112 protein-coding genes, 4 tRNA genes, 1 other RNA gene and 1 riboswitch (1 of these 118 cut by a window edge) are annotated in these 115,343 nt (G+C 40.0%); of the genes, 89 read left to right on the top strand and 28 right to left on the bottom strand.

Translation table 11 applies throughout. The annotated features are described in order from the left end of the window. The 6 genes from KZP23_RS01465 to ftsZ form a co-directional block, all read left to right on the top strand. Positions 1–1,056, top strand: partial view of an FtsW/RodA/SpoVE family cell cycle protein gene (locus KZP23_RS01465; protein WP_226334385.1) — the 3' portion only. It extends 114 nt beyond the left edge of the window; only the last 1,056 of its 1,170 coding nucleotides appear in the window; its start codon lies off the left edge, out of view; it ends in the stop codon at positions 1,054–1,056. A 12-nt stretch (positions 1,057–1,068) separates the two neighbouring features. Continuing rightward, complete coding sequence (murG, locus tag KZP23_RS01460; protein ID WP_226336461.1) at positions 1,069–2,178, top strand: undecaprenyldiphospho-muramoylpentapeptide beta-N-acetylglucosaminyltransferase; 1,110 nt, start codon at positions 1,069–1,071, stop codon at positions 2,176–2,178. Continuing rightward, entirely contained in the window at positions 2,175–3,572 is a 1,398-nt protein-coding gene (gene murC / locus KZP23_RS01455) for a UDP-N-acetylmuramate--L-alanine ligase (RefSeq protein WP_226334384.1), read from the top strand. Before murG ends, murC begins: the two co-directional genes overlap by 4 nt. Further along, positions 3,563–4,327 (top strand): cell division protein FtsQ/DivIB, encoded by a 765-nt coding sequence (locus KZP23_RS01450; protein ID WP_226334383.1) that lies wholly within the window; start codon positions 3,563–3,565, stop codon positions 4,325–4,327. Before murC ends, KZP23_RS01450 begins: the two co-directional genes overlap by 10 nt. Positions 4,328–4,338: 11 nt before the next feature. Next, positions 4,339–5,652 carry a cell division protein FtsA gene (gene ftsA, locus KZP23_RS01445; RefSeq protein ID WP_226334382.1) on the top strand — a complete coding sequence of 438 codons (1,314 nt, stop codon included), beginning with the start codon at positions 4,339–4,341 and terminating at the stop codon, positions 5,650–5,652. Between the two features lie 82 nt (positions 5,653–5,734). After that, the gene (gene ftsZ, locus KZP23_RS01440; protein ID WP_226334381.1) at positions 5,735–7,390 is read left to right on the top strand and encodes a cell division protein FtsZ; all 1,656 of its coding nucleotides are present in this window, start codon (positions 5,735–5,737) and stop codon (positions 7,388–7,390) included. On the opposite strand, the gene KZP23_RS01435 is transcribed toward ftsZ, so the two are convergent. Next, complete coding sequence (locus KZP23_RS01435) at positions 7,391–7,915, bottom strand: NADPH-dependent FMN reductase (protein ID WP_226334380.1); 525 nt, start codon at positions 7,913–7,915, stop codon at positions 7,391–7,393. 118 nt (positions 7,916–8,033) lie between these two features. Here KZP23_RS01435 and KZP23_RS01430 point away from each other — a divergent pair, with 118 nt between their 5' ends. Next, positions 8,034–8,870, top strand: coding sequence for a purine-nucleoside phosphorylase (locus KZP23_RS01430; RefSeq protein WP_226334379.1), 837 nt, complete (start codon positions 8,034–8,036; stop codon positions 8,868–8,870). An 86-nt stretch (positions 8,871–8,956) separates the two neighbouring features. After that, positions 8,957–9,628: an FAD-binding oxidoreductase gene (locus KZP23_RS01425; RefSeq protein WP_226334378.1), complete on the top strand. Its 672-nt coding sequence runs from the start codon at positions 8,957–8,959 to the stop codon at positions 9,626–9,628. A 70-nt stretch (positions 9,629–9,698) separates the two neighbouring features. On the opposite strand, the gene KZP23_RS01420 is transcribed toward KZP23_RS01425, so the two are convergent. Beyond that, positions 9,699–10,994 (bottom strand): amidohydrolase, encoded by a 1,296-nt coding sequence (locus tag KZP23_RS01420; RefSeq protein WP_226336460.1) that lies wholly within the window; start codon positions 10,992–10,994, stop codon positions 9,699–9,701. A gap of 159 nt (positions 10,995–11,153) precedes the next feature. Here KZP23_RS01420 and KZP23_RS01415 point away from each other — a divergent pair, with 159 nt between their 5' ends. From KZP23_RS01415 to dnaN, 5 genes are all read left to right on the top strand, one after another. Beyond that, entirely contained in the window at positions 11,154–11,852 is a 699-nt protein-coding gene (locus KZP23_RS01415; protein WP_226334377.1) for an SDR family oxidoreductase, read from the top strand. 1 nt (position 11,853) lies between these two features. Continuing rightward, positions 11,854–12,771, top strand: a complete 918-nt coding sequence (gene gldA, locus KZP23_RS01410; RefSeq protein ID WP_226334376.1) for a gliding motility-associated ABC transporter ATP-binding subunit GldA — start codon at positions 11,854–11,856, stop codon at positions 12,769–12,771. After that, positions 12,768–13,490, top strand: a complete 723-nt coding sequence (gene gldF, locus KZP23_RS01405; protein ID WP_226334375.1) for a gliding motility-associated ABC transporter permease subunit GldF — start codon at positions 12,768–12,770, stop codon at positions 13,488–13,490. The genes gldA and gldF overlap by 4 nt, the downstream gene beginning before the upstream one ends. A gap of 26 nt (positions 13,491–13,516) precedes the next feature. Continuing rightward, the gene (gene gldG / locus KZP23_RS01400; protein ID WP_226334374.1) at positions 13,517–15,196 is read left to right on the top strand and encodes a gliding motility-associated ABC transporter substrate-binding protein GldG; all 1,680 of its coding nucleotides are present in this window, start codon (positions 13,517–13,519) and stop codon (positions 15,194–15,196) included. A 226-nt stretch (positions 15,197–15,422) separates the two neighbouring features. Further along, on the top strand, positions 15,423–16,547 hold the full coding sequence (dnaN, locus tag KZP23_RS01395) for a DNA polymerase III subunit beta (RefSeq protein WP_226334373.1): 1,125 nt from the start codon (positions 15,423–15,425) through the stop codon (positions 16,545–16,547). A gap of 71 nt (positions 16,548–16,618) precedes the next feature. Here the strand turns inward: dnaN and KZP23_RS01390 are convergent, their stop codons facing one another. After that, positions 16,619–17,461 carry a hypothetical protein gene (locus KZP23_RS01390; RefSeq protein ID WP_226334372.1) on the bottom strand — a complete coding sequence of 281 codons (843 nt, stop codon included), beginning with the start codon at positions 17,459–17,461 and terminating at the stop codon, positions 16,619–16,621. Between the two features lie 367 nt (positions 17,462–17,828). Between KZP23_RS01390 and KZP23_RS01385 the strand changes: the two genes are divergently transcribed. Further along, positions 17,829–18,647: a hypothetical protein gene (locus KZP23_RS01385; protein WP_226334371.1), complete on the top strand. Its 819-nt coding sequence runs from the start codon at positions 17,829–17,831 to the stop codon at positions 18,645–18,647. 72 nt (positions 18,648–18,719) lie between these two features. On the opposite strand, the gene murA is transcribed toward KZP23_RS01385, so the two are convergent. From murA to KZP23_RS01365, 4 genes are all read right to left on the bottom strand, one after another. After that, positions 18,720–20,027: a UDP-N-acetylglucosamine 1-carboxyvinyltransferase gene (gene murA, locus KZP23_RS01380; protein ID WP_226334370.1), complete on the bottom strand. Its 1,308-nt coding sequence runs from the start codon at positions 20,025–20,027 to the stop codon at positions 18,720–18,722. Further along, positions 20,027–20,695 (bottom strand): DUF4290 domain-containing protein, encoded by a 669-nt coding sequence (locus KZP23_RS01375; RefSeq protein ID WP_226334369.1) that lies wholly within the window; start codon positions 20,693–20,695, stop codon positions 20,027–20,029. The genes murA and KZP23_RS01375 overlap by 1 nt, the downstream gene beginning before the upstream one ends. A gap of 119 nt (positions 20,696–20,814) precedes the next feature. Next, complete coding sequence (locus KZP23_RS01370; protein ID WP_226334368.1) at positions 20,815–23,082, bottom strand: ATP-dependent helicase; 2,268 nt, start codon at positions 23,080–23,082, stop codon at positions 20,815–20,817. Between the two features lie 65 nt (positions 23,083–23,147). Next, on the bottom strand, positions 23,148–23,987 hold the full coding sequence (locus tag KZP23_RS01365; RefSeq protein ID WP_226334367.1) for a lysophospholipid acyltransferase family protein: 840 nt from the start codon (positions 23,985–23,987) through the stop codon (positions 23,148–23,150). A gap of 135 nt (positions 23,988–24,122) precedes the next feature. Between KZP23_RS01365 and KZP23_RS01360 the strand changes: the two genes are divergently transcribed. Genes KZP23_RS01360 through nadD form a run of 4 tightly spaced genes read left to right on the top strand, consistent with a single transcriptional unit; the run spans position 24,123 to position 26,171 of the window. Continuing rightward, the gene (locus KZP23_RS01360; protein ID WP_186754439.1) at positions 24,123–24,713 is read left to right on the top strand and encodes a sigma-70 family RNA polymerase sigma factor; all 591 of its coding nucleotides are present in this window, start codon (positions 24,123–24,125) and stop codon (positions 24,711–24,713) included. 30 nt (positions 24,714–24,743) lie between these two features. Then, positions 24,744–25,016 (top strand): anti-sigma factor, encoded by a 273-nt coding sequence (locus tag KZP23_RS01355; protein WP_226334366.1) that lies wholly within the window; start codon positions 24,744–24,746, stop codon positions 25,014–25,016. 12 nt (positions 25,017–25,028) lie between these two features. Continuing rightward, positions 25,029–25,598, top strand: coding sequence for a guanylate kinase (gene gmk / locus KZP23_RS01350; protein ID WP_226334365.1), 570 nt, complete (start codon positions 25,029–25,031; stop codon positions 25,596–25,598). Between the two features lie 6 nt (positions 25,599–25,604). Further along, positions 25,605–26,171, top strand: a complete 567-nt coding sequence (nadD, locus tag KZP23_RS01345; RefSeq protein WP_226334364.1) for a nicotinate (nicotinamide) nucleotide adenylyltransferase — start codon at positions 25,605–25,607, stop codon at positions 26,169–26,171. 54 nt (positions 26,172–26,225) lie between these two features. Here nadD and KZP23_RS01340 read toward each other — a convergent pair whose 3' ends face one another. From KZP23_RS01340 to KZP23_RS01325, 4 genes are all read right to left on the bottom strand, one after another. After that, positions 26,226–27,557, bottom strand: a complete 1,332-nt coding sequence (locus tag KZP23_RS01340; protein ID WP_226334363.1) for a vanadium-dependent haloperoxidase — start codon at positions 27,555–27,557, stop codon at positions 26,226–26,228. Between the two features lie 17 nt (positions 27,558–27,574). Next, positions 27,575–30,907: a VCBS repeat-containing protein gene (locus tag KZP23_RS01335; protein ID WP_226334362.1), complete on the bottom strand. Its 3,333-nt coding sequence runs from the start codon at positions 30,905–30,907 to the stop codon at positions 27,575–27,577. A 99-nt stretch (positions 30,908–31,006) separates the two neighbouring features. Then, positions 31,007–32,872, bottom strand: a complete 1,866-nt coding sequence (locus KZP23_RS01330; RefSeq protein ID WP_226334361.1) for a RagB/SusD family nutrient uptake outer membrane protein — start codon at positions 32,870–32,872, stop codon at positions 31,007–31,009. An 18-nt stretch (positions 32,873–32,890) separates the two neighbouring features. After that, positions 32,891–36,064, bottom strand: a complete 3,174-nt coding sequence (locus KZP23_RS01325) for a SusC/RagA family TonB-linked outer membrane protein (protein ID WP_226334360.1) — start codon at positions 36,062–36,064, stop codon at positions 32,891–32,893. Between the two features lie 1,482 nt (positions 36,065–37,546). Here KZP23_RS01325 and KZP23_RS01320 point away from each other — a divergent pair. Next, on the top strand, positions 37,547–40,183 hold the full coding sequence (locus KZP23_RS01320) for a DUF5686 family protein (protein WP_226334359.1): 2,637 nt from the start codon (positions 37,547–37,549) through the stop codon (positions 40,181–40,183). Positions 40,184–40,234: 51 nt separating this feature from the next. On the opposite strand, the gene frr is transcribed toward KZP23_RS01320, so the two are convergent. From frr to KZP23_RS01305, 3 genes are all read right to left on the bottom strand, one after another. Continuing rightward, entirely contained in the window at positions 40,235–40,795 is a 561-nt protein-coding gene (frr, locus tag KZP23_RS01315) for a ribosome recycling factor (RefSeq protein WP_215226269.1), read from the bottom strand. A gap of 12 nt (positions 40,796–40,807) precedes the next feature. Beyond that, complete coding sequence (gene pyrH / locus KZP23_RS01310; RefSeq protein WP_226334358.1) at positions 40,808–41,518, bottom strand: UMP kinase; 711 nt, start codon at positions 41,516–41,518, stop codon at positions 40,808–40,810. 101 nt (positions 41,519–41,619) lie between these two features. Then, on the bottom strand, positions 41,620–42,114 hold the full coding sequence (locus tag KZP23_RS01305; protein ID WP_226334357.1) for an acetyl-CoA carboxylase biotin carboxyl carrier protein subunit: 495 nt from the start codon (positions 42,112–42,114) through the stop codon (positions 41,620–41,622). Positions 42,115–42,163: 49 nt separating this feature from the next. Here KZP23_RS01305 and KZP23_RS01300 point away from each other — a divergent pair, with 49 nt between their 5' ends. The 57 genes from KZP23_RS01300 (at position 42,164) to KZP23_RS01020 (ending at position 84,833) form a co-directional block, all read left to right on the top strand. Then, positions 42,164–44,746 carry a M1 family aminopeptidase gene (locus KZP23_RS01300; protein WP_226334356.1) on the top strand — a complete coding sequence of 861 codons (2,583 nt, stop codon included), beginning with the start codon at positions 42,164–42,166 and terminating at the stop codon, positions 44,744–44,746. A 167-nt stretch (positions 44,747–44,913) separates the two neighbouring features. Continuing rightward, positions 44,914–44,996: transfer RNA gene (locus KZP23_RS01295), tRNA-Tyr, on the top strand. A 228-nt stretch (positions 44,997–45,224) separates the two neighbouring features. Continuing rightward, positions 45,225–45,297: transfer RNA gene (locus KZP23_RS01290), tRNA-Gly, on the top strand. A gap of 36 nt (positions 45,298–45,333) precedes the next feature. After that, a tRNA-Thr gene (locus KZP23_RS01285) sits at positions 45,334–45,405 on the top strand. 60 nt (positions 45,406–45,465) lie between these two features. Next, positions 45,466–46,653 carry an elongation factor Tu gene (tuf, locus tag KZP23_RS01280; protein ID WP_226334355.1) on the top strand — a complete coding sequence of 396 codons (1,188 nt, stop codon included), beginning with the start codon at positions 45,466–45,468 and terminating at the stop codon, positions 46,651–46,653. A gap of 111 nt (positions 46,654–46,764) precedes the next feature. Then, positions 46,765–46,835, top strand: a tRNA-Trp gene (locus tag KZP23_RS01275). An 18-nt stretch (positions 46,836–46,853) separates the two neighbouring features. Beyond that, on the top strand, positions 46,854–47,042 hold the full coding sequence (secE, locus tag KZP23_RS01270) for a preprotein translocase subunit SecE (RefSeq protein ID WP_215226264.1): 189 nt from the start codon (positions 46,854–46,856) through the stop codon (positions 47,040–47,042). A gap of 18 nt (positions 47,043–47,060) precedes the next feature. Next, positions 47,061–47,618, top strand: a complete 558-nt coding sequence (nusG, locus tag KZP23_RS01265) for a transcription termination/antitermination protein NusG (RefSeq protein ID WP_226334354.1) — start codon at positions 47,061–47,063, stop codon at positions 47,616–47,618. Positions 47,619–47,621: 3 nt separating this feature from the next. Beyond that, on the top strand, positions 47,622–48,065 hold the full coding sequence (gene rplK / locus KZP23_RS01260) for a 50S ribosomal protein L11 (protein ID WP_226334353.1): 444 nt from the start codon (positions 47,622–47,624) through the stop codon (positions 48,063–48,065). Positions 48,066–48,075: 10 nt separating this feature from the next. After that, complete coding sequence (rplA, locus tag KZP23_RS01255; protein ID WP_226334352.1) at positions 48,076–48,774, top strand: 50S ribosomal protein L1; 699 nt, start codon at positions 48,076–48,078, stop codon at positions 48,772–48,774. 2 nt (positions 48,775–48,776) lie between these two features. Next, entirely contained in the window at positions 48,777–49,313 is a 537-nt protein-coding gene (gene rplJ, locus KZP23_RS01250; protein WP_226334351.1) for a 50S ribosomal protein L10, read from the top strand. A gap of 51 nt (positions 49,314–49,364) precedes the next feature. Next, positions 49,365–49,742, top strand: a complete 378-nt coding sequence (rplL, locus tag KZP23_RS01245; RefSeq protein WP_186754478.1) for a 50S ribosomal protein L7/L12 — start codon at positions 49,365–49,367, stop codon at positions 49,740–49,742. A 154-nt stretch (positions 49,743–49,896) separates the two neighbouring features. After that, positions 49,897–53,772 carry a DNA-directed RNA polymerase subunit beta gene (gene rpoB / locus KZP23_RS01240; protein WP_226334350.1) on the top strand — a complete coding sequence of 1,292 codons (3,876 nt, stop codon included), beginning with the start codon at positions 49,897–49,899 and terminating at the stop codon, positions 53,770–53,772. Between the two features lie 51 nt (positions 53,773–53,823). Beyond that, positions 53,824–58,137, top strand: coding sequence for a DNA-directed RNA polymerase subunit beta' (gene rpoC / locus KZP23_RS01235; RefSeq protein WP_226334349.1), 4,314 nt, complete (start codon positions 53,824–53,826; stop codon positions 58,135–58,137). A 62-nt stretch (positions 58,138–58,199) separates the two neighbouring features. Continuing rightward, entirely contained in the window at positions 58,200–58,529 is a 330-nt protein-coding gene (locus tag KZP23_RS01230) for a DUF3467 domain-containing protein (RefSeq protein ID WP_226334348.1), read from the top strand. A gap of 96 nt (positions 58,530–58,625) precedes the next feature. After that, positions 58,626–59,006: a 30S ribosomal protein S12 gene (rpsL, locus tag KZP23_RS01225; protein WP_186754486.1), complete on the top strand. Its 381-nt coding sequence runs from the start codon at positions 58,626–58,628 to the stop codon at positions 59,004–59,006. A gap of 21 nt (positions 59,007–59,027) precedes the next feature. After that, positions 59,028–59,495, top strand: a complete 468-nt coding sequence (gene rpsG, locus KZP23_RS01220) for a 30S ribosomal protein S7 (RefSeq protein ID WP_215226257.1) — start codon at positions 59,028–59,030, stop codon at positions 59,493–59,495. 6 nt (positions 59,496–59,501) lie between these two features. Continuing rightward, positions 59,502–61,622: an elongation factor G gene (gene fusA, locus KZP23_RS01215; RefSeq protein WP_226334347.1), complete on the top strand. Its 2,121-nt coding sequence runs from the start codon at positions 59,502–59,504 to the stop codon at positions 61,620–61,622. A 12-nt stretch (positions 61,623–61,634) separates the two neighbouring features. Beyond that, entirely contained in the window at positions 61,635–61,940 is a 306-nt protein-coding gene (gene rpsJ / locus KZP23_RS01210; protein ID WP_015264118.1) for a 30S ribosomal protein S10, read from the top strand. Between the two features lie 250 nt (positions 61,941–62,190). Further along, on the top strand, positions 62,191–62,823 hold the full coding sequence (rplC, locus tag KZP23_RS01205) for a 50S ribosomal protein L3 (protein ID WP_186754497.1): 633 nt from the start codon (positions 62,191–62,193) through the stop codon (positions 62,821–62,823). A gap of 4 nt (positions 62,824–62,827) precedes the next feature. Continuing rightward, positions 62,828–63,457 carry a 50S ribosomal protein L4 gene (gene rplD / locus KZP23_RS01200; RefSeq protein WP_226334346.1) on the top strand — a complete coding sequence of 210 codons (630 nt, stop codon included), beginning with the start codon at positions 62,828–62,830 and terminating at the stop codon, positions 63,455–63,457. A gap of 4 nt (positions 63,458–63,461) precedes the next feature. Further along, entirely contained in the window at positions 63,462–63,749 is a 288-nt protein-coding gene (rplW, locus tag KZP23_RS01195) for a 50S ribosomal protein L23 (protein ID WP_226334345.1), read from the top strand. 13 nt (positions 63,750–63,762) lie between these two features. Then, positions 63,763–64,587 (top strand): 50S ribosomal protein L2, encoded by an 825-nt coding sequence (rplB, locus tag KZP23_RS01190; protein ID WP_226334344.1) that lies wholly within the window; start codon positions 63,763–63,765, stop codon positions 64,585–64,587. Between the two features lie 2 nt (positions 64,588–64,589). Then, entirely contained in the window at positions 64,590–64,868 is a 279-nt protein-coding gene (rpsS, locus tag KZP23_RS01185; protein WP_018475621.1) for a 30S ribosomal protein S19, read from the top strand. A gap of 2 nt (positions 64,869–64,870) precedes the next feature. Next, positions 64,871–65,260: a 50S ribosomal protein L22 gene (rplV, locus tag KZP23_RS01180; protein ID WP_226334343.1), complete on the top strand. Its 390-nt coding sequence runs from the start codon at positions 64,871–64,873 to the stop codon at positions 65,258–65,260. A 9-nt stretch (positions 65,261–65,269) separates the two neighbouring features. Further along, the gene (gene rpsC, locus KZP23_RS01175; protein ID WP_186754514.1) at positions 65,270–65,998 is read left to right on the top strand and encodes a 30S ribosomal protein S3; all 729 of its coding nucleotides are present in this window, start codon (positions 65,270–65,272) and stop codon (positions 65,996–65,998) included. A gap of 24 nt (positions 65,999–66,022) precedes the next feature. After that, on the top strand, positions 66,023–66,442 hold the full coding sequence (gene rplP, locus KZP23_RS01170; RefSeq protein WP_215226250.1) for a 50S ribosomal protein L16: 420 nt from the start codon (positions 66,023–66,025) through the stop codon (positions 66,440–66,442). An 8-nt stretch (positions 66,443–66,450) separates the two neighbouring features. Next, positions 66,451–66,645, top strand: a complete 195-nt coding sequence (gene rpmC / locus KZP23_RS01165) for a 50S ribosomal protein L29 (RefSeq protein WP_186754518.1) — start codon at positions 66,451–66,453, stop codon at positions 66,643–66,645. 7 nt (positions 66,646–66,652) lie between these two features. Further along, positions 66,653–66,913 (top strand): 30S ribosomal protein S17, encoded by a 261-nt coding sequence (gene rpsQ, locus KZP23_RS01160; protein WP_226334342.1) that lies wholly within the window; start codon positions 66,653–66,655, stop codon positions 66,911–66,913. A 2-nt stretch (positions 66,914–66,915) separates the two neighbouring features. Then, positions 66,916–67,284 (top strand): 50S ribosomal protein L14, encoded by a 369-nt coding sequence (rplN, locus tag KZP23_RS01155; protein ID WP_015264107.1) that lies wholly within the window; start codon positions 66,916–66,918, stop codon positions 67,282–67,284. A 2-nt stretch (positions 67,285–67,286) separates the two neighbouring features. After that, positions 67,287–67,631, top strand: coding sequence for a 50S ribosomal protein L24 (rplX, locus tag KZP23_RS01150; RefSeq protein ID WP_222439114.1), 345 nt, complete (start codon positions 67,287–67,289; stop codon positions 67,629–67,631). Then, positions 67,624–68,184 (top strand): 50S ribosomal protein L5, encoded by a 561-nt coding sequence (gene rplE / locus KZP23_RS01145; protein WP_215226248.1) that lies wholly within the window; start codon positions 67,624–67,626, stop codon positions 68,182–68,184. Before rplX ends, rplE begins: the two co-directional genes overlap by 8 nt. 2 nt (positions 68,185–68,186) lie before the next feature. Beyond that, complete coding sequence (gene rpsN / locus KZP23_RS01140; RefSeq protein ID WP_186754531.1) at positions 68,187–68,456, top strand: 30S ribosomal protein S14; 270 nt, start codon at positions 68,187–68,189, stop codon at positions 68,454–68,456. 81 nt (positions 68,457–68,537) lie between these two features. Beyond that, complete coding sequence (gene rpsH, locus KZP23_RS01135) at positions 68,538–68,933, top strand: 30S ribosomal protein S8 (RefSeq protein ID WP_226334341.1); 396 nt, start codon at positions 68,538–68,540, stop codon at positions 68,931–68,933. Positions 68,934–68,943: 10 nt separating this feature from the next. Continuing rightward, positions 68,944–69,501 carry a 50S ribosomal protein L6 gene (gene rplF, locus KZP23_RS01130; RefSeq protein WP_226334340.1) on the top strand — a complete coding sequence of 186 codons (558 nt, stop codon included), beginning with the start codon at positions 68,944–68,946 and terminating at the stop codon, positions 69,499–69,501. A gap of 7 nt (positions 69,502–69,508) precedes the next feature. Continuing rightward, the gene (gene rplR, locus KZP23_RS01125) at positions 69,509–69,859 is read left to right on the top strand and encodes a 50S ribosomal protein L18 (protein ID WP_226334339.1); all 351 of its coding nucleotides are present in this window, start codon (positions 69,509–69,511) and stop codon (positions 69,857–69,859) included. Positions 69,860–69,865: 6 nt separating this feature from the next. Beyond that, positions 69,866–70,384 carry a 30S ribosomal protein S5 gene (gene rpsE, locus KZP23_RS01120; RefSeq protein WP_226334338.1) on the top strand — a complete coding sequence of 173 codons (519 nt, stop codon included), beginning with the start codon at positions 69,866–69,868 and terminating at the stop codon, positions 70,382–70,384. A gap of 4 nt (positions 70,385–70,388) precedes the next feature. Then, the gene (rpmD, locus tag KZP23_RS01115) at positions 70,389–70,568 is read left to right on the top strand and encodes a 50S ribosomal protein L30 (protein ID WP_186754541.1); all 180 of its coding nucleotides are present in this window, start codon (positions 70,389–70,391) and stop codon (positions 70,566–70,568) included. A 2-nt stretch (positions 70,569–70,570) separates the two neighbouring features. Next, positions 70,571–71,017 (top strand): 50S ribosomal protein L15, encoded by a 447-nt coding sequence (gene rplO, locus KZP23_RS01110; protein ID WP_226334337.1) that lies wholly within the window; start codon positions 70,571–70,573, stop codon positions 71,015–71,017. 3 nt (positions 71,018–71,020) lie between these two features. Continuing rightward, positions 71,021–72,337: a preprotein translocase subunit SecY gene (gene secY / locus KZP23_RS01105; RefSeq protein WP_226334336.1), complete on the top strand. Its 1,317-nt coding sequence runs from the start codon at positions 71,021–71,023 to the stop codon at positions 72,335–72,337. Position 72,338: 1 nt separating this feature from the next. Then, positions 72,339–73,112, top strand: a complete 774-nt coding sequence (map, locus tag KZP23_RS01100) for a type I methionyl aminopeptidase (protein WP_226334335.1) — start codon at positions 72,339–72,341, stop codon at positions 73,110–73,112. A 2-nt stretch (positions 73,113–73,114) separates the two neighbouring features. Further along, entirely contained in the window at positions 73,115–73,333 is a 219-nt protein-coding gene (gene infA, locus KZP23_RS01095) for a translation initiation factor IF-1 (RefSeq protein ID WP_186754549.1), read from the top strand. A 6-nt stretch (positions 73,334–73,339) separates the two neighbouring features. After that, positions 73,340–73,456 carry a type B 50S ribosomal protein L36 gene (gene ykgO / locus KZP23_RS01090; protein WP_009053196.1) on the top strand — a complete coding sequence of 39 codons (117 nt, stop codon included), beginning with the start codon at positions 73,340–73,342 and terminating at the stop codon, positions 73,454–73,456. Positions 73,457–73,461: 5 nt separating this feature from the next. Further along, on the top strand, positions 73,462–73,839 hold the full coding sequence (gene rpsM / locus KZP23_RS01085) for a 30S ribosomal protein S13 (protein WP_186754556.1): 378 nt from the start codon (positions 73,462–73,464) through the stop codon (positions 73,837–73,839). Between the two features lie 15 nt (positions 73,840–73,854). Then, a complete protein-coding gene (gene rpsK / locus KZP23_RS01080) occupies positions 73,855–74,253 on the top strand; it encodes a 30S ribosomal protein S11 (RefSeq protein ID WP_015264093.1) in 399 nt (132 codons plus the stop codon). Positions 74,254–74,271: 18 nt separating this feature from the next. After that, on the top strand, positions 74,272–74,877 hold the full coding sequence (gene rpsD, locus KZP23_RS01075) for a 30S ribosomal protein S4 (protein WP_186754562.1): 606 nt from the start codon (positions 74,272–74,274) through the stop codon (positions 74,875–74,877). Between the two features lie 34 nt (positions 74,878–74,911). Beyond that, the gene (locus KZP23_RS01070) at positions 74,912–75,901 is read left to right on the top strand and encodes a DNA-directed RNA polymerase subunit alpha (RefSeq protein ID WP_186754564.1); all 990 of its coding nucleotides are present in this window, start codon (positions 74,912–74,914) and stop codon (positions 75,899–75,901) included. A gap of 6 nt (positions 75,902–75,907) precedes the next feature. Continuing rightward, complete coding sequence (gene rplQ, locus KZP23_RS01065) at positions 75,908–76,441, top strand: 50S ribosomal protein L17 (protein WP_226334334.1); 534 nt, start codon at positions 75,908–75,910, stop codon at positions 76,439–76,441. A gap of 130 nt (positions 76,442–76,571) precedes the next feature. Further along, positions 76,572–77,663, top strand: coding sequence for a glutamine-hydrolyzing carbamoyl-phosphate synthase small subunit (carA, locus tag KZP23_RS01060; protein WP_226334333.1), 1,092 nt, complete (start codon positions 76,572–76,574; stop codon positions 77,661–77,663). Between the two features lie 28 nt (positions 77,664–77,691). Continuing rightward, a complete protein-coding gene (eno, locus tag KZP23_RS01055; protein WP_226334332.1) occupies positions 77,692–78,969 on the top strand; it encodes a phosphopyruvate hydratase in 1,278 nt (425 codons plus the stop codon). Between the two features lie 168 nt (positions 78,970–79,137). Next, complete coding sequence (locus KZP23_RS01050) at positions 79,138–79,425, top strand: FtsB family cell division protein (RefSeq protein WP_226334331.1); 288 nt, start codon at positions 79,138–79,140, stop codon at positions 79,423–79,425. Then, positions 79,406–79,978, top strand: a complete 573-nt coding sequence (locus KZP23_RS01045) for a hypothetical protein (RefSeq protein WP_226334330.1) — start codon at positions 79,406–79,408, stop codon at positions 79,976–79,978. The genes KZP23_RS01050 and KZP23_RS01045 overlap by 20 nt, the downstream gene beginning before the upstream one ends. A gap of 20 nt (positions 79,979–79,998) precedes the next feature. Next, a complete protein-coding gene (epsC, locus tag KZP23_RS01040; RefSeq protein WP_226334329.1) occupies positions 79,999–80,841 on the top strand; it encodes a serine O-acetyltransferase EpsC in 843 nt (280 codons plus the stop codon). Continuing rightward, on the top strand, positions 80,842–81,720 hold the full coding sequence (gene cysM / locus KZP23_RS01035; protein ID WP_226334328.1) for a cysteine synthase CysM: 879 nt from the start codon (positions 80,842–80,844) through the stop codon (positions 81,718–81,720). Between the two features lie 194 nt (positions 81,721–81,914). Continuing rightward, the gene (locus KZP23_RS01030; protein WP_226334327.1) at positions 81,915–82,922 is read left to right on the top strand and encodes an LLM class flavin-dependent oxidoreductase; all 1,008 of its coding nucleotides are present in this window, start codon (positions 81,915–81,917) and stop codon (positions 82,920–82,922) included. 57 nt (positions 82,923–82,979) lie between these two features. Then, a riboswitch (TPP riboswitch) is annotated at positions 82,980–83,080 on the top strand. A 210-nt stretch (positions 83,081–83,290) separates the two neighbouring features. Further along, positions 83,291–84,193, top strand: coding sequence for a bifunctional hydroxymethylpyrimidine kinase/phosphomethylpyrimidine kinase (gene thiD / locus KZP23_RS01025; RefSeq protein ID WP_317198031.1), 903 nt, complete (start codon positions 83,291–83,293; stop codon positions 84,191–84,193). After that, on the top strand, positions 84,180–84,833 hold the full coding sequence (locus KZP23_RS01020; protein ID WP_226334326.1) for a TenA family protein: 654 nt from the start codon (positions 84,180–84,182) through the stop codon (positions 84,831–84,833). Before thiD ends, KZP23_RS01020 begins: the two co-directional genes overlap by 14 nt. A 75-nt stretch (positions 84,834–84,908) precedes the next feature. Here the strand turns inward: KZP23_RS01020 and KZP23_RS01015 are convergent, their stop codons facing one another. Next, complete coding sequence (locus KZP23_RS01015; protein WP_226334325.1) at positions 84,909–85,220, bottom strand: hypothetical protein; 312 nt, start codon at positions 85,218–85,220, stop codon at positions 84,909–84,911. A 328-nt stretch (positions 85,221–85,548) separates the two neighbouring features. Between KZP23_RS01015 and KZP23_RS01010 the strand changes: the two genes are divergently transcribed. From KZP23_RS01010 to KZP23_RS00995, 4 genes are all read left to right on the top strand, one after another. Beyond that, positions 85,549–86,811 (top strand): sulfite oxidase, encoded by a 1,263-nt coding sequence (locus KZP23_RS01010; RefSeq protein WP_226334324.1) that lies wholly within the window; start codon positions 85,549–85,551, stop codon positions 86,809–86,811. Beyond that, positions 86,804–87,262: a hypothetical protein gene (locus KZP23_RS01005; RefSeq protein WP_226334323.1), complete on the top strand. Its 459-nt coding sequence runs from the start codon at positions 86,804–86,806 to the stop codon at positions 87,260–87,262. The genes KZP23_RS01010 and KZP23_RS01005 overlap by 8 nt, the downstream gene beginning before the upstream one ends. A gap of 132 nt (positions 87,263–87,394) precedes the next feature. Next, positions 87,395–88,339 (top strand): fasciclin domain-containing protein, encoded by a 945-nt coding sequence (locus KZP23_RS01000; protein ID WP_226334322.1) that lies wholly within the window; start codon positions 87,395–87,397, stop codon positions 88,337–88,339. A gap of 98 nt (positions 88,340–88,437) precedes the next feature. Then, entirely contained in the window at positions 88,438–89,538 is a 1,101-nt protein-coding gene (locus tag KZP23_RS00995) for a hypothetical protein (RefSeq protein WP_226334321.1), read from the top strand. Here KZP23_RS00995 and KZP23_RS00990 read toward each other — a convergent pair. Further along, positions 89,530–90,237 (bottom strand): hypothetical protein, encoded by a 708-nt coding sequence (locus tag KZP23_RS00990; protein ID WP_226334320.1) that lies wholly within the window; start codon positions 90,235–90,237, stop codon positions 89,530–89,532. The genes KZP23_RS00995 and KZP23_RS00990 overlap by 9 nt on opposite strands. A gap of 612 nt (positions 90,238–90,849) precedes the next feature. On the opposite strand from KZP23_RS00990, the gene agaR reads away from it, so the two are divergent. Next, positions 90,850–91,611, top strand: a complete 762-nt coding sequence (gene agaR / locus KZP23_RS00985) for a transcriptional repressor AgaR (RefSeq protein ID WP_226334319.1) — start codon at positions 90,850–90,852, stop codon at positions 91,609–91,611. 35 nt (positions 91,612–91,646) lie between these two features. Here agaR and KZP23_RS00980 read toward each other — a convergent pair whose 3' ends face one another. The 3 genes from KZP23_RS00980 to KZP23_RS00970 all read right to left on the bottom strand — a co-directional run bounded on the left by KZP23_RS00980 (position 91,647) and on the right by KZP23_RS00970 (position 95,568). Further along, positions 91,647–92,447, bottom strand: coding sequence for an endonuclease/exonuclease/phosphatase family protein (locus KZP23_RS00980; protein ID WP_226334318.1), 801 nt, complete (start codon positions 92,445–92,447; stop codon positions 91,647–91,649). Between the two features lie 53 nt (positions 92,448–92,500). Beyond that, a complete protein-coding gene (locus KZP23_RS00975; RefSeq protein ID WP_226334317.1) occupies positions 92,501–94,420 on the bottom strand; it encodes a beta-N-acetylhexosaminidase in 1,920 nt (639 codons plus the stop codon). 266 nt (positions 94,421–94,686) lie between these two features. Continuing rightward, positions 94,687–95,568, bottom strand: coding sequence for a LysR substrate-binding domain-containing protein (locus tag KZP23_RS00970; RefSeq protein ID WP_226334316.1), 882 nt, complete (start codon positions 95,566–95,568; stop codon positions 94,687–94,689). Between the two features lie 112 nt (positions 95,569–95,680). Here KZP23_RS00970 and hutH point away from each other — a divergent pair, with 112 nt between their 5' ends. From hutH to KZP23_RS00950, 4 genes are read left to right on the top strand one after another with little or no spacing between them, the layout of a single operon-like run. Beyond that, positions 95,681–97,210 carry a histidine ammonia-lyase gene (gene hutH / locus KZP23_RS00965; RefSeq protein WP_226334315.1) on the top strand — a complete coding sequence of 510 codons (1,530 nt, stop codon included), beginning with the start codon at positions 95,681–95,683 and terminating at the stop codon, positions 97,208–97,210. A gap of 11 nt (positions 97,211–97,221) precedes the next feature. Continuing rightward, positions 97,222–98,895: a urocanate hydratase gene (gene hutU / locus KZP23_RS00960; protein WP_226336458.1), complete on the top strand. Its 1,674-nt coding sequence runs from the start codon at positions 97,222–97,224 to the stop codon at positions 98,893–98,895. Beyond that, positions 98,895–100,124 carry an imidazolonepropionase gene (gene hutI, locus KZP23_RS00955; RefSeq protein WP_226334314.1) on the top strand — a complete coding sequence of 410 codons (1,230 nt, stop codon included), beginning with the start codon at positions 98,895–98,897 and terminating at the stop codon, positions 100,122–100,124. The genes hutU and hutI overlap by 1 nt, the downstream gene beginning before the upstream one ends. Then, positions 100,114–101,136, top strand: a complete 1,023-nt coding sequence (locus KZP23_RS00950; RefSeq protein WP_226334313.1) for a formimidoylglutamase — start codon at positions 100,114–100,116, stop codon at positions 101,134–101,136. Before hutI ends, KZP23_RS00950 begins: the two co-directional genes overlap by 11 nt. A gap of 86 nt (positions 101,137–101,222) precedes the next feature. On the opposite strand, the gene ald is transcribed toward KZP23_RS00950, so the two are convergent. Next, complete coding sequence (gene ald / locus KZP23_RS00945) at positions 101,223–102,341, bottom strand: alanine dehydrogenase (protein WP_226334312.1); 1,119 nt, start codon at positions 102,339–102,341, stop codon at positions 101,223–101,225. Between the two features lie 433 nt (positions 102,342–102,774). Here ald and KZP23_RS00940 point away from each other — a divergent pair, with 433 nt between their 5' ends. Beyond that, on the top strand, positions 102,775–105,189 hold the full coding sequence (locus tag KZP23_RS00940) for an alpha-ketoacid dehydrogenase subunit alpha/beta (RefSeq protein WP_226334311.1): 2,415 nt from the start codon (positions 102,775–102,777) through the stop codon (positions 105,187–105,189). Positions 105,190–105,241: 52 nt separating this feature from the next. On the opposite strand, the gene KZP23_RS00935 is transcribed toward KZP23_RS00940, so the two are convergent. Beyond that, on the bottom strand, positions 105,242–105,913 hold the full coding sequence (locus KZP23_RS00935) for a hypothetical protein (protein WP_226334310.1): 672 nt from the start codon (positions 105,911–105,913) through the stop codon (positions 105,242–105,244). Between the two features lie 75 nt (positions 105,914–105,988). Here KZP23_RS00935 and KZP23_RS00930 point away from each other — a divergent pair, with 75 nt between their 5' ends. Beyond that, positions 105,989–106,993 carry an acyl-CoA synthetase family protein gene (locus KZP23_RS00930; protein ID WP_226334309.1) on the top strand — a complete coding sequence of 335 codons (1,005 nt, stop codon included), beginning with the start codon at positions 105,989–105,991 and terminating at the stop codon, positions 106,991–106,993. Positions 106,994–107,182: 189 nt separating this feature from the next. Here the strand turns inward: KZP23_RS00930 and KZP23_RS00925 are convergent, their stop codons facing one another. Together KZP23_RS00925 and rnpB are read right to left on the bottom strand one after the other, a co-directional pair. Beyond that, complete coding sequence (locus tag KZP23_RS00925) at positions 107,183–108,340, bottom strand: sigma-54-dependent transcriptional regulator (protein ID WP_226334308.1); 1,158 nt, start codon at positions 108,338–108,340, stop codon at positions 107,183–107,185. A 22-nt stretch (positions 108,341–108,362) separates the two neighbouring features. Then, positions 108,363–108,773, bottom strand: an RNA gene (rnpB, locus tag KZP23_RS00920) — RNase P RNA component class A. A 113-nt stretch (positions 108,774–108,886) separates the two neighbouring features. Between rnpB and KZP23_RS00915 the strand changes: the two genes are divergently transcribed. After that, positions 108,887–109,459, top strand: coding sequence for a DUF3109 family protein (locus tag KZP23_RS00915; protein WP_226334307.1), 573 nt, complete (start codon positions 108,887–108,889; stop codon positions 109,457–109,459). Positions 109,460–109,477: 18 nt separating this feature from the next. On the opposite strand, the gene KZP23_RS00910 is transcribed toward KZP23_RS00915, so the two are convergent. Next, the gene (locus tag KZP23_RS00910) at positions 109,478–110,449 is read right to left on the bottom strand and encodes an NAD-dependent epimerase/dehydratase family protein (RefSeq protein WP_226334306.1); all 972 of its coding nucleotides are present in this window, start codon (positions 110,447–110,449) and stop codon (positions 109,478–109,480) included. 564 nt (positions 110,450–111,013) lie between these two features. Here KZP23_RS00910 and KZP23_RS00905 point away from each other — a divergent pair. Beyond that, complete coding sequence (locus KZP23_RS00905) at positions 111,014–111,625, top strand: hypothetical protein (protein ID WP_226334305.1); 612 nt, start codon at positions 111,014–111,016, stop codon at positions 111,623–111,625. 124 nt (positions 111,626–111,749) lie between these two features. On the opposite strand, the gene accC is transcribed toward KZP23_RS00905, so the two are convergent. The 4 genes from accC to KZP23_RS00885 form a co-directional block, all read right to left on the bottom strand. Next, positions 111,750–113,099 carry an acetyl-CoA carboxylase biotin carboxylase subunit gene (gene accC / locus KZP23_RS00900; RefSeq protein ID WP_226334304.1) on the bottom strand — a complete coding sequence of 450 codons (1,350 nt, stop codon included), beginning with the start codon at positions 113,097–113,099 and terminating at the stop codon, positions 111,750–111,752. Positions 113,100–113,128: 29 nt separating this feature from the next. Next, positions 113,129–113,605 (bottom strand): acetyl-CoA carboxylase biotin carboxyl carrier protein, encoded by a 477-nt coding sequence (accB, locus tag KZP23_RS00895; protein WP_226334303.1) that lies wholly within the window; start codon positions 113,603–113,605, stop codon positions 113,129–113,131. 96 nt (positions 113,606–113,701) lie between these two features. Next, a complete protein-coding gene (gene efp, locus KZP23_RS00890) occupies positions 113,702–114,265 on the bottom strand; it encodes an elongation factor P (protein ID WP_226334302.1) in 564 nt (187 codons plus the stop codon). 27 nt (positions 114,266–114,292) lie between these two features. Continuing rightward, positions 114,293–115,291: a beta-ketoacyl-ACP synthase III gene (locus KZP23_RS00885; protein ID WP_226334301.1), complete on the bottom strand. Its 999-nt coding sequence runs from the start codon at positions 115,289–115,291 to the stop codon at positions 114,293–114,295. Between the last annotated feature and the right edge of the window lie 52 nt (positions 115,292–115,343).

The following is a 115,343-nucleotide window of genomic DNA, read 5'->3' as shown; positions in this document are numbered from 1 at the left end:
ACTTTGGCTTATCGTAGAATGGGTGGTAATACGGAGGCTTATTTGATCAAGCATTCGCTGTTGGTGCTATTGAGTTTGGTGGTGATGTGGGGAGCGCATAAGCTGCCTTATAAGTATTATTCCAAGTTGAGTTTGATGGCCTTATGGGTATCTGTTCCGCTTTTGGCTTTTACTTATTTATTTGGTTCCAATGTAAATGATGCTAATAGATGGTTGACCATTCCTTTGATCAACCAAGCATTCCAGCCTTCTGATTTGGCCAAGTTGGCCTTGATTGCAGCGGTGGCGGGGATGTTGGCTAAGCGGCAAAAGAACATTCAGGACTTTAAGCGGACCTTTATTCCGGTAATGATCTGGATAGGGATGATTTGTATGCTCATCGGATTGGCGAATATGTCCACTGCAGTGATGCTGCTTTGCACCTGTTTGCTTTTGATGTTTATCGGTAGGGTTCCTGTGAAGTTTTTGATAGCGGTTTGCCTAATTGGCTTCCTTGCGCTTACTTCGGCCATTTTCTTGGGACAACGGGGAGGGACATTCTTCTCTAGGATAGAAAATTTCATGTCTGAAGATGAAATTCCTTATCAGGCACAGCAGTCCTATATGGCCATTGCCACTGGTGGGATTGCTGGTAAGGGCCCAGGAAATAGTGAGCAGAGAAACTCTTTGCCACACCCTTACTCTGACTTTATCTATGCCATTATCATAGAAGAATATGGTATGATCGGAGGAGGGGTAGTATTGTTCCTTTACTTGGCATTGCTCTATAGGGGGATGCGGGTAGTGGCAATTTCTAACCGGCCATTTGGGGGCTTGCTTTCGGCAGGTTTGAGTTTTGCGCTGGTGATACAAGCGATGGTAAATATGGCAGTTGCAGTAGGTTTGGGACCAATTACGGGTCAACCATTGCCTTTGCTCAGTATGGGAGGAACCTCTTTATTGTTCACAGGGATTTCTTTGGGAATTATTTTAAGTGTTAGCCGTGGAGACCAGGAAGATGGTTTTGCGGGTGATGCCAATGCAGTTAGAAAGAACGCCATGCAAATGGCACAATAAATAGCGTAGCTTATCAAAGAGAAGGAGACATATCGCATCATGATCAGTGGAGGAGGCACCGGAGGACATATCTATCCGGCCATAGCCATTGCTAATGCCTGGAGTGAAAAACATCCTGACAGTGAAATCCTTTTTGTTGGGGCAGAAGGGAAAATGGAAATGCAGAAGGTTCCGGAAGCGGGATATGCAATTGAAGGTTTGCCGGTGGCAGGGCTTCAAAGAAGGTTGACCCTTGAGAACTTGAGCTTCCCCTTTAAGCTTTGGGACAGTATCAATAAAGCTAAGAAACTGATCAAGCATTTTCAACCTCATGCTGTAGTGGGTGTGGGTGGTTATGCCAGTGGACCTTTATTATATGTGGCCCAAGGCAAAGGCATTCCTACTTTGATACAGGAACAAAACTCCTATGCAGGTCTAACAAATAAGTTGTTGGCCAAAAAGGCAAAGGCCTTTTGTGTGGCCTATGATGAAATGGATAAGTTCTTTCCAGCGGATAGGATTCACTTTACAGGCAATCCTGTGAGGAAAGATATTCTAAACCTTTCAGATAAAAAGGAAAAGGCGATTGCACATTTTGGACTATATCCCGCAAAGCCGGTGATATTGGTTTTAGGTGGAAGTCTTGGTGCAAGAACCATCAATAATGCTGTTTTGGCTGCTATGGCGCATTTTGAGAAGAATGGCTATCAGCTTCTGTGGCAGACAGGGAAGTTCTATTTTGAAGAAATGGCAGGGAAGTTAAAAGAAGCTGGACTGAACAGTATCCACGCTTTGGAATTTATCAGGGAAATGGACCTGGCTTATGCTGCTGCAGATATGGTCATTTCACGGGCAGGAGCTCTCTCTGTATCAGAGCTGAGCTTGGTAGGGAAGCCGGTGATCTTTATTCCTTCTCCTAATGTGGCTGAGGATCACCAAACCAAAAATGCCCTAGCCTGCGTGAGGCAGGAGGCCGCCTTGATGCTTGGAGATGATGAAGCAGTTTCTGGCCTTGCAGGTAAGGTGGATGAAATCATGTATAATAAGTCTTTGCAAGAAAAGCTAGGACAAAACATAAAGAAAATGGGCAAGCCTGAGGCAGCCCTTGAGATAGTAAATGAATTGGAAGCATTGATCAAATGAAGTTGGATAAACTACATAGCGTGTATTTCTTAGGAATCGGAGGCATTGGCATGAGTGCCATTGCAAGATGGTTTAAACATGTCGGGATACCCGTGTTTGGTTATGACCGTACGCCATCACCTTTGACGAGGAAATTGGAAGTAGAGGGGATGATGATCACCTATGAGGACAGTTTGGATACCATTCCAGATCAGATTAAATCTGACAAGGAAAATGTATTGATCGTGTGGACACCAGCCATTCCTAAGGATAATGTGCAGTTGCAGTTTTTCCAAAGTGGAGACTATGATCTTAAAAAGCGCTCAGAGGTTTTGGGTATGATTACCCATTCCATGTATACCGTTGGGGTGGCAGGAACCCATGGTAAGACAACTACTTCTTCTATGGTGGCCCATATGCTGAAGAGTGCTGGAAAGAATATTGCAGCCTTTTTGGGAGGCTTGACCCAGAATTACGAGAGTAACCTTATTCTACATGATGAGGAAACAGAGGAAAAGCCTGTTGTAGTTGTGGAAGCTGATGAATTTGATCGTTCTTTCCTGAGGCTTCACCCCAATGTGGCGGTGGTCACCAGTGTGGACGCAGACCATTTGGATATTTATGGTGACGCTCAGGAGCTTACCAGAAATTTTGAAAAATATATCGGTTTGCTTCCTGAGGACGGTGTATTAATTATTCAAAAAAATGCCCTAAAAAAGCTGAATAGGAATGATTTTGGCAGTTTGACAGTGCTTGAGTATGGACTTGGAGAAGGAGCGATCAGGGCGGAGAATATCAAGGCAGGTATTGCTTCATTTGAGTTTGACTATATCTCTACCGAGAAGGTGATCAAGGATTTGGTATTGAAGGTGCCGGGCTTCCATAATGTGGAAAATGCCCTTTCTGCGGTAACCATTGCCCTGCATTTTGGCATTGAAGAAAAGGCCATCAGAGAGGGGTTGGAAAGTTTTCGGGGTGTCAAGAGACGCTTTGAGATAAAACGTCAAGATGATAAAGGTGTTTATATCGATGACTATGCCCATCATCCAGAAGAGATCAAAGCTTTTTTGGGATCGGTGAAGGCCATGTATCCAGAAAAGAAATTGACAGCCATATTCCAACCACACCTGTTTACCAGGACTAGGGATTTTGCTGATGGTTTTTCTGAAGCCCTATCTATAGCTGATGAAGTGATATTGTTGGATATATATCCAGCGAGAGAACTCCCAATAGAAGGAGTGAATGCAGCCATGTTAATGGATAAAATCAATTCGGCTGAAAAGTCCCTTCAAAGCAAAGAAGGCTTGATGGACTTTTTGGATCAGAAGCGGCCGGAGGTCTTGGTGACCTTGGGGGCAGGCGATATTGATAGACTAGTGGATCCAATCAATAATATGATAGCATCATGGGATTGAAGGGAGTAAAAATAAAGCAATCATTTGTCTTCACGGCCTTGTTGTTGGTCTTGTTGGTATTCATAGGCTTTGTGGAAAAGAAAGGTGCGGAGAGAAGTTACCATGGATTGTCCGTAAAGGTGAAAGGAATAAGTGATGTTTATTTTGTGGAGGAGGAAGAGATATCTTCCATGTTATTGAAAGAGTTTCCTATGCTTACAGATGGAGCGAAACTGGAGAGCATCGCTTTGAGAAACTTGGAAGAAAAGGTGGAGAGTCATCCATTTGTAAAAAATGCAGAAGTATACACTGACCTGAAAGGGGAAGTATTGGTGACAGTGGATCAATATAGGCCAATGGCGAGGATTACGAGGTCTTTGGCTGCAGATGGATATATATCTTCTGAGGGGTTGATTTTGCCAACGTCTACACATTATACCTCAAGGGTATTGATTATAAATGGGGCTATGGCAAATGAGTTGTTGGCGGCCAAAGATTTAACCAAAGAGCACCAGGGACTTTTGGATCTGATCAACTTTATAGATCAAAATGAATTTTGGAGTGCACAGATTGCTTCTTTGGAAATTGATAAAAATGGAAATATAAATATGTACCAGCAGGTGGGAAGACAGCGGATTGAGTTTGGAAAGCCTGTTGATATTGAGAGAAAATTTAAAAAAATCAATCTCTTCTATGAGGAGATTATCCCTGAAAAAGGTTGGGATGCCTATACCAGGGTAAATGTGGAATTTAAGGATCAAATCATTTGTGAATAATTGATATAGCTATGGAAACTGACAAATTAATCGTAGGACTGGACATTGGAACCACGAAAATTTGTGCCATCATTGGGCGCAAAAACGAGTTCGGAAAACTGGAAGTGCTGGGCATGGGCAAGGCAGTGTCTGATGGAGTGATCCGGGGCATTGTTACCAATATTGATAAAACCGTAAATGCGATTCAGAAAGCTGTTAATGAAGCTTCTGATATGGCGGAGGTAGATATCAGAGAGGTAATTGTCGGTATAGCCGGACAGCATATCCGCAGTTCTGTGCACCATGGTGTGATCATCCGAAATACCAAGGATGATGAAATCACCATCGAAGATGTGCGCCGTCTTTCCAATGATATGGAGAATATTGTCGTTCCTCCTGGCAATACGATTATACATGTTATGCCGCAGGATTATACGGTAGATTATGAGGATGGAATCAAGGATCCAGTGGGTATGTCAGGTGCTCGTCTAGAAGCAGATTTCCATATTATTACCGCACAGACCACAGCTATCAATAATATCAACAGATGTGTAAAAAGGGCAGAGCTTCATTCCAAAGATCTGATTCTTGAGCCCCTTGCCAGTTCGCTTTCAGTCCTCAGCGATTTGGATAAAGAGGCAGGTGTTTGTCTTGTAGATATCGGAGGAGGTACTACGGATATCGCTATATTCTATGATAATATCATCCGTCATACGGCGGTGATTCCATTTGGTGGTAACATCATTACCTCCGACATCAAGGAAGGGTGTATGGTGATGCAAAACCAAGCAGAGCTATTGAAAACCAAATTTGGCCGTGCCATAGCTGAGGAGGCCAATCCAAATGAGATCGTATCCATTCCTGGTTTAAGAAACAGGCCTCCAAAGGAAATTTCTGTAAGGAACTTGGCTTGCATTATCGAGGCTAGAATGGAGGAGATCATTGAGATGGTCCAATCTGAAATCGTAGCAAGTGGACTTTATAAGAAATTGGCTGGAGGAATTGTCCTTACAGGAGGTGGTTCACAGCTTCAGGGTGTCGGTCAATTATTTGAATATATGACTGGATTGGACACTAGGATTGGCTATCCAAATGAGCATTTGGGCAAATCTAAGATTGAAGAAGTGAAGAGCCCGATGTATGCCACCACAGTTGGTTTGGTATTGGCTGGCTTCAAAGCCTTGGACGATAGAGAGGATTATTACCGTCAGCGCCAATCTGTTCCGGTTGAGGGCAAAAACGAGCGCAGACAGATGGAAATGCCTGGTAAAGACATTTTTGGAAGTATCAGAAAAAGATTGAAGGACTTTATCACGGACGATATCGGGGACGATAGCAACTATTAATACAGATTAGAAAGATTTAGAAAGCGTAATAAAATTTAGAAATAACAGTTCACCAAAAATTGAGGAAATAATGTCAGATATCATGAAAGATTACAAATTTGATATTCCTAAAAATCACAAGTCTATCATAAAGGTGATAGGCGTGGGAGGCGGTGGTTCCAATGCAGTGAACCACATGTTCAGCCAAGGAATAAAGGATGTGGAGTTTGTGGTAGTAAATACAGACTCGCAGGCATTAAAAAGCAGTCCAGTTCCTTTAAAGCTTCAGATTGGAGCGCACCTTACAGAGGGACTTGGAGCAGGCGCTAATCCTGAGAAAGGAAGAAATGCTGCTTTGGAAAGTAAAGAAGAAATCAGAGAGTTACTTTCTGATAATACCAAAATGGTTTTCATCACTGCTGGTATGGGTGGTGGTACCGGTACAGGCGCTGCTCCAGTGATTGCTAAGATCGCAAAGGATATGGATATCCTTACAGTAGGGATTGTTACTGCGCCATTTATTTTTGAAGGTCGTAAGAAGACTGGCGCTGCCCAAAGGGGGATCGAGGATTTAAGGGCCAACTGTGATACCGTATTGGTTATTCTTAACGATAAGCTAAGAGAGGTTTATGGTAATTTGCCAATCCGTTCAGCATTTGGTAAAGCAGATAATGTTTTGAGCACTGCAGCTAAATCCATTGCGGAAATCATCACTGTTCACCAGGATGTAAACGTCGATTTCGAAGATGTTAAAACGGTAATGAAGGATGCCGGAGCTGCTGTAATGGGATCTGCTACCGAAGAAATGGAAGGCAGAGCGATCAAGGCTGCAGAGAAAGCTATCGCTTCTCCATTGTTGAACAATGTGGATATCAAGGGAGCTGAGAAGATCCTCTTGTCCATCATGTCAGGCGAGGAAGAAGAGCTTTCAATGGATGAATTGAGTGAAATCACTGAATACATCCAAGAGCGTGCAGGTGATGATGCTGAGGTGATCTTCGGTCAGGGTATCGATCCGGACTTGAAGAAATCTATCCGAGTAACCGTTATTGCTACTGGCTTTCAGGCAGGGGCATTGACAAAAGACGAGGCCGATAAAGCAAAAAAAGAGGAGCAAGAGAAAGAGGAAAATGCCAAAAAGGTAATAGACTTGGATTCTGGTAAGACTACCAAGGTAACTGAGGATACTACAGCCACAGCTGGTCAGACCTTTACCTTTACTGTTCAGCAGCCTAATCCCGTCAATAACAAGAATGAAGAGCCAAGTGCATCTTCTGCTCAACCGGCTAAACCACAAGTTCAGCCTCAGAGCCAGGTAGAAACAGAAGAGGATTATCGTCAGACAAATGCAAATTCTTCAGAAGATGAATTTGAGTTTGTACCAGCCAATCCTACTGCCGAAACTAGAAAAGTGACACCATTGTATGACGAGGAGCCTCAAGCTGAGCAGCCAAGTGCACCAAGGTATGAGGAACCAAGTCAGTCCAATGCGGCTTATACCAATGATTATTATGAGCAAATCAAGCAAAAGGCCATGCAGCGTGCGCATGAGCGCTTCGAAAGATTGAAAAATCTAAGGGCTGCCAATCAAACTCCAGAAGAATTTAAGGAGAAGCTTGATAAGCCTGCTTATTTAAGGAAAAATGTAAAACTCCAGGATGTGCAACATAGCTCAGAAACCAACATTTCCAAGTTCAATTTGAATGATGATAATGAGATTCTGGGCAATAACCGGTTTTTACATGATAATGTTGACTAACTAAAAGTTAATCAACATTTCTGCCTGGGATTTTAAAAGGTCTATGTAAAACTTGTTGGTGAGCAAGTTATTAGACATATTTTCCTCAATTTTTGCAAGTTTTGGTTTACTCGCCAAGACATGCATTCCCAGGTAGTTGAATATGTCGGTCAGGTGGCTCAATGCGATGCCACCGCCGCCTATTCCAGAGGAAAGTCCCACCAAAGCACATTTTTTGTTTCTGAAGGTATTGGGATAGGTCATGCCATCGATAAATGACTTTAATATCCCGGGAAAGGAGCCATTGTATTCAGGAACGATAAATACGAATTTGTCTCCAGTTTTTATTTGATCATGAAGTTCATTATAATCTTGGTTTCGCCCATTGTTTTCATATAAGGCAGTAAAGACAAAATCGTTTGGAAGCTTCCTTAGATCAATTAATTCAGATTTTACTCCTAGTTCCTTCAGAATTTCCTGGTACAGTAAACCTATGCTTTTTGAAAGCGCGTTTTTTCTATTGGTACCTATAATAATTTTGATCATGAATAAGTCTTAAACTTGTTAATTTGATCTTTAATATACAATATCGTGGTATATAAAGTTCTGATGTGAATTTATTAGCCTCAAAATAAGATTGTAGTTTGTCCAATTCCAAGAAAACATGAAAAAAGGAAACACCGAAGCATATATAGACCAAATTAGCCAAGCAGTAAGTTTTATCCAGGGGTCATACGCGGGGCAGCCCAAGGTCGGAGTGATTTTAGGTACTGGATTGGGACAATTGATAGATCATATTGATGTGGAAAAGTCCATTTCCTATACAGATATTCCCAACTTTCCTATTTCAACCGTTGAGACCCATGCTGGAGAGTTGATTTTCGGAAAGCTGTCTGGGGTTGAGCTTGTGATCATGAAAGGTCGTTTCCATTATTACGAAGGCTATAATATGAAGGAGGTCACCTTTCCAGTGAGGGTGATGAAACAACTTGGTATAGCGCAATTAATAGTGTCAAATGCTGCGGGAGGATTGAAACCTGATTTTAAAGTGGGTGATGTGATGATCATCAATGATCATATTGATCTATTTCCGGAGAATCCGCTGAGAGGGAGGAATTTGGATGATTTTGGTGTAAGGTTTCCTGATATGAGTGAACCTTATCATTTAGATTTAATAGATGAGGCTTTAAAGATTGCCAAAGAAAGGGGAATTAATGCCCATCAAGGCGTTTATGCCGGGGTGCAGGGACCTAACTTGGAAACCAGAGCAGAATACAAATATTTAAGAACAATAGGTGCAGATGCAGTGGGTATGAGCACGGTGCCGGAGGTGATAGTGGCCAGGCAGATGGATTTGCCAGTGTTTGCTATGTCAGCCATCACGGATTTATGTTCCCCTGGTAATATCAAGAAAATTTCCATACAAGAAGTGATTGCAGCCGCGGCCATTGCAGAACCAAAGATGACCGAAATCGTCAGGGACTTACTGTATAAAATATAAATACTTGAAAGCCTAATTCGTATCAAAATTCAAAGATGTGTCCCATCATCATTTCAAAAAGCGCAGGCTTTTTTGTAAGTTAAGGTATGGCGAACTATAGATTGAAAATTTTGGAAAAAGAGCCATTGACCCATGATGTCAACAGGTTCAAGTTGGAGAAACCGCGTGGCTTTCAGTTTAATCCAGGCCAGGCTACTGAGGTGAGTTTGTTAAAAGCAGGGTGGGAAGCAGAAAAGCGTCCTTTTACATTTACCAATTTGCCTTCAGATGATTATTTGGAATTTATCATTAAGTCCTATAAGGGACACGAAGGAGTGACCAAAAGACTTGGAAATGCTGAAGTAGGGGATGAGGTGGAAATTGGAGATGCTTGGGGAACAATCAGCTTTAAGGGCGAAGGCGTTTTTATAGCTGGAGGGGCAGGAATTACCCCTTTTATAGCTATTTTGAGGCATCTTCGAAAGAAAAATAAGATAGGGAATAGTATGCTGGTTTTTGCCAATAAGACCAATGATGATATTATCCTTTATGAAGAGTTGAAGGCTATTTTGGGGCATAAATTCATCAATATTATCTCTGATCAAAAGGATACCGCTTACGACAAAGGCTTGATCAATAAGGAATATTTGAAAAATAAAATAGGCCATTTTGATCACCAACACTTTTATGTCTGTGGTCCTGGAGGTTTTATGAAGGCCGTTATGGGTGGACTGAAAGAGTTAGGGGCTGAGCCAGATGCCTTGGTTTTTGAAAAGTAAATTTTCTTAAGCGAAACATATCAAAGAAGGCTGTCATCTAATTTGACAGCCTTCTTTGATATTAAATTTATTATTGCTGATCCATATAATCTACAGTTAAATAACTCAGGGCCCTTACTCCGAGTTTAAGACTTTCCTCATCAATGAAGAAATCGGGCGTATGGTGGGCAGCTACTTTTGTAGGATCTTTCCCTTTGGGCATTCCACCCAAAAAGATAAATAAACCAGGGACTTCTTGTTGGAAATAACTGAAATCTTCTGCTCCCGTGATAGGATCATGGTAAATGATGTTTTCTTTACCTGCAACAGTGTTTAGTGTTTGTACCATTTTCTTGGTAAGTTCTGGGTTGTTGATAGTGGCAGGGTAAATTTTGTCAATTTCAATATTGACTTGAGCAGCAGCTGCCTGTGCTGTGTGGCTCACAATCTCATGAATTCTTCTGTGTATTAGCTCCTGCTGTTCGTGGCCATAGGTCCTGATGGTTCCAAGCATTTCTACTTCTTCAGGTATGATGTTTTGGCGAAGGCCTCCATGAATACTGCCAATGGTGACAATAGCCGGGTTTTCGGTGATGTTTACATTTCTGCTGATAATGGTTTGCAGGGAATTGATGATTTGTGCAGCGGTTACAATTGGATCAATTGATGACCAAGGGTAGGCCCCATGGGCCTGTCTGCCTTTGACGGTAAGCTTGAGGTTGTCCACTGCTGCCATGGCAGGTCCTGATCGGTATTTTATTTTGCCCACTTCGGTTTGGGAATTGATGTGCAGACCAAAAACAGCATTTACATCGTCCATCACGCCTTCTTCTACCATTTGTTTGGCACCCCAGGAATCAATTCCGGGATCAAAGACACCTTCTTCTGCTGGTTGAAAGATAAATTTGACATTGCCGTGAAGTTCATCCTTCATGCCTGCCAAGACCTCTGCTACACCCATTAAAATGGCTACATGGGTGTCATGTCCACAAGCATGCATGATTCCTGTTTCCTGATCATTATATATGGTGGTCTTGGTAGACTTAAATGGTAAATCGTTTCTTTCAGTAACCGGCAAGGCATCCATATCCGCCCTCAGTGCAACAGTAGGTCCTTCATGACCACCTTTCAAAAATCCGACGACACCAGTGACCGCTACATTTTCTTTTACCTCTATCCCTATCTGTCTAAGGTGTTTTGCGACTAAGGCTGCAGTCCGGGTTTCTTGGTTGCCCAATTCTGGATGCTGATGGATGTCTCTGCGCCAATCGATCACTTTTGATTCAATCGATTTGGTGCTCTGGTCAATCTTTTGATGCAGTTGGTTTTGACCGAAGATGAAAGAGCTTATCAGTAGACAAAAAGAGGTAAGGAGGATTCTATACATGATCATATGATTGGTTTGATTAAATGTAGGAAAAAATTGAAGCTATTGAAATGAGTGGATTTAAGAACTTTTAATAAGTTTTTAGTTTGAAACTGTTTTATTCTCGAAAAAAAAGGAACAATTTGTATTCCTGTTCATATAAAGAAGTTTAAAAAACACATGGAATTATCAGGGAAAAGAGCCATAGTCACTGGCGTCAGTAGGGGGATCGGTCTGGAAGTAGTTAAATTATTGCTAGAAAAAGGTATGCATGTAGCGGGCTGGGGAAGGACCCCGCCAAGATTAGAAAATCCGAACTTTCATTTTATCAGCTGTGATGTTTCTGATGAAGTGTCCGTTGATGATGCATATAATGAAACCAAAAGAATACTGGGTGAGGATATTAGGGTTTTGGTCAATAATGCAGGGTTCGGTGTGTCAGGAAACTTGGAAGAGATGGATAGTAAGGATTGGAGAGCGATGTTTGATACCAATGTGCATGGCATTTTCTATGTGAGCAAAAGGGTGGTGCCAAATATGAAAATGCAAGATGAAGGACATATACTTAATGTGGCTTCTATTGCAGGATTAAATGGGGTGGCTAAATTTGCAGGATATTGTGGGACAAAGCATGCGGTTAGGGGAATTTCTCATGCCATGTATATGGAATTAAGGGATTTTGGAATAAAAGTTTCTACTATCTACCCAGGATCTGTTCAAACCAATTTCTTTGATGATATAGAGGGGATGAATGCCCATGAAAATATGATGCGTCCAGAAGATGTGGCCAGCACCATGGTTCAAACTTTGGAAACACATCCCAATTATTTTATAGCTGATGTGGAATGTAGGCCACTGAGGCCAAAAGGAAAAAGATAAAATGTCGCTTCAAGTAAAGCAACTCAGTAAGTTTTATAAAAAGCAGAAAGCGCTTGATCAGGTTAGTTTTGAAGCTAGGCCTGGTCAGGTGCTGGGTTTTTTGGGGCCCAATGGAGCGGGGAAATCCACTACCATGAAAATTGCAGCGGGATATATTTTGCCCGATCAAGGAGATGTATTGGTAGATGGTATTTCATCTGTAGAATGCCCCGAGCAGACAAGTCGCTTGATAGGCTATTTACCGGAGCATAATCCGCTGTACTTGGATATGTATGTCAAGGAGTTTTTGGGGTTTATGGCTGGCTTGCATCATCTTAAAGGCAAGTCAGCTAAGGATAGGATAGAAGAGGTTCTTGAATCGTGTGGTTTAATACCAGAGCAACATAAGAAGATTGGAGCCTTATCAAAAGGTTATCGACAAAGAGTAGGCTTGGCCAAGGCACTTGTCCATGACCCTAAGGTGATCATTCTCGATGAGCCTACAACGGGTTTGGACCCCAACCAGTTGGTAGAAATCAGGAAATTGATCAAAACCATCAGCAAAGATAAGACGCTAATATTGAGTACGCATATTATGCAGGAGGTCGAAGCTTTGTGCGAAAAAGTGGTGATCATTCATCAAGGTAAAGTGGTCGCTCAGGACTTACTTGTGAATTTACGGGGAGAAAAGGATAAGGCCGTTTTAGTTTTAGAAACAGATGAAAGTTTAAAGGAGGAATGGTTTATAGGATTGCCTGGTTTGGATAGAATGAAGCTGTTGGGTGAGCGTCAAATACAAATCTCCACTGATGTACCTGGGCATTTGCGAAAGGCTTTAATAGAGCTAATTCATGAAAAGGGTCTAACCCTTCTGAACTTAAACCAAGTCGAAAAAAATTTGGAAACCATTTTTCATCAACTAACCGAGAGTGACATATGATCAGTTTGGTTTATAAAGAGGTCAATGCATTTTTTAATAATATCATAGGTTATTTGATACTTACTGTATTTTTGGTGGCTTTGGGGATGGTTGTTTGGGTATTCCCGGATACCAGTGTTTTAGAGTATGGCTTTGCTGATTTGGAAGCCCTGTTTGTATATACTCCTTATATTTTTGCCTTTATGGTGCCAGCCATAACGATGAGAATGATCGCAGAGGAAAAGAAAACGGGAACTTGGGAGCTGCTGATGACTTCTCCTTTGAAACCATATCAGTTGGTGCTGGCCAAGTATTTCGCAGGTCTTTTGGTGCTTGTTTTTGGTCTATTGCCTAGTTTATTGTATTATTTCAGTATTTATCAATTGGGAGCTCCCGTAGGAAATATTGATAGTGCCGGCTTTTTTGGTTCTTTTTTCGGTATTATCATGATCGGGGCCGTTTTTACAGGGATAGGGCTTTTTAGTTCTTCCTTGACGGATAACCAGATCACAGCTTTTGTATTAGGGGTGTTTTTGTGTTTTGTATTTCATTTCGGATTTATGGGCTTGGCTAGCCTTTTGGGAAGCAGTCCATGGGTTGTTTTGATAGAGGAACTCAGCATGAGTTACCATTACGAAAACATGAGTAGGGGAGTGATAGACTCCGGGGATTTATATTTTTTTATCACCTGGATTGTCATATTGATTGTTTTTACCACGCTAATGGTCCGTAGGAAATGAGTAAGGGGAAATTGAACTTTAGCTTGATGAATAAAAAGAGGATTGCCAAGGGAGGGATCTTGGTGCTGTTGTTGATCGGTACCTTTTGGGTTTTGAACAAGTTTTTCCCTTTTAGAATAGATCTCACAGAAGAGAAAAGGTATTCTTTACATGCATCTACAAAGGAAGTACTTAAGGGCTTGAAGGATCCTTTGGTAGTGGATATGCAGCTTTATGGAGACTTGCCCGGTGGAATGCGCCGTTTCCAAAAGAATATCGAGGAAATGGTCAAGACTTTTGATGATTATAGTGAGGTATCCATTGATTTAAAAGAAACGGATCCTTTGAGCATAGCGGGAGAGCAAGAGAGAGCGGATTATATTGTTTATCTGGCAGAATTTGGGATTAATCCTACCAATCTCTATGCTTCGGAAGGAGGAGCTCAAACTTCAAGAATGATTTTTCCTGGAGTGGTGATTCGGAACGAAGAATATGAGACGGGAGGCTTATTGCTTAAAGGAGAAAAAGGGATGACGCCAGACCAAATTCTTAACCTGTCGGTGGAAAACCTGGAGTTTGAACTGATTAATATGATCAAGAAGCTTAGCAAGGAGGATATGCAAAAGGTAGCCATGATCACTAATCATGGCGAACTGCAGGATGATGAGGGATACGGTATTGTGGAAGCTTTGTCCGAGGAATATGAAGTTTATAAAGTCCCTTTGAGCCAGGCTAAAGGAGTAAAGGATCTTTTGAGCTTTGATGCGATAATAGTTGCTGGTCCCAAATCGCCCTATAAAGAGAGAGAAATTTATTTGCTTGACCAATACCTGATGCAGGGAGGTAAGTTAATGTTTTGCATTGATCCGCTTAGCGTGAACATGGAGGATGCCGGAGGAGAGGGCACAGTTGCCATTGGTTTTGATACAGGGCTTGACAGGTTATTGTTCAAATATGGTATAAGGATCAATAAGGATTTGGTTCAGGACATGAACTTTGGTTATTATCCGGTCGTAGCAGGTGAGTTTGGTGATCAGCCACAGGTGGCACCGCTGCCTTGGCCTTTTTATGTGATCGCCAATCGGATAAGCAGGCATGTCATTACCAAGGGCTTGGACCAAATGAAGTTCAGGTTTATCAGTTCTCTGGATACGGTAAAAGCTGATGGGGTTAAAAAGGTCCCCTTGGTTTTTAGTGGGAATTATAGCAGGACCCTGGATCAGCCAGTCAGGGTAGCTTTTGAGGACATGTCCAAGGAACCGGATTTAAATTTGTATAATCAAAAGCAATTGCCTCTGGCGTACTTGCTGGAGGGGCAATTTGAGTCTTTTTTTAATAATCGGTTTTTACCTGATGAATTTGAAGGTGATGCTGAATTTGTTCCATCCAGTTCAGAGGGGGCTGTGATCGTTATAGGGGATGGTGATTGGTTACAAAGCGAGCACGAGGTGGGATCAGGGGATCCTTTGCCTTTGGGATTAAGTCCTTTTACGAATAATAGCTATGCTAACAGGGCCTTTCTTCAGAATAGTTTGAAATACCTGATCGATCCTGATGGAATTATGGCTACAAGGAGCAAAGTGCTTAAGATTCGTCCATTGGATAAGAAGAAGGTAAAAGAAGAGAAGTTGAAATGGCAACTGATCAATATTGCATTGCCAGTGACCTTGATTATATTAATTGGCTTCCTTAAGGTCTATATGCGAAAAAGACGATATGGAGGGTGATCTGTGGGCTAGAAAGTCTCAAATAATAGGTGTGAAATTTTTTTCTTGAGAAATCTCCGAGCCTTACAGGCTTTTATGATTTTATTTATAAATTTACCCTGTTGAAAACCAATTGGAATAAAAAAGCTTTGGTATTTTGATTGAAAAGTTTTGGTCTATCCGATAGGATTTTGGATGATCAAGGCTTATTTCAATTAATTTCCATTAAAAACTAAATCATATTCACATGAAATTTATTGTTTCTTCTTCTGCTCTTTTGAAGCAATTATCCGGAATCAATGGGGTGGTGACCACCAATCCTGTTGTGCCGATTTTAGAAAACTTCCTTTTTGAAATCAAAGAAGGAAAGCTGACCATCACGGCATCGGACTTGCAGACATCTATGATGACCGAAATCGATGTAGAGGCCAAAGAAGATGGAAATATAGCTGTGCCAGCAAGGATTTTGATTGAAACCTTGAAAAACCTTCCAGAGCAGCCAGTAACTTTCAGTATTGACCATGATACTTATAGTGTTGAAATCAGCTCTGATAATGGTCGTTATAAATTGGCAGGTGAAAATGCTACCGATTTCCCAAAGATTCCTTCAGTAACCAATGCCACAGCTGTTGATATGTCGACTGAGGTTTTGAGCAGTGCTATAAATAATACCATTTTTGCTACAAGTAATGACGAGCTTCGTCCAGCAATGACTGGTGTATATGTGAATTTGAGCAATACCAATGCTACTTTTGTTGCTACAGACGGACACCGTCTTATCCGTTACAGAAGAGTGGATATTGCGGCTCAAGACGCAGCCAGCATTATTATCCCAAGGAAAGCACTTAATTTATTGAAGTCTACTTTGCCAGCAGAAAATGTACCTGTTACAGTAGAGTTTAACAATTCCAATGCTTATTTCAAATTTGGAAATATTCAGATGATCTGTCGATTGATCGATGAGCGTTTTCCAGATTATGAGAATGTAATTCCTGTGGATAATAATAATGATATGATCATCGATAAGGTGGAGTTTTTGAGTTCACTGAAAAGGATTGCTATTTATGCTAATAAAACTACTCACCAGGTAAGGTTGAAATTGACAGGAAGTGAGTTGCAGATTTCTGCCGAGGATCTTGATTTCTCCAACGAAGCAAATGAAAGGTTATCCTGTGAGCATGAAGGAGAGGATATCGAAATAGGTTTCAATGCCAAGTTCTTGGTGGAGATGCTCAATAATATATCTGCCAAGCAGGTGACGCTGAAGTTCAGTGCTCCGAACCGTGCGGGCTTAATCGTACCAAGTGAGAAAGGGGAAAATGAAGATATTCTGATGCTAGTGATGCCTGTAATGCTTAATAATTACGTGTAATAGCTATTAAGAAATATAAAGAACCCGGTCTGAGCATTGCTGTTTAGGCCGGGTTTTTTATTTTTGAGGGGCTATTCGGAGGTGACTTCTCCAATGTTTTCTACAAGAATATTCTTCAGCAGTTTAAAAGGGGCTTGGTCTTTTAGTGAACAAGTGATTTCCTCGCTGAGCTTGTTGATTGTGATCATATAGTCGAGTACCAGATCCTGATCATTTTTGAGTTTACAAGCCATTTCATACACCTGCTCGTTGTCGGTTTTGATGGTGTAGGTGCCACTAAGTTTGGTAATGGACTGGTCATTCTCGTTGACTTGTTCCAGCATTACCTTGTTATCACTCATGATGGTAAAAGTATGCCCAATAGGAGGTGTTTTTATTTTTTGGCCGTTGATTACCATTTCTTTCCCATCTTGGTCTTTTATCACGGATTCAGGTTGGGTGCCTACAAAACTGCCTAAATAAAGAGGGACCGTTGTCTCATTTTGTGTGAAATTAGTAGCTACTGAGTCTTCTTGACTGGCTTGGGATGCGGTAAGGGTCTCAAGTAAAGATTTGAGCTGTTGATTAATTCCTAAATTTATCTCAAGCTGATTTTGAGTTTCAAGCAGCTCTGCACTTAGACTATCCTGGATTTTTTTTAGGTCTACTACTTTGTAGTCCAAGGAATTCAAGTCTTGGATTAAGCCATCTTTTTCATAACCTAGTTTGCGCTTATCCGCTTCTAGATTTTCAACTTTTTCCTTCATTTGTGCCAACTCTGATTTAAGAGAAGCAATTTGTTGTGTATGTTGTTGATAGGCATCTTCCAGTTCCTTCTTTTTGGAGGGCATTTCTTGGCCCTGTGAAGTAGGTATCTTCACGAACATAAGTCCAATGACCAAGCATTTAAGTATAATGATTTGATATTTGCTCATCTTTAGAATTTTTTGAAAATATTATATTGTTTACTCTAATCTAAATTTGCGTAGCTGCATTTGCTCTGCTGGATATTTACAAAATCATGTAGTTCAATGATGTTTTCATGAAGATAATCAAAAAATCGTTTTTTATAATAGTCGGGGAGTCTCTTTGTTATTACTTGTAAATAGTAGAAAATACGTTTGGTTTTTTTGAGGAAGCTAACGACTGTTTTGTTTGTTATGTTAACTTAATGTTTATTTTTAATTGATTGGTTTTAAGTAGTTTAAAAAACTTAATATTAGTTTTTTGGCTGTGTTATTGTTGTAATGTTAACAAATTGTTAAATTGTTTATATTAAGTTAACATTAGAAGGGAGGAAAGTTGAAAAGGATATTGTTTATAATATTAGGATTGGTGTTAGTTGTTTCTCATGGAATGTCCCAAGAGTGGGATGGAGAGAAGTCTGTTTATGAAAATCTGAAAGAGCAATCTTATCTGATGAGCTCTTCTGAGCCTATTCAGTTATTTCAGGCCTTGCATGCTGCTGAGGAGCCAAATACGGAACGTTTTGATAAATTACTGGACAAGCTTGACTCAAAGGCCAAAAAAAAGAATTACACAGAATGGTTTCTGGGAGAGGTCTTTTATAAGGTCCATCAATATTTGTTAAAGAATTACACCAAGCATAGTAGCTTTAATCAAATGATTCAGTCAGGAGATTATGATTGTGTGAGTGGCTCCGCCCTATATGCGCTACTCTTAGAGAGATATGGTTTTTCATATGATATCATAGAAACCGATTTTCATGTTTTTGTATTAGTCAAAGATCAGGATAAAACTTATGTGCTGGAAAGTACTGAGCCAAGAGAGGGATTTATAAAAGACCAAGAAGAAGTTAAGGCATATATTGCCTCTTTTAAGCCAAAAGTAAATCCAAGGAAAAAGATAATGTCAGAATTGGCTGGTTTGTCTGCTGAAACTGAAGAAGGAAAAACGATATATTCTTCTATTTCTCTTAAAGAGCTGGCTGGTTTGCAATACTATAATGATGCAATTCATCATTTCAACCAAGGTAAGGCAGTTACAGCCGAAAAACAATTGATCAAGGCAAAGCAGATTTATCCTTCAGATAGGATAAGGTTGTTTTATGAGTATTTGTCTGAAAGAAACAACAGTGATAAGAACTTAGCAGGGAGATAACTTTGATTTTTTCAAACAAAAGGCCGAAGGTAAATTCTTCGGCCTTTTCTATTTATTCAAAATTGTTTTCCATTAATCTATTCTTACAATATCGGCACCCAGTGCATTAAGTCTTTGGTCGATGTATTGATAACCTCTATCGATTTGTTCTACATTGTCAATTACAGAAGTCCCTTCAGCAGATAAAGCAGCGATCAAGAGCGATACACCAGCTCGAATATCTGGGGATGTCATCCGAATACCTTTCAGCGGATATTTTCTATCCAAGCCAATCACTGTAGCTCTATGAGGGTCGCAAAGGATGATCTGTGCTCCCATGTCAATCAATTTATCGACAAAGAACAGGCGGCTTTCAAACATCTTTTGATGTACCAAAACGGTGCCTTTTGCTTGCGTAGCTGTAACTAGTACAATACTCAGGAGATCAGGAGTAAACCCGGGCCAAATAGCATCTGCTACTGTCAGAATGGAACCATCGATAAAGGTTTCTATCTCGTAATGCTTTTGTGCTGGAATATGGATGTCGTCACCTCTGAACTCCAGCTTGATGCCCATTCGTTTAAAGGTGTCAGGGATAATCCCTAGTCTATGGATTTGGGCATTTTTAATGGTGATTTCTGATTGGGTCATGGCAGCCAGGCCAATAAAAGATCCAATTTCAATCATATCAGGAAGAAGGGTGTGTTCGGTGCCGCCTAGTTCTTTTACACCTTCGATATGTAAAAGGTTAGAGCCAACACCTGTGATTTTAGCTCCCATACGGTTAAGCATATCACATAATTGTTGAAGGTAAGGCTCGCAGGCAGCATTATAGATACTCGTTTTTCCTTCAGCCATGACAGCAGCCATAAGGATATTGGCGGTTCCGGTTACGGAAGCCTCATCCAATAGCATATAAGCTCCTTGAAGCTTTTTGCCGTCTATATTATATATTTCCTGTTTGTCGTCATAGTGGAATTTGGCGCCTAGCTTTTGGAAGCCTACGAAGTGGGTGTCTAGTCTCCTACGTCCGATTTTGTCTCCTCCCGGCTTGGAAATCTTGCCTTTTCCGAACCTGGCCAATAGTGGGCCTAGAATCATTACAGAACCCCTTAGGGCCGATGCCTTGGTAAGGAACTTTGCAGAGTCCAAGTAATCTAGGTCTACATTTGCCGCATTGAATTGGTAACTTTCCGGTCCAACTTTATCGACTTTTACCCCCATGTCTGCCAATAGCTCTATGAGTTTATTGACATCCCTGATATTTGGGATTTTGTGGATGGTGATGTCTTCTTTGGTTAAAAGAACGGCGCAAAGAATTTGGAGTGCTTCGTTTTTAGCACCTTGAGGGGTGATTTCGCCTTTGAGTTTTAATCCCCCTTTTACTCGGAATGAAGACATTAATTTCTGCGTTTTTTGTAGTTGCCCCCGTTGTTTCTTCTTTTGTTGTTTCTGCGACCACCGCCATTATTGCTGGGATGCTCGTTTGATTGGGAAGGTGTTTTAAAGTCCCTTCTGGTGTTGGTTTCAAAAAGGGAGTTCTCTTTGACCTTTTCGAGGTCTATATGAAGTTTGCCTTTTGATAAGGTTTTGATATCATCAATGATAATGCCATCGTCAAAGTTTTCCCTGTTCCAGGTAGAATGAAAGCTTCTCATCAGCTGACCAATATAAATGATGGCGGTTTCTTGGTCTTCATCGTTTTCTATTTCGATGGCCTTTTCGATCAGCTTTTCAATGTTCCTTCCGTAATGTTTGAATTTGACTTCTCCTTCAGGGTAGCCCACTACCTGTGGCTTTTTGCCTAATAATTCCTTTTCCGGCATTGGGAATGGACTGTCTACATCCAATTTAAAATCTGACATGATAAACAGGTCGTCCCAAAGTTTTTGGTCGTTTTCAGTTTTTAGCTGTGGGTTTAGCTGTTTCATCAATTCTACCAAAGTATAGGACTGTTCTGTACGTTTGGCCTTATCAGGAACGGTGGTGATGTAATCCACCAGTTTCTGAATGTTTTTTCCGTATTCTTTCAAAATTACTGAGTGTTTATGCTTTTCTGTTTCTTTCATATTTTTCCCCAGTTTAATTAACGATTGTTTCAAGTTACGAAAAAATGTCGTTACAAGGGGAAAAGGGAATAGGTTACCTGGAAGATTTTTCTTGGGGTATTCATATAAGTTCCTCTCTTCTAGGATTCCACAATTCGAAGCTTAGCAAAGCTAAGTAATAAAGTTTTATCTCCAAAATTGTCGAAGCCTATAGTGGCTTTTTTATTCATACCTTCCACTTCTACTTTTAAAACCTTGCCATAACCGAACTTGGGATGCTCAACTTTCATGCCTGAGGCCAAATTGTTGGTATTGGATGGTTTGAAGTCAGGACTTGGTGTATGGATTTTAGCGGTAGTATTGGCCCTGACCGTGGGGCGTGGTTTTATACCGATAAATCCGGATTTACCTTCACTGTTGCTTGCTGCTTGGTCCCTGAAGGAATGGCCCATTTGCATTCCCTTTCTTTTGGTGACCTTCATACAATTTGGGTCAACCTCTTCAAGAAAACGGCTGGGTTCGCAGTTTAACAATCTTCCGAATCTATAACGGGTGATGGCATAACTTAAGTATAACTTTTCCATGGCCCTGGTAGAGGCGACATAGAATAGCCTTCTTTCTTCTTCCAGGTCCTCTCTGCTTTGCATCATCATTTGGGAAGGGAACAGGTCCTCTTCCATTCCTACCACAAAAACCTGACGGAATTCCAATCCCTTGGAAGAGTGAATGGTCATCAAGGTTACTGCATCGGTATCATCCTTGTCTCTGTCATTATCCGTAAGCAAGGCAATTTCCTGTAAAAAGGCACCAAGGCTTTTGTCTTCATTGTCTTTGTTGTCAACATATTCCTTGATGGCATTGAGCAATTCCTGTACGTTTTCGTACCTGTTTAGTCCCTCTATGGTTTTGTCTTCATAGAGTTCTCTTAGTAGGCCAGATTGTTTTGCAATGGAGGAAGCAGCTTCATAAGCGTCTTTTCGTTCGCATTCCATCCGGAAGCTTTTGATCATTGTGGCAAAGTCTGATACGGAGTTGGCCGCCCTGCCGCCTAAGAAGGAATTGGAATTGTCCACCACCTGCCATAGAGGGATGTCGTGCTCATATGCAGCAACCAGCATTTTTTCCACACTGCTGGCACCTATGCCTCTTTTAGGATAATTGATGATGCGTTTGAAAGCTTCTTCATCATCAAGATTGACCACATAGCGAAGGTAAGCCATTAAGTCCTTGATTTCCTTTCTTTGGTAGAATGAAAGACCACCTACAATCTTGTAGGTGATATTCATTTTTCTCAAAGCCTCCTCTATCGCCCTTGATTGGGAATTGGTTCTATAGAGAATGGCGAAATCACTGTTTTGAAGCTTTTTATTGTTCTTCTCCTCGAAGATAGTGGAAGCCACCATTCTACCTTCTTCATTGTCCGAGGCAGATTTTATAAGTTCTATAAGGTCTCCACTATTATTTTGGGTCCAGACATTTTTCTTTAATTGCGCTTTGTTTTTGGCAATGATGGAATTGGCCGCTTCAACAATATTCTTCGTTGATCTATAGTTTTGCTCTAGTTTTACTACTTCCAGATCAGGGTAGTCTTTTTCGAAATTCAGGATATTTTGAATATCCGCACCCCGGAAAGCATAAATACTTTGGGCGTCATCACCTACCACGCAAATATTTTGGTGTACTGCAGCCAGTTTTTTGGTGATCAGGTACTGGGATAAATTGGTGTCCTGAAACTCATCTACGAGAACATATCTGAATCTTTGCTGGTATTTGTTGAGCACATCAGGATGATCGCGGAAAAGTACATTGGTGTTAAATAATAGATCATCAAAATCCATTGCAGAGGATTTGAACAATCTTTTTTGATAGGCCCTATAGATTTCGCCCATTCTGGGCTTCATGGCCGTTTCATCGTCTGCTTTGATATAGGGGTCGTTAAGGTAGTTTTCCCAAGAGATTAACCGGTTTTTCGCCCCTGAAATCCTTGATAATACAGTATTAGGCTTGTAGACCTTATCGTCTAGTTTCATTTCCTTGACAATGGTTTTGATCAAGGATTTACTATCGTCAGTATCGTAAATGGTGAAGTTGGAGGGGAAGCCCAATTTTTCGGATTCTACCCTTAGGATTTTTGCGAAGATGGAGTGAAAGGTCCCCATCCATGTGTTTCTGGCTTCCAGCCCAATAAGCTTTTCTATCCTGTTTCTCATCTCACTGGCGGCCTTATTGGTAAAAGTCAGTGAGAGAATCTGGAAGGGATCCACTCCTTTGGCGTGTATCAAGTGGGCAATCCTGTAGGTGAGTACCCTGGTTTTGCCCGAGCCTGCACCCGCAATGATCATCAATGGTCCTTCTGTATGTTCTACGGCTTGTCTCTGTGGGGGATTTAATCCTTCTAAATAATCCATGCTTCTAACCTCCTATAAGCTTCAAAGTTAATGTATATAAATGGAAAAACGGAAGCAAATGGGGATCACTTGCTGTTTTTCCATCTATTGTGTGACCATAAGTACAGCGCTGGTTCTTCACGGATGTTTTTTTCGGTCAGTTCAATGAATTTTTCAGTGATGCTGTGCTCTTTCGTGTCATGTGGTGGTTCGGTTACAAAGTGGTAGGTGAATTTATAATGGCCACGTTTGACTTTATGGACTTCCGAAAATATCACCGTAAGATCAAATTTTTTGGCCATTTTCTCTGCACCTTCAAAAAAACCTGTTTTACGGTTCATGAAATAAGTATGGTAGCGCTGATCTTCTCTGTTGGGTCTTTGGTCGGCTGCTAGTCCTATCAGTCGGGGATGGTGTCTATGTTTTATGAAGTGCCTTTGAAACTTGCTTTTTTCCACCAAGTAACCTCCAAATCTACTTCTAATGGTTCGCATCAGTTTTTCGAAGAAAGGGTTGCTGACTTTTTGATAGACGATTTCAATTCTTTCATCCACCAATGCCCTAACGGCAAGGGGATGTCCTTCCCAGTTAAAAAAATGGGCAGTCAAGCCCACTATTACTTGCTCCCTTGCTAAAAGCCCCCTGAGCAGGTCCATGTTTTCAAGTTGGAATCTTTTTTCTATTTCTGCTTTGCCCATGGTCATCAGTTTGATGGTTTCTGCAAAAGAATCCGTCAAATTGCGATAAAATTCACGTATGATTATATTTCGTTCTTGTGGACTTTTTTCAGGAAAGGCATGAAGTAAGTTTTCCCTGACCACTTTTTTTCTATATCCTATCAGGTAATATGCAATGATGAAGAAGGTGTCTGATATAAGGTATAAAAACCAAAGAGGGAGATAAGAAATTAAGCGGAATGCAAACATTAAGTGCTGTGTTACGTTAAACTCGTCCTATTGAAAGGTGAAAGGCGTGGTTTTGGGAACTCAAAATAAATCAAATCAAGCGAATTCTTTCAAAAAATTAGTGATAAATTAAGTCAATGATTATTTTTGAAGCTTATGTCTGAGGTACAGAAGAAAAAATATTCCGATAAAGAAAAGAATAATATATTCGATCATGAGTTTATGCCCCACATTGACTCGATGTATAATTTTGCCTTCAGGCTGACTTTTGACGAGGATGATGCCAAGGATTTGGTACAAGATACTTACTTGAAAGCCTATCGTTTTATAAACTCCTTCGAACAGGGCACTAATGCGAAAGCTTGGTTGTTTAGGATTTTGAAGAACAGTTTTATCAATGAGTACAGGAAAAAGAGTAAGCAGCCGTCAAAGGTAGATTATCAGGAGGTTGAAACTTATTATAACTCTGATAGTGTTGATTATAATATTACCTCAGATCTTAGGATAGATGCGGTAAAGGATATGCTGGGGGATGAAATCTCCAATGCGCTCAATAGTTTGGCTGTGGATTTCAGAACGGTCATCATTTTATGTGACCTTGAGGGCTTTACTTATGAGGAAATGGCCAAGATTTTGGACATTCCCATCGGTACGGTGAGATCAAGATTACACAGGGCAAGGAACTTATTGAAGGAGAAATTGCATTCTTATGCTAAGAATATGGGGTATGATACTGAGGAAGAGTGATTTGAGTTTGAAAGTGAAAAAAAAAGGAACATGGAGAAAAAATTAGACTCGTCCGGAGAAAAGAAACTTAAGTGCGGTGATGTAAGCAAGTGCTTCCAGCTTTTGGAAAGTATACTTGATGGAGAGGACAAGGATGCCTCTAAGGAGGTTTTAAAAGAAAAACTCTCAAAATGCCAGCCTTGTTTTGAGCATTATCACCTTGAGCAAGCCATTCGTGAAGTACTTAAAAACAAGTGTACAAAACAGTCTGTACCTGGAGAATTGGCAAATAGTATCCGTCAAAAAATAGAAGATATCAAATAAGCGATCACCACCATGTCTTTTGGAAAAGCTTTTATTTTTTCGGCACCTTCGGGTTCTGGAAAAACGACTATAGTCCATCACCTTCTTTCTAATCATGATAACTTGGATTTTTCTATATCAGCTTGTACTAGGGATAAGCGAGGAAAAGAAGTGGATGGCAAAGATTATTATTTTTTAAGTCTGGATGATTTCAAGAAAAAAATAGGAGAGGATGCCTTTATAGAATGGGAAGAAGTCTATGAAGGCAATTTCTATGGTACTTTAAAATCTGAAATGCAAAGAATCTGGGATAGTGGCAAGCATGTGGTTTTCGATGTGGATGTAAAGGGAGGCCTGAAAATCAAGGAGTATTTTGGTAACCGTGCCTTGGCTGTTTTTGTGAAAGTGCCTTCTCTGGAGGTTTTGGCTGAAAGATTAAAAGACAGAGGAACTGAATCACCCGAAAACCTCGAAAAGAGAATTAATAAGGCCAAATATGAAATGTCTTTTCAGGATAAGTTTGATGCTGTTTTGGTGAATGATGATATGGAAAAATCATTTGAAAAAGCGGCAAAACTGGTCGATGAATTCATTGGTAAATAGAAGAAATTGAAGGTAGGTTTATTTTTCGGTTCGTTTAATCCCATTCATATCGGTCATTTGATCATCGCCAATATCATGCAAGACAGGACTGACTTGGATGAAGTTTGGTTTGTGGTTTCTCCCCAAAATCCTTTTAAAAAGAGAAAGGCTTTATTACATGAGTTTGATAGGCTGAGAATGGTGGAGCTGGCCATTGAAGGAAAATTCCATTTCAGGGCAAATGATGTGGAATTTCATATGCCCAAGCCCAGTTATACCATTGATACCCTAACCTATCTTTCTGAAAAACATCCACAGAATGAATTTAAGCTGATAATAGGTGGGGATAACCTGACGCATTTCCATAAATGGAAAAATGCCGAGCAAATTTTGGAAAACTATGGCCTTTATGTATATCCAAGGCCTGGAGAATCTGTGGATTATGATCATCCCCAAGTCCGTTTTGTAGAAGCTCCTTTGATCGATATTTCTGCGACTTTTATTAGGAAATCTGTGGAGGAGGGGAAATCAGTTACCTATCTTTTACCGCCTTTAGTAGAAGATTATATAAGAGGCAAAAAATTCTTTCAATGAATATAAATAAGGCCTGATAATATAGTTTATCAGGCCTTATTTATGATATGGACATTAGGAACTGATTTTGTCGACAATCCAACTTCCTACGTTTTTCCCTTGGGTCTGTCCCCGAGTGATGGCATCCATAAAATGTATTCCTCCATAAAGTCTGGATATGGCCGCTTCATTGGCTGCATGGGCAAAGGATTTATATGTTCTGGCTTTTAATCCATAACGTTCCTCAACCGTATCGGCATATTCAAAATTGTCACCAAGATAGTGGGTGAGAATTACCGATGCTGCTGTGGAAACGGTTGAATGCCCACTCAGATATTCAGGAAAAGGAGGTGTTTGTAGAAAAGGTGTCCAAGTTGGGTCTATGTACTTCCTAATGGCTGTTTCTGGTCTGATTCTATTGCTCCTGTATTTTTCATCCCAACAGGCAATAAATCCATCCATTAAACCTAAGGCTATCATGGTATGGACTTCCAGTGTTTTGGCAAATGAAAGTCCTGCTTTTTGACAGGCAATATTGGTGATGCCCATCCAGTGTGCGCCGGGAGAGATTTTCTTCATCCCGACCATTAGGTGGCCATTGTCTTGTAAAGCAAATGGATTGCAGTCCCAAAATGCGGCAATTTCTCTGTTTTCTTCGTTAAGGTCAACCTTGTAGACCTCTTCAGTAATCTTGTAAAAATCGGAATCTTTCTTAGGGGAAAATGCCACTGGTGGAGCGGGTTTGAACTGTTGGGCAGAGTCCAAAAAGAACGGCCTTACTGTACTGAAATAGGGCTCAACAGGTGCGAAATAACCAGGAGGTGTCGGGTACCAACTTCCTGGAGTTTCCAAAGGTGTATACCTAGGATAGTTACTGATTAAATTATACCCATCTGCTTTGGCATATTTAAGTATTTCCTGGCTGATTGATTGGGCGTATCCCAATGATTGTTCAATGGTCAGTTCATCCATTCCCTTATTCCTACAACTATCCAAAATAGCGTCTTCCAATGATTGGAGTTCTGGGCCTGAAGGCTGGATTTTCTTGGCAGTTTGAAGCATGCCTAGGATAGCACTAAGTTGATATGATTGTTCAGGAAAACCAGCAGGTTTTTTGATATCAGGGTATTGATTGACTATGCCATGAAGGTCTGCAAGGCTACTGTCATTTTGAGAGGTGATTTCATATCCTGTGAGACAAGCATAAGAGAAAAACCGCGCTGCCAATGGAGGATTGGTGACATCGTGTATCATCAATTCCGTCATCTGAATTGTAACTTCTTGTATATAAGCGGTAGGTATTTCAATGTCTTTATTGTTTTTTTTACTACAACTGAATAGTAAGAGTGCAGTAATTAGACTTAAGCCTATGAATTGATTGAGGTATTTCATGATAAGTAATCGCATTTAATCCTATAGTTAGGTTATTGGGCAGGGCCATAAGCCACTACTCCTTTTTGGTTAATGCCAAAAAGCCATTGATCATTTAGCTTGGCAATGCTTCGTACGTCTCCTTTTAACTTGAATCCTGACTGATGCTGTGGAATATAGGTGAATCCACCTTGGCCATTTCCTTTGAGAAGTGTGCCATAGTTAGCGTCGTATTTTCCAAATCGCAACCTTGCCTTTTCAATATTTCCACATAAAAGCAGGTCGGTATTTCCATCTTTATCAAAATCATCACAGGCGATAGCCATGACAGGAGAGGCCTGCGCTTCCAAAGGTAATGTAGCAGTGGAGTATTTTCCTGAATTGTTGCTTATGAGTACCGCCGTTTTTAAATAATTGGCCGATAGAAGTTTTGCTCCTTTTAGCTCATTCTCAGTAAAGATGTCGGCAATTTTTGCTTCAGCATAACTTTTGTAGCTAGGGAAACGGGTTCTCATACTGGCCATCTGGTCCAGTAGTTCGTCTCGTGTAAGATAAGGAAACTTTTCACCTTGGATATAGCAAGTTAAGATGGGATCAATGGAGCCGTTTTCATCGAAATCTTTATAGAGCATTTCTGTAGGCTCTTCTTGGTTGGCATGTATCTGGGTGTTGGTGCCCTGGTTTCCAACAACAAGGTCCATTTGATTATCTCCGTTCAGGTCAGCTATTTCTAAAGTGTTCCACCAGCCGCTATATTCTTCTTCAAGGTACTTATCGCTTGTTTTAGAGAGTTTTCCATTTTCCTGCTCAAAAATGCAGATGGGCATCCATTCTCCAATAATGATCAATTCATCCTTTCCGTCAGCATTTAAATCGGCCCATTTTGCATCAGTGACCAATCCCGGATGCTCAAGCTCATTGGCTATCGTTTTGGTTTGATCGGTGAATTTGCCCTTGCCGTCATTGATCAGGATAAAGCTTCTTGGAACTGTAGGGTACATGCCTGGGATCACCCTGCCTCCCACAAATAAATCCGGAGCCCCATCAGCATTGATGTCTGATGCACTTACACAGCTGGAACTCACCAGCATATTAGGCAATGCTTCACGAGATTTTTTAAAGTTACCCTTGCCATCATTGATGTATATCCTGTCTTGGAGCTTTTTGTCTTCAGGCATAAAATTGGCATAACCACCGCTGGCTACATAAAGGTCCAAATGCCCGTTTCCATTGATGTCCAAGAATATTGCATCCGTGTCTTCACTGTCTTTGTCTTCTAAAAAAGCTTGTCCATTGGTTTTGGTGAAACCTCCATTTTTATTTTGAAGGAAGAGCTGGGCTGCATCGCCTAGCCCTCCTCCCACAAAGAGGTCTTCCAAGCCATCGCTATTTATATCTGCTTGGGCCATGATAGGACTGTTAAATGATAGAGGATTAACTAAAAGAGGCTGCCTTTTGAAGTCATTTATATTGTTCTTTTGGTGTTGGGTCGAAATAGTTGTTGATGTAGGTACAAATAAAGGTTTGTTGGAATCTTTTATTTGTTTTTGTTCCGTTGCGTCACTTTCAGAAAGTATTAAAGTTTGGTTTGCTTTGATATTTTCCAATAATTGGCTTTTACCGCTTTGCCATGTTACTTTGATGGAATCAATGGTGCTGGCCTTGCCCAAACCAAAATGGACTACAGGAGAAATACTGGATTGATAGCCACGGGTAGGCATTTGTTCTTGGTATAATACTTCTTTTTGGCTGTATATCCAGATTTTGGTGCCCAGTCCAAATGTGTTTTTAGCCTCACCTTTTAGCTGTATTTTAAGATAGGCATTGTCTGATTGTTGATCACTTAGGTTTTTGAATATAAAGGCCTCCAGGTTGATGTTATTAACCACCAAATCCAAATCACCGTCATTGTCAAGGTCTGCATAAGCGGCACCATTACTGTTGGATGCATAGTCTACTCCCCAATCCTTGCTGACTTTGTCAAAGGTAAGGTCGCCTTTGTTTTTGAACATATAGTTATGAAGGTTGGAAGAAGGGATTTGTTTGACGAGATCCAACACATTTTGTCTCCTGATATTACCATCATTGTTTTGGACATAATCTCCCATAAACTTAAGGAAGTCCATATTGGTATAATCCCTTAAATATCCGTTTGTGATGTATAAATCCTTCCAGCCATCGTTATCAAAATCTGCAAAGAGGGCTGCCCAGCTCCAGTCGGTATTGGATATTCCTGCCATTTGACCAATTTCACTGAATGACTGGTTGCCATTATTGACCTGCAACATGTTTCTCATGTATTGATGGTGAAAGCCTACTTTGACTTTGAAGTCAAATTTTTCATAGTTATCAGGTGCCATGAGCAATTTTTGACGGTTATTGTCCTCTGGCAACATATCCAAAGTGAAAATATCCGGTAAGCCATCATTATTGATGTCTGCCACATCACTGCCCATGGAAAAGTGAGAGGTATGTCCCATTTCGCCGCCAATTACATCGGTAAAGGTGCCGTCACCATTATTGATATAAAGATAATCAGGTGCGGTATAGTCATTACATTCATAGATGTCTGGCCAGCCATCGCCATTGATGTCTGCTACTCCTAAGCCCAAGCCATAAGATAGGGCGGAGTTCCTTATTCCTGCTTTTTCGGTAACTTCAGTAAATTTTCCATTGTCATTTCTAAAAAGTTGAGCACCTGCAGGTGATTTTGATTTTAGGATTTCAGCGGTGCTTGATTCATCTAGTACGGGTAAGGATTTATGGTTATGGTTCAGGAGATACAAGTCCAAATCTCCATCTTTATCATAATCAAAGAAAGTGCCTTGGGTACTGGTGGCAGCACTGGCTATGCCATATTTTTCAGCTTCCTCTGTAAATTGTGGAATGCCATTTTTATCAGATCCCTGATTAATGTAGAGTTCATTTTTTCTTTTTTCTGGTCTCAAATTACCTGAATAGCACACATAGATGTCTAGTAAGCCATCTCCATTTACATCTGCCATGGTAACGCCGGTTTTCCAAGGTCCCTTGCGCCCTTGTGTGCCGGAAGAGGTGGTGATGTCCTCAAATACCATTTCACCTCGGTTAAGATAGAGCTTGTTGGTTGACATATTAGCGGTGAAATAAATATCATCAAGACCGTCACTATTGAGGTCTCCAATGGCTACTCCACCTCCATTGTAAAAGTATTCATACATAAGGACATTGGTATTAAGTCCTTCGGTGAGCTTGTTTTGGAAGGTGATATGGGAATTTTTTGAATCTATTAATTCAAATAGTGGTTTTATGTTTGACTTAGGTTTATCCTGCTGCTTTGGTGGCTCGCAAGAAACAATCAAACTAATGATGAGTGATGAGGTTATTCTTGAGTAGAGTTTGAGCATATTGGGTGTTTATTGTGGATAATTAAATATAAAAAAATCTATACCAAACACTGAGGTTCGGTATAGATTCTTTATTAAAAATTAACAATAGGTCGTGGCTTATTCTGTATAACCTGGGTTTTGTACCAAGGCGGCATTTCTATTCATTTCATCCTGCGAAATTGGCAAGAAATACATTTTGTCCAGCCAAGTCCTGTTTTCCTTACCTGGATCTATATTAACAGCTTGGTAAGAATAATTATAGATATTTGGATCATATCTATACAGGCTGAGGGATTCTCCTGGTTTTAATTCACCAACGATATTGATGCCATTGGCTTTTCTTCCTAATGTTTCTTCAGGAATCATCCATCTTCTACAATCGTGGTATCGCTGTTCCTCGTAAGCCATTTCTATTCTTCTCTCATTACGGTATCTCTCCATGAGGGCCTCGCCTGAATCGTTAATGGCTGGCATACCCACTCTATAGCGGATTTTGTTCAACCAATTTCTGGCTTCTTCTTCTTGGCCAAGCTCAATACACGTTTCTACATAATTTAGAACAGCCTCGGTGTATCTTAATACAGGCCAAGGAATCTCTTGCCAAGTGTTTTGATCAACAATGGCGGGGTCTGGATCAATGAATTTTCTCATATAATATCCCGTATAACTACCATTCCAATCTTCAATAGGGCCGTTTCTGGTATCCAAGCCAAAGTGGATAACGGTTTCTCCGCCTGATATGATTTCATACTGGCCAGTTTGGATTTGACCTAGTGGATCTCTTGGTTGGTTAGCAGAAGATCTTGGTTTCCATTGAGCACCATCATATAGGATAGAAGCATAGAACCTGGCATCCCGGTTGTCATAAGGAGCGGAAGCATGTTCTGGATTGTCCCAATCAAACTCGGTCCCATCCATCATTTCATAATCATCCACAAAATGTTGGATTGGCGTATTACCTGCCCAGTTATTATAGCCGTTTGGCCCATTGAACAAGCCTTGGCGACCACCGTTTTCCTGTTTGGCATTAATAAAATACCTGGCAAAGATCAATTCATTTTCACCGCCATTTTTTGAAAGTGAATTATTGATATAGTTTTGGATGCCCTCTTCATGAGGTACAGGTCCATCCAAGTTCAATAAATTGCCATCTGCATTGTCCAAAACCGCTTTGGCGGCTGTTTGGGCCCTCTGCCATCTCTGGGTTCTGTCACCAGATGTATATCCAAGGAATTCAGGATTGGAGTAACCGGATATCACAGAGGAATTTGCTGATGCAGTAGGGATATCATGAAGGTCACTGGCAGCATATAGTAGGACCCTAGACTTAAGTGCTAAAGCGGCAATTCTATTGGTACGGCCAGCAGCCATGGATTTACCATCCAGCAAAGTTGCTGCATCGTCCAGATCGGTAACGATGAAATCCACACATTCTTCCCAGGTGTTTCTGGCTGCATCATATGACTCTTCGCCTAGTGTGTAGGGGCGGTCTACAATTGGAAATGCGCCATAGTATCTCAGCAATTGGTGACTGTAATAAGCACGCATAAATTTAGCCTCGCCCATTAAGCGGTCCACAATACCATTTTCATTTGGAAATTCTGGTTCGGTCAGGTTCTGGATAGCCACGTTGGCCGAACGGATATAGCTGTACATATTCCCCCATGAAAGGGTGTTGTTCACCCAACCTATATCGGCAGGGTTTGATCTTGCTTCTGTGATTGTGGTGATTCCACGTCCTGGGTGCGTAAATATGGCTTCGTCAGTTAGAGAAGCCAGCATCTGTTCGTCAAAACCTCCATTTCCCAATCCACGGTATATATCCGTAACAGCTGCTTCTGCTAAGGCTGCATCAGACCATACATCGGATTCTGATACTTCGCCCAAAGGATCTGTATTTACAAAATCTGCATTACAACTGCCCATCATCCAGGATGACAGTGTAACCAAGACCATGTAGCTTATATTTTTAAGTTTATTCATCTTCGTGTTGGTTAATAATTAGAAGGTGAGAGATAGGCCAGTGTTAATTACTCTAGCTTGTGGGTAGTATTGGCCGGTAGAAGCGTCTGTCTCCGGATCAAGAATTCCAAGCTTATTCATGAAGTTGGCCAAGTTCAGTCCATTAGCAAATATCCTTAAGTTACTGATGCCTACTTTTTGACCAATTTCTACAGGTAGATTATAGCCAATTTCAACGTTTTTCAAACGGATATAATCAGCTTTTCTGAACCAGTAAGTGTTTCCTCCTGAATAGTATTGGTCACTTCTATTGGCAATTCTAGGATGCTCAGTGCTTGGGTTATCCACCGTCCATCTGTTTTGGTAGATATCCAAGAAGTAATTACCAATATTACCGGATTCACCTGCACTGATGTATTGACGGGCACCAAATGCACCTTGGATCAAAACAGAAAGATCGAAGTTTTTATAGGAAGCTGTTAGGTTAACACCTCCTTGGAACATAGGAATATTGTTTTGGTCCATTCTGACACGGTCTTTGGGAGTAATGGCACCATCACCATCATAATCCACATATTTCATGTCTCCAGGTCTCAATTCATTGGTGATGTCAGAATAATCCAATGTTTCTGCATCGATGGAAGCCTGGTCAGGGAAAACACCATCATATTGGTAAACCAAGAAAGTGTTCATTGGTTTACCTGTAGATTTTTGCCATTCTTCAGCACCTCCTGGCTCATCCCAGAAAAGAATTTCGTTTTTGGCATAACCACCATTTACACTTGCACTATAATTGAAATCACCCGCGCGGCCCCTATAACCCATTAGGAAATCAAAACCAGAGTTGGCCACTTCACCAATGTTTTCAGCAGGAAGGGAAAGTCCTGTACTTTGCGGTACTGATGCATTTTTTCTCCAAAGGATATTGGTACGCTTATTATAGAAATAATCCATTTCGAAGAAGATTTTTCCATCTAATAATTGACCTTCTATACCAATATTGGAGTTATTGGCTACCTCCCAGGTAATGGCTGTATTGGGAACCCTAGTTTCAAATAAAGTTTTGGTCTCTGCTCCATCTATGATATAGCTGTTAAATCCATAAGTGGAAAGGAACTGATACTCTTGCAGGGTATTTTCAAAATAAATTTGGTCATTACCCATCTGTCCCCAGCTACCACGGATCTTGAAGAATTCAAGGGCAGGGATGGCGTTTTTGAAGAAATCTTCTTCAGAGGCAACCCAGCCCAGCATGATGCCTGGGAAGAAACCAAATCGAGTATCTTCAGGGAAGATATAAGAAGCATCATATCTCCAAAGGAACTCGGCAAGGTACTTTTCTTTATAGTTATAGGAGGCACGACCGAAATAGTTCAATCTGGCCCTTTCGTAAGCACCACCACCATTATCTTTTTCCAAGTCACCACCGGCAAACATTTGGTCAATGGCAGGAGAGATAAAGTACCTTCTGAATGCAAAGAAATTATCGCCTTCTTCAGTTTCCCTATTGGTACCAGCCAAAATATTAATGGTATGGTCCTCATTGAATGTTTTGTCATAAGAGAAAACACCTCCCAAAAGGATATTCAGCTGATTATAGTGTTGCTGACGAAGTCTTGGTTCAGCAGGTCCTCTTTTACTAGGGACCAATACTGGAGTTACACCATCATCTTCAAAACCGCTGCCTCGTTCATAAAGTGTCCAAGGGGTTTCCCATCTTTTGAGATCTCTGGAAAGTTTATCTACGGCTGCCGTTCCGACAAATTTAAGTCCTTCTACACCAGGGATCTTGATAGTCAATTCACCATTGGACTGGAAATAGTCCCTTTTGTCCCTGTCATAGCCAGTAGCATTGGTGGTGATCACCACAGGGTTTTCACCGTTTTCAATATCCGGCCCTGGAAGACCATTTGGCCAGTAGGCAGGTTGATGAGGCTTACCTCTTACTTGCATACGGAAGATGGCTCCCGCACTTCTGGTAGGGAAGAACCTGAATTCTTCACGACCAAGTACACCTAGTTTGACACTGATATAATCGTTGATTTTTGCATCAAGATTAATTCTCATATCATATTGCTTATAGCCAGTGGCTGCATTTTTGTAATACGCGTCTTGGTTTTGATAGCCTAGGGAAGCCAAATATTTTACGTTTTCACTGCCACCATTAAGTTGTAAGTTGTGTCTTACTTGTGGAGACCAAGTTTTAAGGGTCTCGTCATACCAGTCTGTATTGGGGTAGTTCCAAGGATCACCACCGGCACGATAGGCCGCGATGTCCTCAGGGGTGAATGGGGCAGCCCTTTCCTGGCCATTTGGACGGGTATAGACGCCTGTGGTTTTGTAGGCGTCATTAGCTGCTTGCCACTCTTCGACAGGTAATTCGTAGACACTTAGGTCATTAAGCATTTCAGTGTACTGGGCGGCATCCGCCATATCAGGCAATACAGTTGGTTGGCCCCATCCTTGGTTGAACTGGTAGGATAGTTCTGGCTTTCCACTTTTACCTCTTTTGGTCGTTACCAAGATTACACCATTAGCAGCTCTGGAACCGTAAATGGCCGCAGAAGCATCTTTCAATACGGAGATGCTTTCAATATCATTTGGGTTAAGTCTTTCGAAGCCACCTGCTCTGGCAGGTATTCCATCAATCACGATTAGGGCATTATTATTACCTAAAGTGTTTGAGCCACGGATACGGATACCTGATCCATCATAGCCAGGTTCACCACTACGGTTTACGGCAACTACGCCGGGCATTCTACCTGCGATGGAGTTGGAGATGTTGGTTGCGGGGGATTTGGCCAGTTCAGTGCCCTTGACTGAGGCGACAGAACCAGTTACAGTTTCCTTCTTTTGCTCACCATAACCTACTACCACCACTTCACCAAGTGACTTGAGGTCTTCATTCATGGTGATGGATAGGTTAGTTTGATTCCCGACGGTGACATCTTGGGTTTCAAATCCAATGAAGGAAAAGGTTAAAACATTTTCACCTGGGTTTAAGGTGATTTTGAAATTTCCATCCAAGTCAGTGATGGTCCCTTTCGTAGTGCCCTGTACTAAAACAGAAACACCCGGTAGAGGTTGATTGTCTTCAGAGGAAATAACCGAACCGGTTATTTCTCTACTTTGTCCGTATGTTATCGATTGCACGGTTGTTAAAAACAAAGTGCATAACAAGAGGACCCTCAACTTTTGTAGAGTTTTTCTCATGTGGGTTATTGTTAATTTTTGTTAAAAGGTTATAATAATTGTGTTTTATAAAAATGACTGTTTAAAAGGAGAATTGCAATATCTAATTTCTATAAAGAATGATATTATGTTATGAATATTTTATAAAATATGATAGTTTGTAATGAAAATTCTAATTCTTTACTTTTTTGAATGCTGATTTATTAATCGAAATCGGTTGTTATGTTTAAATCATTAAAATCTACTAAAAACATCTTATTTCAATCGTTTGTATAAAAATAAAATTTTGATTATTAGCAATATTTCGAATGTTATGCGGTATTTTTTAAATGTTTTATTGACCTTTATGAAAGGTGAGAGCTGTTTTTGATGGGTGATTCCAAACAAAATTTTTTTGTGTGTAATTTACACTTAAATCATTCTTAGGGATCTTTTTTGTGGTAAAAAGGGGATCCTGACTAAGGGGGACTTCTGTTTGTTTATGTAGTCATTTTTTATAAAATAGTGGGGATTGCAGTATGTCTAATTTTGCCTCTATATGGTTTACTGTGAGTAGCTTTTACTTTTGTTTACAAAATTCTAGTGCAGTATTTATCTCTTCACCATTGTTGCTTTTTTCCTACAGGTGAAAAAGTAATCAATCTAAAGTCCGACAGAAAAACCTGTCGCTGCGCCACAGTGCACAGGAGCACATCTACCAAAACATTTGGGGAGTTCTTTGAGGACCAGATAAGCTATTATTCGTTATCAATATTTGGTCATATTATATTCATACGGGGCCTATTTTGATGTATGTCTGCTATTGCATCGGTAGCCCAATAAATTAGTAAAGCTAACTTACTGTTTCAATTGTTTCAGTTTTAGCTCAGCATAAATTGGGTTGAGTTCCCTTGCTTTTCTAGGTCATAAGGTGAAGAGGTACCTAAGGCAAGCCTAGGACAAGCTTAAGATTTCAATAAGAGAAATACGGCTAAAACACGGGATAAACACGGCTTAACTAGGGGTTAAACACAGGTTAAGGATGAGCGTTAAAAATGTTAAATTCAATAATATTGGGCAGTTATCGCATCAGTCATCCGATTGTTTACAGCCTGTCCAGTCTGCGTAGGGGATTCCCGGGATCTAGCTAGTAGTAGACAATCAATCATTTCAGTGAGATCAGTGTGGTCTTGGAGGTCATGCTTTAATTTGAAGCGAAAAATGTACTGGTGCAATAGCAGGTATGCAAAAAGGGCATAAGAGTAAACAGGAAATGAATTACTTATTCTAAAATTTTGATTTTGGAATAAGCCAAGGTATATTTAACACGTAAGGTTTAAATAAATGGAAAAGAATTGGCAGCTGATGGCTGTCCCTTCTTTATTTTAACAGCTTCTTCAGGAAGCTTTTTCTTTTATTTTTGATAGCGTAGTTTTTCGGATTTATCCAAGCAAGTATTGTCAAATACTTATTTTTATTATTTGGATATGATTAATTTACTCCTGTGAAATCATTGTGTTTTGTATGGACAGTTCTGTAATGATCAAGTTGATTGTTTTAATTGGCTTTTTCTTTTTTCTATCATGTCTTAGGGTAATTGGACAAGGAATAAAAGGAATAGTTATCAATGAGGCTGGAGATCCTTTGGCATATGCCTCTGTTTTTGTAAGAAACCTTAACGATGGTGTTCCCTCTAATCAGGAAGGGCTGTTTGAAATACCATTGACTCCTGGGGTTTATGATGTCATCGTGCAGCACTTAGGTTATGAATTTTCTCAAAAAACCATTGAAGTAAAAGAAGCTTGGGAGGAAGTAGAATTTGTTTTGAAGCCTCAGGTATATGCGTTGGAAGAAGTGGAGATTAGGGATGATGCAGAAGATCCAGCTTTAACAGTAATGCGAAAGGCAATAGCCAAGGCAAAATACCATAGGCTCCAGGTGGCAGAGTACCGTATGAAAGTGTATATTAAAGGTACTGGGGAATTGACAGATGCACCATTTTTTATGAGGAGGAAACTCCAGGAAGAAGGCTTGGAGCTCAATGAGGCCTATACTTCAGAGTCAGTTTCGGAAGTAGTCTTTAGGCAGCCCAATGAAATTTCGGAAAGGGTAATTAGTATTAGGTCAACAGGAGAAAACAATCAGACCAGTCCTGCACCCTATATTGGGGCGAGTTTTTATGCGGATAAAATCAATGATATTGTATCTCCGCTGTCCAGATCGGCTTTTGTCTATTATAGATTTAGGCATGAGGGGACTTTTTATGAAAATGGTGTTTTGGTCAATAAAATTCGGGTTGTCCCCAGATCAAGAGGGGAGCAGGTTTTCGAGGGGCATATTTATATTATCGAAGATCTTTGGGCCATCCATAGTTTGGATTTGAAGACTTCATTTATGGGGTTTGCCATCGGGGTTCGACAGCAGTATGTTAAAGTGGGTGAAAATGTGTGGATGCCGCTTACGCATGTTTATTCTTTTTCCGGTAATTTTTTTGGTTTCAAAGGACATTATAAATACCTGGCCACAACGAGGGATTATGAGATCAAGCTCAATCCAGATTTGGTGCTTGATACTGAAATATTGGATGAAAACGTGGAAAGTATTCCTGAAGCAGTTGAAGAGATAAGTGCAAAGGAAATTGCTGTTGAGGATTTGGAAGGTATGGAGCAGTTGAGCCGGAGAGACTTTAGAAAAGTAATCAACCAATATGAAAAACAGAGCCTAAAGGAAAGGAAAGATGCCGAGGTGATTGCTAAGAGGGAATATTCAATAGATTCATTGGCAGAGAAAAGAAACAAAACCTATTGGGATAGTGTCAGGCCTGTAAAACTAACTCAAAAAGAAATATTGGGATACCAAAGGGATGATAGTTTGGCAAAAGTGGAGTCAGCCAAGAAGTCAAATGTGGATTCCCTTTCAGGTGAGATGAAGAGAAAATTCAAAGTAGTGGATATTATAGGAGGTGGTGATTATTATTTTGGTAAAGGGATTTCAGCGGGCTTCAAGCCAAACTGGAGTAAGGTATCTTTCAATACAGTTGAAGGAGTTAAGTTGGGGTTTGGTGGCTATTTTAAAGTAGAGAGAAAGGACAGTGTTTTCCAAAGTTCAAGTTCTTGGCGAATTAGTCCTGAAGTCCGTTATGGATTTTCTAGCCATCAATTTTATGGAGTGGTGGATTTTAAAAGGTCGTGGACCCATATGAGGCGGCAAATGTCCTATGGTCTGAAAGGGGGAAGTTATATCTATCAATTTAATTCTGAGGACCCTATTAATGAGCAGGTAAATGCTTTTTATTCCCTCTTTTTCAGACAAAATTATATGAAACTATATGACAAAAAATTCATTCAGTTATACTTTGAACATAAACCTAGTGAGGCGTTTAGTTATCAACTATCCATGAGCTATGCAAATAGAAACACTTTGGAAAATAGTAATGATTACAGCTTTTATCACAAGGCCGGAAGAGTATATACTTCCAATAGACCAGGAAATATAGAGGCAGGTGATGGGGCATTTGCTTCCAATGAATCTTTGATTTTGGATTGGAATATGGAGTGGAGGCCTGGTTTGAAATATTATGTTAGAAATAATGAAAGGCATCCTCTCAATAGCACAGCCCCGCTCATCAGCTTTGTTTATAGAAAGGGATTGGCCAATACTGGTTTGGGAGAGGAAGCTGCTGATTTTGACCAATTGGAATTGGGTGTAAAGCATGGTTTTAAATTAGGGGTCAGTGGAAAGCTGGACTTTAATGTAAAGGCAGGAGGGTTTATCAATAATAAAAACCTCTACTTTATGGATTACAAGCATTTTGGGGGCAATAGAACAATTTTTTCAAATATGGGAACGGTGAATAATTACCGGCTTTTGGGTTATTATAAATACAGCACTGGAGGAAATTACCTAAGTTCCATTGTTCATTATCAGTTCAGGAAATTTCTGTTGACCCAGTTTCCTGTTTTGCGGTTTTCAGGAATCAGGGAGAATTTGTTTTTTAATTATCTTAAAACAGAGGTAAGTCCCCATTATTGGGAAGTCGGATATTCTTTGGATAATCTGTTCCGACTATTCAGGGTAGAATTTGGGCTTGGTTTTGAGGATGGGGATTATCAAAAAAATGGACTGCGATTGGGCATAGCCTCATTTATCAATATCAATTAAAAAGCAAAGGCCTTACGATTGCTCATAGGGCCTTTGGTAATGTGTTGAGGGTTAAACCGTCATAATCTCAGCTTCCTTCTTGGTAAATAAAGCATCGATTTTAGTTGAGTACTGGTCTGTAAGTTTTTGAACAGTATCCTCAGCTCTTTTGATGTCATCCTCAGGAGCACCGTCCTTTTGGAGTTTTTTCAAAGAATCATTGGTGTCTTTTCTTACTGTTCTGATACTGATTTTACCGTTTTCACACTCATTTTTGACTTGCTTAACCAAGGACTTTCTTCTTTCCTCAGTGAGAGGAGGGATGGTAAGCATTACCATTTCTCCGTTATTTTGGGGAGCCAGGCCCAAGTCTGAGTTGATGATGGATTTTTCTATTTCTCCGATTAAGTTTTTTTCCCAAGGTTTGATAGATAAAGTTCTAGCATCGGGCGTGTTGATGGAGGCTACCTGCTGTATAGGGGTAGGGGCTCCATAATAGTCCACCAAGATGCCGTCCAATAAGTTGGGCATGGCTTTTCCCGCCCTGATCTTAAGCAGTTCAGCGGCGGTATGATCCACTGATTTTTGCATTAGCTCCTTGGCTTCATCGAGTTCTAGCTGTATCTCTTCCATTGTTATGATTGCTTAATTAGATTTTATTAAAGTACCTACATCTTCGCCTTTTACCAAGCTCTGGAGATTGCCTTCTTTATTCATGTCAAACACGATGATAGGCAAGTTGTTTTCCTGACAAAGGGTAAAAGCTGTCATGTCCATGACATTGAGGTTTTTTTCGTAAACTTCCTGGAAAGAAATATGGGTATATCTTTCTGCATTTTTGTCTTTTTCCGGATCAGCTGTGTACACACCGTCTACTCTGGTTCCTTTAAGTACCACTTCTGCTTCAGTTTCTATGGCTCTTAAGCTTGCCGTAGAGTCTGTGGTAAAATAAGGATTGCCTATTCCTGCTCCAAATATTACAATCCGTCCTTTCTCTAAGTGTCTGATGGCTCTTCTTCTGATAAAAGGCTCGCAGACACTTTCGATTTTGATTCCAGACATCAATCTGGTATACATGCCGTTTTGCTCAAGGGAGCTTTGCAAAGCCATGGCGTTGATCAATGTGGCAAGCATTCCCATATAATCTCCTTGGACACGGTCGATTCCGACTTTTTCACCCTGAACCCCTCTGAAGATATTTCCGCCTCCAATTACAATGGCGATTTCAACTCCCAGTTCCTTAACTTTTTTGATCTCCTGGGTATATTGCTTGAGTTTGTTGGAGTCGATACCATATCCATTTTCCCCCATCAAAGCTTCACCACTGAGTTTTAGCAGAATTCTTTTGTATTTCATAATTTGTTCGGTTAGCAGAGTGCTAAATACTAGATTGATTTAAAGAATAGATAAACTCGACAAATATAAATTCTTGCGCCCAGAAAATTAAATCTAGGATTCTAAAATTGTACCAATACTTGATTTTTTTCAACGCTATCCCCTTTAGATACCAATATCTCCTTGACTGTGCCATCTCCGGAAGCCTTTAACAGGTTCTCCATTTTCATGGCTTCAAGTATAAGTAAAGGCTGGTTCTTTTTGACTTGGTCTCCCTCTTTGACTTTGATATCCAAGATAAGGCCGGGCATTGGGGCGGATATTGACTGGTTTTTTTGGTCTTCTCTGCCGTTGATACCTAACTTTTCCAATAACAAATCAAATTTGTCCTTGATGCTTACCTCTGCTTGTTTGTTGTTCAGTTTTAGGATGATTGATTTCTTTTTGTGATCCAAGCGGATGAGTTCCACATTATATGACTTGTGATCGTAGATAATGTTGAAATGCCTTTCATTGACTTGATGGAGGTCCCATTGCAGGACTTTGCCGTTAATCAAAAAAACTTCGCCATCATGCTCAATACTAAAGTTTTCTTCGTTTATGGATACTGAGTACATTTGATTTAATTTAGCAATACAATATACTATTTATCTTTAATAAGCCTTTATGAATTTAAGATTCTCTCTTGCCCTTGCTTTGTGGGGTATTGGTTTTAGTGCCTGTCAGTCCCAAAAGCCGGTAACTGAAACAGAAAGCCCAGAAGAGGTTCAGCTGTCAGTGGAGCAAAATCAAATGATTGATTATGGGAAACTGATTGAAAATAAAGAGATTGCCCTTTCCAACTTTAGGGCAAGTAGGGAAAGGAAATTTGATTTATTACATACCAGTTTGGACCTGAAGTTTGACTGGGAGAAGCAGTTGGTTAATGGACAGGCCTTGCTCCAATTGAAACCTTATTTCTATAGTCAAAAAATACTGGAGTTGGATGCAAAAAATTTCGATATCCATGAGTTGAGTTTGGTGTATGCAGCGTCAGAACAGCCTCTGGGTATGAGGTATAATGGTCAGGTATTGAAAGTGTACTTGCCTCACGAGTTTTCAGCAAATGATACCGTAAGGCTTAAGATAAATTATACTGCCCATCCTAATAAGAATAGTGGTGAAGGTAGTGAGGCAATTAAAGATAATAAGGGCTTATACTTTATCAATCCCGAAGGAAAGGAGGGAAAGCCCAAGCAAATATGGACCCAGGGAGAGACAGAACATAATTCCAAATGGTTCCCGACCATAGATACTCCCAATGAACGTGCTACACATGATATTAAGTTGACCGTCGAGGAGAGGTATACTACCATAAGTAATGGGGAGTTGATCAATCAAACGTTGAATGCTGATGGGACCAGAACAGATCATTGGGAGATGAATCTGCCCCATGCACCTTATTTGGTTGCATTGGCTGTGGGTGAATTTGTGAAAGTGGAAGATGAGTGGAGGGGGAAGTCCGTGAATTATTATGTCGAAGAAAAGTTTAAAGGAGGAGCAGCCAGTACCTTTGGCAATACACCTGAGATGATGAGTTTTTATTCCCAATTATTGGGAGTGGAATTTCCTTGGCAAAAATATGATCAAATAGTCGTTAGGGATTTTGTGTCAGGAGCAATGGAAAATACTACTGCTTCTATTTTTATGGAGGAGTTGAACATGAATGCTAGAGAAGCCATCGATAATGAATATGAAGGAATCATTGCACACGAGCTTTTTCATCAGTGGTTTGGTAATTATGTAACCACAGAGTCCTGGTCTAATTTGCCTTTAAATGAAGCCTTTGCCAATTATGGAGAATACCTTTGGTATGAGCATAAAGAAGGGCGTGATGCAGCTGATCTCCATCATATTGGTGAGATGGAAACTTACTTTTATGAAGCGAGCTCCAAGCAGGTGGACCTGATCCGCTATGAGTACGAGGATAATGAGGACATGTTTGACAGTCATTCCTATGCGAAAGGAGGGCGGGTGCTGCATATGTTGAGGGAGTGTCTGGGAGACAAGGCATTTTTTGAAGGCTTAGAATATTATTTGACTGAAAATGCATTTAGTTCGGTGGAAATCCATGATTTGAGGTTGGCCATGGAGAAAGTTTCCGGTCGCGATCTGAATTGGTTTTTTAACCAATGGTTTTTGGATTCAGGCCATCCAGAGTTGGAGATCGAAGTGGATTATTCTGTACCTGAGAATATCCTATTGACTATCAGGCAGGTTCAGGATATCAAAGAGACCCCTTTATATAAATTACCTTTCAAGGTGAGCTGGTATGATGGGGGCGAGCGGATTGAAAAGGAATTTGTACTTGAGCGCCAAACGCAGCAATTTGCATTAGAGAATGAAGTTCCGTTGGATTTGGTTTTGTTTGATGAGTATAAGACACTGCTTTCAAAGAATTATACCAAAAGGACCCAAGCGCAGTTTGTAAGTCAATTTGACAAGTCCATCAGTGGTGTAGGAAGGTATGAGGCATTGGACAGTTTGAGCGATTTGGAACTACTGGAAGATGAATTGCTGTGGGTTTTGGAAAGGGGATTGGCTGATACTTATTGGCCAATCAGGGAGGTGGCGCTTACAAGGTTGGTAAATGAAAAGACTCCTCAAGATGTATTGCAGAAAGTAAGGGTACTAGCGGCGGAGGATCCCAATAACAATGTCCGGGCAGCAGCGATTGAGAAATTGGGGATGTTAGGAGATGAAAGCAGTAGAAATAGTTTTTTGGAATGGATGGAGGATTCTTCTTATTATGTTTCCAGTGCCGCATTGACCGCGTATTTGGAGAGTGAGGAGGAAGGCGTTGGTAAGGGGATTGTAGCGGCATCATTTGAGCAGGAGGACAATATTCGGTTTTTAGTGCCATTGATTGATTATTACAGTAGGGAGTCTATAGGAGGAAAAGGAGTGTGGCTTCATGAGAAATTTGAAGCGACAAATGGAAAATCTTTATATTATTTGATAGGTTTTTACAGTGATTATTTTGTGCGGATGCCGGAAGAAGGGAGTGATCGGGCCAAAAGTAATTTATTGAGCTTGGCCGAGGATCACAGTGAGCGTTATGTCAGGCTTGCTGCATTTCAGGCGCTTTTTGGTTTTGTAGATGATCCGGGGATGCAGGAAAAATTGAAGGCAGTTTATCTCAAGGAAAAAGATTTGGAAACGAAGAAAGCAGAGGAGTATTTTTTGCTTCCATATTTGGATAAAAATTAATTCACTGATTACGAAAAGTTTAAATAAAAAGGTGTGAAAAAGATTGGAAATTTTTAGCCAAAGTTTTGAATGTTTCAAGAAAGGGTATACCTTTGCCATCCGTTAAGACAAACAAAAAAGAACAAAAGCGTTCGACAGTCGAAGCGAAGTTTGAAATATTGATGAATGGGGGAATACCAAAGCGGCCAACTGGGACGGACTGTAAATCCGTTGACTTATGTCTTCACAGGTTCGAATCCTGTTTCCCCCACACTTTATATTTTCACAATTATTACTAAATTTGTGAAAACTATACAGCAAAAGTTCTTCATAAAGGAACACGACGATTGAGATTATTGTCAATAGTTGATATTCTTTTGCAAGATTTTGGTATGTATAAAATTAATCCTGAGTGAATTTTTTTTCACGAAGGAATTCTAGAAAGTTTTCCTTTGTAAGGGAGGCGATTTAGGAATAGCATAAAAGTATTAGAGTATAAGCGGGAGTAGCTCAGTTGGTAGAGCGGCAGCCTTCCAAGCTGCAGGTCGCGGGTTCGAGCCTCGTCTCCCGCTCTATGCTATTTATAGCGTAGACAATAAATGTTATCAGCCGACGTAGCTCAGGGGTAGAGTGCTTCCTTGGTAAGGAAGAGGTCACGGGTTCAAATCCCGTCGTTGGCTCAGTGACATTAGCAAAATTTAACTAATTCATATCATTAACTAAACAGAGGATTTTCACGCATGGCAAAAGCAACCTTTGACCGTTCCAAACCGCACGTAAATATCGGTACTATTGGTCACGTCGATCATGGTAAGACTACCTTGACAGCTGCCATTACTACTGTATTGGCCAGAAAGGGTCTTTCTGAATTAAGAGATTTCTCTTCTATCGATAATGCTCCAGAAGAGAAAGAAAGAGGTATCACCATTAACACTTCTCACGTAGAATATCAAACTGAATCAAGACACTATGCTCACGTGGATTGTCCTGGTCACGCCGATTACGTGAAAAACATGGTAACTGGTGCTGCGCAGATGGACGGTGCTATTCTAGTAGTTGCTGCCACTGACGGACCAATGCCTCAAACTAGAGAGCACATTCTTCTTGCACGTCAGGTAGGTGTACCAGCTCTAGTAGTATTTTTGAACAAAGTTGATTTGGTAGATGATGCTGAGCTTCTTGAGCTAGTTGACATGGAAGTAAGAGAATTGCTTTCTTTCTACGATTTCGACGGAGATAATATTCCAGTTATTGCTGGTTCTGCTCTTGGTGCACTTAACGGTGAGCCTCAATGGGAAGAGAAAGTAATGGAATTGATGGATGCTGTGGATAATCACATTCCGCTTCCTGAGCGTCTTGTTGACAAAGACTTCTTGATGCCTGTAGAGGATGTGTTCTCGATCACTGGTCGTGGTACTGTAGCTACTGGTAGAATCGAAAGAGGTGTTATCAACTCTGGTGATCCTGTGGATATCATCGGTATGGGTGCTGAAGGTCTTAAGTCTACTGTAACAGGAGTTGAAATGTTCCGTAAGATTTTGGACAGAGGTGAAGCTGGTGATAACGTAGGTTTATTGCTTAGAGGTATTGAGAAATCTCAGATCAAAAGAGGTATGATTATCTGTAAGCCTGGATCTGTAACTCCTCACGCTCACTTTACTGCAGAAGTTTACGTATTGTCAAAAGAAGAAGGTGGACGTCACACTCCATTCTTTAACAAGTACCGACCTCAGTTCTACTTGAGAACAACAGACGTTACTGGAGAGATCAAGCTTCCTGAAAACGTTGAAATGGTTATGCCAGGTGATAACGTGTCAATGGATGTTACTTTGATCAACCCTGTTGCTCTTGAGAAAGGACTTCGTTTCGCTATCCGTGAGGGTGGTAGAACTGTAGGTGCTGGACAGGTAACTGAAATTCTTGACTAAGATACAATCAAGATATAAAATCAAATGCGGTTCTGAAATTTTCAGAATCGCATTTGTTTCTTTATAGAATATTACCTACTTTTGCATTCCTTTTGGGGTGTAAATTTGTACACGGGCATAGTTCAATGGCAGAATAGCGGTCTCCAAAACCGTTGATGGGAGTTCGAATCTCTCTGCCCGTGCAATTAAAATCATATACCATGAACGTAAAGAACTTTGTTATAGAGTCAATAGACGAAATGAAGAACAAGGTTACATGGCCAAAATATGCCACGTTGCAGAGCAATGCGGTGTTGGTTCTTGTTGCCTCTTTGATATTTGCCATAGTTATCGGCTTAATAGATCTGAGCTTCGAGAACATTATGAAATGGTTTTATGATTTATTTTAATTGAATCAATAGTTACTGATGGCAGAACATAAATGGTATGTACTTAGGGTGGTAGCCGGGCAAGAGAAGAAAGCCAAATCTTATTTGGACAATGAAATTGCTAGGCAGAAGCTTGAGGAGTTTATTCCTGAGGTTTTGATACCTTCTGAAAAAGTATACGAAATGCGCAATGGCAAAAAGAGAGTCAGAGAGAGAAACTTCTTTCCTGGCTATGTTTTGGTTAATGCGGATTTGTCCCATGGTGAAGCCAATCACGTAATTACGAGTATCCCGGGTGTTATCGGTTTCTTAGGAGCAAATGCAGGAGGAGCTTCCAAAACTCCTGAGCCATTACGACAATCAGAGGTCAACCGTATTTTAGGTAGGGTTGAAGGGATTGATGAATTTGCGGAGAAGCTGGATACGCCATATATAGTTGGAGAGAGCGTTAAGGTAATGGACGGTCCTTTCAGTGGTTTCTCGGGAACAATAGAAGAGGTGTTTGAGGATAAGAAGAAGCTTAATGTTATGGTTAAGATCTTCGGTCGAAATACGCCTGTCGAATTAAACTTTATGCAAGTAGAAAAACAAGACTAGGAAATGGCTAAGGAAATTACTGGTTATCTGAAATTACAGGTGAAAGGTGGCCAGGCAAATCCATCTCCTCCTGTTGGTCCTGCCCTTGGTTCAAAGGGTTTGAACATCATGGAGTTCTGTAAGCAGTTCAATGCTAGGACTCAGGATAAAATGGGTCAAGTTCTACCTGTTCTTGTTACGATTTATTCGGACAAGTCTTTTGATTTTGTAGTTAAAACTCCTCCAGCATCTAATATGTTGCTAGAGGCTGCAAAGCTAAAAGGAGGTTCTCCGGAACCAAACAGAAAGAAAGTGGGCTCAGTTACCTGGGATCAAGTAAAAGAAATTGCTGAGGTGAAGATGCCTGACTTAAATGCCTTTAAGGTGGAATCTGCAATGAGAATGGTTGCAGGTACAGCGAGAAGTATGGGAATCACAGTTTCAGGAAAAGCTCCTTGGGAGGAATAAATATAAAACAATGGCTAAGTTAACAAAAAAGCAAAAAGAAGCTCTTTCTAAGTACGACCCAAGCCAGCAGTACTCCCTTACTGAGGCTTCTTCAATTGTCAAAGAAATCACAAACGCTAAGTTTGATGCTTCTGTGGACGTAGATATCCGTTTGGGTGTTGATCCAAGAAAAGCAGATCAAATGGTTAGGGGAGTGGTTGCTTTGCCTCACGGAACAGGTAAAGAAGTAAAAGTACTTGTACTTTGCACACCTGATAAGGAAGAAGAAGCTAAGGAAGCTGGAGCTGACTATGTTGGCTTAGATGACTATATTGCCAAAATCGAGGGTGGATGGACTGACATTGATGTCATCATCACTATGCCTAACGTAATGGCGAAAGTAGGTAGATTAGGTAGAGTATTAGGACCAAGAGGTTTGATGCCTAATCCTAAATCTGGAACTGTAACCCTAGAAGTAGGGAAAGCAGTAAAAGAAGTTAAAGGTGGTAAAATCGACTTTAAGGTAGATAAATTCGGTATTGTACACGCTAGTGTAGGAAAGGTTTCTTTTGAGCCTGCTAAGATTCTTGAAAACACGCAAGAATTGATCAATACTATCTCTAAGTTGAAACCTGCATCTTCTAAAGGTACTTACTTCAAGAGTATACATTTATCTAGCACAATGTCTCCTGGTATTGCAATTGATAAGGGGAGTATTCAAGGTATTTAATTATGACTAGAGAGGAAAAAAAATCAATAATCGAAAGTCTTACCGAGAAGTTTAAAGAAACTCCGCATTTCTATATTGCAGATGCATCTGGTTTCAATGTTGCTCAGGTAAACGCTTTCAGAAGACTGTGTTTTGAGAAAGGCGTTGAATATCGTGTGTACAAAAACACCTTTATTAAAAAGGCGCTAGAAAATCTTGACGCAGATTTTACAGAATTAGAAGTAACACTTAAAGGTTTTTCAGGAGTAATGTTTGCTACAGAAACAGCAAGCTTACCAGCAAAAGTCCTTAAAGAATACAGAAAAAAGGCTGGATCAAAAGAAACTAGACCAGTATTCAAAGGAGCTTCAATTGATAGTGATATCTTCATTGGCGAGGCCAATTTGGATGTTTTATCATCTTTGAAATCCAAAGAGGAACTATTGGGCGAAGTTATCGGATTACTTCAGTCTCCTGCCAAAAATGTTATCTCTGCGCTTAAGAGCGGTCAGGATACATTGGCTGGACTTGTTAAAACTCTTTCTGAAAGAGAATCATAATATCATTCAAATCAATTAGTAAAAAATCAGTTAATTTTAAATAATAATACAATGGCAGATCTTAAAGCATTCGCTGAGCAGTTAGTTAACTTGACTGTTAAAGAGGTTAGTGAATTAGCCGAAATATTGAAAGACGAGTATGGTATCGAACCTGCTGCTGCAGCTGCTCCAGTAATGGTAGCTGGTGGTGCTGGTGAAGGTGCTGGTGAAGAAGAAAAATCTTCTTTCGACGTGATCTTGAAAGCTGCTGGTGGACAGAAGTTGGCAGTAGTGAAATTGGTTAAAGAATTAACCGGTCTAGGTCTTAAAGAAGCTAAAGAAGTAGTAGACGGAGCTCCTAAGGCTATCAAAGAAGGAATCGCAAAAGACGAAGCTGAAGCACTTAAGAAGCAACTTGAGGAAGCTGGTGCTGAAGTAGAGCTTAAGTAATTTGAATAACCTCATCTAATAGGTGATGGTTATTGCAATAGACCTGACTTTTTAGTCAGGTCTTTTCCTGTTTGTGCACAGTTTGAAAATTGCACTATTCTAAGCGGAAATTGCCGCATTCAGTTATTAATTATCACTATAAACATATACTGCCTTGGCTATCCAGAATCAAACCGAAAGGAAAAGTTTCTCATCTATTAAGGTAGTCAAAGACTATCCGGATTTCCTTGATATCCAATTGCAATCATTTAAGGATTTTTTCCAATTGGATACTCCCGCTGAAAAGAGGAGACAGGATGGGCTTTTCAAGGTGTTTTCTGAGAACTTCCCCATAAGTGACTCTAGAGAAAACTTTACCCTTGAATTTATTGACTATGCAGTCGACCCGCCTAAATATAGTGTCGGTGAATGTATTGACAGGGGATTGACTTACTCTGTTCCGTTGAAAGCGAAGCTTCGATTATTGTGTTCTGATGAAGACAATGAAGATTTCGAAACCATCGAACAGGAAGTGTTTCTTGGGAACCTGCCTTATATGACTGAAAAGGGCTCATTTGTCATCAATGGAGCTGAAAGGGTCATCGTTTCCCAATTACACCGTTCCCCAGGGGTATTCTTTGCCCAAAGTAAGCATACCAATGGTACGAAGCTTTATTCAGCCAGGATCATTCCTTTCAAAGGATCTTGGATTGAATTTGCTACGGATATCAATAATGTCATGTATGCTTACATTGACAGAAAGAAAAAGTTCCCTGTAACTACCTTATTGAGGGCCATTGGTTATGGTTCTGATAAAGCTATATTGGATTTATTTGGTCTTTCTGAAGAGGTTGAATCCAATAAGGCAAAACTAGAGAAGGTAGTAGGTAGAAAATTGGCGGCCCGTGTTTTGAGAACGTGGGTAGAGGACTTTGTGGATGAAGATACCGGTGAGGTAGTTTCTATCGATAGGAATGAAGTACTCTTGGAAAGAGACTATGTGCTGACGGAAGAGGATATTGATTTGATCCTTGATTCTGGCGCTAAGAGTATAATTCTGCATAGAGATGATGTCAATATTGCTGACTACTCTATCATTTATAATACCCTACAAAAGGATAATTCCAACTCAGAGAAAGAAGCGGTTGAGGTAATTTACCGTCAATTAAGAAACACTGAAGCTCCTGATGAAGCTACCGCTAGAGAGGTAATTCATGGTTTATTCTTCTCTGATAAGCGTTATGACTTAGGTGAAGTAGGTAGATACAGAATCAATAAAAAATTGGGATTGGAAATCGAGTCCGAAAAGATCGTACTGACCACCCAAGATATTATTAGCATTGTTAAGTACCTGATAGGTCTAATTAACTCTAAGGCTGTGGTCGATGATATTGATCACTTAAGTAACAGAAGGGTTAGAACTGTTGGGGAACAATTATATAGCCAGTTCGGTGTAGGTCTTGCCAGAATGGCGAGAACTATCCGTGAAAGAATGAATGTTAGGGACAATGAAGACTTCAAGCCGGTTGATTTGATCAATGCTAGAACGCTTTCTTCTGTCATCAATTCATTCTTTGGTACCAACCAGCTTTCTCAGTTTATGGATCAAACCAATCCATTGGCGGAATTGACGCACAAGCGTAGACTTTCTGCTTTGGGTCCAGGTGGTCTATCTAGAGAAAGAGCAGGTTTCGAGGTGCGAGATGTTCACTATACTCACTATGGTCGTCTTTGTACCATTGAAACTCCTGAGGGACCAAACATTGGTCTGATTTCTTCTCTTTGTGTTCACGCTAAGGTGAACTCTATGGGCTTCTTGGAAACTCCATATAGAAAAGTGAAGGATGGTAAAGCAGGAATGGAGTCTGAGGATATTGTATTCCTTACTGCTGAAGAAGAAGATAATAATAATATTGCCCAGGCAAATGCACCGTTGGAAGATGATGGTACATTCGTTAATGATAGGGTAAAAGCAAGGTTTGAAGGTGACTTCCCTGTATTGGAGCCTAAGGAAATCAGTTATATGGACGTTGCGCCAAACCAGATTGTATCTGTTGCAGCTTCCTTGATTCCTTTCTTGGAACATGATGATGCCAACCGTGCCTTGATGGGATCAAACATGCAGCGTCAGGCGGTTCCTTTGTTGAAAGCCGAGTCTCCAATTGTGGGTACTGGTCTAGAAGCAAAAGCTGCCGTTGATTCTCGCTCTTTGATCATTGCAGAGGCTGATGGTGTGGTTGACTTTGTTGATGCGAAGAAAATCGTTATCAAATATGATCTAAGTGATGATGAGTTATTGGTAAACTTCAGTGACGAGTACAAGTCTTATGACTTGATCAAGTTCAGAAGAACCAATCAAGATACCACTATCAACTTGACCCCGCTTGTTCTAAAAGGTCAGCGTGTCAAAAAAGGCCAAGTATTGGTAGAAGGTTATTCAACCAACCAAGGTGAACTTGCGCTTGGTAAAAACTTGAAAGTGGCTTATATGCCATGGCAAGGATATAACTTCGAGGATGCGATTGTAATTTCTGAAAGAGTTGTAAGGGAGGATATCTTTACTTCTATTCACGTAGAAGAGTTCCAACTTGAAGTAAGGGATACAAAACGTGGAGAAGAGGAATTAACCTCTGAAATCCCTAACGTATCTGAAGAGGCTGTTAAGAATTTGGATGAGAATGGTATTATCAGAATCGGTGCTGAGCTGAAAGAAGGAGATATCATTATCGGTAAAATCACTCCAAAAGGAGAGACTGATCCTACTCCGGAAGAGAAATTGCTTAGAGCGATCTTCGGAGATAAAGCAGGTGATGTAAAAGATGCTTCATTGAAAGCTTCACCTTCATTGAACGGCGTGGTTATCGAGACCAAATTGTTCTCAAGACCTAAAAAGGATAAAGAATTAAGAGCTAAAGCCAAAGCTGAAGTTGAGAAATTGAAGCAAACTTATACTAAGGAACTACTTGGTGTAAGAGCTAAAATGATCAATAAATTGTTGAGCATTCTTGAGGGAAAAACTTCTCAAGGTGTGAAACATAAGTTTGGTGATGAAATCATCAGCAAAGGCGTGAAATTCAATGCTCAGAATATTGAGCAGAACTTGTTCCCTGCTAAGAATCCTTACAGAGATGAAAGTAACTATAATGTTCCTGAAGAGGCCAATTTAGTTTCTGACATTATTTTGGATGATTGGACAGATGATGAGAACACCAATAGCTTGATACAACAATTGGTTAAAAACTATACCAATACCCGAAATGAAATTTCAGGTAGATTCAAGAGAGATAAATTCACTCTTGAAGTTGGTGATGAGCTTCCTGCAGGTATCGTTCAGCTTGCTAAGGTTTACGTGGCTAAGAAGCGTAAACTAAAAGTGGGTGATAAGATGGCGGGTCGTCACGGTAACAAAGGTATTGTAGCCAAAATCGTACGTGATGAGGATATGCCATTCTTGGAAGATGGAACTCCGATGGATATCGTTCTTAACCCACTTGGGGTACCTTCTCGTATGAACATTGGTCAGATCTTTGAAACTGTATTGGCATGGGCCGGACAGAAGCTTAATAAGAAGTATGCTACTCCAATCTTCGATGGAGCTACTACAGAAGAAGTAGCTGCTGAATTGGATAAGGCGGGTCTTCCATCTTTCGGTAGAACTTATCTATACGATGGTTTGTCTGGTAAGAAGTTTGATCAACCGGTAACTGTAGGTATTGCCTATATGTTGAAACTTGGTCACTTGGTAGATGATAAGATGCACGCCAGATCTATTGGACCATACTCATTGATTACGCAACAGCCATTGGGTGGTAAAGCCCAGTTTGGTGGTCAGCGTTTCGGAGAGATGGAGGTTTGGGCACTAGAGGCATTCGGTGCATCTCACGTGCTTCAAGAAATCCTTACTGTGAAGTCGGATGACGTAATTGGTAGGGCCAAAGCTTATGAGTCTATCGTAAAAGGTGAAAACCTTCCAAAACCAAATATTCCAGAATCATTCAACGTATTGGTTCACGAATTGAGAGGTTTGGCATTGGAAATTACCTTAGACTAAAATTAGATCAATTTGGGCCGAAAGGCCCTTCACATACTCACAAAACGAATTATGGCGTTCAGAAAAAATAAAAAACTAAACAACGACTTTTCCAGAGTCACTATTAGTTTGGCTTCTCCGGAATCCATCCTGGATAGCTCTCATGGTGAGGTTACCCAACCTGAAACCATCAATTACAGAACATACAAGCCTGAGATGGGCGGTCTTTTCTGTGAGCGAATTTTCGGGCCTGTAAAGGACTGGGAATGTCATTGTGGTAAGTATAAGCGCATAAGATATAAAGGTATCATTTGTGACAGATGTGGGGTAGAGGTTACTGAAAAGAAAGTACGTAGAGAAAGAATGGGACATATCGAATTGGTAGTTCCAGTGGCGCATATTTGGTACTTCAAGTCTCTTCCTAACAAAATCGGTTACTTGCTAGGACTTCCTACCAAGAAGCTTGATCAAATTGTATACTACGAAAGATATGCTGTGATTAATCCTGGTATCAAGGCTGAGGACGGTCTTCTATACTTGGATTTCTTGACAGAAGACGAGTATTTGGATATTATGGACAAGCTTCCAAAGGAAAACCAAATGCTTGATGATGATGATCCTAATAAGTTCATCGCCAAAATGGGTGCAGAGGCTATTGAAATGTTATTGGCTAGATTAGATCTTGATGATCTTTCTTATAGCCTTCGTCACCAAGCTGCTACCGATACTTCTCAGCAAAGAAAAGCTGAAGCCTTGAAGCGTCTGAAAGTAGTAGAGGCTTTTAGAGATGCAAGAACCAGAATTGAGAACCGTCCTGAGTGGATGGTAGTAAGAATGGTTCCTGTGATTCCGCCAGAGTTGAGACCTTTGGTTCCTTTGGATGGTGGACGTTTTGCAACCTCTGATTTGAATGATCTTTACAGAAGGGTAATCATTAGAAATAACCGTCTGAAGAGATTGATCGATATTAAAGCTCCTGAAGTAATTCTTAGAAATGAGAAAAGGATGCTTCAAGAAGCAGTTGATTCCTTATTTGATAACTCAAGAAAGGTTAATGCTGTAAGATCAGATGGTAACAGGGCATTGAAGTCATTGTCTGATATGCTTAAAGGGAAGCAAGGACGTTTCCGTCAAAACTTGCTTGGTAAGCGTGTGGATTATTCTGGTCGTTCTGTAATCGTTGTAGGTCCTGAATTGAAATTACACGAGTGTGGTTTGCCTAAGAATATGGCTGCAGAACTTTTCAAACCTTTTATCATCAGAAAGCTGATTGAAAGAGGTATTGTTAAGACCGTAAAATCTGCCAAGAAGATTGTAGATAGAAAAGATCCGGTAGTTTGGGATATCCTTGAGAATGTATTGAAAGGACACCCTGTATTGCTAAACCGTGCTCCTACGCTTCACAGATTGGGTATTCAGGCTTTCCAACCTAAATTGATAGAAGGAAAAGCTATTCAGCTTCACCCATTGGTTTGTACAGCCTTCAACGCCGATTTCGATGGTGACCAGATGGCGGTTCACGTACCACTTGGCCATGAGGCTATTTTGGAAGCTTCTACTTTGATGCTTTCATCACATAACATCCTTAACCCTGCAAATGGTGCGCCTATTACCGTACCATCCCAGGATATGGTATTGGGTCTTTATTATGTAACCAAAGGTAGAAGATCTACTCCTGAAGAGCCTGTTGCTGGTGAGGGAATGACTTTCTATGGTGAGGAAGATGTAGTAATTGCCTTGAACGAAGGAGTTATTTCTCAGCATGCTTATATAAATTGCAAGGTTACTGTTAGGGAAGAAGATGGATCTTTGGTTGAAAAAGTGATAGAGACTGTTGCTGGTCGATTGATCTTTAACCAGTTCGTTCCTGAGGAAGTAGGTTATGTGAACGAATTGCTTACGAAGAAAAAACTTCAGCAAATTATCGCTGAGGTAGTTAAAATATGTGGTATCGCTCGAAGTGCTAAATTCTTGGATGATATCAAGCATCTTGGATTCCAGATGGCCTACCAAGGTGGTCTATCCATGGGATTGAATGATGTGATTATCCCTGAAGATAAAGATCCTTTGATCACTAAAGCTAAGGAAGAGGTGGATCAGGTATGGAATAACTACCTGATGGGTCTTATTACGGATAACGAGCGTTATAACCAGGTAATTGATATCTGGACCAGAACCAACTCCAATCTGACTAACATCTTGATGAAGCAGATGGAAGAGGATAAGCAAGGATTCAATGCTATTTATATGATGATGCACTCAGGTGCGAGGGGTTCAAGAGAACAGATTCGTCAGCTAGGTGGTATGAGGGGATTGATGGCCAAGCCGCAGAAAAACCTTCAAGGTTCTGTAGGTGAGATTATCGAAAACCCGATTCTTTCTAACTTTAAAGAAGGTCTAGATGTATTGGAATACTTTATCTCTACTCACGGTGCCCGTAAAGGTCTTGCCGATACAGCCTTGAAAACTGCCGATGCTGGTTACTTGACCAGAAGATTGGTGGATGTTGCTCAGGATGTAATTGTATCTGAAGAGGATTGCGGAACCTTAAGAGGTCTGGTAGTTCAGGCATTGAAAGACAATGATGAGATTGTAGAGCCTTTATCTGAGCGTATTGTAGGTAGGGTATCTGTTCACGATGTGATTGATCCGATTACTGATGAGGTAATCATCCAATCTGGTGAGGAGATCTCTGACGAATTGGCGAAGAAAGTTGATGAGTCTGCAGTTGAAGAAGTTGAGATCAGGTCAGTATTGACTTGTGAGTCTAGAAGAGGAGTTTGTACCAAGTGTTATGGTAGAAACTTGACTACTGGAAATATAGTACAAAGCGGTGAGTCCGTAGGGGTAATTGCTGCCCAGTCTATTGGTGAGCCTGGTACGCAGCTTACTTTGAGAACCTTCCACGTTGGGGGTACCGCATCTAATATTTCCGTTGAAGCAAGCATCAATGCCAAGTTTGAAGGTGTTGTTGAATTTGAAGAGGAAATGAGATGGATTGATACGACCAATAAGGATGGAGATCCTGTAGCTATTGTAATGGGTAGATCTGGTGAGATTAAGATCAATGATGTTAAATCTGGAAAGACACTAGTTTCAAACCACGTACCATATGGTGCGATCCTTAATGTGAAGGATGGTCAGAAAATTGGTAAAGGTGATTCCTTGTGTACTTGGGATCCATATAACGCCGTGATCCTGTCTGAGTTTGACGGTGAGGTATCTTTTGATTCCATTATAGAAGGTATTACTTTCAAAGAAGTAGCCGATGACCAAACCGGTTATAGAGAGAAAGTAATTATCGATACCAAAGATAAAACTAAAAACCCTGCTGTAGTTGTAAACTATGGGGATGAGACCAAAGGATACAATATACCTGTAGGTGCTCACCTTGCAGTGGAAGAAGGAGACAAAGTTAAAGCTGGTCAGATTCTTGTTAAAATCCCTCGTTCTGTAGGTAAGACAAGAGATATTACCGGTGGTCTTCCAAGGGTAACCGAGCTTTTCGAAGCACGTAACCCATCTAACCCTGCAGTAGTTTCTGAAATTGACGGTGTGGTAACCTATGGTGGTATCAAGCGTGGTAACCGTGAAATCTTTATAGAATCTAAAGATGGCGTGAAGAAGCGATATATGGTATCATTGTCTAAACACATTTTGGTTCAGGAAAATGATTTTATTAGAGCTGGTGAAGCACTTTCTGATGGTGCTATTACTCCTAATGATATCCTTTCAATTAAGGGACCAACTGCTGTTCAGGAGTATTTGGTAAATGAAATCCAAGAAGTATACCGATTACAAGGTGTGAAAATCAATGATAAGCACATTGAGGTTATTGTTAGCCAGATGATGCAAAAAGTTGAAATCCTTGATGCAGGTGATACTGGATTCCTACAAGGACAAGTAGTAGATAAGTGGGCTTTCCGTGAGGAAAATGATAATATTCTTGATAAGAAGGTTGTTATGGAGCCTGGAGATTCTGCAACCCTTAAAGCAGGTATGATCATCACTGCAAGAAGACTTAGGGATGAGAATTCAAGCTTGAAGCGTAAAGACTTGAAATTGGTACAGGTTAGAGATGCAGAAACTGCAGTTTCTAAACCAACCCTTCAAGGTATCACTGCCTCTTCATTGGGTACTGAAAGCTTTATCTCGGCAGCTTCCTTCCAGGAAACAACCAAAGTATTGAGTGAAGCGGCCATCAGAGGTAAGCGTGATGAGTTACTTGGTCTGAAAGAGAACGTGATCGTAGGTCACTTGATTCCTGCGGGTACAGGTCAGCGATATTTCAAAGATATTATCGTTGGATCCAAGGATGAATTGGAAAAACTTTCCACTTCTGAAAAGGAAAAAGGCTCGCGTAAGACTAAGGAAGCCGTAAAGTAATTATAGTTTAACTTTATATAAAAGGCCTGTAAATCGCAGGCCTTTTTTTAATTAAAAGGGAAATGGAAGATAATAAAGACGATAAAAAGCACAATAATCAGCAGATCAATGTGGAATTGACTGATGAGATTGCTGAAGGTATTTATTCCAATCTGGCAATGATAGCGCATTCCAATTCTGAGTTTGTAATTGATTTTATACGTTTGATGCCTGGAGTGCCCAAGGCAAGGGTCAAGTCAAGGATCATTATGACCCCTGATCATGCTAAAAGGTTATTGTCCGCACTGAAGGATAATATAGAAAAGTACGAGAATGCATTTGGGAAAATTGAATCAGGAACAGAAACGCCAGAATTCCCGATGAATTTTGGAGGAACATTAGGAGAGGCTTAAATAAAATATAACCCTTTAATTTTGTTTGTTTTATCGATTTCGTTACCTTTGCAGTCCAAATTTCATATGTTAAAGGAGTATTAAAATTATCAGTTAATGCCTACTATACAACAGTTAGTTAGAAAAGGTAGAACTACCCTTGAGTCAAAATCAAAGTCTAGAGCTTTGGATGCTTGTCCTCAAAGAAGGGGTGTTTGTACCAGGGTGTATACTACTACACCAAAGAAGCCTAACTCGGCTATGAGAAAAGTAGCCAGGGTTAGATTGACAAATGGAAAAGAAGTGAATGCTTACATTCCAGGTGAAGGTCACAATTTGCAAGAACACTCTATCGTATTGATTAGAGGTGGTCGTGTGAAAGATTTGCCAGGTGTACGTTATCACATCATCCGTGGTGCACTAGATACTGCAGGGGTTAAAGACCGTAAGCAAGGTCGCTCTAAGTACGGTGCGAAACGTCCTAAGGACAAGAAATAATCAATTGAAAAAAACTGAACAATGAGAAAAGCGAAACCAAAAAAGAGATATATTCTTCCTGATCCAAAGTTTAATGATACTTTGGTGACCAAGTTTGTTAACTGTCTTATGGTTGATGGGAAGAAGAGTATTGCTTACAAAATTTTCTACGATGCAGTAGACAAAGTAGAAGAAAAATTGGGTGAGAATGGTCTTGAGGTTTGGAAAAAAGCGCTTAACAATATCACTCCATCTGTAGAGGTGAAGAGTCGTAGAGTTGGTGGTGCAACATTCCAGGTTCCAATGGAAGTAAGGCCAGAAAGAAAAATGTCACTTGGGATCAAGTGGATGATCACTTTTTCAAGAAAAAGAGGTGAGAAGACCATGATGGATAGACTGGCTGGAGAAATCATAGCTGCTTCAAAGGGTGAAGGTGCTGCTGTTAAGAAGAAGGATGATACCCACAGAATGGCAGAAGCCAACAAAGCATTCTCACATTTTAGATTCTAATACAAGATGGCAAGAGATTTAAGATTAACAAGAAACATCGGTATCGCTGCCCACATCGATGCCGGAAAGACAACTACCACTGAGCGTATCCTTTTTTACTCTGGTGTATCTCACAAGATTGGTGAGGTTCACGATGGAGCCGCTACTATGGACTGGATGGCGCAGGAGCAAGAAAGAGGTATTACTATTACTTCTGCTGCGACTACCGTTTTTTGGCCATACAGAGATAAGAAATACCAAATCAACATTATCGATACTCCGGGTCACGTAGACTTTACTGTAGAGGTAAACAGATCTCTAAGGGTACTTGATGGTTTGGTGTTCTTGTTTAGTGCTGTGGATGGTGTTGAGCCTCAGTCTGAAACTAACTGGAGACTAGCTGATAATTATAAAGTAGCTCGTATCGGTTTTGTTAACAAAATGGACCGTGCAGGAGCTAACTTCCTTGAAGTTTGTAAGCAAGTAAAAGAAATGCTAGGGAGCTATGCAGTTCCTTTGCAAATTCCAATCGGTGCGGAAGACAAATTCCGTGGTGTTGTTGACTTGATCAATAACCGTGCGATCGTTTGGAATGAAGAGGATATGGGGATGACTTTCGAAGAAGTTCCGATTCCTGAAGATATGAAAGATGAAGTAGAGGAATACAGAGAGTATTTACTTGAAGCTGTGGCTGAATACGATGAGACTTTGATGGAGAAATTCTTCGAAGATTCTGATTCAATCACTGAAGAAGAGATTCTTTCTGCTCTTAGAAAAGCAACCATCGATATGAAAATTGTTCCGATGGTATGTGGATCTTCTTTCAAAAACAAAGGTGTACAGACCATGCTAGATCTAGTAATGGAATTGCTACCTTCTCCTTTGGATAAAGATAATATCATCGGTCATGACTTAGATGATGAAGAGAAGGAAGTATCTATTGCACCTAATACTGATGAGCCTTTTGCAGGTCTTGCCTTTAAGATCGCAACTGACCCATTCGTAGGGCGTCTTTGTTTCGTAAGAGCTTACTCAGGTGTTCTTGAGTCTGGATCTTATGTATTCAATAGCCGTTCTGGAAATAAAGAGCGTATTTCTCGTGTGTTCCAAATGCACGCTAATAAGCAAAATCAAATCGAACGACTAGAGGCTGGTGATATCGGTGCTGTTGTTGGATTTAAAGATATTAAAACTGGTGATACGCTTTGCGCTGAAAACCGTAAAGTAGTATTGGAATCCATGATCTTCCCTGAGCCTGTTATCGGTTACGCTATCGAGCCTAAGACTCAAGCTGACGTTGATAAGTTAGGTATGGCTGTTGCCAAATTGGTGGAAGAGGATCCTACCTTGCAGGTAAATACGGATCATGAAACTGGACAGACTATCCTTAGAGGTATGGGTGAGCTTCACCTTGATATCATCATGGACCGTCTGAAAAGAGAATTTAAAGTAGAGGTGAACCAAGGTGCCCCTCAAGTTGCTTATAAAGAAGCTTTGTTTGGTAGCGTAGAGCACAAAGAAGTTTATAAGAAGCAGTCAGGTGGTAAAGGTAAGTTTGCCGATATCGTATTCGAACTTGGACCAAAAGAGGCTGATGCTGAAACTGGAGAAGTTAAACCAGGTTTGGAATTTGTAAACGGAATCGTTGGTGGTGTTATTCCAAAAGAATTTATCCCGGCTATACAGAAAGGTTTCCAAGAAGCAATGAAGAATGGCCCTTTGGCTGGGTATCCAGTAGAAGCCATGAAGGTTAGATTGTTCCATGGATCTTTCCACGATGTCGATTCAGATGCACTTTCTTTTGAACTAGCTGCTAGAATAGGTTTCAAGGAAGCTGCTAAGAAGTGTAAGCCACAGTTGTTGGAGCCAGTAATGTCAGTAGACGTTGTTACTCCAGATGAGTATACTGGTCCTATCACAGGTGACTTGAACAGAAGAAGAGGTTTGATGAAGGGTATGGATACCAAAGGTACTTCATCTGTAATCAAAGCTGCAGTTCCATTGTCAGAGTTGTTTGGTTATATCACTGACCTAAGAACAATTTCATCAGGTAGAGCTACTGCCTCATTGACATTCTCTCATTATGAGCCTGTTCCTAATAATATAGCTGAAGGTGTTATTGCCGAAGTTAAAGGAGCTAAAGCCTAAAACTAAAAGAAAATGAATCAGAAAATTAGAATAAAACTTAAGTCTTACGATCATACTTTGGTGGACAAGTCATCTGAGAAAATCGTAAAAGCTGTGAAAACTACAGGTGCTGTGGTAGTTGGTCCAATTCCATTGCCTACTAAAAAGGAGAAATTTACAGTGTTGAAATCTCCACACGTAAATAAGAAGGCTAGAGATCAGTACCAATTGTGTACTTACAAAAGATTGGTTGATATCTACTCTAACAGTTCTAAAACAGTGGATGCTTTGATGAAAATCGAACTTCCTAGTGGTGTAGATGTAGAGATCAAAGTTTGATCTGGATATGATCTAAGATAAGAAAAACCTGTCTGCTTCGGTGGACAGGTTTTTCTTTTATGTGGTTTTTTCTCATAGATTATTTGGTTAAAGGCGTTGTAAGTTGGTGACTTATAGAACAATATTTTTGTAAATGTTTGAAAATATATAAGTTGTAATTTGTAAGGTGTTTATAAATTACTAACTTTGCAGTCCTTAAAAAGGCACAAGTGTGTAAATACTTGTGCATAATTATATTATATAACAGAAGATGTCTGGAATAATAGGTAAAAAAGTAGGAATGACTAGCATTTTCAGTGCCGATGGGCGTAATGTCGCATGCACGTTAATAGAAGCTGGTCCTTGCGTAGTGACGCAAGTAAAAAATGTTGAAACAGACGGGTACAGCGCTGTTCAGTTAGGGTACGGTGAGCGTAAGGAGAAAAACACTCCTAAGCCACTTTTAGGTCATTTCAAAAAGGCCGGTACCACTCCTAAACAGAAAGTTGTAGAATTCAGAGACTTCAGAGTTGAATTTGAAGGTCAGGTGGATTTAGGGAAAACCGTAAAAGCTGGTGAGGTATTCGGTGAAGGTGACTTCGTTGATGCTATTGGTACCTCTAAAGGTAAAGGTTTCCAAGGTGTAGTAAAACGTCACGGATTCGGTGGTGTAGGTGGAGCGACTCATGGTCAGCATAACCGTCAAAGACACCCAGGTTCCATCGGTGCTTGTTCTTGGCCTTCAAGAGTCTTCAAAGGCTTGAGAATGGCAGGTAGAATGGGGGGTAGCCGCGTGAAGGTTTTGAACCTTAAGGTATTGAAAGTCTATCCTGAAAAGAACTTGATCTTGGTAAGTGGCTCTGTCCCTGGTCCAAAAAATTCTTTCGTTATTTTAGAGAAGTAATCAAATGGAATTAGCAGTATTAAAACATAACGGTGAAGAGACAGGTAGAAAGATTAGTCTTTCTGACGATATTTTCGCGATCGAGCCTAATGATCATGCGATCTACCTGGATGTGAAGCAGTTTTTGGCCAACCAAAGACAGGGTACGCACAAGAGCAAAGAGAGGGCTGAGATAGCCGGCTCAACTAAGAAAATCAAGAAGCAAAAAGGTACAGGTGGTGCCAGAGCTGGTTCTATAAAATCTCCATTGTTCAGAGGTGGAGGAAGAGTATTCGGTCCTAGACCAAGAAACTATTCTTTCAAATTGAACAAGAAAGTAAAGCAGTTGGCAAGAAAGTCTGCCCTTACTTACAAAGTACAGGATAATAGCCTTACAGTTTTGGAAGATGTGAACTTTGATTCTATCAAAACCAAAAACTTTGTATCGTTATTGTCAGGTCTTTCTTTGGCGGATAAGAAGACATTGTTTGTGCTTCCTGAAGCTAATAAGAATGTTTATTTGTCAAGTAGAAACCTACCAAAGGCACAGGTTAGAACAGTGAATGATGTGAATACTTATGATTTGCTTCACGCTGATACATTGGTGCTTTGTGAAGGTTCAGTAAGTAAGTTAGAAACCCTTTTATCGAAGTAATACAATGGATATACTAAAGAAGCCTTTGATTACGGAAAAGATTTCTGCCTTGAACGAAAGTGGTGTTTATGGATTTGTGGTTGAGAAAACTGCAAAGAAACCAGAAATCAAAGCAGCCGTAGAGAAAATGTTTGGTGTAAAGGTGGTGTCTGTTAGGACTATGCGTTATGCAGCGAAGCAGAAGACACGTTACACAAAAAGTAAAGTAGTATCCGGTTATACCAATGCTTTCAAGAAAGCTATTGTACAAGTAGCCGAAGGAGAAGTAATTGACTTTTACGGAGAAATTTAATTGAATCAGAATCATGGCAGTTAAAAAATTAAAGCCTGTAACCCCCGGTACCAGATTTAGGATGGCTCCGGCATTTGATGAGATCACTAAATCAAAGCCAGAAAAGTCTTTATTGGCTCCGTTGAAGAAATCAGGTGGTAGAAATAACTCTGGAAAAATGACTGCACGCTACTTAGGTGGTGGTCATAAGAGAAGACTTAGAATTGTAGATTTTAAGCGTAATAAATACGATGTTCCTGCAACTGTTAAGGCGATCGAATATGATCCTAACAGAACTGCTCGTCTAGCATTGTTATACTATGCTGATGGTGCTAAAGCATACATCATTGCTCCGGAAGGTTTGGAAGTAGGCCAGACTGTAGTGTCCGGTGAAAATGTAGCTCCTGAGGTAGGTAATAACCTTCCAATGAAGAACATTCCTTTAGGTACCATCATCCACAATGTGGAGTTGAAGCCAGGTAAAGGTGGTGCTATGGCAAGGAGTGCTGGTGGATATGCTCAGCTAGTTGCTAAAGAAGGCAAGTATGTAACTATCAAACTTCCTTCAGGGGAAATGAGATTGGTACTTGCTGTTTGTACGGCTACTATAGGTTCAGTGTCTAATGCGGATCATATGAACGTGGTACTTGGAAAGGCTGGTAGAAACCGTTGGTTAGGAAAGCGACCTAGAGTAAGAGGTGTAGCGATGAACCCTGTTGATCACCCAATGGGTGGTGGTGAAGGCCGTTCATCAGGTGGACACCCAAGATCTAGGACTGGTTTGTTAGCTAAAGGTAAAAAGACCAGAAGTCCTAAGAAGTATTCAAATAAGTTTATCGTTAGTAAAAGATCTAAATAATTATGGCACGTTCATTAAAAAAAGGGCCTTATATAGCTCATCACTTGGCCAAAAAAGTAGATGCAATGAACGAATCCGGCAAAAAGTCTGTCATCAAGACTTGGTCAAGAAGATCTATGATCTCTCCGGATTTTGTAGGCCATACCTTTGCTGTGCATAACGGAAACAAGTTTATTCCAGTTTTTGTAACAGACAATATGGTAGGTCACAAGCTTGGTGAATTTGCTCCTACAAGAAACTTTAGAGGTCACATTGCCAAAAAAGATAAAGGAAAGAGATAATCATGGAAGCAATAGCAAGACTAAATAATGTTCCTACATCGCCTCGTAAGATGCGTCTTGTAGCTGACCTTGTAAGAGGACAAAGAGTAGGCAACGCCTTGAGTATATTGAAATTCACACCTAACCATGGTGCGATTAAATTGGAGAAACTTTTGCTTTCTGCCATAGCGAACTGGCAAGCAAAAAATCCAGATGTGAAACTTGAAGAGGCTGATCTTTATGTGAAGACCATTCAAGTAGATGGTGGTCGAATGCTTAAAAGACTAAGACCTGCTCCCCAAGGTAGGGCCCACAGAATTCGTAAAAGATCAAATCATGTGATCTTGGTGGTTGATGCATTCAACACTGAGCTTACCGCTGATGAAGTAGAAACAAAAGAAAACGCTAATTAAGATTAGAATATGGGACAAAAAGTTAACCCTATTGGTCTTAGACTAGGTATCGTTAAGGGCTGGGATTCTAACTGGTATGGCGGCAGAGATTTTGCCGACAAACTATACGAAGATCAAAAGATCAGAAAATATGTATATGCTAGGATCCCTAAGGGAGGCATTGCAAAGGTTATTATCGAAAGAACGCTAAAAAGAATCACACTTACTATCCATACTGCCCGTCCAGGAGTAGTTATCGGTAAAGGTGGAGCTGAAGTCGATAAACTTAAAGAAGAGCTGAAAAAGCTTACCAGCAAGGATGTTCAAATCAACATTTTTGAAATCAAACGTCCTGAGTTGGACGCCAAGTTGGTAGGAGAGTCTATAGCTCAACAACTTCAAGCAAGGATCTCATTTAGAAGAGCAATGAAGCAATCAATTGCTGCCACTATGAGAGTAGGTGCTGAAGGAATTAAAATCAAATTATCAGGACGTCTTGGAGGTGCTGAGATGGCAAGATCTGAAATGTACAAAGAAGGAAGAATTCCTTTGCATACATTGAGAGCTGACATCGATTATGCTATTTCTGAAGCGAACACCATCTACGGTATCATCGGTATCAAAGTATGGATTTTCAAAGGCGAAGTATACGGAAAGAGAGATCTTTCTCCAAATGCTGGAATTGCTAATGAAAAATCAGGTGGCGCCGGTCGTAGAAGAAGAGAAGGCGGACCAAAGAGAAGAAAGAGAAATAACTAATTTTCACCCCATAAGTGAGAAATCATGTTACAGCCAAGAAGAACGAAATTTAGAAAAATGCAAAAAGGGCGTATCAAAGGGATCGCGCAAAGAGGGCATACGCTCGCTTTCGGTAACTTTGGTATCAAGTCCTTAGAAGCAGGATGGATTACCTCCCGTCAAATTGAAGCAGCTCGTATTGCGATGACTAGAGCAATGAAAAGGGAAGGTCAGGTATGGATCAGGATTTTCCCTGATAAGCCTATCACTAAGAAGCCTGCAGAGGTTCGTATGGGTAAGGGTAAAGGTGCTCCTGAATACTGGGTTGCAGTAATCAAGCCAGGAACTATCCTTTTTGAAGCTACAGGTGTAAGTAAGGAATTGGCCCAGGAGGCCCTTCGTTTAGCTCAGCAAAAGCTTCCAGTGAGTACAAAATTTGTAGTGCGTAGAGATTACGTAGGATAATAGGAACTATGAAAAACTCTGAAATCAAAGCACTCTCCGAGAGTGAAATCATCGAGCGTATTGCCTCTGAGCAAGAAAAACTAACTAAGTTACGTTTTGCCCATGCAATTTCTCCGATAGAGAATCCCAATAGAATTAGCGAGACAAGAAAGCTTATCGCAAGATTGAAGACTTTTTTGAGCGCAAAACAACTAGCTAAATAAGAAGAAGATGGCTACTGAGAGAAATCTACGTAAAGAAAGAATAGGAAAAGTAGTCAGCAGCAAAATGGATAAATCCATCACTGTAGCCGTAGAGAGAAGGGTGAAGCACCCTATTTACGGTAAATTTGTTGCTAAGACTACCAAATTTATGGCCCATGACGAGAATAACGAGTGTGGTAAAGGCGACCTCGTTAAGATAAGCGAAACTCGTCCGCTGAGTAAAAATAAGCGTTGGAGATTAGTAGAAATATTAGAAAGAGCTAAATAATCATGATACAGTCAGAATCCAGATTAAGTGTAGCGGATAATTCAGGTGCCAAGGAAGTGCTTGTTATCCGAGTACTGGGAGGAACCGGTAAGCGATATGCCTCTATCGGGGATAAAGTTGTCGTGACGGTAAAGTCTGCTCTTTCTTCCAGCAATATGAAAAAAGGTACCGTTTCTAAAGCGGTGATCGTAAGAACTCGAAAAGAAGTTAGAAGAAAAGATGGATCTTATATCCGTTTTGAAGATAACGCAGCGGTTCTTTTGAACAACAATGACGAGCCAAGAGGTACACGTATCTTTGGGCCGGTAGCAAGAGAGCTGAGAGAGAAGCAATTTATGAAGATCGTATCTTTGGCACCAGAAGTATTGTAATCATGGAAAGAAAAAAGAATAAGCAACCAAAATTGCACATCAAAACTGGTGATACTGTAAAAGTATTGGCAGGTGATGACAAAGGTAAGACTGGTAAAGTACTTTCGGTAAACTTGGAGAAGAGCAGAGCTATCGTTGAAGGTCTTAATATGGTAACAAAACATGTTAAGCCTACAGCTACCAACCCTCAAGGAGGTATCGAAAAGAAAGAAGCTGCCATTCATGTAAGTAACTTGATGCTTGTAGATCCTAAAACTGGTGAAGCTACCAGAACAGGAAGAAAGCCAGGTGAAAATGGAAAATTAGTTAGATATTCTAAGAAAACCGGGGAGGTAATCAATGGCTAATCCTAGAGTAAAAGAAAAATATGTTAAGGAAATTTCTCCTGCACTTAAGGAGAAGTTCCAATATAAAACAGTAATGCAAGTGCCTAAGTTGACCAAAATCGTGATCAACAAAGGTATTGGAGCAGCTGTTGCAGACAAGAAATTGGTAGACCAAGGCGTAGAAGAGCTTACTTTGATCACTGGTCAAAGAGCTGTAGCTACCAAGGCAAAAAACTCTATCTCTAACTTTAAGTTGAGAGACGGTATGCCAATTGGTGCAAAAGTTACCCTTCGTGGAGACAAGATGTGGGAATTCCTTGATCGTCTTACTACTGTGGCTCTTCCACGTGTAAGGGACTTCAAAGGAATCAGCGATAAAGGTTTTGACGGAAGAGGAAACTATACCTTGGGTGTCACTGAGCAGATTATCTTCCCAGAAATCAGCATTGAGAAAGTAAACAGAATCTCAGGTATGGACATCACGTTTGTGACTACTGCTGAAACAGATGAAGAGAGCTACGCCTTGTTGAAAGCTTTCGGGATGCCTTTTGTAAATAATAATAAAGAAGAATAATTATGGCAAGAGAAGCGATCAAAGCTCGTGAAAGAAAAAGAGAGCGTCTTGTTGCAAAGTATGCTAAGAAGAGAGCAGAATTAAAAGCAGCCGGTGATTTTGAAGCACTGGATAAGCTGCCTAAGAATGCATCCCCAGTAAGACTTCACAACAGATGTAAATTGACTGGCCGTCCTAAAGGTTATATGAGGAAGTTTGGTATCAATAGGGTTACCTTTAGAGAAATGGCTTCTGCGGGAAAAATTCCTGGTATAACTAAAGCGAGCTGGTAAAAATCAGAAAAAGTTTTTATTCTAAGAATCAATGTGTAACTTTGCACGCCTTAAAGCGCATGCAGTTAGACTTATAATAATATGACTGATCCAATAGCTGATTATTTGACCAGGTTGAGAAATGCCATTAAGGCATCTCACCGTATCGTTGAGATACCTGCTTCTAATATCAAGAAGGAGATTACAAAGGTGCTTCATGATAAGGGTTATATCCAGAACTATAAGTTCGAGGAAAATGGACCTCAGGGAACAATAAAAATTGCCCTGAAGTATAACCCATCTACTAAGCAAAATGCCATCGTAAGTCTTTCTAGAGTAAGTAAGCCAGGTCTAAGAAAATACGCACCGAAAAATGAACTTCCTAGAGTAATCAACGGCCTAGGAATTGCGATTATCTCCACTTCAAAGGGAGTGATGACTGATAAGGAAGCCCGTACCGAAGGTATCGGTGGGGAAGTACTTTGTTACGTATATTAATAATACCGTTATGTCAAGAATAGGTAAAAAACCAATAAATATACCAGCGGGTGTTACTGTAGACGTGGCAACAGGCAATGTTGTTACTGTTAAAGGTCCCAAAGGTACGCTATCTCAGGATGTGAATCCCGACATTGCCGTTGCGGTGGAAGACAATCAAGTTGTTTTGACTCGTCCTACCGAATCGAAGAGACATAAGTCACTTCACGGCCTGTATCGTTCTTTGATCAACAATATGGTTGTTGGTGTTAGCGAAGGTTACAAAAAAGAATTGGAACTAGTGGGTGTGGGTTATAAAGCCGCAAACCAAGGACAAGTTTTAGAACTTTCTTTGGGATATTCTCACAGTATCTTTTTTGCACTTCCAGAAGAGATTAAAGTGAATGCTGAAACGCCAAAGGGTAAAAATCCATTGGTAACCCTTGAGGGTATTGATAAAGAATTGATCGGGCAAATAGCTGCTAAAATCAAGTCTCTACGTAAAGTAGAACCTTATAAAGGTAAAGGTATCCGCTTTGTAGGTGAGATAGTTAGACGTAAGGCTGGTAAAACTGCCGCTAAAAAATAATTGAGAGATGGCTTTTAATAAGAATTCAAGAAGACTTAGGATCAAGAGAAGTATCCGGAAGAAGATTTCCGGTACTGATAAAAGACCTCGTTTGTCCGTATTTAAAAGCAATACGGGAATATACGCTCAACTAATTGACGACCTTAAAGGTCACACGCTAGCACAAGCTTCTTCTAAGGAGCTTGGTGCTAAAAACAATGCCAATGTTTCTGTTTCTAAGGAAGTAGGTAAGAAATTGGCAGAGCGTGCAGTAGCAGGCGGATTCACAGAAGTAGTTTTTGATAGAAGTGGCTACTTATATCATGGTAATGTAAAAGCTCTTGCCGAAGGTGCGAGAGAAGGTGGCCTTAAATTTTAATTAATTATGTCCCAATTAAGAAAGAAACCCATTAGGGCAACAGATACAGAGCTTAAGGAAAAAGTAGTAGCTATTAACCGAGTAGCTAAAGTAGTGAAAGGTGGTAGAAGGTTCTCTTTTTCTGCTATAGTAGTTGTAGGAGATGGTAACGGTGTCGTGGGATACGGATTAGGTAAGGCTAACGAGGTTACCGATGCAATTACCAAAGGTATTGAGGACGCTAAAAAGAGCTTGGTGCAAGTGCCAATCTTGAAAGGAACTATTCCTCATGAGGCTGTCGGTAAATTTGGAGGTGGTTTGGTATTGATCAAACCAGCTGCTGCAGGTACTGGTGTTATTGCAGGTGGTGCGATGCGTGCTGTATTGGAAAGTGCTGGTGTTACGGATGTATTGGCAAAGTCAAAAGGATCCTCAAACCCTCACAATGTGGTGAAAGCTACCATTGATGCCTTGTCTCAAATGAGAGATGCTATCGCGGTTTCACAACAACGTGGTGTTAAATTGTCTAAAGTATTTAACGGGTAAGAACATGGCGAAGGTAAAAGTAACGCAAGTTAAAAGCACGATCAACAGACCAAAAAACCAAAAAGCAACTATCGTTGCTTTGGGGCTTGGTAAGATCAATAAGTCTGTGGAAGTAGAGAATACTCCACAGATTGCTGGAATGATAAGAAAAGTTAGTCACCTTGTAAAAGTGGAGGAAGCCTAATTATGAAACTACATACATTACAACCTGCAAAAGGTTCTGTAAAAAGCCGTAAAAGAATCGGACGTGGTACAGGATCTGGAAGAGGAGGAACTTCAACAAGAGGTCATAAAGGTGCTCAATCAAGATCTGGTTATAGCCGGAAATTGGGTTTTGAAGGTGGTCAAATGCCACTTCAAAGAAGAGTGCCTAAGTTTGGCTTCAAGAGTCTTAATAGAATCGAATGCAAACCAATTAATTTAGACGTATTACAATCTATAGCTGAAAAGCTTAATACAGACACGATTACGTTCGAAACTTTGGTAGAAAATGGATTGGTTTCTAAAAAAGATGTTGTAAAAGTCCTAGGAAGAGGCGAACTTACGGCGAAATTAAACGTAAGTGCTCATTATTTCTCAGCTTCTGCTACAGAAACTATTGAAAAATTGGGCGGGACTGTTAACAAGATTTAACCAATGAAAAAATTTATCTCAACAGTTAAGAATATCTTTTCTATTGAAGATTTAAGAATCCGTATCCTGAATACAATCGGATTTCTGATTGTATTCAGATTGGGTTCTTATATCGTATTACCAGGAGTGGATCCTAGTCAACTGAAAGGTTCTTCAGAGGGTATTTTCGGCTTGATAGACACCTTCTTGGGAGGAGCATTCAGTAATGCTTCTATCTTTGGATTAGGTATTATGCCTTATATTTCTGCATCTATCGTGTTGCAATTATTAACTGTTGGAGTACCTTATTTTCAAAAGCTTCAAAAGGAAGGGGAGTCTGGTAGAAAGAGGATCAACCAAATCACTAGGGTATTGACCATCTTAATTACCTTGGCTCAAGGTGTAGGGTATATTACTGCTACCATTCCAAATGAAGCAATTATGGTTAGCAAGACGCTGTTTACCTTTAGTTCTCTGGTTTTATTGGCTTCAGGGACCATGTTCTGCATGTGGCTTGGGGAAAAGATTACAGAGAAAGGAATCGGTAATGGTATTTCAATGCTGATCATGATCGGTATTATCTCTAGGTTTCCAGGCGCAATTTTGGGAGAGGTAGTATCAAAAGGTACATCTGGGGCCTTATTGTTGATTATTGAATTCTTTGTATTGTTCTTCGTTGTTGTAGGCGTAGTAGCCTTGACAGAAGCGACTAGAAGAATTCCTGTACAATACGCTAAGCAAGTAGTTGGCGGTAAAGTATATGGAGGTCAACGTCAGTATATCCCTATTAAGGTAAATGCCTCTGGTGTGATGCCTATCATCTTTGCACAATCATTAATGTTTGTGCCTGCATTGGTAGCTCAAATTTGGGCCTCGGAAAGTGATATTGCCAACTATATTGGTAATACTTTCAGCAGTCCTACATCTTGGCAGTACAACTTGGTGTTTGCTATCATGATTATTCTGTTCACTTTTTTCTACACTGCAATTACTGTTAATCCAGAACAAATTGCAGAGGATATGAAGAGAAATGGTGGATTTGTTCCTGGTGTAAAGCCAGGTGCGCCTACAGCAGATTTCATTGATAATATAATTTCAAGGATTACCTTACCAGGTTCTGTATTATTGGCAGCTGTAGCGATTATGCCTGCCTTTGCTATGATGGCCGGTGTTAGTAATCAATTCTCAGGTTTTTATGGTGGTACATCACTATTGATTATGGTAGGTGTAATCATGGATACCCTAAGACAAATTGAGAGCTATCTACTGATGAGGCACTATGAAGGAATGATGAAGAGTGGCAACATGAAGAACAATCCTTCTAATTACGCAGTAGCATAATATGATACATTATAAGACTTCAGAAGAAGTCCAGTTAATAAAAGAAAGTGCTCAAATATTAGGTAAGGCTCACGGAGAAGTGGCCAAACTTGTAAAGCCAGGGGTAAAGACCGCTGACTTAGATAAAGTAGCTGAAGAATTTATAAGGGATCACGGAGGTATACCTTCATTTAAGGGATACAATGGTTTTCCCTCCTCACTTTGTATTTCTGTGAACGAAGTAGTCGTTCATGGATTTCCAAGTGGATATGTTTTGAAAGATGGCGATATAATCTCAATAGATTGTGGAGTCTTTCACCAAGGTTTTCATAGCGATTCCGCTTATACTTACCCTGTCGGTGAAGTTTCCCCTAAAGTATTGTCATTGCTCAAAGCAACCAAAGAATCATTGTATTTAGGTATTGAAAATGCAGTTGCCGGTAAAAGGGTTGGAGATATTGGAAATGCCATTCAGAAATATGTCGAAGCAAAAGGCTACACAGTAGTCAGAGAGCTTGTCGGACATGGAGTGGGAAAAAGTTTACATGAATCTCCGGAAGTTCCTAATTACGGTAAAAAAGGAAGTGGTCCTTTGTTGAAAGAGGGTATGGTGTTGGCGATTGAGCCGATGGTAAATTTAGGTACGAGAAATGTGGTCCAAGAAAGAGATGGATGGACTATTCGTACTGCAGATAGAAGAGCCTCGGCACATTTTGAGCACACTGTAGCGATATTTGAAGATAGGACAGAAATACTAACTACGCATCAATACATAGAAGAAAACTTTAAATTCTAAATATGGCTAAGCAAGCATCTATAGAGCAAGATGGTACTATAATAGAAGCGTTATCCAACGCTATGTTTAAGGTGGAACTGGAAAATGGACATCAATTGATCGCCCACATTTCCGGTAAAATGAGAATGAACTATATTAAGATCCTCCCTGGAGATAGGGTAAAACTAGAAATGTCTCCATATGATCTTTCTAAGGGCAGAATTGTATATCGATATAAATAAAATGTCATGAAAGTTAAGGCATCTATTAAAAAGAGAAGTGCGGACTGTAAAGTGATCAGAAGAAAAGGAAAGCTTTACGTCATCAACAAGAAGAATCCTAAGTTTAAACAAAGACAAGGTTAAAAATTATGGCAAGAATTGCAGGTGTTGACATTCCCGACAATAAGCGCGGTGAAATTGGCTTAACCTATATTTTTGGTATAGGTAGAAGTTCTGCTAGAGCGATCCTTACTAAAGCAGGTATTTCGTTTGATAAGAAAGCGGGTGAGTGGTCAGATGATGAGTCTACTACTATTAGAAATATTATCGCTGAAGAATTCAAGACAGAAGGTGTTTTGAAATCTGAAGTGCAGTTGAGCATCAAGAGATTGATGGATATCGGTTGTTACAGAGGTCTTCGTCATAGAAAAGGACTTCCTGTAAGAGGTCAAAAGACTAAAAACAACGCTAGAACTAGAAAAGGTAAGAGAAAGACTGTTGCTAACAAGAAGAAGGCAACTAAATAAATCTTGATATAGATTATGGCTCAAAGAAGAAACGATAAAGCTAAAGGAAAAAAGAGAGTTGTTAAGGTGGAAGCTGTAGGCCAGGCCCACATCAAAGCTTCTTTTAACAACATCATCATTTCCATTACCAATAATTCAGGTCAGGTTATTTCATGGGCTTCTGCCGGTAAAATGGGTTTCAGAGGTTCTAAAAAGAACACTCCATATGCTGCCCAAATGGCCGCTCAGAACTGTGGACAGGTTGCTTATGACCTTGGCTTAAGAAAAATTGAAGTGTTTGTAAAAGGTCCTGGTTCAGGTAGAGAATCAGCTATCAGAACCTTGCAGAATGTAGGTCTTGATGTTACTACGATTATAGATGTGACTCCGCTTCCGCATAATGGATGTCGTCCTCCTAAACGTAGAAGAGTTTAATTTAACTAAGAAATAAGAATGGCTAGATATAGAGGTCCAAAAGCAAAAATTTCTAGAAAATTCGGAGAGCCTATCGAAGGACAAAGCAAGGCACTTCAGAAGAAAAACTACCCTCCTGGTCAACACGGTAGAGGTAGAAGAAAGAAGCAATCAGAATATGCTATTCAGTTGTCTGAAAAGCAAAAAGCAAAATATATTTACGGAGTTCTAGAGAGACAATTCTCTAAAATGTTTGATATCGCTTCTAGAAAGCAAGGTATCACAGGTGAGAACCTTCTTCAATTATTGGAGGCTCGTCTTGATAACACTGTTTATAGATTGGGTATCGCTCCTACTCGTAGAGGTGCAAGACAGTTAGTTTCACACAAGCATATCCTAGTGAATGGTGAATTGGTAAACATTCCATCATATACTTTGAAGCCTGGTGACATTGTATCTGTAAGAGAGAGGTCTAAATCTCTTGAAGCAATTACTGCTAGTCTTGCGGGTAGAGGTGCAAACCGCTATTCATGGTTAGAGTGGGATAATAATTCGTTATCTGGTAAGTTTGTAAGTATCCCTGTTAGAGAGGATATTCCTGAGAACATCAAGGAGCAACTTATCGTCGAACTATACTCTAAGTAATAACTAAACTTTCTGACTTAAAAGAACTATTGATATGTCCATACTTGCATTTCAAATGCCCGAAAAAGTGGTGATGGAAAAAGCTGATGACTTCCACGGCTTGTTCACCTTTAAACCACTAGAAAAAGGTTACGGGGTTACAATTGGTAATGCGCTGAGAAGAATCTTGCTCTCTTCCCTAGAGGGCTACGCCATCACCTCGGTGAAATTACCTGGTGTAGTTCATGAATTCTCTACTATCGAAGGCGTTGTGGAAGACGTTACTGATATTATTCTTAATCTTAAGCAAGTTAGATTTAAGAAGATCCACGACTCTATAGATGGTAAGATTACTGTGGAAGTAAAAAACCAAGATGTTTTTACTGCTGGAGATATCGCTAAGTTCACCTCATCTTTTGAGGTTTTGAACCCAGATTTGGTAATCTGTCACTTGGATGATTCTAAAAGCTTTGAAATCGAGCTTACTGTGGAAAAAGGTAGAGGATACCTTCCTGCAGAAGAATCTAAACCAAAAGAGCAGGTGTTCGGAGTCATTCCGATCGACGCTATCTTTACACCAATTAAGAATGTAAAGTACAGTGTTGAGAACACTAGGGTAGAACAAAAGACTGACTTTGAAAAATTGATCTTGGAAGTTTCTACTGATGGATCAATTCACCCTGAGAAAGCGCTTCAAGAATCTGCAAAGATCCTTATCCAGCACTTTATGTTGTTCTCTGACCAAACTATGGTTATTGATACTCCAGGTGGAGATTCTCCTGAGCCGATTGATGAAGAGTTCTTGCATATGCGTAAGTTGTTGAAAACTCCGCTTAGCGATCTTGATCTTTCAGTTAGGGCGTTCAACTGCCTGAAAGCTGCCGATGTTAAAACATTGGGAGACTTAGCAAGATTAGAAATTTCTGACATGATGAAGTTCAGAAATTTCGGAAAAAAATCCCTTGCTGAATTGGAACAATTGATCCAAGAAAAAGGATTACAGTTTGGCATGGACATATCTAAGTATAAACTTGACGAAGAATAATAAAAGATGAGACACGGTAAGAAATTTAATCACCTTGGCAGGAAGGCTTCTCATAGGAAAGCTATGCTTTCTAATATGGCTGCCTCTCTGATTCTTCACAAGCGTATTTCTACTACGCTTGCCAAGGCCAAGGAGTTGAGAAAATATGTAGAGCCTCTAGTGACTAGAGCCAAAGAAGATACTACGCATAATAGACGTATTGCTTTTTCTTATTTACAGAATAAAGAAGCTATCAAGGCTCTTTTCGGTGAAGTGATAGAAAAAGTTGCTAGTAGACCAGGTGGATATACTAGAATTATCAAGACTGGATTCCGTCTAGGTGATAATGCTGAAATGTGTATTATAGAATTAGTTGACTTCAACGAATTGATGTTGAAAGAAGCTAAGCCTGAGGCTAAGAAAACCAGAAGAAGCCGTAGAGGTTCTGGTAAGTCAGCTGAGGCTACAGGTGCTACAGAAGCTAAAGCTGAAGATGCTAGCGCTTCTGAAGATAAAGCAGCAGATAGTGATGCAAGTTCAGAAACTGAAAAGTCTGAATAATAGATGCATTCATTATATTAAATATAAAGAGGGGTTGGGCTTTGGTTCAATCCCTTTTTTATTATCCTTTTGAAAATTATTCTGTCTCTTAGTGATAAAATCCTTAAATTTGGACATTCAATTTCAATAAATGGACAAACAAAAAGCAACCCTTCTTCTTCAAGATGGTACCGTATTTCACGGGACCCTAATTGGTAAACATGGTACTAATGGCGGTGAGATCTGTTTTAACACAGGTATGACTGGTTATCAGGAAATTTACACGGATCCATCTTATACTGGACAAATTATTGTTAATACTACACCTCACATTGGTAATTATGGTGTGATCGACACAGAAGTCGAATCTGATGCTCCTACCATTGCAGGTATTGTTGTGAACAGTTTCTCAGAAATCTACAGTAGATTGGATGCTACTGAATCATTACAAGATTATCTAGCGTCAAATGGTATTACAGGAATTGCGGATGTGGATACAAGGAAAATTGTAAGACATATCCGTTCCAAAGGAGCTATGAATGCTATCATTAGCTCCGAATTTGACAATGTTGAGGATCTAAAGAAAGAATTGGATAAAGTTCCTGATATGGATGGACTTGAGCTTTCTTCTCAAGTTTGCACAAAGGAGCCGTATTTTGTCGGCGATGAAAATTCATCTATCAAGGTAGCTTGTTTGGATTTCGGAGTAAAGAAAAATATCCTTAGATGCTTATCCGAGCGAGGAGTTTATGTCAAGGTTTTTCCTGCCAAAACGTCTTTGGAAGAAATGGAAGCTTGGGCTCCTAATGCCTATTTCCTTTCCAATGGACCTGGTGATCCGGCAGTGATGGATTATGCAGTAGAGACTGCCAAGCAGATATTGGACTTGGATAAGCCTGTATTTGGCATTTGTCTTGGACATCAAATCATAGCTAGAGCTTGTAATGTATCGACTTATAAGATGCACCATGGGCATAGGGGATTAAATCATCCTATCAAAAACCTGATTACAGGTAAGAGTGAAATTACTTCCCAAAATCATGGTTTTGTGGTGACCAAAAAAGATATAGATGAAAATGATGCCCTTGAAATTACACATATTCATCTTAATGACCAGACAGTAGCTGGAATTAAATTGAAGGATAGACCAGTATTTTCTGTTCAGTATCACCCAGAGTCTTCTCCTGGACCTCACGATTCCAGGTACTTGTTTGATGACTTCATCTCTTCAATCAAAAACTAATAGAACAACCTATAAACCTTTTAGAATTATGACATTGATTCAAGCAATTCATGCGAGACAGATTTTAGATTCTCGTGGAAATCCTACAGTAGAAGTAGACGTATTAACTGACAGTGGTGCATTTGGTAGAGCAGCTGTTCCAAGTGGAGCTTCTACAGGTGTGAATGAGGCAGTTGAGCTTCGTGACGGTGATAAAAGTAAATACCTAGGTAAAGGTGTTTTGAAAGCTGTTGAAAATGTAAATGAAATTATCCAGCCAGAATTGATCGGACAGTCTGTTTTTGACCAAAGAGGCATTGATGATTTGATGATCAAATTGGATGGTACAGATACTAAATCTAAGTTGGGAGCCAATGCAATATTGGGTGTTTCTTTGGCAGTAGCCAAAGCAGCAGCAGATGACCTTGGTTTACCTTTGTTTAGGTATGTAGGAGGTACTAATGCCAAAACCCTTCCCGTTCCGATGATGAATATCATCAATGGTGGATCTCACTCTGATGCTCCTATTGCATTCCAAGAGTTTATGATTCGTCCAGTAGGTGCTGCTGATTTCTCTGAAGCCATCAGAATGGGAGCTGAGATTTTTCATCACCTTAAGAAAATCCTTCATGACAAAGGTTTGAGTACAGCTGTTGGTGATGAAGGAGGATTTGCTCCAAACTTCTCTGGCGGTACTGAAGAGGCACTAGAGTGTATTTTAGATGCCATCTCTAAAGCTGGTTATAAAGCTGGATCTGATATCACTATTGCTCTTGACTGTGCAGCTTCTGAATTCTTTGTGGACGGAGTTTATGACTACAAGAAGTTTGAAGGTGAAGGTGGTGTAGCTAGAAATAGGGAAGAGCAAGTGGCTTACCTTGCAGAATTGACCGAGAAATATCCTATCGACTCTATCGAGGATGGATGTGGCGAAGAAGACTGGGAAGGCTGGGCTATGTTGACTGCTAAGATTGGAGATAAAGTTCAGTTGGTAGGCGATGATCTTTTTGTAACTAACGTTAAGTTTTTGAAGAGAGGTATCGAAGAAAAGTCGGCTAACTCTATCTTGATCAAAGTTAACCAAATCGGTACTTTGACAGAAACTTTGGATGCTATTGAATTGGCTCACAAGGCTGGATTTACTGCGGTAATGTCTCACAGATCAGGTGAAACCGAAGATTCTACTATTGCTGATTTGGCAGTAGCTTGTAATACAGGACAGATCAAAACTGGTTCTGCTTCCCGTTCTGATAGAATGGCTAAGTACAACCAATTATTGAGAATTGAAGAATTATTGGCTGAGTCAGCTTATTTTCCAGGAAAATAAGCTTCAGTAAAATAAATGAAGAGCACCTCAAGAAATTGGGGTGCTTTTTTTGTTTGGTGCTTATTTGTATTTTGTAATTGGGAGCAAATGAGTTTTATTTTGTTTTTGGTAGGGAGTCGTTAGTCAATACTATTCCCTATATTTGTTGTGATCAAAAGCATCAATGTAATGAGGAAGTACCTGAAATATACAAAAAACTTCTATTTTATCTTTACTGTCTTATTTGTGATATGGATGGTGTTTATTGATACTAATGACATTATTAGCCAGTTTACTCTTCGTTCTAAACTTTCTAAATTAGAAGACCAGAAGTCATTTTATTTGGAGCGAAAAGCAAAAATTAAAGCTGAAAGAGAAGAATTACTCAGTAATTATGAACTTTTGGAAAAGTTTGCTCGTGAAAGATACTTAATGAAGAAAAAAACTGAAGATCTTTATGTTATTGTTGAAGAATAATATTACTGGTATCGTATTTTTTATAGTTTTTGGCATTTGTCTAATTTCTCAAGACGTTTTTGCTCAACGAGAATTTTATGAGGATGAGGAAGTTAAAACACCACTCAGTGAACGTCTCTATTTTGGGGGGAATTTTGGATTGCAATTTGGATCAATTACCTATATAGACGTATCTCCATTGGTAGGAGTGATGATCACGGATAGGTATTCAGCGGGTGTAGGGATTACTTACCAATATATGAAGTATCGCGATTTTTCAGAATCTTCCAATGTATATGGGGGAAGAATATTCAATCGCTATAATGTATTACCTAATGTGTTTGCTCAGGCGGAGTTTGAAAGCTTGAATGTAGAGGCTTATAGGAAAAATTTAAATGGAGATATAGTTAGTAGTAGGGAGTGGGAGCCAGGCTTATTTTTAGGGGGAGGTTATTTTATTCCTTTTGGCAGAAGAGGAGGGATGAACTTCACTATATTATATAATGTCCTTTATGATAACCAAAATTTGCTATACAATGAACCATATGTAATCAGAGCGGGTTTTGTACTTTAACAGATATATCATATTAATAAATGGATTTCCAAAGATCTTTCATAGACAAAATATACCAATCACATTCTCATTGTCCTGAATGCCCTTCCCCCAGGATCGTACAGGAGTTTTTTGAAGGTTTACTAGGAGTGCTTTTCCCAGAGTATGCTGTACAAATACTACAGGATACCCAAGAAGTGGAAGATAAGCTTCAATATTATTCTATACAACTTCAAGGGATTTTAGGGCGGAATAAAAAGCTGATTAATAAAGATAGTGACGTTGTAGCCAAAGATTTCTTTGCGGGCTTGGAAAGTGTGTTTGAGGCCATTCATGAGGATATTCTAGCAATGTTTGAAGGAGATCCTGCAGCTAAATCCACCACTGAGGTGATTAGGAGTTATCCCGGTTTTTATGCCATAGCTGCCTACAGGATTGCACACTTATTACACCAACAAGGGGTATCGCTGATTCCTAGGATGATTACTGAATTTGCGCATAGTAAGACAGGAATTGAAATTCATCCCGGCGCAAAAATTGGAAAACATTTTTGCATAGATCATGGGACAGGTGTAGTCATTGGTGAAACCACGATCATTGGGGATAATGTGAAAATTTACCAAGGGGTGACCTTGGGGGCTTTGAGTGTCAATAAGGAAGATGCAGATATCAAACGTCACCCGACTATTGAGGATAATGTTGTTATCTATGCTGGTGCAAGTATATTAGGAGGAAATACCGTTATAGGATCGGATAGTGTGATTGGAGGAAATGTGTGGCTGACAAAGAGTGTCCCTGCAAAAAGTAAAATTTATTACCAAACCAAGATGTACAATGCAAGTGCTGAAACCACTGATATGTTCATCTTTAAAAATGACGCTTAAATGAAATTGTTTGAGTTGATTGGAAATACGCCATTAGTGGAACTTCAACGTATACCCACCAATCCTAATGTCAAAATATTCTGTAAACTGGAAGGACAAAATCCAGGAGGAAGTGTAAAGGATCGTGCGGCTTATAGTATGATCAAAAGTGCATTGGAGAGAGGAGATATTGAGGAAGGAGATAAACTGGTAGAAGCCACTAGTGGCAATACAGGTATCGCCTTGGCGATGATAGCTAAAGTGCTTGGGGTCGAAATGACCTTGATTATGCCGGATAATTCTACACGTGAAAGGGTTGTTTCCATGGAGGCATATGGGGCAAAAGTAATATTAACACCTGCAGCCAAGACAATAGAGTATTCAAGAACACTAGCTGAGGAAATGGCAGAAAAGGAAGGTTATTATATCCTCAACCAATTTGCCAATCCAGATAATTATAAAGCGCATTATGAGGGGACCGGTCCCGAAATCTTTAAGGATACTCATGGTGAGATTACGCATTTTGTTTCAGCAATGGGGACGACAGGGACGATTATGGGCGTTTCTAGGTATTTAAAGGAGCAGAATTCTGCTATTCAAATAGTAGGTACTCAACCAACGGATGGGTCCAGCATTCCGGGTATTAGAAGATGGTCACCAGAGTTTCTTCCTAAAATTTATGAATCTACCAGAGTAGATCAAATCATCGATGTGAGCCAAGAGGAGGCTACTGAAATGACGAGGAGGATGGCTAAAGAGGAAGGGATACTGGCAGGGATGAGTAGTGGTGGTGCTTTGCATGCTGCCCTAAAGCTATCTGAAAGCTTAAAGTCCGGTGTGATCGTTTGCATCACATGTGATCGGGGAGATAGGTATTTAAGTTCAGATTTATTTGGCTGATAAAACCATGATTCATCCATTTGAAACCGAAATATCCCGCAGGTATTTCGGTTTTTTTATACTTATTTTTTCTGTCTAAAAGAACGATTCTAATTCGGAAGCCGTTTGAAAATATGCTTATGCAAATAACCTGATTAGCAGGAAGAGGGTATGGGCTTCAAATCAATAGGGGATAATTATTTAGAGAGATTTATATGGAAGCAGAGAAGAAACTTAGAGATACATTATATTCAGCACTTGATCTGGCCATAATCAGGGAGGGATTCGATGCAAAAGATGCCTTTGATAGGAGCGTGGATTTGGCCAAGGAGCTTGAGAACCTGGGATATAAAAGATTTTGGTTAGCAGAACACCATAATATGGCCAATGTGGGTAGCTCTGCTACTGCTGTTTTAATAGGTCATGTAGCTGGGGAAACTCAGTCTATTAGGGTAGGATCTGGCGGTATCATGTTACCAAATCATGCTCCTTTGATGGTAGCAGAGCAGTTTGGGACTTTGGCAAGCCTTTACCCCAATAGGATAGATTTGGGTTTAGGGAGAGCGCCAGGGACAGACCAGACTACGGCTAGAGCCCTAAGAAGAGATAGGATGGAAACTGTAGAAGAGTTTCCGAGTGACTTAGAAGAATTGCAGCGCTATTTTTCAGATGAAAATATCGATGGTGAAGTTAGGGCAGTACCAGGTGAAGGTTTGGAGGTACCCATTTACTTGTTGGGAAGTAGTATGAGCAGTGCTGTTTTGGCTGCCAAGAAAGGTTTACCTTATGCTTTTGCGAGTCATTTTGCACCTGCCCAATTTTTGAGTGCGATTAAATATTATAAAGATAATTTTCAGCCATCTGAGTATCTGAATACACCATATGTAATTGCTTGTGTAAATATTATTGCAGCCGAAGAAGAAGAAAGAGCACAAATGTTGGCCACTTCTTTCTATCAAATGGCTTTGGGTATAATAAGAAGAAAATCCTACCCACTCAGAAAGCCAGTGGCGTCTATGGGTGGTGTTTGGTCTGAAGCAGAGGCTGCAGCAATAGAACAAATGTTAGCTTGTTCTTTCGTGGGATCACCTTCAAAACTTCAAAATGAATTATCTCAATTCCAACAGATTGCCCAAGTAGATGAAATTATGGTTTGCTCACATATCTATGATCATGAAGACCGGGTTAAGTCCTATGAATTGGCTCAAAGTTGCTTCAATTAAGATGATTCCATTTGTTGTCTTTTGTGAGTTCATTTTAATATTGTAATTTCACCACAGATCAAACTTTAGGGGTGCTTAAGATTAATAATCGGGCTGAGATAATACCCTTTGAACCTGAAACGGATAATTCCGACGAAGGAAAAAGTTACGATGTCTTTTTATGCCAGATTATGGTAGATAGACTCCTGAAGTTTTTTAATGGATGTTGTAAAGGAGTCAATTAATTATCAAGCTGTTCTTGCTTTAGTAAAAAAGCTTTTGGATTTCCTTGGTTCACCTCTATTCATTGTGATAGTTAAGTATCAATTGAATGTCAGCTTACTTTGGGTTTTCTTAAGATAGACAGGCATGTCACTATGGTCCGATGAATGAACTATCCATTAAATGATCTTTTGATTTCTACTGTCAAAAAGTTATTAATAGAAATGAAAATGTATGATTCTAAAAGATCCTATCCTTCAGTGATGACTATTGCGGGTTCGGATAGCGGAGGAGGAGCAGGTATCCAAGCTGATCTGAAGACCTTTTCGGCATTGGGTTGCTATGGGACAAGTATAATTACAGCAACTACTGCTCAAAATACAAAGGGGGTCAAAAGCATTCATGATATTCCGGAGGAGCATATTTTAGATCAACTTCAGGCTGTTTTGACTGATATTTGCCCCAAGGCAATAAAGATAGGGATGTTAAGCCGGCCTGAAGTGGTCTGTGTCGTAGCGAAGGAACTCAGGAAATATCCGGAAATCCCAGTTGTTTTTGATCCGGTAATGGTCGCCACTAGCGGTGATCGGTTGATACAACAAGAAACAGTAGAGGTGATCAAATCCGAGTTGTTTCCTCTTTCATATATAGTGACGCCCAATTTAGATGAAGTGGCGGTATTAGTAGGAAAGGATGTGAGATGCCCAGAAGCTATGGAGAAAGCAGGTAAGGAAATATTGCTGAAGGGACCTGAATATGTTTTGGTAAAAGGAGGCCATTTGCCAGGGAAGCATATAGTTGATTTGTTGATAGGCAATAATGATGTTTATGCAAAGTTCGAGGGGAATAAAATAGATACCCCAAATACACATGGTACAGGTTGCACCTTGTCGTCTGCGATTGCTGCTTATTTGGCACGAGGGTTTGATATACTTGAGTCAGTTTCAAGGGCCAGAAAGTTTGTTGTATCGGCCATTGAGGCAGGAAGGGAAGTGGCCATTGGTGAAGGGCATGGGCCTTTGAACCATTTTTTTGAACCTAAAAAAATGATTAAATATGAAATGGTCTGAAAGGGCATGGCAAGAGATTAGTCCTTTGTATGAAAGGATATTGTTAATGCCTTTTAATAAGGAGTTGAAAGAGGGTTCCTTGCCAAAGGATAAGTTTAAATTCTATATGGGACAAGATGCTCACTATTTGGGCGAATTTGGAAAGGCATTGAGTACTATCAGTGGTAGATTGGAAAAACTGGATCAGGTCTTGGCTTTTTCTGAGTTTGCAACTGGTGCTATAGTGGTGGAGAGGGCTTTGCATGAAAGTTACTTTAAAGAGCTAGGTTTGCCGGAGGATATTGAGCCCTCACCGAGTTGCCAGTTGTATACTAATTATATCAGGAATCAAGCTGCCTTTGCCAATATTGAAGTGGCTGTAGCGGCGATACTGCCATGTTTTTGGATCTATAAGCAGGTTGGGGATTATATTTATGCCAATCAGAATGGAAACCAAAATCCGTATAAAAACTGGATAGATACTTATTCAGGAGAAGCATTTTCTATGGCTGTTTCAAAAGCCATCCAAATTGCAGATGAATTGGCAAATGAAGCTGGAGATAAGTCTCAAGAAGATATGCTTAGGGCATTCAAAATGGCTACAAAATTGGAGTGGATGTTTTGGGACAGTGCCTATCAGTTGGAAAAATGGCCTGTTTAAAATTAGGCTTAAAAGTACACCCATAAAAATGTGGGTGTACTGGGTTAATTATAGGTGGTTTATGCTATGTGTTTTTCAGTCTTCTAGTTCATCTCCTTTTTCATTATATTTTTTTTCGAATTCTACTTTTTCCAAACCAAAACTGATTTCATAAATTGTCTTTCCTGAAGCATCCGTAATTTCATAAGCTTTGTAGATAGGAAGTGATTTGGTCTTTTCTTTGGATAGGATGGTTTCCTTTACCGCTTTGGGTAGATCTTGAGCTTCTATTTCATTTTTATTGCTCTGAAGTAAATTCAATATGGGAGACTGGTTAGGGATTGGGTAGGCATTTGCACCTGTAAGTATAAAACTGCTTAAGACAAAAACGATGGCTATTTTTTTCATAAAGTGTTAAATGATTAATGTTAGTTTTGGGGACGAACTTTTCAAATCCCGAACGGTTTTTTGTAAATGCATGGTTCAGTTATTGTGCCAAGTTGAAAAAGTGTTGTTTAGCAGGTTTAAGTGTTTGTTTCTCCTGAATGAATTTGTAGTGATTAGGAACAAACTGTGGATTTGAATCGACAAGGACAGATAGGGGGTGATATACGAATTTTCTGTAAATAGATACTTGATAATTATTTGAAACATAATAATAATGGATTAAGCAGGATACGTTATATTTAACGGAAAGAATTGATATTTTTTTGTATTAAAATAATTGATTACAAGAATGCCAAACAGTAAGTCCAAGTCTAAAAATAATTCGGGAAGAAGAAGGTTTATTAGAAATACATCATTGGCTGCATTTTCCGCAGCATTAGGAGCAGAAATTGTATTTGGGAAGAATATGCCAAAAGATTATGTTCCGGTAGCATTTAAGGCTGATGATCCTTATCAACTGTTTAATAAAAATAAAGAACTTATTGTCCTGAATAATAAACCTTGGAACCTAGAATCTCGACCTCATCTTTTGGATGATAAAATAACGCCAGAGGAAAAAATGTTTATAAGAAACAATGGTCTTATTCCGAAAGAAATTAATGTTCGGAACTGGGAGTTGGTAGTCGATGGAGAGGCGGTAAAGGCTAAGAAAATATTTAGTTTGGCGGATTTAAAAAGCAAATTTAATCATTATACTTATCAGCTTACTTTGGAATGTGGTGGAAATGGTAGAAGTGAATTCTATCCCCCAGCAAGTGGTAATCAATGGAAGACAGGGGCAGTTTCCTGTGCCAACTGGACAGGGGTGAGGCTGAAGGATGTCTTGGAAGATGTGGGGGTGACGGATGCAGCCGTTTATATTGGTTATCATTCGGCAGATACACATTTGAGTGGGGATCCAAATAAAGAACCGATATCAAGGGGAGTGCCTATTTTCAAAGCTTTACAGGAAGAGACACTGTTGGCCTTTGCAATGAATGGAAAAGATATTCCGCTGGCGCATGGTTATCCGTTGAGGTTGGTGGCAGGAGGTTTTCCCGCTTCAGCATCAGGGAAGTGGTTGAAGCGTATATCTGTTAGGGATATTGTCCATGATGGTGCAAAAATGGCAGCACCATCTTATAGTGTGCCATGTAAACCAGTTGCCCCGGGAGAAAAAGTGGCCAATGAGGATATGTGTATTATAGAATCCATGCCTGTCAAGTCTTTGATAACTTATCCAAAAACAGGAGCTATGATTGGTTCTGGTGATTCCCTGGAAGTTCGTGGGCATGCTTGGGCAGGAGAATTGGAAGTGAGTGAAATGGAAGTCTCTATTGATTTTGGAGAGACATGGCAGAAGTGTCAGCTAGAAAAGCCTGTGAATAGATTGGCCTGGCAACATTTCAATGTTCAGCTTAAGTTTCCAAAGGATGGGTATTATGAAGTATGGGCCAAGGCGACGGATTCAAATGGTGTAGGACAGCCCATGGTCGTTCCTGGTTGGAATCCCAAGGGGTATTTAAATAATGCCTGTCACCGGATAGCAGTAAAAGTAGGTGGAAATGGGTAAAGAGTTGATCAATGCTTTGAAGCGGCTTTTAAGTTGGTTGCTTGGCATATCTATATTTTTGGTTGTGTTTATGGTAGGTTTATTGATTATCAATCAAAATCCTGCCATGATGATAAGTGAAGAGAAGGAAGATAAACCCGAGCCCTTGATCCATAGTGATTTGGTCAAAGATGGTATTCATGTGGCAACAGGTTTAGTGGCGAAGGAAGGATATGAGACAGTGATCGCGAATTGTACGAATTGTCATGCTGCTGATCTTGTAATTCAAAACAGAGGGGATAGAGCACATTGGGAATCCTTGATAAAATGGATGCAGGCAACACAGGGCTTATGGGATTTAGGTAAAAATGAGGAGATCATCGTCTCTTATCTTTCTGAAAATTATTCTGCTGAGCAAAAGGGAAGAAGAGCTAATCTCTCAGGCATAGAATGGTATGAGTTGAAGAAGTGATCTTGTAATAGACAAAATGAAGGGTTCTTATGTTGTTTTTTTTGTTTAAATAATATTCATTAAAGTTAAACAAAATTATCTCAGGAAAGTTATTCAGTTGTAATTAGTAATCAATCAAAATACAACTGAACCATGAAATTCACTAAGAAAAGATTTCCGATGATACTGGCAGTTACTTTCTGCTGGTTGTTTTTAACTGCGTGTAATGATGATGAGGAAATAAATCCCATTGAAGAAGATGATATTGTAGATATCGTTGTTGACAGTCCCAACTTTACAACTTTGGAGGCTGCTGTAGTCGAAGCTGGTTTAGTGGCCACTTTGCAAGGGGAAGGTCCTTTTACAGTTTTTGGACCAACTGATGCAGCTTTTGCAGCTTTTTTGCAGGATAATAGTTTAACTGCAGAGGCATTATTGTCTCATCCAGATTTGGCTGATATCCTTACTTATCATGTGCTTTCCGGAGAGGTATTCGCTTCAGGAGTAAGTGCAGGAGAGGTGTCTACTGTCAATGGAAGCAGTTTTTACGTTAGTGAGGATACTAATGGGAATTTATGGATCAATGGTAGTGCTAGAATTACTGACACAGATGTAATGGCATCGAATGGTGTTATTCACGTATTGGATTATGTGATTATTCCACCTTCCCAATCAATAGCAGAAATTGCACTAGGCTATGCTTCTGCTTCTAGTCCGGAATTCACTCAGTTGGTAGGGGCTTTGCAAAGGGCTGATTTAGTTGATGCAGTAAGTGGAAATGATGGTGATTTGACTGTTTTTGCACCAACAGATGCTGCTTTTCAGGCTCTATATGATAGTAATCCTGGTTGGAATGATTATAATGATATTCCACTTGAAACACTGACTGCTGTATTGACCGCCCATGTGGTGCCAGCAAGGGCATTTTCTCAAGATCTCCGGGATGGAGCATCTCTTACTACATTAAATGAGGCGGCTATGCTTTCAGTTGATTTAGGTGAGTTAACTGTTGGCGGAGCGTCTTTAAATACTTCTTTGTTGAATATTCACGCTACTAACGGTGTGATACATGTAATTAATAACGTGATTTTGCCTTAAAACTTTGTGTTTTGTAGATGGTGAAGAAACTGCTGGTGAGATACCAGCAGTTTTTTTGTTAAATTACACTTGGTGATTACCTAACCCCGAGTGAGATCATGAACAGTCAAATAATAAAATTGATATTTTTCTCCTTTAATATTATTGCTTTTTTGTTTTTTACGAGGCTAGTTTTTGGGCAGACTCCAAGTACTTTAATTGTTTTAAAGCCAGCATATCTAAATATAAAGCCTGATGAGTTTTATTTTAAGGAGGTGCGCAATAACCTTGGGCAAAGGACTGATATTGGTAATATTTTCACCAGTCGGGAAGCTAAAGAAACGGAGCCGCTCGGTTTGCAGGGAGGTATAGATGAATCTTTGTCAAACTATGTTTTAAGAAGTGTTCCGATTGATCGATCCCTTAGGCCAGTGGTATTGGAGGTGAATGAATGTGAAATAACAGAAATGAGATCTAGTGATGGTTTGATAGAGGGAAAGGTAGAACTTGATTTTACGTTTCAATTAGAAAACGAAGGTGCGTTAGTTCATTTATTGGATTATCAAGGTGGAGCCAAATATAAAAGGTCTTCGAATAATTATAGGGCGATTTCCTCTGCACTCCAACAATCATTGGCCAGTTCGTTGAAGTATTTCAATGATTGGGTCAATCAGGAATCCGGAAGTGATATTCGTTTCGCCAAGCAGGTGAGTTTGAGATTTAGGGATTATGAAAAGGTGGAATTGGAGGACACCGTTTTTTATCACAGAAATCATCCATTAGAATGGGAGGACTTCAGGGCCCAGCCTCATTTTGGTAGTAAATATGCAGCGTCCATATTTTCTAGTTTTGCTTGGGAGGGTAATACCGTAATTGAAGACGGTGTGGCAGTGTTAGACTTGGTCACGAAAGTGTTTATGCTTAAATCATCCTCTTGGGTAAGATCATCCAGTAAAGATGATTATGGTTTAAATCATGAGCAAAGGCACTTTGATATTACTAAAATCATTGTGGAGAGGTTTAAAGAAAAGATTAAAAAAATGGAGCTAAGTCCTGATGATTACGATGGAAAAATAGGCTATCTGTACATAGAGACATATCGGGAAATGAATCAGATGCAAGAGGCATATGACGCAGAAACCAGTCATGGTAAAAATAAAGCAGCACAGGCTAAATGGAATAAATTAATTGATGAAGAATTGTCCATGTATCTACCTTAAAGGATGTGGAAAAAAACTGTCGTTATCAGGGGCAAAGTCTGGTCCCCATATTTTAATATTGTCAAATTTCCCGGTATCATCAAATGTTCCAAAACCAATGTGTCCGTAATCAAAATGTAAATCATTGGTTTCCATGATAGGTTTTTCTATATCGTCAAAATATATTTTTATTGAACCTGAATCTATATTCCTTTCAATTCTAATTTTGTGCCATTCATTGGTGTTTCCCCAATTTATCCCTTCATTTGTCCGTTTGCCTATGGCTATTCGTGGTTCGTCATTGACCAAGAATATATTGTGTGAATGAGGGTCTGGTTTGGAAGCAATATGTGAATAATAGAAATTGCTATGGTTTTTCATGCCAAAGAAAATACAAAGGTCCCGATGTCCGTATTCCTTTCCCGTTTGTTGTAAATCTGCCTCTAATATGAAATCACCGAATTTTAGACTTTTTAGCATGGCGATATTGAACGGGGACCTCACTTTGGGTTCATAATTTCCTGCTTTATAAATTTCTAAGGATTGGTCTGAAATCCGCCAGGATGAAGCGTCAGTAGTTTCAAATTCATTAAGGGCAGTATTTGATGAAAAATCCTGCTCATAAAGTAGCTGATAATCGTCAGGGATATCTTGGCAAAAAACTTCCGTGGAAAGTAAGAAGAGAAAGAAGAGGATAGCTATGGATTTTCCTGGATACATATTGGTCTAATTTGTTTTGATTTTGGAAAGGAAACTTGACGAAAAATAGAAAAAAAAGAGCCGATCTTCAAAATGTGGAATCGAGATCGGCCTTTTTTAATAAATAACCCTAACAAACCAGATAATCTTTATCTTGTTACTAAATTCCGTAAAATAAATGTAATATGCAAATAAAACGAAAATAAATTATTTTGAATTCTTTTATATTTTCGATTTATGGGATGCTGATTCTCCTGTTTCTATAAGTTGTGGATAAATTTTTTTGAGATTATTTTCATGAATTGCTTTGAATGTAGTGATTTATCCTTGTACCAGGGATGAGGTACTTGTCTTCTTAATTTAATATGAATGTCAAGTTGATATGATAGAGACGATCGAAAGGTAATTTGTTGTATGTTCTTATTTTTTTGTTGGATTGATGATATGTACTAAAATTTTGTAAATGTTAAGAATATGAAAATATAAATGTTTTCATAGAGGGATTGTTTATTGATGATTAGCTGTGTTAATCGTAAATACTTTTGATATTGTTTGAATAATGAAACTAAATGAGTATTTTTCGAAAGTTTTTTTGATGAAAAGCAATTATTTAATTTAATCTAGGATTGAGATATGAAAAAGACAGCACAACGCCGGTCCAGAATTTTAGAAGTTTTGGATGAGCATGGCCAGGTAAATGTGAGTGAACTAAGCAAGGACCTTGGTGTAAGTGAGGTTACTATAAGAAATGATTTGGCTAATCTTGAGCGTAATAAGCTTTTAGTAAGAGCACATGGAGGAGCGTTTAAGACCAATAATATGGCCCTTCCCGTTACTGAGAAGAAAAAGATTAACCTGGACCTTAAAAGAAAAATCGGTAAAAAAGCGGTCTCTTTAATTGAAGAGAATGACTCCATAATTTTGGATTCAGGAACAACTACATTCGAAATATCCAATAACTTAGGTAAGTTCGAAAGGTTGACGGTGATCAGTAATGCTTTGGATATCGTAAATAATTTGGCTAGCTATGACAATTTAGATGTGATGATGCCGGGGGGATTTTTAAAAGAGTTTTCGATGTCTTTAGTAGGTCCAATGGCTGAAAGAAACCTAAAACAATTGCACTGTAATAAGCTTTTTCTCGGGGTAGATGGGTTTAAATCTGATGTAGGTGTATTTACCCACTATATGGAGGAAGCTTATCTGAATCAGATCATGATTGATATAGCTGAAGAGGTGATTGTGGTTTCAGATTCTACCAAGTTCAAGAAAATTGGATTGGCCTTTATTGCAGGGTTCGATAAGGTGGATAAAGTAATTACTGATGATGCCATCGATCCAGATTTTGTGAAAATGTTAGAGCGCAATAATGTGGAAGTGGTAATCGCCAATTAATTCATAAGAAGTCCCGGACGTAGTCCGGGACTTTTTTATTTCAATTTTACTTTTACTAAAAGTGGCTTGTGGTCAGAATAAGCTACATCAATGACCTTTGCCTCGATTACTTCCCAATTCGATTTTTTGGATAACCAAACATAATCTATTCTTATGCTTGGGGCATCAGTGGGGAAGGTGTTTTGTGGATTGCCAACTATTTCCGCGGCATCTATAAAGTTCTCCTTTAAGGAATCGTATGCTTTACTGTCCGGCTTGAAGTTGAGATCACCGGCAAAAAGAAAAGGATTATCAATATTGTTTTGATGTTTAAGAATAGCTTCAGATTGTGCGATTCTATTTGTTTCATATTGGTGGCATAAATGGGTTGCACCAAAAGTTATTTCTGTGCCGTCGGGCATTTTAGCAGTTGCTAAAGCCATGGTCCTTCCTTCTCCTCCTTCTGGAATGGGTAGGTCAAGTTTGCTCATTTTTGCAGGATATTTGCTTAGCAGTCCTTCTCCATAACCACCGTTGCTGAAATTGATGGCTTTGGCGAAAAATCCATACATTCCAGTTGTTTTTGCCAGTTCAGCAGTAAGGTCTAGGGCTTTCCCGTTTCGTATAGATGCGGTTCTTTGGGTTGCACTGTCTACTTCTTGCATGGCTACAAAGTCCGGATCGATATCTTTTATGAGCTGGGCAATTTCTTCCAGATTGCTTTTGCCACTTTCATAACTGTTTTCACCATGGTAGATATTATAAGACAAAATGGTGATTATCGTCTCCTTTGGTTTGCATTGAAAGCAAGCTAATGACAGTATAAGAATCAACAATAACTTGGATTGGTTTTTCATATTAAATGAATAGATTGGAAAGAGGCCGGATGTATTTTCCGGCCTAGTATTATTTATTCAATGGTTACTTCAAATTGGTTACTTTGACGACCTTCTGGAGTTACTATGATATATTTTAGCACCAGATTTTCCTGGCCTTCATTGGTGACTGGTGCCAAAATAGGTGTGCGATAAAGGTAGGCTGTTTGGTCAGCTTTATGTCCGTCTACTGTATAGTATACTTTGGCTCCCTTAACAAAAGGGATAATGGTGATTTTGTGTCTTCCTGTGTTTGTGTCTTTGCTGATATTTACTTTTGCTTCTGGTATTCTATAGAAAACATCCAGCTTTTCTAATTCGGAAAGTCTTGCTGGAAGTCTATGCTGGGAAAACTCTTCATAATTTTTTTCGTCTATATTACTCCAAGCTACTTCTGATAAGGCCAAAGCGCGCGGGAACAAATGATATTCCATTTTGTTGTTGGTTGCTATGTATTCAGTCCATAGGTTGGCCTGAACGCCAAGTACATGTTTGCTTTCCTCAGTAGTTAGGCTTTCAGGTCTTGGGGAATAGCTGTAAACTTTTTCCAGGGGAAGGAAGCCGCCGATAGCAAGGGGTTCTTGTTCTTTGTCCTCAGATTGGTAGTGGTCTATGTACATGTGGCTGTTAGGTGTCATGATGACGTCATGATTCATTTTAGCGGCAGCGATACCACCTTTTTCACCCCTCCAGCTCATTACAGTAGCATTTGGCGCAAGGCCACCTTCAAGGATTTCGTCCCACCCGATTAATTTTCTTCCATTTTTGTTGAGGAATTTCTCAATTCTGGTGATGAAATAGCTCTGTAATTCGTGTTCATTTTCCAATTTTTCTTTTTTAATAAGATTTTGGGAAATGGCCGAGGTTTTCCAATGGTCTTTTGGAGCCTCATCTCCACCGATATGGATATACTCACTTGGGAAAATCTCCATTACTTCTGTCAGGACGTCTTCTAGGAATTGGAAAGTTTCGTCCTTTACTCCATAGACATTGTAATGTACTCCCCAATAGCCAGGTACATTTGGACTGAGGTCATTGTCGTATGGCTCTCCGTTCTTTTTCATTGCCATGATGCTGCCTGCAAGAGGTTTAGTATCTTCGGGTTTGTTACCGTCCATTTCGAAACTTCCGAATTCTGGATAGGCAGCAAGTGCTGCGGAACTGTGTCCAGGAAGTTCTATTTCGGGAATTACCGTAATCATTCTGTCCGCAGCATATTTTACGATTTCTTTTGCTTCTTCTTGGGTATAGTAGCCTCCGTGTTTCTCACCATCGTAGATGAAAGGTTGGAAATCGTAATATTGTCCTATAATTGTGGAATCCCTAAATGCGGCAATTTCTGTTAATTTTGGATACTTTTTAATCTCCAATCTCCAGCCTTGGTCTTCTGTAAGGTGCCAATGCATCTTGTTGAATTTGAAATAAGCCATTAAATCAATGATTTTTTTGATTTGGTCCACAGGGAAAAAGTGACGCCCTACGTCCAGCATTATTCCCCTGTAGGCAAACTCAGGATGGTCTTGTATGCCCACTGCTGGGATGCTTAGCAGATCTGCATTTGATTCAATCAGCTGTAAGGTGGTTTGGAGTCCGTAAAATAAACCTTCCTTTCCACCGGTGATTTTGATGTTGGTTGTATTGGCTTCTAAGCTATAAGCTTCTGGTGTTTCGGTTTCCTTGTCTAGTATAAGTTCAATGGTGTTCCCTGTGAGATCCAGGAGAGAAATGTGTAATTTGAAACCGTATTGGGATTGTAGAAATTCATTGAATAGTCTAGCTGAATTCCTGCTCTCATCGTTTTTGGCTATAATTACCGTTTCTTCATTTAATACAAACTTACCGGAGTTGATGGTTGTTTTTGCCGGTTTGGGTATTACAGAGATACTTCTTTCCTGTGCTTGCAGTTTACCAATAAAAAGGGAAAGCAACAGGATAGTCCAAAATTGTTTTTTCATAATATAGTTTGTTTTATTGCTATGGATGGCGTTTGTAATACAGTACACTTTTTGTTTTTAAATAAAGTGATAATTAATATGGTCTTATCCCACTGTTTTATTTTTTCTTAAAACCAAAGGATAAAATGTGATTAATATTAGTTTTGAAAGATAATGAAAAAAAATCGAAAATTGATAAAAGGAAATAGAATGGCTGGGTTATGTTTTAGAGGAGTGTTAATGAAGTCTTGTAGGGTGGTATTGTTGTTTTGTTAATTTCTATTTGTCTAGATTTTAAGGGGTTTGATATGGTTTAGAAACTTTTTTAAACTAGGATTGGGATTTTCTTTATTCCAAACTGCGGTGATTTCTGCTCGCTGAGGAATGTCTTTTAATTCAATGAATTTCACAGCAGCATTGGTGACCTTTTGAAAGGATGTGGGTAAAAAGGTGATGCCTAATCCATGCCCTACCAAGTTAAGGACAGTGTGTCCATGAACGGTTTCATGGGCTATTTTTGGAGAGAAGCCATGGTCCTCACAGATGCTCAGTTGGAGTCTGTAATATAATTCACCATCAGATCTGGTGGGAAGGATGAATTCTTCATTGGCCAGTTGATGGATGTCTTCAAGGTTATTTTCATTGAGGGGATGGTTTTCAGGTAATACCAGGGCGAAAGATTCACGGAACACAGGTTGATGGTTTAGATTAGGGGAAGGGAATGGGTTTCTCAAAAAAGCAATATCTAGTTCCCCGTTTTGAATGGCTTCCAGTTGGGCGGAAGAGGTCATTTCATTTAGGTAAGTTAGGATATATGGATGCGCTTCATGAAGGTCGCTGAGCATGTCTGGAAGAAAGGTGTGGATACATGAACCGACATAGCCAATTCTAATTTCACCTTTTTGGCCTTCTTGTACTAACCTGGTGTGGCTCTTAACTAGCTCAAGTTGATCGAGAATCGCTTTAGCTTCAGTTTTAAAGTATTTTCCCGCTTCAGTCAGTTTAACATTTCTTTTATCTCTTTTAAGTAAACTGATGCCCAATTCTTCTTCTAAGAGTTTAATCTGTTTGGAGAGTGCTGGCTGTACAATGAATAATTTGTCGGCAGCTCGATGAAAATGTAATTCCTCTGCTAATACCAAGAAATATTTAAGTTGACGTAACTCCATATTGATTACTTTTAGTTATTAATAAGTGAATATAATACTATTTTTTATTATTAGTTTAATTATGGAGTTTTGTATGTATAGAATATAAACCCTTTTTAAATCAAGTGCTTATATGGTGGGATTGGACGCCGAAAAAATGGTATATGAAATCAGTGCCAAGCAAATCAGTTTGGAAACAATTACAGAGTTAATTGCGAGTGGTAAGCAATTGTCCTTGTCCAAGGAAATGAAAAACAGGATTAAGGATTGTAGGGCTTATTTGGATCAAAAGATTTCACAGGATGAGGAGGCGCTTTATTATGGCGTGAATACTGGTTTTGGTTATTTGCAGCATGTGAGAATAGACAGGAAGGAGATAGAACAATTGCAATACAACTTGCTTCAGTCGCATGCATGTGGGGTCGGAGAGAAGGTGCCAAAGCATTTGATTAAAATCATGTTATTGACTAAAATCCAATCACTGGCGCAGGGTTATTCGGGGGTACAATTGGAGACCTTACAACGCTTGATAGATTTTTATAATCACGATGTATTGCCAGTAGTGTATAATCAAGGATCCTTGGGTGCATCTGGTGATTTGTCTCCCCTTTCTCATTTGAGTTTACCCTTGATAGGGTTAGGAGAAGTTTATTTTAAAGGAGAGATAAAAAACAGTAGGGAGGTGCTTGCTCAATTTAGTTGGGAGCCAATTACACTTCGGTCAAAGGAAGGACTTTCCTTAATAAATGGGACCCAGTTTATGTTGAGCTATGGGGTTTATGCGGTTTCATATGCTAAAGAGTTGTTTGATTGGGCAGATCTAATTTCCGTTGTTTCTTTAGAGGCTTTTAATGGAAATGTTCAGCCTTTTGACCATTTGATCCATGCCATTAGGCCTCATAAGGGACAGGTGGAGACAGCAATGGTGATTCGTGAATATTTGGAAGGTAGTGAAATCGCACAGGCGAAGGATAAGCAGGTGCAGGATCCTTATTCGTTCAGGTGTATACCTCAGGTGCACGGGGCATCAAGGGATAGTTTGGCCTTTGTTAAGCAGACTTTTGATGTTGAAGTCAATGCTGTTACGGACAATCCCAATATTTTTCCCGAAGAAGATCAGGTGCTTTCAGGTGGTAATTTTCATGGACAGCCTTTGGCTTTGGGCTTTGATTACCTTGCGATTGCTATGGCTGAAATAGGGAGTATTTCAGAGAGGAGGACCTATCAGCTGCTTTCAGGAGCGAGAGGGCTGCCTTTGTTTCTGGTACATGATCCCGGGCTTCAGTCAGGACTGATGATACCGCAATATACAGCTGCTAGTGTCGTAAGTGAAAATAAGCAATTATGTACACCCTCATCGGTCGATTCTATCGTGTCTTCCAATGGCCAAGAAGATCATGTGAGTATGGGGGCTAATGGAGCGACGAAATGCCTCAGGGTGTTAAATAATCTTGAGAAGATATTGGCTATTGAGTTGTTGACAGCAACTCAGGCTTTGGAGTTTAGAAAGCCAGTTAAAAGTTCTCCAATAGTGGAGAAACTTGTGGCTCTCTATAGAAAAGAAGTGAGTTTTAATACTTATGACAGGGTGTTGGCCACGGATATTGAAAGTAGCATCCAGTTTATGAGGAGATGGAGATTGGATGAGATTAAATCACTTTAAAGATTAAGATGATGTCAGGTGTTATATCTAAATACTCAAAAGAGAAATACAAAACCCCTACCGGGAGTAAGTTGAATTGTAAAGGTTGGGTTCAAGAAGCTGCTTTGAGAATGTTATTGAATAATTTGGATCCCGAGGTAGCGGAAAGGCCTGAGGATTTGATTGTTTATGGAGGAAGAGGAAAAGCTGCCAGAGATTTTGATGCCCTGGATAAGATTATCAATGGGTTAAAAGTGTTGGAAGAAGATGAGACTCTTTTGATCCAGTCAGGCAAGCCGGTAGCGATAGTGCCTACACATTTGAATGCACCAAAAGTACTGATTTCAAATTCTCACTTAGTGCCTAAGTGGGCTAATTGGGATCATTTTGATAAGCTTGAAAAAGCCGGTTTGATGATGTATGGTCAGATGACTGCTGGTTCCTGGGTTTATATTGGTTCTCAAGGGATTGTTCAGGGAACCTTCGAAACGTATGCTGAGTTGGCCCGAAAGCATTTTGCAGGAAGTCTTGAGGGGACTTTAAATGTGACTGCAGGCCTAGGAGGTATGGGGGGAGCGCAGCCCTTGGCAATTACGATGAATGGAGGGGTATGTCTGGTGGCTGAAGTGGAGGAGTGGCGTATCAGGAAGCGTTTGGATACTAGGTATTTGGATTTACTGATCAAAGATCTTGATGATGCGATTGATAGAGCTCTAGAGGCAAAAAAGCAAGGGAGGGCTGTTTCGATTGGTGTGTCGGGAAATGCTGTGGATTTATTAGAAAGATTGATCGAAAGAGGGGTTGTCCCCGATACATTGACTGATCAGACTTCGGCTCATGATCCCTTGCTTGGCTATTATCCACATGGGCTTAGTGTTGAAGAAGCTAAAGTTCTGAGGAATAAAGATGAAGAGAAATATATAGAGCGGGCCTATACTTCCATGTACAGGCACGTGGAGTTGATGTTGGCGTTACAAGATCAGGGTGCGGTGACCTTTGATTATGGGAATAATTTAAGGGCAAGGGCTCAGGAAAAAGGGTTGAAAAATGCTTTTGATTTTCCAGGTTTTGTTCCGGCTTTTATACGGCCACTTTTTTGTGAAGGGAAAGGACCTTTTAGGTGGGTGGCTTTATCAGGTGATCCTGAAGATATCAGGAAAACAGATGAGATGATTCTCAAACTGTTTCCCGAAAATGAATCGTTAAGGAGGTGGATTACTTTGGCTCAGGAAAAAATTTCCTTTCAGGGCTTGCCTGCTAGAATTTGTTGGTTGGGTCAGGGAGAAAGAGAAAAGGCAGGGCTAGCCTTTAATGAAATGGTGAAAAGAGGAGTACTCAAAGCACCGATCGTCATAGGAAGGGATCATTTGGACACTGGTTCTGTAGCATCTCCAAACAGAGAGACGGAGCGGATGTTGGATGGGTCGGATGCTGTAGCTGATTGGCCGGTTTTAAATGCCTTGATGAATACTGCTGGAGGTGCAAGTTGGGTTTCTCTTCATCATGGAGGTGGAGTTGGAATGGGGTATTCCATTCATGCAGGGATGGTGATCGTGGCCGATGGAACTGATGCGGCAAATGAGCGATTGAGCAGGGTTTTGAGAAATGACCCTGGTATCGGAGTGATTCGCCATGCTGATGCTGGGTATCGACTTGCGAAGGAAACCGCTAAAAAACACGGTTTAGGTATAAATGAAAGGATTTAATGCTGATAACTAATATAAAAACCCTTTTTGGGGTAAGGGAAGAAATCAAATTTCTAAAAGGAAAGGAGATGGCAAGGTTACCAGCCATTGATAATGCTTTTTTGCATGTTGAGGATGGTCTAATTCAAGGATATGGGGCTATGGATCAGCTTGATATAAGAGAGATTCCTGGCCAGGAAATGGTAGATGCGAAGGGACAGTTTGTATTGCCTGCTTGGTGTGATGCTCATACTCACTTGGTGTTTGCCGGTAGTAGGGAAAGTGAATTTGTTGATAAAATCAAGGGGTTGAGTTATGTCGAAATTGCTCAAGCGGGTGGTGGGATATTGAACTCAGCAGTTCTTTTGCGCGACACGGAAGAAGAGGATCTGTTCCAGCAGTCATGGAAAAGGCTTGAGGCTGTAAGAGCTTTGGGAACTGGGGCGATTGAAATCAAAAGTGGTTATGGCTTGAGTGTGGAGGGAGAACTTAAAATGCTTAGGGTGGTAAAAAGGTTGAAGGAAAAATCTCCTCTCAGTATTAGGGCGACCTTTTTGGGGGCTCACGCCTATCCGCTGGAGTTTAAGAATGATCATCAGGCTTACCTCGATTTGGTTTGTGATGAAATGCTTCCGAGGGTAGCAGAGGAAGGTTTGGCGTCTTATGTGGATGTTTTTTTTGAAAAGGGTTTTTTTGATGTTGAAGCAACTAAGCGGGTAATGGATACGGCAAAAAGATACGGACTGAAAGGTAAATTGCATGCCAATCAACTGAGTAATTCTGGTGGGGTACAATTTGGGGTAGAAAATGGATTATTGTCAGTTGATCATTTAGAGGCAATTGGGGAGCTCGAGATTGAAGCTTTGCAGGGGAGTAAGACTATTCCGACTTTATTGCCATCTGCTGCCTTTTTCTTAAGGATGAATTATCCCCCAGCACGGAAGATGATTGATGCTGGTTTAGGGGTGGCATTGGCAACTGATTTTAATCCAGGGTCTTCTCCAAGTGGTAATATTCCTTTGCTGATAGCGCTTTCGTGTATTCAGATGAAAATGACTCCAGAAGAGGCGATCAATGCGATAACCATTAACGGTGCTTATGCCATGGAGTTGGAAAATGAAGTGGGAAGTATAACAAAAGGCAAAAAGGCCAATTTGATATTTACTAAGCCAATGAGTTCCCTGGCCTATTTGCCCTATTCTTTTGGGGAGAATTTGATAGATAAGGTTATGGTTGAAGGTGAGTTTTAATAGCTATATGGAGTATTTCAGGTTTTTTGAACAGGATGATATTGATAAAAGAGTGGTCAAAAGACCAGGGGAAACTAAGCTGGGAGAATGTGTCAAGCTTGGCTTTGAGGGGGACTTGGCTGTTGTTATTGGTATTCCTGAATCTATAGGTGTAGTGGCCAATTACGGCAAGGCCGGGACGGAGAGTTTGTGGCCATCATTTTTAGACAGTTTTTTGAATGTCCATCAGCAGGAAAAGTTAATGGGGAATGAGATCTCAATTTTGGGGGATTTTGATTTTTCTAGTTTGATTCCAGAGGAAGGGGTAGAGATTAAGGAGTGGAGGAAAACAGTTGAAAAAATAGATGCAGCTGTGTTTGGATTGGTTCGGGATGTTTTCCTTCAAGGGAAATTGCCCATCATAATAGGTGGAGGACATAATAATTCCTATCCTATTATTAAGGCGGCAGCTCTGGGTTTGAGTCAGTATAGGGGATGTATTGATGCCAGTGTTAATGTACTGAACTTGGATGCACATGCTGATTTTAGAAAGTGTGAAGGTAGACATAGCGGCAACGGGTTTCGGTATGCCTTTGATGAGGGCTATTTGGATAAATATGCTGTGCTCGGTTTGAGCGAGAATTATAATTCCAAGGAGATGCTGCAAGAGATGAGAGGGCAATCACGAATAGATTTTGTTTTTTGGGAGGATATTTACCTTAGGGAAGCATTAGGTTTTGAAGAGGCAATTCAAAGGGGAGTGGATTTTGTAGAGGAGAAGGAATTTGGTGTTGAGCTGGATTTGGATGTAGTGGGGAGGGTTTTGTCCAGTGCTATGGACCCTGTAGGTGTTCTTGGGGTGGATGCGAGAAAGTATGTTTATCAAGTAGCAAGGCGAGGAAAAAGTAAGGTGGCTTACTTGCATGTTTGTGAAGGTGCTACAGTTATGAGTGATGGTAAAATGGATGTGGGTGTGGCGAAATTGGTAAGTTATTTGGTTACTGACTTTGTGAAAAGTATTGGAGCTTATTGATATTTAAATGGGGAAAGAGTTTTTTGCCACTGAAAAAAATAGGCTGCCGAAATTCGACAGCCTTTATGTATTTGGGAGTTATATTCTTAGGAAATCAAGTATTTCTCAACGGGTACGTGTTCCATGTCAAATGCTTCGGCTACCGCTTTATAAACAATATCGCCTTTGATGATGTTCAGTCCTTTTGCCAATTCTTTATTTTTCTGCGCTGCTTTTTTCCATCCCTTTTCAGCAAGCTGAATAGCATAAGGCAAGGTGGCGTTAGTTAGTGCTACAGTGCTTGTGTAAGGTACTGCACCTGGCATATTAGCTACGCAATAATGTAAAACCTCGTCAATGATATAGGTGGGGTTTTCATGCGTGGTAGGCTTACAGGTTTCTATGCATCCGCCTTGGTCTACGGCAACGTCCACTAATACAGTGCCTTTTTGCATGTCTTTAAGCATGTCACGAGTGATAAGGTGAGGTGCTTTAGCTCCGGGGATCAATACTGCTCCAATGATAAGGTCGGCAGTTTTGATAAGTTCTCTGATGTTGAATTCATTGGACATTCTTGTTTTTACATTGGCTGGCATTACATCGGATAGGTAGCGCATTCTTGGCAAGGAGACATCTAGAATGGTGACATCGGCTTTTAGTCCAGCTGCCATCCATGCTGCTTGGGTGCCTACTACACCGCCTCCAAGGATAAGGACTTTTGCAGGCAGAGTGCCAGGTACACCTCCCATTAATATTCCCTTTCCGCCCAAAGGTTTCTCTAGGTAGTTTGCTCCCTTTTGAGTGGCCATTCTACCTGCAACTTCTGACATGGGCACAAGTAGAGGTAGTCCACCAGTATCTTTTTCTACTGTTTCATACGCCAGACAAACAGATTTGCTTTTGGCCATGGCTTTGGTCAGTGGTTCATGGGAAGCAAAGTGAAAATAAGTGAATAATAATTGGTCTTCTCTGATTAAATTATATTCGGGTTCTATGGGTTCCTTGACTTTGATAATCATTTCAGCAATAGCATATGTCTCTTCTATGCTTGGTAAAATCTTAGCTCCAGCTTGAGCGTACATTTCATCAGGAAAGCCGCTCCCTTCCCCCGCAGTGTGCTGAACGTAAACGACATGACCTCTTTTTACGAGTTCCTGTGCTCCAGCAGGAGTAAGGGCTACTCTGTTCTCGTTATTTTTAATCTCTTTAGGAATCCCTATTATCATAGTTTGAAATGTTTGGGTGTGCATTAATATTAGCAAATATAGTAAGGAGAAAGTAATTGGTTGTTAGATTCTTATAGTTTATTTGGGCTTAGTGATGGAAATAGATTCGAAACAGAATTAATGATTGCGTATAATTGTTCTATTGAATAAAATTCTAAACCAAATCTTTTTTTGTATTAATTATTTTGTTGGGTTTTTGGTTAAAATTGATGTTTGTTTAATGTTGTTGGGTGGGATTTTAAAATATGTTAATATTACTGCTGTTTTGTTATAATCAAAATATTATTTTATATAAAACATTTGAATGTGTGTTTTTTGAAATATTTTATGGGTTGAAAAGACTGATACTTGTCAGGTGTATTTGTTAAAACCCCAAAATTCTGTATTTTTGGAATACCTTGAAAAAACCCAAAATTGCTTTTAATTATTAAATATGCTAGAAGTGGAGACTTTACCTAAAACAAAGGTTAATATCGGATTAGAAAAAGAACAGATTTTATTTGATTATAGAATTGTCCAACAGAGCCGTCAGGCTTCCTTGATGGGAAGAAAGGAGGTTTTTATGGGCAAGGCAAAATTTGGGATTTTTGGGGATGGGAAAGAGCTTGCCCAAGTGGTGATGGCACGTTACTTTAAGGATGGTGATTTTCGTTCAGGATATTACCGTGATCAAACTTTTATGCTAGCTATTCAGGAGCTCAAAATTCAAGCTTATTTTGCGCAACTATATGCTCATGTAGATGTGGAGGAAGAGCCAGCTTCTGGAGGGAGGTTGATGAATGGGCATTTTGCCACAAGGTCCCTAAATGATGATGGAACTTGGAAAGACCTGAGGAAAATGAAGAATTCTGCAGGAGATATTTCATCTACCGCAGCCCAGGTTCCTAAGTTAGTGGGGCTAGGTTATGCTACTAAATTATTTAAGGAAAATAAAGAACTTCAAAAATTAGCGGAATTTAAAGGGCTCGGAAAAGAGGTGGCCTGGGGTACTATAGGAAATGCATCGACTGCGCAGGGGATGTTTTATGAAACCATCAATGCGGCAGGTGTGCTACAGATTCCTATGATCATGTCTGTTTGGGATGATGAGTATGGTATTTCCGTAACCAATAAGTATCAAACCACCAAGGAGAGCATTTCTGAAGCCTTGGCAGGGTTTCAGCGGGAAAAAGACAAGCCTGGTTTTGAGATTATAGTGGTGAAAGGTTGGGATTATGAAGCTTTGCATATGGCTTACCAAAAGGCAGAGCGTTTGGCAAGAGAGGAGTTTGTTCCTTGCCTGGTACATGTGGTGGAAATGACTCAGCCACAAGGCCATTCGACCTCTGGTTCTCATGAAAGGTATAAGTCCAAAGAACGTTTGGAGTGGGAAGCTCAGCATGATTGTAATCTTAAGTTCAGGGAATATATTCTGGATAACGAGCTGGCCACAGAGGAGGAGTTGGATGAGATAGATAAAGATGCTTTGAAGTATGTGCGTGAGCAGAAAGATAAGGCATGGAGGTCTTTTTCTGGTGGGATCAAAAATGAATTGAATGAGGTAGTTGGCTTGATCCATAATGCAGCTAAAGAAAGTGCACAGGGAAAGAATTTATTATTGTTGGCAGAGGACCTGTCAAAAACGTTGAATCCTATACGAAAAGATGTTATCGGAGCTGTAAGAAGGGCATTGTTTCTTATGAGGTTTGATACTTCTGATTTAAGAACTGATCTTAAATTATGGTATCAAGAGCATCTTAAGCGTAATCGGGAGAGGTATAATAGTCACTTATACAGTGAATCAGCGGAAAGTAGTCTGAAAGTACCTGAGCTGGCAGCTAAATATGATGAGGATTCAGTTACGGTTGATGGAAGGGAAGTGTTACAGGCTTGTTTTGATCAAATGTTAAGCAGGGATCCACGTGTTTTTGCTATTGGTGAGGATGTGGGGAAAATTGGAGATGTTAATCAGGCTTTTGCAGGGCTACAGGCTAAGCACGGAGAGATTCGGGTTACAGATACTGGTATAAGAGAGACTACAATCATCGGTCAAGGGATTGGAGCAGCACTTAGAGGTTTAAGACCAATTACTGAGATACAGTATTTGGATTATTTTTACTATGCCTTGATGACATTGACTGATGATTTGGCCTGTTTGCATTACAGGACCAAGGGGGGGCAGAAAGCTCCTTTGATCGTTAGGACTAGAGGTCATCGTTTGGAAGGTGTGTGGCATTCTGGTTCCCCGATGTCGGCTATTTTGGGTAGTCTTAGGGGGATGTTGGTTTGCGTACCTCGAAATATGACCCAGGCGGCAGGGATGTATAATACCTTGCTAAAAAGCGACGAGCCAGCATTAATGATCGAATGCCTGAATGCTTACAGGCAAAAGGAGAAAATGCCAACTAATGTCGGAGAATTTACTGTTGCTTTAGGTAAGCCTGAGATATTAAAAGAAGGGACAGACATTACCATAGTGACTTATGGCGCAATGTGCAAAATAGTTTTAGAGGCAGCGGAGCAACTGGAAGAATATGGTGTTTCTTTAGAGGTGATAGATGTGCAAACTTTATTGCCATTTGATATCCATCATGTTATCGTAGGTTCTATTAAGAAGACCAATAGGGTTATTTTTGCAGATGAAGATGTTCCAGGTGGAGGAACTGCTTATATGATGCAGCAAGTTTTGGAAGAGCAGAAGGCTTATTTCCATTTAGATTCCGAACCAGTGACATTGCCGGCCAAAGCCCATAGGCCTGCTTATTCCACAGATGGGGATTATTTTTCAAAGCCAAGTGCGGATGATGTGGTAGAAACAGCTTATCGAATGATGAATGAGGTTGATCCGAAAAGTTATCCAATGTGGTAAGCAGTTGATTATAGGAATGAAATAAAAAAAAGCTTCTAAAGAGAAGTTTTTTTTATTTCATTATTTGGTTCAGGGTAAAATCGGGAGTTGAGATGATATTACTTTTGTTTAATGCCCGGTCCTGAATTTGAACATTTACCCTAATGGTATCATTTCTGAATATGGGCCTCCAACCTGAAGATTGAATAGCATATTGTATCGTTCCTTCTATGGCTCTAGGGTTGTCTGAAGAAAGTATTTCAGGGAACCTACCATCAACTGTGGTATAGTAAGGAGGGTCAGACCACTTGAACTCTTCGTAATTTCCATTTCTTTTAATAAAAAATTGCATGAAAATATTGTTGTAATTTGGGTTTTGCTTTACCCATAATGTATCCTTAATCTCAATGTTATCTACAGTGGGCCTCACTGCCCAGTCAATAGGATTGTATTCAGGTGCATCAGTAGGTCGATTGGAATAGGTGATCAAATTTCCTTGGTTGTCTCTAAGGAATTCAAAAGGGTGAAAGGGAGGGTTGATGTCTCTCGAGTCTAAGCCTAAATCACCTTCAGCATCTTTGAATCTCAAAGCTATGATCAAAGAGTCGACTCCATTGTCCATTTCGACATAGGATATGTTCGAAAAGTTGATTTCTGGAACTGTAGGGAAATTGTCAGGAGGAGAAACACAGGCTCCCACAAAAAAAAATGATATCAAGACATATATATAGCTCTTTGCTCTCATATTTGCTTGTAATAGTTAATTAAATATTCCTAATCTTAAATTTGCTTAAATTTGTCCACTATAGATAATAAAACGATGAATTATTTCAAAAGTTTTTTAGAGCAATTGGAAATTCTGGACGCATCTAACTTTGATGAATTGGCTTTGGGTTTGTTTAAGTTTCAAGCGGGAGAAAATGAAGTTTACAAAGCGTATTTGGATGCTAGGGGAATTAATTCCGAAGAAGTTCAAAGGGTAGAGGATATTCCGTTTTTACCTATTGGTTTTTTTAAATCGCACCAAGTGATTTGCGGAGAGTCAGCCTTATTCAGTGACTTTTACTCAAGTAGTGGGACTACAGGGCAGATTACCAGCAGGCATTATGTATGGTCTAGTGATTTTTATTTAAACCATGCAGAGACACTTTTTGAGTCTTTTTATGGTGAGTTAAGTGATTTTCATGTGTTGGCACTATTACCTGCTTACTTGGAGAGGAAGGGGAGTTCTTTAGTTGCCATGGCCGATCATTTTATTAAAAAATCCAATTCAGATCAGTCCGGATTTTATTTATATAATTATCAAGAGCTCATAGAGAAACTTCAGTATTTGAAATCGGTCAATGATGGTAAGAAGGTGTTGCTTTTGGGAGTGACTTTTGCCTTGCTGGATTTGGCGGAGCGGTATGAAGAGAAGTTTCCGCAAATGAGCAATTTGATTGTTATGGAAACTGGAGGGATGAAAGGTCGTCGCAAGGAAATGATCAGGGAAGAGGTGCATGATATATACAAAAGTGCTTTTAAAGTTGATCCAATTCATTCTGAATATGGGATGACGGAGCTAATGTCACAGGCATACTCAAAAGGTAATGGAAAATACCTGCTTCCTAGGTCTATGAAAGTTTTTCTAAGGGACGTAAACGATCCCTTGTCCTGGAGTAAAAAGGCTCAGGGAGGAGTTAATATCATTGATTTGGCCAATTTTCATTCCTGTGCTTTTATAGAGACACAAGATTTGGGAAGGTTTGATGAAGATGGAATGCTGGAAATCCTTGGACGATTTGACAATAGTGAAGTGAGGGGCTGTAATTTAATGGTCAATTAATTTTGTATTCCTTACATAAATAATAATATTTGGTTTAGATCAAATATTATTATCATGAGAAAACTAGCAGCAGTTATTTTAGCTTCTTGCCTCTTGGCTTTGGGAGCATGCGCCTCAAGTAAACCTTGTCCAGCATATGCAAAGGCAATGGAAAGCCAAGAAGTAAAAGGATAAAAAAATACGCTGATTTTAATAGTCAGCGTATTTTTTTATGTCCTCTAATGTGATTGTTTGGTTACATAAGATCACTAATCTCTCTACGACATTCCTCAATTCTCTGATATTACCTGTCCAAGGAAATTGCTGAAGTTGCTTTATGGCTTCTTTTTCTATGGATTTTTTAGAAGTGCCATATTCTTTGGCAATATCATCCAAGAACCTGTCTACCAATAACGGGATATCTTCTTTTCTGTCTTTGAGCGCAGGGACCTGGATTAGAATAACACTTAATCGGTGGTAAAGGTCTTCTCTGAAATTATTTTCTTCGATTTCCCTTTTGAGGTCCTTGTTTGTGGCTGCCAATACCCTGACATCAACTTTAATGTCCTTGTCGCCTCCTACTCTAGTGATTTTATGTTCTTGGAGTGCCCTTAATACTTTGGCTTGAGCAGAAAGGCTCATGTCGCCTATCTCGTCCAGGAAAATAGTACCTCCATTGGCCTGTTCAAATTTACCTTGGCGCTGTTTATTGGCTGAGGTAAAGGCTCCTTTTTCATGTCCAAATAATTCACTTTCTATCAATTCTGAGGGAATAGCAGCACAGTTTACTGCTATAAAAGGAGCGTTGGAGCGATTGCTTTTTTGGTGAAGCCAGTGTGCTACCAGTTCTTTTCCCGTTCCATTTGGACCTGTGATAAGAACCCTGGCATCTGTAGGAGCTACCTTTTCAATGGTTTCCTTCACTTGGCTGATGGCTTCTGATTCACCTACCATATCCAGTTTTTTGGAAAGCTTTTTCTTTAGGACTTTGGTTTCTGTCACGAGGTTGTTTTTATCCAGTGCATTTCTTACTGTCAGTAATAACCTGTTCAGGTCCGGAGGTTTGGGGATGAAATCAAAAGCCCCTTTCTTGGTGGCTTCAACCGCCGATTCTATGGAACCGTGTGCAGAAATCATGATAAACTGGGGTTGTTTATCCATTTTGCTGACCTTGTCAATTACCTCCAGCCCATCCATTTTGGGCATCTTAATGTCACATAATACAAGGTCAAAGTCTTGGCTTTCGATCATTTTGAGTCCTTCAACTCCATCTTGAGCCTCAAAAATCTCATAATTTTCGTATTCTAAAATTTCCTTAAGGGTCGATCTGATGACTTTTTCATCATCAATAATCAAGATTTTCTGCATACAAATTATGTTTAATAAAAGTAAAAAGTGCAAGTCTATAAGCCGGGTTCTGTAACCATCAAAAGATGGTTCTTGTCATTTATCTGGTCCTGACTTCGCAATCAGGATCTATCGATCTACCCACCTCGGTTTCCGGCAATGACAGAAGCCATTCCAGATTGAACGAGCAGCTCTTGGACCGGGGCCTATTTGATCTTTCAACCCATAAGGTTTACCATGCAACTTCGGTCACCCGAAGCCCGGTGGGCTCTTACTCCACCTTTTCACCCTTATCCACTGCAGCGGACGGTTTGTTTTCTGTGGCACTATCTGTGACAAAGCCGTCGCCAGCTTTGCCCCTTCCCGTTAGGAAGTATGGCGCTCTATGTTGCCCGGACTTTCCTCCCTAACTACCTCTTGGAGAGGTAATCATGGCGACAAGCTGACTTGCACAATGCAAATTACGGGATTTCCCATGATATTTTTGAACTAAAAGCAGTAATTGTACCAATTAGGATCATAATACCTATTAGTTTTCCTAACTTTGTGCTAGTAAAAGGGAGAGTTATGATATTAATAGGAAACGCAGTACTTAGTGATGATCTAAAAGAGCATTTCTTTGTGTGTAATTTGGAGAGATGTAAAGGGGCTTGTTGTGTGGAAGGAGATGCAGGAGCGCCATTGGATGATGAAGAAACGGCTATTCTCGATGAAATCTATCCTAAGGTGAAAAAATACCTTACCGAGGAGGGGAGAAGGGTCATCGAGGAGCAAGGTACTTGGGTGTACGATATGGAGGGAGATAAAGGCACTCCAACCGTTGGGGAAAATAAGGAGTGCGCATATGCGATCAAAGATGATAAGGGGATTCTTAAATGTGGTATAGAAGAGGCTCATATTAATGGGGAGATAGACTATAAGAAGCCTATCAGCTGTCATTTATATCCAGTTAGGGTGACCAAATATGATGAATATGACGCTTTGAATTATGATCGATGGGATATTTGCAGTCCTGCTTGTGGTTTGGGTAAGGAGTTGAATGTTCCTATTTATAAGTTTGTGAAGGATGCGTTGATCCGAAAATATGGTGAGGCATGGTACGAAGAGTTGGTGCTGGATATTGAAGGAGAAAAGGAATAAAGCTTATTTTGAGATGACCTATTTTGTCCCGAAAAGTAGGTCATCTTTTTGAGCTGCTTTATAGCGATAGTCTTTTTTTATAATTCTTCTGATTCCCTCTAGATAGGAGGTGGGCTTGAAAAAAAAGAGCTCTTCGAATTTTTTACTATCAAATACATAAGGCTGTTCATATTGATAAAGCATTTCATTGAGCTCTCTCATAAAGGGAACAAAAATTTCGGATATATTGAAAATCCATTTTGGAATGGTCTGGTAGTGGGGACTTACCGACATTTCTTTGGCTACCATATGAATCCATTCTTTTCCTGAGGGTGGATTAGGGGCAGTAGGAAGGTGCCATACTTGGTTGAAAGCGTCGGGTGTATTCCCTAGCATTGCAGTGGCTTTTCCTGCATCAGGAGTGTAAGTAAAGGAATGTGGGCAATGGCTGTTGCCGAACCATTTGGCAGATTTGCCTTTAGAAAGAGGTTTGAAAACCATTTCTGTCATAATGCTTTTCATTGGGGTTGATGGTCCATAGAAGTCAGCCGACCGGGCTATTAGTGCATTAAGTTTTTTCTTGGCCGTTGCTTCCATTAGCTTTTCGGCTATTAGAGCCCTTACCTTGCCTTTTTTACTGACGGGAAGTACTGGGGTTGATTCGGTCATATGACCTATATGAAAGGTGTCATACATGTAGACATTGTCAAAAAATACTAATTTTATGTTTTGTTCTGAACAGGTCTTTATGACGTTGTTCATGATTTTTGGCCAAGCTTCTTGCCAAATCCGGGTTTTATAGGGGAAACCAATAGTTAGATAAGCTATTGAAGAGCCATTTAGTGCTTTTTGAGTTTCTTTAATGTCTAAAAGATTGGCAGGAAAAACTTCATCACCGGTATTGACCAATTTGGGATGTCTACTCACCAAGCGGATTTTCTTGGTATAAGTGGTGAGTTCCTGTGCCAATTGGGTTCCAATTATTCCTCCTGATCCAAGTATAGTTTGCATAGGCGGTAAAATTTAATGTGATGAATATTCAATATACTTTAAAAAATGGCAAGAATCTTTAAGGAGGTCTATAAATTATGGTTTGGCTTTTGGGGAATTAAATATTATTTGTCTGTCAAGAAAATATTAAGCTTTGGAATTAAAGGTATGAAAGTCTGATTTTAAGGTATGATTCAAAGCATTTATCAACTGGATTTTTTGAATACATTTTATTTATTAGATTGGGTGAGGAAAGTTTTATGTAGAAGTTTCATAGGAGAAACCATGCGTGTAGAAAAGAGCTTATTTGATAGATGAATTATTGACTACTGGGGATGAAATTGGAGGATCAATAATTTCAATTTTTGAGATTGAATTTTTACATCCTACGTTTTTGTAGCTTAATGCTAAGTGAATACAATGATTTGAATAGTTTCAATACCCATTGATTGATGAATATGTCTGATTCATTTACGAATTTGGTTCGCTTGTTTTTTTATATTTTAAAACAATAAAAATGTATTTTAAATTATTTTTTTTGTAGTTTGAATTAGGTAAATTCAAATGTAATCAACTCAACTTCAGATGGAAAATTTTTATACTTCTAAATTCCTGGACAAGGTTTGGGGTTTAGTTTTAATTGTAATACTCGTGTCCTTTATGGCTTGTAATGAGGTAGGTTCTGATGACACGGTCCCTTCTATCGGAAAGGATAAGTGCTATACACCTGAAAGTTCCTGGGCCATAGGTTTAAGATTTACAACTGATGGAAAACGTGCCAAATATATTGAAATACCGGCATATGATGTGAATAATGCTAATGGTGCTGAAATAAAGTGGGTGTATTTGGAATCATCGGTAAGAGGTAAATTTATTGGTGCTGTAAAAGTAAATGAGTTATTGGAAGGAGAAGTGCCTCAAGGTGCTTCACCAGGAGATTTTGTTAAACTTCGTATTAGGATAGATGTAGATGAATGGACCTTTGTGCCTGAGATTACCAATGTGAAAATCGGGGGCTTTAATTTAACTCCACCTGATAATATTTCACCTGATGAATTGGATATACATACAGGGACAGCTACACAAAAGACTGGTGCAGGAGAAGGGAATTGGGAGTACTATGAAGTAGTCCTTTCCAGATATCTTTATTACTCAGTATATGTAGAGTCTCAGTATGAGGTAGCATGTGTTGAGTAGAATAAAATATTTTTTCTGCGTCTTAGTGAGATGCCTAGTTTAATATTGACTGGGTTGAGTTTTATGCAAGAAAAAGGCTATTCTAAATATAGAATAGCCTTTCCTGTTTTTCTACTATGATCTTTTATCCTTTGATTACCGAGAAATCAAAGGTTTCTAGGAACTTCGTAGTAAAGTTACCAGCTTTGAATTCTTCGTCTTCCAGAAGCGCTAGGTGGAATGGAATGGTAGTCTTGATTCCATCGATTACAAACTCTTCCAAAGCCCTTTTCATCCGTACAATTACCTCTTCTCTGGACTGACCACTTACGATAAGTTTGGCGATCATGGAATCGTAATTTGGCGGAATCATATATCCAGCATAGACATGACTATCTACCCTTACGCCACGGCCACCAGGAAGGTGAAGGTTGTTGATTTTTCCTGGGCTAGGACGGAATCCATTTGCAGGATCTTCGGCATTGATTCTGCATTCCATAGCATATAACTTTGGATAGTAGTTTTTGCCAGAGATAGGTATTCCTGCAGCAACCTTGATTTGTTCTTTGATTAGGTCAAAATCAGTAACCTCTTCCGTAATTGGATGTTCTACCTGAATCCTGGTATTCATCTCCATAAAGTAGAAGTTTCTATGTTTGTCTACCAAAAATTCAATGGTACCGGCACCTTCATAACCAATCGCTTCGGCACCCTTGATGGCTGCAGTGCCCATTGCTTCACGAAGTTCATCCGTAATAAATGGAGAAGGGGTTTCTTCAACCAATTTTTGGTGTCTTCTTTGGATGGAGCAGTCTCTTTCTGATAGATGGCATGCTTTGCCCTTGCTGTCACCGACTACTTGGATTTCAATATGTCGAGGTTCTTCTACAAATTTCTCTAAGTAAAGTCCGTCATTTCCAAAGGCAGCTCCTGACTCTTGGCGGGCGTCATCCCAAGCCTTTTTGAATCCGCTTTCTTCATGTACAATTCTCATACCTCGTCCACCACCTCCGGCAGTTGCCTTTAAGATAACTGGGTAGCCCATTTCTCCAGCAATCTTGATACCTTGTTCCATGGTTTCCAATAGTCCCTCTGAACCAGGTATAGTAGGTACGCCGGCGGCTTTCATTGTGGCCTTTGCGGTGGCTTTGTCTCCCATTTTATCAATCATGTCAGAGCTGGCACCAATAAACTTGATGTTGTACTCTTCGCATATTTTGGAGAACTCTGCGTTTTCAGAGAGGAAGCCATATCCAGGGTGAATGGCGTCTGCATTGGTGATTTCTGCTGCAGCAATTATTCTGGGGATATTTAGGTAGGATTCCCTACTTGGAGCCGCTCCTATGCATACGGCTTCGTCAGCAAACCTTACATGTAGACTGTCTTTGTCTGCAGTGGAGTAAACCGCTACCGTTTTGATCCCCATTTCCTTACAGGTACGGATGACCCTGAGTGCAATTTCTCCTCTGTTGGCTATTAATATTTTATTAAACACGATATATATCTAGTTTGTATAAAAAAGAATTATCCGGCTGGATCAACTAAGAAAAGAGGTTGATCGTATTCTACAGGAGAAGCATTATCAACCAAGATTTTTACGATTTTTCCAGAAACTTCTGATTCGATTTCGTTGAAAAGTTTCATGGCTTCAATGATACAAACAGCTTGCCCTTGTTTTATACTGTCTCCCACAGATACAAAAGGATCAGAATCTGGGTTAGGAGTAGTGTAGAATGTACCGATCATTGGGGATTTGATTTCTACATAGTTAGCATTGTCAGCTGCAGGAGCAGGTGCTGGAGCCGGAGTGCTTTCCGCTACTGGAGCAGGTGCTGGCGCAGCGACTGCTGCTGGTGCGGCTTGTTCTGCTACTTTTACAACTTGAGCTTCAGAAGCATTCTTTTTGATGGATAGCTTAAACTCATCTGTTTCGATTTTTACCTCGGCTAAACCCGAGTTGGAGATAAAATCTATTAGTTCTTGGATTTCTTTCGCTTTCATAATTTTTAGTTTTCTAAAACTCTAATATACATAGAGTTATTAATGGCCAATTAAAAACGGTAAGATACTTGGTCTATAGAGCAAGTGTCTTTGCAATTATTTTACTCTTTCAGAATAAGAACCATCTCTGGTATCCACTTTAATAAGAGTGTCTTGATCTACAAACAAAGGAACCATTACGGTAGCACCAGTTTCCAAGGTGGCTGGTTTTAGTGCGTTTGTAGCGGTATCACCTTTGATCCCAGGTTCAGTATAAGTGATCATTAGCTCCACAAATGGTGGTAACTCCACCCCTAAAGGGGTTTCTGTTTCATCATGGATCAAAATATCAACCAACTGTCCTTCTTTCATCAAGTCAGCTCTTTCTATTAGTTTTTCTTCTATAGGGATTTGCTCAAAAGTAGTGGTGTCCATGAAGTGATGCCCCATGTCATCTGCATACAAAAACTGGTGTTGCCTTCTTTCTACCCTTGCTGTAGTGATTTTTTCACCGGCATTGAAGGTTTTGTCGAGAACCTTTCCGGTTGTTAGGCTTTTCAATTTGGTCCTGACAAAAGCAGCACCTTTACCAGGTTTTACATGCTGGAATTCTACAATGGAATAGATGTCATTGTTGAACTCCATGCACAGACCATTTTTGAAATCTGCAGTACTAGCCATTTTGATTATTTGATTTGTTAAATATAATTATTTTGGATCGTAGCCCCATTTTAGGTAAACAGACCCCCAAGTAAATCCACCGCCAAAGGCAGCTAGGATCAGGTTGTCCCCTTTTTTCAGTTTGGATTCATAATCCCATAAACATAGGGGGATGGTTCCTGCTGTAGTGTTTCCGTAATTTTCTATATTGATCATTACCTTTTCAGGTCCCACGTTCATTCTATTGGCTGTGGCATCAATGATCCTTTTGTTGGCTTGATGCGGTACCAGCCAAGCGATGTCATCTCCCTTAAGGTTGTTTTTCTCCATTATTTCAGCACTTACTTCGGCCATGTTAGTGACTGCAAATTTAAATACTGTGGAGCCTTCTTGGTAGGCGTAGTGTTGTTTGGCTTTTACCGATTCTATACTGGCTGGAATAAGGCTTCCTCCTGCTTTAATGTGCAGGTATGGTGCTCCAGAACCATCAGAATGATGGATAGAGTCCATTACCCCAAGCTCTTCAGTAGTTGGTTCCAAAAGAACCGCTCCGCCACCATCGCCAAAGATAATACAGGTTGTTCTATCTTCGTAATTTACAATAGAAGACATTTTATCTGCCCCTACGACGATCACTTTCTTGTGCATACCAGTTTCAATGAACTGGCTGCCTATGGTTAGGGCATATAAAAAGCCGGAACAGGCTGCAGAAATATCAAAACTGTAACTGTTTTTTGCGCCCACTTTATCTGCAATGAGATTGGCACAAGAAGGGAAGGGCATGTCAGGTGTTACAGTGGCACAAATAATCAGGTCAATGTCCTCGGGATTGGTGTTGGTTTTCTCCAATAATCCCTTTACTGCGTTGGCGCCAATTACCGAAGTGCCTTGATTCTCTCCCTTAAGAATTCTTCTTTCTTTAATACCTGTCCTACTGGTGATCCACTCATCACTGGTTTCCACCATTGTTTCCAGCTCTTTATTGGTGAGGATATAGTCAGGGACCCATCCATTCACTCCGGTTATAACAGCTCTAGTTTTTTCCATTTAATTTATGTTTTGGCAAATGCCTCTCCACATGGCGTGGATGATATTGGTA

This window comes from Echinicola marina (genome assembly GCF_020463795.1).
Taxonomy (GTDB): Bacteria; Bacteroidota; Bacteroidia; order Cytophagales; family Cyclobacteriaceae; genus Echinicola; species Echinicola marina.
This window is presented reverse-complemented; position numbering and strand designations above follow the sequence as displayed.

Coding starts and splice junctions, on each gene's coding strand:
- KZP23_RS01355 (WP_226334366.1), top strand. CDS start 24,744: ATGGAGAAAAAATTAGACTCGTCCGGAGAAAAGAAACTTAAGTGCGGT.
- KZP23_RS01415 (WP_226334377.1), top strand. CDS start 11,154: ATGGAATTATCAGGGAAAAGAGCCATAGTCACTGGCGTCAGTAGGGGG.
- frr (WP_215226269.1), bottom strand. CDS start 40,795: ATGGAAGAGATACAGCTAGAACTCGATGAAGCCAAGGAGCTAATGCAA.
- epsC (WP_226334329.1), top strand. CDS start 79,999: ATGGATTTCCAAAGATCTTTCATAGACAAAATATACCAATCACATTCT.
- efp (WP_226334302.1), bottom strand. CDS start 114,265: ATGGCTAGTACTGCAGATTTCAAAAATGGTCTGTGCATGGAGTTCAAC.
- KZP23_RS01370 (WP_226334368.1), bottom strand. CDS start 23,082: ATGGATTATTTAGAAGGATTAAATCCCCCACAGAGACAAGCCGTAGAA.
- KZP23_RS01335 (WP_226334362.1), bottom strand. CDS start 30,907: ATGCTCAAACTCTACTCAAGAATAACCTCATCACTCATCATTAGTTTG.
- KZP23_RS00925 (WP_226334308.1), bottom strand. CDS start 108,340: ATGCAGAAAATCTTGATTATTGATGATGAAAAAGTCATCAGATCGACC.
- KZP23_RS01305 (WP_226334357.1), bottom strand. CDS start 42,114: ATGTACTCAGTATCCATAAACGAAGAAAACTTTAGTATTGAGCATGAT.
- rpsN (WP_186754531.1), top strand. CDS start 68,187: ATGGCAAGAGAAGCGATCAAAGCTCGTGAAAGAAAAAGAGAGCGTCTT.
- KZP23_RS01425 (WP_226334378.1), top strand. CDS start 8,957: ATGGCGAACTATAGATTGAAAATTTTGGAAAAAGAGCCATTGACCCAT.
- KZP23_RS01450 (WP_226334383.1), top strand. CDS start 3,563: ATGGGATTGAAGGGAGTAAAAATAAAGCAATCATTTGTCTTCACGGCC.
- KZP23_RS00990 (WP_226334320.1), bottom strand. CDS start 90,237: ATGTATCCAGGAAAATCCATAGCTATCCTCTTCTTTCTCTTCTTACTT.
- rplP (WP_215226250.1), top strand. CDS start 66,023: ATGTTACAGCCAAGAAGAACGAAATTTAGAAAAATGCAAAAAGGGCGT.
- KZP23_RS01010 (WP_226334324.1), top strand. CDS start 85,549: ATGCCAAACAGTAAGTCCAAGTCTAAAAATAATTCGGGAAGAAGAAGG.
- cysM (WP_226334328.1), top strand. CDS start 80,842: ATGAAATTGTTTGAGTTGATTGGAAATACGCCATTAGTGGAACTTCAA.
- KZP23_RS01435 (WP_226334380.1), bottom strand. CDS start 7,915: ATGATCAAAATTATTATAGGTACCAATAGAAAAAACGCGCTTTCAAAA.
- fusA (WP_226334347.1), top strand. CDS start 59,502: ATGGCAAGAGATTTAAGATTAACAAGAAACATCGGTATCGCTGCCCAC.
- KZP23_RS01325 (WP_226334360.1), bottom strand. CDS start 36,064: ATGAGAAAAACTCTACAAAAGTTGAGGGTCCTCTTGTTATGCACTTTG.
- murC (WP_226334384.1), top strand. CDS start 2,175: ATGAAGTTGGATAAACTACATAGCGTGTATTTCTTAGGAATCGGAGGC.
- murA (WP_226334370.1), bottom strand. CDS start 20,027: ATGTCTTCATTCCGAGTAAAAGGGGGATTAAAACTCAAAGGCGAAATC.
- rpsK (WP_015264093.1), top strand. CDS start 73,855: ATGGCTCAAAGAAGAAACGATAAAGCTAAAGGAAAAAAGAGAGTTGTT.
- KZP23_RS01000 (WP_226334322.1), top strand. CDS start 87,395: ATGAAATTCACTAAGAAAAGATTTCCGATGATACTGGCAGTTACTTTC.
- gldG (WP_226334374.1), top strand. CDS start 13,517: ATGAATAAAAAGAGGATTGCCAAGGGAGGGATCTTGGTGCTGTTGTTG.
- KZP23_RS01005 (WP_226334323.1), top strand. CDS start 86,804: ATGGGTAAAGAGTTGATCAATGCTTTGAAGCGGCTTTTAAGTTGGTTG.
- KZP23_RS01045 (WP_226334330.1), top strand. CDS start 79,406: ATGTTATTGTTGAAGAATAATATTACTGGTATCGTATTTTTTATAGTT.
- rplR (WP_226334339.1), top strand. CDS start 69,509: ATGGCTTTTAATAAGAATTCAAGAAGACTTAGGATCAAGAGAAGTATC.
- KZP23_RS01330 (WP_226334361.1), bottom strand. CDS start 32,872: ATGAATAAACTTAAAAATATAAGCTACATGGTCTTGGTTACACTGTCA.
- KZP23_RS01030 (WP_226334327.1), top strand. CDS start 81,915: ATGGAAGCAGAGAAGAAACTTAGAGATACATTATATTCAGCACTTGAT.
- ftsZ (WP_226334381.1), top strand. CDS start 5,735: ATGAAAGATTACAAATTTGATATTCCTAAAAATCACAAGTCTATCATA.
- hutU (WP_226336458.1), top strand. CDS start 97,222: ATGTCAGGTGTTATATCTAAATACTCAAAAGAGAAATACAAAACCCCT.
- rplO (WP_226334337.1), top strand. CDS start 70,571: ATGAAACTACATACATTACAACCTGCAAAAGGTTCTGTAAAAAGCCGT.
- rplJ (WP_226334351.1), top strand. CDS start 48,777: ATGACTAGAGAGGAAAAAAAATCAATAATCGAAAGTCTTACCGAGAAG.
- KZP23_RS01430 (WP_226334379.1), top strand. CDS start 8,034: ATGAAAAAAGGAAACACCGAAGCATATATAGACCAAATTAGCCAAGCA.
- infA (WP_186754549.1), top strand. CDS start 73,115: ATGGCTAAGCAAGCATCTATAGAGCAAGATGGTACTATAATAGAAGCG.
- rpoC (WP_226334349.1), top strand. CDS start 53,824: ATGGCGTTCAGAAAAAATAAAAAACTAAACAACGACTTTTCCAGAGTC.
- rplW (WP_226334345.1), top strand. CDS start 63,462: ATGGATATACTAAAGAAGCCTTTGATTACGGAAAAGATTTCTGCCTTG.
- gldF (WP_226334375.1), top strand. CDS start 12,768: ATGATCAGTTTGGTTTATAAAGAGGTCAATGCATTTTTTAATAATATC.
- KZP23_RS00915 (WP_226334307.1), top strand. CDS start 108,887: ATGATATTAATAGGAAACGCAGTACTTAGTGATGATCTAAAAGAGCAT.
- rplC (WP_186754497.1), top strand. CDS start 62,191: ATGTCTGGAATAATAGGTAAAAAAGTAGGAATGACTAGCATTTTCAGT.
- KZP23_RS01360 (WP_186754439.1), top strand. CDS start 24,123: ATGTCTGAGGTACAGAAGAAAAAATATTCCGATAAAGAAAAGAATAAT.
- KZP23_RS01015 (WP_226334325.1), bottom strand. CDS start 85,220: ATGAAAAAAATAGCCATCGTTTTTGTCTTAAGCAGTTTTATACTTACA.
- KZP23_RS00980 (WP_226334318.1), bottom strand. CDS start 92,447: ATGAAAAACCAATCCAAGTTATTGTTGATTCTTATACTGTCATTAGCT.
- pyrH (WP_226334358.1), bottom strand. CDS start 41,518: ATGAAATACAAAAGAATTCTGCTAAAACTCAGTGGTGAAGCTTTGATG.
- rpsE (WP_226334338.1), top strand. CDS start 69,866: ATGTCCCAATTAAGAAAGAAACCCATTAGGGCAACAGATACAGAGCTT.
- KZP23_RS00885 (WP_226334301.1), bottom strand. CDS start 115,291: ATGGAAAAAACTAGAGCTGTTATAACCGGAGTGAATGGATGGGTCCCT.
- KZP23_RS01390 (WP_226334372.1), bottom strand. CDS start 17,461: ATGAGCAAATATCAAATCATTATACTTAAATGCTTGGTCATTGGACTT.
- rplN (WP_015264107.1), top strand. CDS start 66,916: ATGATACAGTCAGAATCCAGATTAAGTGTAGCGGATAATTCAGGTGCC.
- KZP23_RS00935 (WP_226334310.1), bottom strand. CDS start 105,913: ATGAGAGCAAAGAGCTATATATATGTCTTGATATCATTTTTTTTTGTG.
- nusG (WP_226334354.1), top strand. CDS start 47,061: ATGGCAGAACATAAATGGTATGTACTTAGGGTGGTAGCCGGGCAAGAG.
- hutI (WP_226334314.1), top strand. CDS start 98,895: ATGCTGATAACTAATATAAAAACCCTTTTTGGGGTAAGGGAAGAAATC.
- rpsJ (WP_015264118.1), top strand. CDS start 61,635: ATGAATCAGAAAATTAGAATAAAACTTAAGTCTTACGATCATACTTTG.
- rplQ (WP_226334334.1), top strand. CDS start 75,908: ATGAGACACGGTAAGAAATTTAATCACCTTGGCAGGAAGGCTTCTCAT.
- KZP23_RS00910 (WP_226334306.1), bottom strand. CDS start 110,449: ATGCAAACTATACTTGGATCAGGAGGAATAATTGGAACCCAATTGGCA.
- rpsM (WP_186754556.1), top strand. CDS start 73,462: ATGGCAAGAATTGCAGGTGTTGACATTCCCGACAATAAGCGCGGTGAA.
- KZP23_RS01365 (WP_226334367.1), bottom strand. CDS start 23,987: ATGTTTGCATTCCGCTTAATTTCTTATCTCCCTCTTTGGTTTTTATAC.
- rplV (WP_226334343.1), top strand. CDS start 64,871: ATGGAAGCAATAGCAAGACTAAATAATGTTCCTACATCGCCTCGTAAG.
- ald (WP_226334312.1), bottom strand. CDS start 102,341: ATGATAATAGGGATTCCTAAAGAGATTAAAAATAACGAGAACAGAGTA.
- rpsL (WP_186754486.1), top strand. CDS start 58,626: ATGCCTACTATACAACAGTTAGTTAGAAAAGGTAGAACTACCCTTGAG.
- gldA (WP_226334376.1), top strand. CDS start 11,854: ATGTCGCTTCAAGTAAAGCAACTCAGTAAGTTTTATAAAAAGCAGAAA.
- KZP23_RS01050 (WP_226334331.1), top strand. CDS start 79,138: ATGAGGAAGTACCTGAAATATACAAAAAACTTCTATTTTATCTTTACT.
- accB (WP_226334303.1), bottom strand. CDS start 113,605: ATGAAAGCGAAAGAAATCCAAGAACTAATAGATTTTATCTCCAACTCG.
- KZP23_RS01375 (WP_226334369.1), bottom strand. CDS start 20,695: ATGAAAGAAACAGAAAAGCATAAACACTCAGTAATTTTGAAAGAATAC.
- rplX (WP_222439114.1), top strand. CDS start 67,287: ATGGAAAGAAAAAAGAATAAGCAACCAAAATTGCACATCAAAACTGGT.
- rpsD (WP_186754562.1), top strand. CDS start 74,272: ATGGCTAGATATAGAGGTCCAAAAGCAAAAATTTCTAGAAAATTCGGA.
- rplB (WP_226334344.1), top strand. CDS start 63,763: ATGGCAGTTAAAAAATTAAAGCCTGTAACCCCCGGTACCAGATTTAGG.
- hutH (WP_226334315.1), top strand. CDS start 95,681: ATGGTGGGATTGGACGCCGAAAAAATGGTATATGAAATCAGTGCCAAG.
- ykgO (WP_009053196.1), top strand. CDS start 73,340: ATGAAAGTTAAGGCATCTATTAAAAAGAGAAGTGCGGACTGTAAAGTG.
- KZP23_RS01070 (WP_186754564.1), top strand. CDS start 74,912: ATGTCCATACTTGCATTTCAAATGCCCGAAAAAGTGGTGATGGAAAAA.
- rpsH (WP_226334341.1), top strand. CDS start 68,538: ATGACTGATCCAATAGCTGATTATTTGACCAGGTTGAGAAATGCCATT.
- KZP23_RS00905 (WP_226334305.1), top strand. CDS start 111,014: ATGGAAAATTTTTATACTTCTAAATTCCTGGACAAGGTTTGGGGTTTA.
- KZP23_RS01230 (WP_226334348.1), top strand. CDS start 58,200: ATGGAAGATAATAAAGACGATAAAAAGCACAATAATCAGCAGATCAAT.
- KZP23_RS01320 (WP_226334359.1), top strand. CDS start 37,547: ATGGACAGTTCTGTAATGATCAAGTTGATTGTTTTAATTGGCTTTTTC.
- rplK (WP_226334353.1), top strand. CDS start 47,622: ATGGCTAAGGAAATTACTGGTTATCTGAAATTACAGGTGAAAGGTGGC.
- dnaN (WP_226334373.1), top strand. CDS start 15,423: ATGAAATTTATTGTTTCTTCTTCTGCTCTTTTGAAGCAATTATCCGGA.
- rpmD (WP_186754541.1), top strand. CDS start 70,389: ATGGCGAAGGTAAAAGTAACGCAAGTTAAAAGCACGATCAACAGACCA.
- KZP23_RS01300 (WP_226334356.1), top strand. CDS start 42,164: ATGAATTTAAGATTCTCTCTTGCCCTTGCTTTGTGGGGTATTGGTTTT.
- KZP23_RS00995 (WP_226334321.1), top strand. CDS start 88,438: ATGAACAGTCAAATAATAAAATTGATATTTTTCTCCTTTAATATTATT.
- KZP23_RS01420 (WP_226336460.1), bottom strand. CDS start 10,994: ATGTATAGAATCCTCCTTACCTCTTTTTGTCTACTGATAAGCTCTTTC.
- ftsA (WP_226334382.1), top strand. CDS start 4,339: ATGGAAACTGACAAATTAATCGTAGGACTGGACATTGGAACCACGAAA.
- secE (WP_215226264.1), top strand. CDS start 46,854: ATGAACGTAAAGAACTTTGTTATAGAGTCAATAGACGAAATGAAGAAC.
- agaR (WP_226334319.1), top strand. CDS start 90,850: ATGAAAAAGACAGCACAACGCCGGTCCAGAATTTTAGAAGTTTTGGAT.
- KZP23_RS01020 (WP_226334326.1), top strand. CDS start 84,180: ATGAAATGGTCTGAAAGGGCATGGCAAGAGATTAGTCCTTTGTATGAA.
- rplD (WP_226334346.1), top strand. CDS start 62,828: ATGGAATTAGCAGTATTAAAACATAACGGTGAAGAGACAGGTAGAAAG.
- rplF (WP_226334340.1), top strand. CDS start 68,944: ATGTCAAGAATAGGTAAAAAACCAATAAATATACCAGCGGGTGTTACT.
- rpsC (WP_186754514.1), top strand. CDS start 65,270: ATGGGACAAAAAGTTAACCCTATTGGTCTTAGACTAGGTATCGTTAAG.
- KZP23_RS01340 (WP_226334363.1), bottom strand. CDS start 27,557: ATGCGATTACTTATCATGAAATACCTCAATCAATTCATAGGCTTAAGT.
- KZP23_RS00975 (WP_226334317.1), bottom strand. CDS start 94,420: ATGAAAAAACAATTTTGGACTATCCTGTTGCTTTCCCTTTTTATTGGT.
- map (WP_226334335.1), top strand. CDS start 72,339: ATGATACATTATAAGACTTCAGAAGAAGTCCAGTTAATAAAAGAAAGT.
- thiD (WP_317198031.1), top strand. CDS start 83,291: ATGAACTATCCATTAAATGATCTTTTGATTTCTACTGTCAAAAAGTTA.
- KZP23_RS00940 (WP_226334311.1), top strand. CDS start 102,775: ATGCTAGAAGTGGAGACTTTACCTAAAACAAAGGTTAATATCGGATTA.
- rplA (WP_226334352.1), top strand. CDS start 48,076: ATGGCTAAGTTAACAAAAAAGCAAAAAGAAGCTCTTTCTAAGTACGAC.
- secY (WP_226334336.1), top strand. CDS start 71,021: ATGAAAAAATTTATCTCAACAGTTAAGAATATCTTTTCTATTGAAGAT.
- KZP23_RS00930 (WP_226334309.1), top strand. CDS start 105,989: ATGAATTATTTCAAAAGTTTTTTAGAGCAATTGGAAATTCTGGACGCA.
- tuf (WP_226334355.1), top strand. CDS start 45,466: ATGGCAAAAGCAACCTTTGACCGTTCCAAACCGCACGTAAATATCGGT.
- KZP23_RS00970 (WP_226334316.1), bottom strand. CDS start 95,568: ATGGAGTTACGTCAACTTAAATATTTCTTGGTATTAGCAGAGGAATTA.
- gmk (WP_226334365.1), top strand. CDS start 25,029: ATGTCTTTTGGAAAAGCTTTTATTTTTTCGGCACCTTCGGGTTCTGGA.
- eno (WP_226334332.1), top strand. CDS start 77,692: ATGACATTGATTCAAGCAATTCATGCGAGACAGATTTTAGATTCTCGT.
- rpsQ (WP_226334342.1), top strand. CDS start 66,653: ATGGCTACTGAGAGAAATCTACGTAAAGAAAGAATAGGAAAAGTAGTC.
- rplE (WP_215226248.1), top strand. CDS start 67,624: ATGGCTAATCCTAGAGTAAAAGAAAAATATGTTAAGGAAATTTCTCCT.
- carA (WP_226334333.1), top strand. CDS start 76,572: ATGGACAAACAAAAAGCAACCCTTCTTCTTCAAGATGGTACCGTATTT.
- rplL (WP_186754478.1), top strand. CDS start 49,365: ATGGCAGATCTTAAAGCATTCGCTGAGCAGTTAGTTAACTTGACTGTT.
- rpmC (WP_186754518.1), top strand. CDS start 66,451: ATGAAAAACTCTGAAATCAAAGCACTCTCCGAGAGTGAAATCATCGAG.
- rpsG (WP_215226257.1), top strand. CDS start 59,028: ATGAGAAAAGCGAAACCAAAAAAGAGATATATTCTTCCTGATCCAAAG.
- rpsS (WP_018475621.1), top strand. CDS start 64,590: ATGGCACGTTCATTAAAAAAAGGGCCTTATATAGCTCATCACTTGGCC.